The organism is Rickettsia fournieri, assembly GCF_900243065.1.
GTDB classification, from domain to species: Bacteria; Pseudomonadota; Alphaproteobacteria; order Rickettsiales; family Rickettsiaceae; genus Rickettsia; species Rickettsia rickettsii.
In genome coordinates this window covers 59,593-174,935 of record NZ_LT978482.1, presented here as the reverse complement: position 1 = coordinate 174,935, position 115,343 = coordinate 59,593, and the positions used below count along the sequence as shown (strand labels likewise).

Sequence of the window (115,343 nt, the reverse complement as noted above, 5' to 3'; positions counted from 1 at the left end):
TTGGGAGCGGGGGGTAGGGTTAACGCTTGCTTGCGGAAGTGGAGCTTGCGGTAGTTTTGCTGCCGGTTTAAAGCGCGGTTTTATCCATTCACCAAGTACTATAGTCTTTAAGCACGGTAACCTTACTATGAAAGAAGAAAACGGTAATATAATAATGCAAGGTGCAGCTACGCTTGTAGCACGTGGGGAGTATTATTGTGAGCAATAATTTAAGACAAGACGTAGTAACATTTGGCTGTAGACTTAATATTTACGAAAGTGAGATAATACGAAAAAACTTGGAATTGTCGGGTATCGATAATGTAGCAATATTCAATACTTGTGCGGTAACTAAAGCAGCTGAGAAACAAGCAAGACAAGCTATACGCAAGGCTAAAAAAAATAATCCTGATTTAAAAATTATTGTTACCGGCTGTAGTGCTCAAACAAGTCCGCAAATGTACGGTAATATGCCGGAAGTTGACAAAGTTATAGGTAATGAAGAGAAGTTATTACCTAATTACTACCAAATTACCGATGCAAAAATAACAGTTAACGATATAATGTCGGTGAAAGAGACGGCAAGTCATTTAGTAAGTAGCTTTGACGGTAAGTCTCGTGCTTTTATTCAGGTACAAAACGGTTGTGATCATTTTTGTACTTTCTGTATTATCCCTTATGGTAGAGGAAAAAGTAGATCAGTAGCAATAGGAGCTATAGCAGAGCAGGTAAAGCATTTGGTATTAAACGGCTTTAAAGAAGTAGTTTTTACCGGTGTCGATGTCACGGCTTACGGTAGTGATTTGCCAGGAAGTCCAACATTCGCACAAATGATTAAACGAGTGTTGAATTTAGTCCCTGAATTAAAGAGGCTTAGATTATCTTCAATAGATGTTGCAGAAATAGATGATGAACTTTTTGAGCTTATAGCTTATAGTGAAAGGATAATGCCGCATTTTCATATTAGCTTGCAAGCAGGCGACGATATGATATTAAAACGTATGAAAAGACGTCATAATAGAGCAAACGTAATAGAGTTTTGTCGGAAGCTGCGGGCAATAAGACCGGAAGTATCTTTTGGTGCGGATATTATAGCTGGTTTTCCGACTGAAACCCCTGAAATGTTTGAAAATACAAGAAAATTAATTTCAGAAGCGGAATTACAATATTTACATGTTTTTCCTTATTCGGAAAGAGAAGGAACGCCTGCAGCACGTATGCCACAAGTACCTAAAAATATAAGAAAAGAAAGGGCAGAAATTTTAAGGCAAGAAGGGCAAAACCAGTTGACCGAATTCTTTAAAAAACATATAGGACAGAAAGTGGAGTTATTAGTAGAGAATAATAATATTGCCCATACCGAAAATTTTATTCCGGTAAAGCTAGATAAACCTTTAGAAATAGGGCAGATATTTAAAGCGAAGTTGGTGGGGATAGAAGAGAATTATATGAAGTGTATGTTGGTTTAACGTCATTGCAAGGAGGTATTGTTGTGTAGATACTGAAGGTCGTCATTGCGAGGATCCGTAGGTGACGCGGCAATCCAGAAAATAATTAAAAAAATTCTGTAAATCAGAATTTTTAACTGGATTGCTTCATCAATTGCTATGCAATTTCCTTGCAATGACGGATAAATAGGTCCACGCAACAATGCCCGCTCGCAATGACGTTCTACCGTACAATAAAAAATCAAAAACAAAAAAACAATCATGGAACATATAGAAACAATATTAAGGCTTGCTGAGGACAAAATCTTATTAGTACAAAACTTAAAAGCTCTGCAAGAATATAAAGTAGAATTTTTAGGCAAGAACGGTATAGTGACCGGTGAGCTTAAAAAATTAGGTAGTTTAAATGAACAGGAACGTAAAGAATTTGGCTTAAAAATCAATAAATTAAAAGATAAAATACAGAATATAATAAAAGCAAAAGAAGAAATTTTAGAGGAGCAGGAACTAAATTTTAAACTTGCTGCCGATAAAATTGATTTAACAATCCCTGCACGGAGATATAAACAAGGTTCTATTCATCCAATAACACAATGTAGTGAGGAGTTAATACAAGTATTTTCGCAGTTTGGTTTTACTATAGAAAACGGACCGAATATCGAGAATGATTTTCATAATTTTACCGCTCTCAATTTTGAAGATGATCATCCCGCAAGGCAAATGCATGATACTTTTTATTTGAAAAGTCAGGAAAATAATAAGCCGCTGTTATTACGTACTCATACCTCAACAGTGCAGATTAGAGCTATGAAAAACGGCAAACCGCCTTTTAGGTTTATAGCACCGGGTAGGACTTATAGATCGGATTCAGATATGACGCATACGCCAATGTTCCACCAAATAGAAGGGCTTGTTATGGATAAAAATATCAATATGGGACATTTAAAATATGTTATCACGGCATTTATAAAAAGCTTTTTTGAAAATTCTAATATTGAATTACGTTTTAGACCCAGCTTTTTTCCATTTACCGAACCTTCTGCCGAAGTTGATATTCGGATAAATAAAAACGATAAATGGCTTGAGGTCCTCGGTTGCGGGATGGTTCATCCAAACGTGCTTAAAAATGTTGGTATCGATAGCAGCGAGTATCAAGGTTTTGCTTTTGGGCTGGGAGTAGAGCGTTTTGCAATGTTAAAATATAATATCAAAGATTTAAGACAATTTTTTGAAGGAGATATGCGTTGGCTTAAACATTATAATTTTGGGAGCTTTGATATACCGAATTTAGCAGGAGGGCTTACGAAATGAAATTTACGTTATCATGGTTAAAACAATTTTTAGAGACATCGGCTTCAGTTACTGAAATTGCCGAAGCCCTAACAGCTATTGGCCTTGAAGTGGAAGAGGTGATAGATAAAGCGGCGGAATTACAAAAGTTTGAAGTAGCATATATTACAAATATTAAACCTCACCCGTCAGCTGATAAATTAAAGCTTTGTGATGTTGAGACTAAAAGCGGTATGCTGCAAATAGTTTGTGGTGCGCGTAATGCAAGAGCAGGTATAAAAGTAGTACTTGCAAATATCGGAATAGAAATACCAAACGGCAAATTTAAGATTAAGGAATCTGTTATTAGAGGCGAAAAAAGCTGTGGTATGCTTTGCTCTGAAGAGGAATTACTGCTAGCTTCAGAGTCTGAAGGGATTATAGAGCTATCTGAAGATGCCGTAGTTGGAGAGAATTTTACTAAATATTACGGTTTAGATGATCCTATATTTGTTATTAACGTTACTCCTAATCGTGGTGATGCACTTGGAGTTTACGGCATCGCAAGAGATTTAGCAGCTAAAGGAATAGGAATACTTAAAGAGCTAGAAATTTCGGCAATAAAGAGTACATTTATTTCTAAAATGAAGCTTAAAGTGCAAGATAAAGAAGCCTGTCCGTTATTTACTTTTAGAGAGATAAGAAATTTAAAAAATAAACCAAGCCCTGATTGGTTACGGAAATTATTAAAAAATGTTGGGGTAAAAACTATTTCAAGCTTAGTGGATGTAACAAATTATATTTCCTATAGCTTTGGGCAGCCGATGCATGCTTACGATGCAGATAGGATAAAAGGGGGAATTACTGTAGCACGTCATTGCGAGAAGCGTAGCGACGAAGCAATCTCAGGACAACAAAATGAGATTGCCACGGCTGCTTTGCAGCCTCGCAATGACGTAGCTAAATGCCACGCCCTAAACGGCAAAGAATATTTACTTACAGAAAATGATTTAGTTATAAAAGATGAAAGCGGTATTCAAGGTCTGGCTGGTATCATTGGCGAGGCTGATAGTAGTTGTACTGATAGTACGACTAATATAATACTCGAGGCTGCTTGTTTTAATGCTAAAATGGTTGCAGCTAGCGGGCGAAGATTCCAAATTGATACGGATGCTAGATATCGTAATGAGCGTAATATCGATAGAAATTTTACGGAAAAGGCTTTGGATATAGCAACTAATCTTATTTTGTCAATATGCGGAAACGGTGAAGTATCGGAAGTAGTGAAAGTCGGTGAAAAAGAGTCACAAAAAAAACCTTTAGATTTTTCAGCATGTTATTTAGAAAAAATTACAGGAATTAAACTAAATATCAAAGCGATAGAAGCCATATTAAATAAACTAGGATTTATTACGGATGTTAAAGGTAAGATTATAAAGGTAATAGCTCCTTCTTGGCGTCACGATATAACTATTTTAGAAGATATAGCTGAAGAAATCGCTCGTATTTACGGCTATGATAAAATAGAGAGTATAAAATTACCCGAACTAGATCAAGATAATAATAAGCTAAGAGCGCATAAAAGAATATCTAGTTTTAAAAGGATATTAGCAAGCAAAGGCTATGATGAGGTAGTAACTAACTCTTTTATGAGTAGTGAAGATGCAAAGTTGTTTGCTGAATTAAAAGAAGAGTTATTTTTGCTTAATCCTATTAGTATAGGAGACAATTATATGCGTCCTACTATACTGCCGAATTTGTTAAGTATAGTAAGTAAAAATCTAGCACGCTCTATAAAAGATATGGCTTTTTTTGAAGTTGGACCAAGTTTTATAGATTTAAATACGGAAGCAACTTATTTGACGGCAATTATAAGCGGTTCATATAATAATAAAAATCCTCATTCGCTTGGACGAGGCTATGATGTTTTTGATCTTAAAGGCGATTTAGAGTTGGTAGCTGATTATGCAGGACTATCTATAGATAAATGTATAGCAACAAATGGGACAGCATTGCCACAATATTATCATCCAACTAGAGCAGTAAATATAGGGCTTGGTAAAAATTTATTAGGTCATTTTGGGCAGATACACCCTAAAATATTGAAATATTACGATATTAATCAGGAAATATTTGCATTCGAGCTAAATATTACGAATTTGCCGTTGATAAAAGCTAAATTTGGTAAAAGAGACGAATTTGCAGTATCGGATTTCCAAGCTAATTTTAGAGATTACGCATTTATTGTTGATCAAGATCATAGAGTCGGTGAAATAATATCATATATAAATAATTTTAATAAAAAGCTTGTCAAATCAGTTATATTATTTGATATTTATAGCGGTGATAAATTACCTGAAGGTAAAAAATCTATAGCGGTTAAAATAGAGCTACAAGCAGATGATCGGACGTTATCTGATACTGATTTAAATTCGTTCAGTAAAGATTTAGTTGCTGCCATCTCACAAAAATTTCAAGGAACATTAAGAGAATAACAATATGTTAAAATTAATAGTTGAAACAAAAACGTTAGTTCAGTCCCTAGGGTTCGCAAGTTCCGTTGTTGAAAAACGTAATGTAATACCTGAATATGCAAACATTAAATTATCGGCAAAAGACGGCAATCTAGAGCTTAGTTCTACTAATATGGATTTGTACTTAAGTCAAAAAATAGCAGTACAGGTAGTAAGTGAAGGTGAATGTACCGTTTCTACGAAAACTCTAAATGATATAGTCCGAAAACTTCCGGATTCCGAGCTTACATTAACAGATCTCGGTACAACGGGACTTGAGATCAAAGGAAAAAATTGTAAATTTAATTTATTTACTTTGCCGGTTAGTTCTTTTCCTGCAATGGATAGTATTAATCCTGAAGCAAGTTTTAAAATTTCCTGCACGGATTTTGCTAAAATAATCGAATCGACAAAATTTTCGATTTCTTTAGATGAAACTCGTTATAATTTAAATGGTGTTTATTTACACATAAAAGACAAAGAGTTTTGTTCGGCAAGTACCGATGGGCATAGACTTTCGATTTCATGGGTAACATTAGAAAAACAAATAAAGAATTTTGGAGTTATATTACCGCAAAAAAGTGCAGAGGAAATTTTAAAAATCGTTAAAGATCCTAAAAATATAAATGAAGATATAGAAATTTTATTAAATAGCAATAAGATTAAATTTATATGTAATGAAAATACTATTATGCTATCAAAGCTTATAGACGGTACTTTCCCTGATTATAGTACTTTTATTCCGGAAAGCAGCAGCTCAAAATTAGTAATTAATCGAAAAATGTTTGCAGATAGTATAGAAAGGATAGCGATAATAACCGTTGAAAAATTTAGAGCAGTAAAATTATCGTTATCTCGTGAAACCTTAGAGATTAGTGCCGTCGGTGAAGCAAGAGGTAACGCAAAAGAGGTTATTAATTCTTCACAAGATAAGGAAAGTTTTTATGAATATAATAGTGATGAGTCTTTAGCTATAGGCTTTAACCCGCAATATTTGGAAGATGTCTTAAAAGCAGTGAAATCGGATTTAGTAGAACTATATTTTTCAGATGTTTCAGCACCGGTACTTATTAAATTTCCTGAGAATCCTAAAGATACTTTTGTCGTCATGCCTGTTAAGGTGTAAGTTTTATGAGAACCGGAATATATAAGCATTACAAAGAAAAATTATATTAAGTTATAGATACTGTAAAACATAAACTTTGCAAGAGTTATATGATAATTTCCAGCTTTTGGGTAAGGCCGCTTGAAATGTTTAACGAAAAGGTTTTATTACACGGCAAAAATATTCCACGTTTTGAATTTATTTCTGAGAAATAATTAAATCTGCCCTATGTCATTCCCGCGTAGGCGGGCATGACATCGAGTGGGTTTTTTGAGCCATATAACAATGCCAAAGAACGGTGGGAAGAAATATTTTTTGACTAATAGCTAAAGCTTCTCTATTATTTACCTCAAGCACACTAATTAAATATTGGTTATGAAGAAAATTATCGGATTATTTTTTGTAATTATACTTAGTGCAATAAGTACTAGTATCTTAGCGGGTGATTATCCAAAAACAGAACGAGAGCAGAAATGGGACGAAGTAGGTTCTATAGCAGGTGAAGAAGGATTAGTTTTTAGACCGGGTAGGGTTAAGAATGAATCTACTAAAGCTGTAGGAGGTTCAGTTAATAAATATCTCTGGCAAGCAGCATTAGAGACTATAAGTGTCGCGCCTCTTGCATCAGCCGACTCAAACGGCGGCGTGATTATTACGGAATGGTATAGCCCACGTTCTAATCCTAATTTTCGATTTAAAATAAATATATTTATTAAAGACGATGTAATCAGCCCTGATTCAATCGAAGTGAAAGTATTTGAAGAAATGCTTAAAAATAAACAATGGGTACTTAATGAAAACACCTCAAATCTTGCTATCACGCTTGAAGATAAAATTTTAAGAAAAGCTAGAGATATATATATTAATAGTGTGAGGTAATAACAGTATTGCCGTCATTGCGAGGAAATTACGGGGTAATTGACGAAGCAATCTCAGGATATTTGATGAGATTGCCGTGCAGTCTACGACTGCTCGCAATGACAATGCAGTATATAAATTAAAAAAATATGAACCAAATAGAACAAAAATGGCAGTACATTTGGCAAGAAGAAAAAGCTTTTGAGGTATCAAACGCGAGTAGCAAGCCAAAATATTACGTACTTGAAATGCTGCCTTATCCTTCCGGTAAAATCCATGTAGGTCACGTACGCAACTATTCTATAGGTGATGTTATTGCAAGGTTTATGACTATGCAAGGTTTTAATGTGCTTCATCCGATGGGCTGGGATGCTTTCGGGCTACCTGCCGAAAATGCCGCAATAAAAAATAATTCTCACCCAAAAAAATGGACATATTCTAATATCGAGAATATGAAAAAGCAGCTAAAATCTATGGGCTTTTCTTATGATTGGTCTAGAGAGATAAATAGTTGTGATCCTGAGTATTATAAATATGAGCAGAAATTCTTTTTAGAGCTTTATGAACGAAATCTTGCTTATCAAAAAGAATCATTTGTTAATTGGGATCCGGTTGATAATACCGTGCTTGCGAATGAACAAGTTGTAGACGGGCGTGGTTGGCGTTCAGGTGCAATAGTTGCAAAACGTTATTTAAAACAATGGTTCTTAAAAATCACCGATTATGCTGAAGAATTATTAAACGAAATTCAGAATTTAAAAGAGTGGCCTGAAGCTGTTCGGTCTATGCAAGAGAAATGGATAGGTAAATCGATAGGTGCTAATTTTCATTTCAAAATTAAGGATAATGAAGAGACTACTATAGAAGTATTCTCAACCAAACCTGAAACCATTTTTGGTGCTAGCTTTATAGGAATTGCCTTTAATCATCCAATAATAGAGCGGTTAGTTTCTAAAACACCTGAAATACTCGCTTTTATAACTAAATGCTCGCATATTACAAGAAGTAGCGAACTAGAAAAGGCTGAAAAGGAAGGTGTATTTACCGGTCTTTTTGTTACTCATCCTTTCGATTCAAATATAGTTTTACCGGTTATTATTACTAATTTTGTGCTAATGGATTATGGCACTGGTGCAATATTTGGTTGCCCTGCTCATGACGAACGTGACCATGAATTAGCTGTTAAAATGAATTTATCTATTAAACAAGTAATTAAAGCAGATATGGATGTACAAAAGACCGCTTATACGGAAGATGGAATTTTAATTAATTCGGATTTTCTAAACGGCTTAACTAGTAACGAAGCAAAACAAGAAGTCATCGGAGAATTTGAGAAACTAGGCATAGGTAAACGCAGCGTAAATTATCGTCTAAAAGATTGGGGGATTTCAAGGCAGCGCTTTTGGGGATGTCCTATTCCTATGATTCACTGCGAAACTTGTGGCATAGTGTCCGTACCTTACAAAGACTTACCCGTTACTTTACCTGATGATGTAAATTTTGATGGTCACGGTAATCCGCTTGATCATCATCCTAGTTGGAAACATGTTAATTGTCCGAAATGCGATAAGCCGGCTGTGCGTGAAACCGATACTTTTGATACATTTTTTGAATCATCTTGGTATTTTACGAGATATTGCAATAGCAATGCTACAGAGATGACTGATAAAAAAGCTTGTGATTACTGGCTACCGGTCGATAAATATATAGGCGGCATTGAACATGCGGTAATGCATTTATTATATGCAAGATTTTTCACAAAAGTAATGAACGAACAGAATTACGTAAGCGTTCGAGAGCCTTTTAAAGGGCTATTTACTCAAGGTATGGTGCTGCATGCCACTTACAAAGATGAACATAATAATTGGTTATATCCTGAAGAAGTAGTGAAAAAGGGTAATGAATTTTTTCATAAAGAAAGCAATAATAGAGTAGTGCAGGGACGCATTGAAAAGATGAGTAAGTCTAAAAAGAATCTCATCGATCTTGAGACAATGCAAGAGCAATATGGGGCAGATGCTATTAGGCTTTTTGTACTGTCCGATAGTCCGCCTGAGAAAGATCTAGAATGGTCGGCAAGCGGTATTGAAGGCTGCTCACGTTTTATTAATAAGCTTGAGTATATGTTTAAGGCAATAGATTCTTTAAAAGATGATGTGAATAGCGAGATTAATAAAGAGCTTAATAGGTTAGTACATTTTACAATAAAGCACGTCGCCGAAGATATAAAGCATTTTGCCCTAAACAGAGCAATAGCACGTATGCGCGAGCTTTCTAATGTTATATCTGCTGAAATATCCAAAGATAAAATTGATGTTAAAACCGTAAGGCATGGCTTTAATGTTTTAGTACAGCTACTAAATCCTTTTATCCCGCATATTACGGAAGAAATTTGGCAGAAGCTTGGCAATAAAGAGCGATTATATAATTTGTCTTTTCCTGCATTTGATGAATCAATGCTAGAGTTAGATACATATATTATGGCAGTGCAGGTTAACGGCAAACTCCGTGACACCTATGAGTTTAAAACGTCCGTAAGTGAAGATGAAATAAAGCAAGTTACCGTCAGTCTGCCAAAGGTACAAAAGTTCTTAGAAGGGAAAGAGCCGAAGAAGATTATCCTCGTTCCTCGTAAAATTGTGAATATACTAGTTTAATTTGGAAAATTGGCTACGTCGTTTTGGTAAGTCTTCGGATGCTCACGTATTAAGTATACGCTCCGCTCCTCGGCTTACAGACTCCTTGCTCTTTCCAAATTAAACTGCGTCTATCTACTTTTCATTTATCAGAAGTATATTATTTTTTGAATCTGTCATCCCGCGACTTGATCGCGGGATCTAGTTTAAAATGCTAAAATTATGAGTACTTTAAGTTGTTTTTAAATACCGTGGTCAAGCTGCAGTATGACACCTAGCATACTTTTATTGTATTACCACCATACTAACCCAAAAAAAGTAGTAGTATGACCTAAAACGACCTCCTTATGTTTATCTAATGAAGCGTCATAATGCTGCTTCGTCTCATTTATAAAATTACTGCAATTATTATGGTAAGTACCTTTTGAAGCACCCTTATAACTCTGATAAGATGAAGTTTCATAATGCCTCTTCTCTAAGGTAATAGTAAATATTGTTTATTAGCATTAATACTTTATCTATTATATAATTAGGCTGCCTACCAAAATGCGGCAAAAACACCGCCATCAATACTTAAAGTGTCTGCTTCTGTTTCACAAGTTATAATCCTAGTATAACAGAGGTTTGCTATACTATCTAGACTTAGATTTAAATCTGACTCTGAATCTAGCACGTCTATTTTTTTCTATTAGTCATAAAGATCCCTTTTTAGTTACTAATTAATTAAACTTTTTGTATAACTTGCGTCTAAGGGTAAATTTGTATGTCAATCCGGTACTCACATCCTCACGTATTTTTATGTATGCTGCGGTGGCAAGTGTTTCCGTGTTTTCTTCAAATCCTTCCTTATTAGCTACATTATGCAATAAGTCTATTGTAGGCTCAGTAATTTAAAAAAATCAATTAGCTACTAATAGACTGTCTGTAATAAATTTTAACCGGTAATTTAATTTTTTTTTGCTGTAAATTATAAGATTTTTTTGGAATAGGAACTGCTATTTCTGCAAAAATCTTCAATTATTAATTAAAATTTATTACAGATAGACTATTAAATAGTGCGCCTGATTTTATACCTGAAGTCAATAAATGGTATTAATAAATTAATGCATGAAAATATCGATTTCATTCCAACCGATAAGGTCTAAATTAGCTCTTATCGGTAAAAAACGGAAAATATCTTGGGCAAGTTCATACCTATTTTCTTTAAGTAGCATTTTTTGTAAAATATCTTTTAACTGATGCAAATAAAGCACATCTTTTGCTGCATATTCTTTTTGTTCTGAAGATAAATTATCCGCACCCCAATAGGAAGATTGTTGTTGTTTTGAAATATTTATATTAAGCAATTCTCGGCACAAATCCTTAAGCCCATGACTATCGGTATAAGTTCTAACTAGTTTTGAAGATATTTTAGTACAAAAGATATTTTCTAAATCTATATTTAAATATTTTTTTATGGATGCTAGATCAAATCTAGCAAAATGAAATATCTTGCATCTAGTTTTATCTAGTAATAATGCTTTTACATTAGGAGCTGTATAATCTTGATTTGTAAAATGAACAAGATGAGCTTCACCATTGCCATTACTAAATTGTAGCAAACATAGTTTATCTCTATGTAGATTTAGTCCCATTGTCTCGGTATCTATAGCTAGATCTCCTTCAAGTTCAAAATTATTAGGTAGGTCGTTTTGATAAATTTTTATAGTCATAAATGATTTTTAATTCCTTTTAATCAATAATGTTGTTGTGCGGATCGAAAAACGCGTTCTGTGTCATACCGTGGCTTGACCACGGTATCCAAAAAAAATTAAAAAAGACTGGATCCCGCGATCAAGTCGCGGGATGACAACAAAGTTTTGTTATTGGTGATTAAACACCTGCTCATTTGGAGCAGCTACTCCTAAAACTTTCTTTGCTTGTTCTTCTAACATATCTTTATTTAGAGATTCCGTTCGAAGTAATTTGACGTTATGCTCAAGTTCTACTCTTTCTGCTCGTAAGCCTTTTAGTTCATCATAAGCTTTTTCAAGCTGCCTATTTACTTTTAAATATGCAATAATCCCTTTGTTACCATATATGCAATGAAAAACAAAATATCCAAGCAGTAAAGCTAAAAAGATATTTAAAATTATTTTTTTAGAATGATTATTTAAATGTATTATCATAAATATATCTTCATAAGAAATAATATCAGAGCGGTTAAAATAATACTATCAAATCTGTCTAGCACTCCTCCATGACCGGGTATTATATGACCGCTATCTTTAATATTAAATTTTCGCTTAAAATATGAAATAAATAAATCACTTAATTGAGCTATTAATGCTAATATGCAACTAATTATAAACAAATAAATTTTATTTGAAAAATAGTAATTTTCAATATGAAAGTTTGGTATAAAACTAACTAATACCGCAACTAAACCTGCTGATAATACTCCCGTCACTAAACCGCTCCAGGTTTTTTTAGGACTAAGTTTCGGAGCAAGTTTTGCTCCTTTAAAAGTTTTGCCGCCAATCATAGCGAAAGTATCTACCGACCACATTATGCAAAAATAAAGCATAATAAGCCATCTATTGGTATCTTCCATACTTAAAAATATTAATAGGCTTATAGGAATCGGAATAATAATTAGCCCGATTAATAGATCAGGAATAGAAGAGTAGGTCATATTATACCATTCACTTAACATTCCCGTACCTACTAATATCATTAGAATATAGAATAAAGGCTTACACCATAATATAGCTACGACAAATAACGGAACTAAAACTATACCGGACAGGATTCTTAAATATATGTTTGATTTTTGTTTATCTTTTGCCAAATGTTCTTTTTCTTTTTGAGTAATCATTTATAGCTTCTTGTATATCATATTTATTAAAATCAGGCCAATATTTGGGTGAGAAATATAATTCAGCATAAGCTGCTTGCCAAAGCAAGAAATTACTGATGCGATAAACCCCGCCCGGTCTTATTAATAAATCTACATCCGGCATTTCAGGATCATATAAAGCGTGTTGTATATCGCTGTCACTTACTGCTTTTTTACCGCTTGTAATAATTTTTGTGCAGGCATCAACTATTTCTTGACGACTTCCATAACTAAAAGCTATACAAAGCGTTATTTTATTATTATTTTTTGTTAATGCTATAGCATTATTTATTTGTTTTTGCAATGAGCTACTTAATAAATTAAGCCTACCTATTACTTTTATTTTAACGCCGTTTTTATGTAAATTATTTAATTCGGTTTTTAAATAAATACTTAATAATTTTATTAAGAAATCTACTTCCGTGCTTGAGCGTTGCCAATTTTCTGAAGAGAAAGTATATAAAGTTATATAAGGTATGTTAAGGTTAATAAACTCAGGCAGTAATTCACGAATTTTATCGGCTCCTGCTTTATGCCCTTCAGATTTTGTTAAGTTATGCTGATCTGCCCAACGAGCATTACCGTCCATTATTATTGCTAAATGTTTTATGTTAGTCATTATTTTATATTTTAGATGTTGCTGCATGGATCGATTTTTCCGTCATTGCGAGCGACTGCAAGGAGTGTGGCAATCTCATGAAACAATATAAAATTTCTGAGATTGTCACGCCCTCGGCTTTGCCTATCCTTGTAATGACGATTTGGTATCTACACGGGAATGACATCGGTAGTCATATTTTAGGTATTTCGATTCTTACCGATAGCCCGCCTAAATCCTTGCTATCTTCTAAATAAATAGAGCCTTTATGATCGTTTATTATTTCTTTAGTAATAGTAAGCCCAAGTCCTACGTTACTTGCATTATCAAGCTGTCTTGCTTTATCCGATCTATAAAACGGTTTAAATACAAGGTGTGTTTCCGTATCATCTATACCGGGACCGTTATCCTCAATAATTATAGCTACGGTAGATGAATTATCTTTTGAGGATATCTTAATTTTAGTTCCATATTTTATAGCGTTACCGATTAAATTAGACAAGGCTCTTTCAAAAGAATTCGGCTTAATGCATACTTCTAGTTTATCTAAATTAGTAGATTTTATAAATTCAATATTTACATGTGACCATTTGTTAAAAAAACGTTCCATCCAAGGTAATAATAAAATGTCTTCAAATTCTTCTTTACTTTCACCTTTAGCAAAATCTAAATAAGAATTTATCATTTGCTGCATAGTTAATATATCTTGTTTTAACCCTTCTATTTCTTCGCTTTCTTCCATCAATTCAAGTTGTAGCTTCATTCTTGTTAAAGGAGTTCTAAGGTCATGAGAAATCATAGCAAGCATAGTGGTTTTTTTAGTAATTTGTTTTTCAATACGAGCTTTCATTTTTAAAAAAGCAAGCCCTGCTTTTCTTATTTCTAAGGCTCCTGAAGGTTTGAAATTTTTTCCTTTTAAAACACCTCGACCAAATTTATCCATGCTATCCGCAAGAGTGAGTATTGATTTAATTTGATTTTTGGAGAAAATAATAGAAACAGAAAGTAATATAACAGTTAAAGATATAATCCATAAAACAAATATATATACTGTAGGATTAAGTAGTAACTTTGCAGGAAAAGTAATATATAATACTCCATCTTTTAATTCTAAAAATACTTCAATTTTATTTTCCTTATTTAGTTTAACTATATTTTTTTCATGGATTTTTGTAGCTAAAATATTTTTGAATATAGTTAAAGGTTCACCTAATTTAGGCTGTTTTATAGATAACTTTTTATTAAGCTGAAACTGATAAGATAAATTAAGATAATTTTCCGATAAATGGGTTATCTCTCTTGAATTATTTCTATGTTCTTTAATCAATGATTCTATTTCATTGATAATAATAGTACTAGTATAATATGAAACATTATACCAATGACGATCGTAAAACAAAAATATAGCAACGATTTGTCCTATTAAAATCGGAATGATTATAATAAACATAAACCGTACAAATAATGTTCTCGGTAAAGCATATTTCAAAGAGCTTGATACAAGCGAATTTTTCAAGACTCGTCTGTGCTCACGTATTTTTATACGCTGTGTAGGCTCGCTTTTAAATTCATCTTGTCTGAAGCTCTTTGAAATATGCTGTAATAATTTAGATATAAAGTGCATAGCCCTCATTACGCACGGTTTTTAAATATTTCGGCTCTTTTGGGTTGTCTTCTATTTTGCTTCTTATTCTTGTAATTTGTACATCGATAGAACGCATGCTAAGCCCTCCCATTATTTTTGACAGTTCAAAACGACTAGTAGATTTACCGGAATTTTTTATTAATATCTCAAGTAATTTTTGTTCAGTAGAGCTAAGAGATACAATTTGATTATTCTTGGTAAATTCTTTTGTATCGGAATTATAAAAATTATTGCCGAATTTAATTATATTCGTTTCTTTTTTAAAGTTATTATAATTATTGATTAAGTTATTTATCCGAAGTAATAATTCTCTCGGTTCAAAAGGTTTAGTTATATAATCAGAGGCACCGGCTTCAAGTCCTTTAACACGGTCATCGGCTTCCGATAAAGCAGTAAGCATAACTATAGGAATATTATTACCGGCATCCCTTATAGTAGTAGCAAAATCAAGCCCTGTTATTTCAGGTAACATAACATCTAAAATAATTAAATCATAATTAGAAGTTTTTAATAGATTTTTAGCTTCTATGACTGAACTTGCCGTTGATACTAAAAACGCATTTTTATTTAAAAATTGCTTTAAAAGTGCTAATATTCTGCTATCATCATCAACGATTAAAATATGTGCTTTGTATGTATGCATGTATACTCGTTTAATTTAAAAAAATTGTATTTCACTATTGTCATCCCGTGGCTTGACCACGGGATCTTATGTCGCAGGCTGTGTTCTGAGATCCTGCGATCAAGTTGCGGGATGACGTTAAATACTACTGGATTCCCGCTTTCGCAGGAATGACATAAGAACTACGGCCGTATAGCTCATGACGATTGACAATACTTTAATATAAATATAGGTTAATGACAATGATAAAACTAGAGCAAATTGTTTGGCATGTTTGGATTAACGGTGATTTAGTTCCTTATCAATTTGCAAGGATTCATGTTTTGACTCATAGCCTGCATTATTCAGGATCGGTATTTGAGGGTGAGAGAGCTTATAACGGCAAAGTTTTTAAACTAAAAGAACATACGGCAAGATTAATAAAATCAGCAGAAGCATTAGGTTTGAAAGCACCTTATAATGTAGACGAGATAATAAAAGCTCATGAACTTGTAATAAAACAAAATAATATTAAGGATGCATATATAAGACCGCTTATTTGGTGCGGAGACGAGTCGCTAAATATCACTAATCAGTATTTATCTACTAATCTTTTGATTGCTGGTATTCCATCTATGCCGAGGTCTTTTGAGAAAGGTATAAATTTGCATGTAAGCCGCTGGCGTAAAGCAATGCCTGATAGCACCCCGGTACAATCTAAATCCGCAGCTCAATATAATATGGCAATAACGAGTAAAAAAGAAGCTAAGGCTCTTGGCTATGATGATGCATTATTACTTGATTATGAAGGGTATATTGCTGAATGCACTACAACAAATATTTTCTTTGTTAAAGATAAAATATTATATACTCCAATTGCCGATAGGTTTTTAAACGGTATAACAAGACAGACTATTATTGACATTGCAAAAGATTTAGGTCTAGAAGTAAAAGAAGAGCGTTTAAAATTAGAGCAAATAGAGGATTTTACCGGATGTTTTGTTACAGGCACGGCAATTGAGGTACAAAATATTGATTCTATAGATCTTGGCAATAAAAAGATTATTTTTGATGATCATAAAATTGCAGATCGTTTGAAAGAAGAGTATAGGCGTGTTGTTAGGGAGTAGAAGAAACATCATTGCGAGGAGGTATTGCCTTTGTATGGATACCGAGTCGTCATTGCGAGCAGTCGTAGACTGCGTGGCAATCTCATGAAATAATAACAAACTCCTGAGATTGCTTCGTCGAATTACTACGTAATTCTTCTCGCAATGACGATTTAATAAGCTAAACAATTAAAATCAAAAAAATCATGCATAACATATTTAAAGGTTTAATTACCGCACTTATAACACCTTTTAAAGATAATAAGTTAGACTTATATGCTTTAGAGAGAATTGTAAAACATCAAATAAAGCATGAAGTCGATGCAGTATTAATTGCAGGCTCAACGGGAGAAAGTAGTAGTTTAAGCTTTGAAGAATATAAATTATTACTGCAAACTAGCGTAGAAATCGTTAATAAGTGTATTCCTATAATAAGCGGGTGTTCATCAAATAATACTACTTATGCAAGAGCACTTGCAGCGGAATCTACAAAAATCGGTGTAGATGGTTTTATGGCTAGTCCACCATCTTATGTCAAACCTACCCAACACGGGATTTATAAGCATTTTGAAGCATTGCATGAAGCGTGTAATCTACCTATTATGTTATATTCAGCTCCAACTAGAAGCGGAGTAGATTTTTCTGATGAGACAATATTGAGACTTAGCAAGCTACCGCGTATTTTAGCATTAAAAGATTGTGGTGTAGATTTAGAACGTCCATTGCGGATCAGAGCAACAGTTAAAAAGGATTTCAATATTTTAACCGGTAATGATGAAGTAGTCTTAGCTTTTAACGCTCAAGGTGGGGTAGGGTGGACTTCTGTAGCCTCTAATATTGTTCCTAATATATGTAAAGAGCTATTAGAAAAATGGAATAAGAACGATACTAAAGGAGCATTAGAAATCCATCAGAAATTACTACCTTTATATACAGCATTATTTGTAGAATCTAATCCGATTCCGATAAAATATGCTGCACATTATTTAGGTTTATGTGAAAATGAAATTAGACCCCCATTAACTGAAGCAAGCGATAGTGCCAAAAAACAAATTGAAAACATCATAACATCACTATCTATAAAAATATGACCGAATATAAGAAAGTTATTGCACAAAATAAGAAAGCCCTTTTTAATCATTTTATTGAAGAAAGATTAGAAGCGGGTATTGTATTAAAGGGTAGTGAAGTACAGTCTCTGCGTCAAGGCAAAGCTTCTATAGAAGAAAGTTATGCGGCAGATACCGGACATGAGGTATTTTTGTATAACTGTCATATTGCAGAATATGAAAAAGCGAATAGATTTAATCATGTTACTCGTAGACCGCGTAAATTATTGTTGCATACTAAAGAGATAAAGAAAATTATCGGTAGAATTAGAATAAAAGGCTATACGCTAGTAGCTCTTTCTATGTATTTTAATAAAAAAAATAAAGTGAAAGTTGAACTTGGTATTGCTAAAGGTAAGAAATTACATGATAAAAGAGAGTCAATTAAAGAAAAAGACTGGAAAAGAGATCAGAGCAGATTAATAAGACAGAAGTAATGGACTTTGCTACACCGGATGACAAGCCGGCTTTGTTACATAGCTCGTTTTATGTCATTCCCGCGAAAGCGGGAATGACATATAGAATTACTTAGACTTTAGGAAGATATAAAATTTTTAAAAAAGGTATTTATGCAGCATATTATAGGTAAAATATTGGTTATATTTATAGTTGTAATAGGAGTTTTATTTGTTTTCAAAACAATGAAAACTTATTCTACAAATCCGGTTTCCGTTGAGGTTAAACAAAGCGAAGATGCAAGAAAATGTGAAGAGGAAAGAGTACAAGAAATAATCAAAGATTATTTGCTTAAAACTCCGGAAATAATAATAGAATCAATAGAAGGGTTGCAAAAACGTAAAGTACAGGAAAATGAGACTAAAGTTAATAACTATCTAAAAGATAATAAGTTAAGTATTGAAGATAGCACAAGCTTTCCTGTTATAGGAAATAAAGACGGTGATGTAACAATAATTGCTTTTTATGATTACAATTGTTCTTATTGTAAAAAAGGCGATGTTTCTATAAATGAATTATTGCAAAACGATCCAAAAGTTAAAGTTGTATTAAGACCGCTTCCTATCCTGGGAGATGCTTCCGAATATCTTGCAAGAATAGTTTTAGCCGTTTATAAGGTTAATCCAAGTAAATTCAAAGCTGTTCATGATGAATTAATAAAAATAAGAGATGTTTCTAAGGAATCTATAAAAGAATTATTAACTGAGAATGGCTTAAATGCTACGGAAATTGAAGAAATTGCCGATAGCAATGAGATTAAAGATTTAATTACTCAAAATATGAAAATAGCTAGAAGTCTTAGAATGCAAGGAGTACCTGCGTATATAATCGATTCAGAATTAATACCTGGGTTAATAGATTTTCCACAATTACTAAATATAGTTAAAGAAATTAGGTATAATAAGAGTTCTTAAGAATTGTTGTGTAGACCAGTAAATGCTTTTTATGTTATTCCCGCGAAAGCATTGTTGCATGGATACCAAATCATCATTGTGAGGAACGAAGCGACGTGGCAATCTTGTCAAACATCCTGAAATTGCTTCGTCAATTACTTACGTAATTTCCTCACAATGACGACCTTCAGTCTCCACGCAACAAGGCCTAGTAGGAATGACAGCAATTGCTCTTGAATAACTTTAGCCTTTATTTAGTAAATCTAACATAGTTTTACCGATATCGGCAGGGGATCTAGTGATAGTTACGCCGGCACTTTGTAGAGTTTCAAGCTTATCTTCGGCACTTCCTGTTCCTCCGACAATAATAGCTCCGGCATGTCCCATTCTTTTACCTGGAGGTGCTGTAATACCTGCAATAAAGCTTACTATAGGTTTCTTGATTTTTGACTGCTTGATAAACTCAGCGGCATCTTCTTCTGCATTACCGCCAATTTCACCGATCATAATAATTGCTTTTGTTTCATCATCTTTCAAAAACATCTCAATACAATCAACAAAATTAGTGCCGTTAACAGGATCGCCGCCTATACCAACACACGTAGATTGTCCAAGTCCTACTGCTGTTGTCTGTGCTACTGCTTCATAAGTTAGAGTACCTGATCTTGAAACAATACCTATCGTTCCTCTTTTATGAATATGCCCAGGCATAATACCGATTTTACATTCACCCGGTGTGATAACTCCAGGGCAGTTAGGACCGATTAATCTAGTTTTAGAACCGACTAAAGCACGTTTTACTTTCACCATATCAAGCACCGGAATTCCTTCCGTTATACATACTACTACTTCAATTTCGGCATCGATTGCTTCTAATATCGAATCAGCGGCAAAGCCGGGCGGAACATATATAACGCTTGCATTTGCACCGGTTTTTGCTTTTGCTTCATGTACGGTATTATATACAGGTAAATCAAGGTGAGTATGACCGCCTTTGCCGGGTGTAACACCGCCAACCATGTTAGTGCCGTACGCTATCGCTTGTTCAGAGTGAAAAGTTCCTTGTGAACCAGTAAAACCCTGACAGATAACTTGTGTTTTTTTATTTATTAATATTGCCATGTTAAATAATGTTTATTGTTTTTATTTTACTTTGATGTCATCCCGCGACTTGATCGCGTGATCCAGTCCTTTTTTAATTTTTTTATGGATAGGTCAAGCCACGGTATGACACTGAACTGGTTTTTCGAGCCATACAACAAGGTCAATGCCTGCATAGCTCATGACGGTTATCTACCGTATCGCTTCAACTATTTTATTTGCCGCATCTGCTAAATCATGTGCCGGTATTATTTCTAAACCGGAATTTGATAAAATTTCTTCGCCTTTTTCAACGTTTGTACCGGCTAAACGAACTACTAACGGTACTTTTATACCTATGTCTTTTGCAGCTGCAATAATCCCTTCTGCTATAATATCACAACGCATGATACCGCCGAAAATATTAACTAGAATCCCTTGTACTTCTTTATCAGATAAAATTATTTTTAAAGCTTCTTTTACACGCTCACGATCAGCTCCACCACCGACATCCAAGAAATTAGCAGGCGAAGCACCGTAAAGTTTAATAATATCCATAGTGGCCATGGCAAGACCGGCACCGTTAACCATGCAACCGATATTACCGTCCATTTTTACATAGCTAAGTCCTGCATTTGCTGCTCTAGTTTCTAGAGGATCTTCTTCATCATGATCACGCATTGCCGTAATATTCGGATGCCGAAATAAGCCGTTATCGTCAAAAGTAATTTTTGCATCTAAAGCTAATAAGTTCCCGTCGCTATTTACAATTAATGGGTTGATTTCAATTTGTGCTGCATCGGTTTCAATAAAAGCATTATAGACTGATTTTACTATTTCTTTCATCTGTTTGGCTTGGTTATCCTTAAAGCCTAACTCATAAGCTATGCCTCGCATATGAAAATCTTGTAAACCGGTTGCAGGATTAACGGAAAATTTAATAATTTTTTCCGGAGTTTTTTCTGCTACTTCTTCAATATCAACTCCTCCTTCTGTAGAAGCTATGAAAGTAATACAGCTAGCCGATCTATCAAATACTATACTAAAATAATATTCTTTTAAAATATCACAACCTGATTCGATATAAAGACGGTTTACTTTTTGTCCTTGAGGTCCTGTTTGATGCGTTACTAAATTAATGCCAAACATGTCATGAGCAACTTTTTTGGCTTCTTCTTTACTCTTAACAACCTTAACACCGCCTGCTTTACCTCTACCGCCGGCATGTATTTGTGCTTTAACCACATATACTTCCGTATTTAATTTATCTATGGTTTCATTAATCTTTTCGGTTTTCGTAACAACTAGCCCGGTGGAAGTAGGTACGCTGTATTTTCTTAAAATCTCTTTTGCTTGATATTCATGAATATTCATTTTAAATAATTTATTTAAATTGCTATTAATTTTTATGGATAAGATGCATTTTTAACTTCTCTTACTATGTCTTTATCAAAAGTGATAAACTTATTAGCACTATTGACTTCTCCTTCTGCAATAATCATATAATCGGCAAAGTCTGCTTTACCTTTAAAGCTGATATTATTATGTCTTGATGCCCAATGATAAAGCTGGAATTATCAATAAGATTAATTACTGCTTCATAAATTTCCTGGCGAGTAAATTTATTTACTTTTAGCACCCATACAAATTCAAGTAATGCATATGATGCAATAAAAATCTTATTAGTGATGTTATTTTTTAAGAAATTTTGAGCTGCTTTACCTTGTATTGCATCATCTGCAAGAAAAGTACGAGTTAAGATATTAGTGTCAATGCCTATCATTTTCGATAACCGCAATACTAATAGCTTCATCTACATTCACCGGACCGTTTTTAGCTTTATATTTACCTTTACCAAAAAAGCTATAGATATCTTTTTTTATAGGAAGCAATTCTAATGTTTCATTTTTTTTGTAGTTAATTATTAACTCAGAGCCTGAATGTAAACCAAGTTTATTTCTTATATATTTAGGTATAACTACCTGTCCTTTCGATGAGATTACTACTCTGGCACTTTTACTCATAATACTAATATAGTAAGTTATCTGATCTTACTTTGTATATAAAACACAATTTATTATATGTCAATAAGTTTATAATGAGGTTACTCATTCAATATCCTCTTTAATACGTTATCTTTCCTAATAAAGTGATGATATAATGCAGCTAGTATATGAAAAATAATTAAAGCAGTAAATAAGCAGCCTTTTTATGGATTTTTTTTAAAGATTTTGGCAAATTGTAAATCTGGAGCAAAAGAATTTATAGTAAACAAACCATAAAAATCAATATGATGGTTTGATAAAATAGTTATTAGAAAGCCGCTTATCGGCATTAATAACATTAAAAGCTATAGCAAATTTATATTAATATTAGCGGCTTTTTTTGCCAATTTGGCATATCTTCCGGTAGCAAAACATTAGCATTATAGAATTTCCATAAAAGCCTTATTATTACTAAAGATAAAACAACTATACCGGTTGCTTCATGTATCCCGTATAATTGCCATTTTAAAGGAAGTTTTACGAAATTATCCATTAAGAAACCGACAACGAGCATTAATATAAATATAATGCTCATGATCCAGTGAAAAAGTTTTGCAGTTAAGCCGTAAGAATTTTCAGTATTTGTAAGTAGCATGATAGTACTCAAACTTACTTAATGTCATTGTCGCTCTTCTATGTCATTCCTGCGAAAGCAGGAATCTAAAAAACAATAAAAAATACTAAAATTATTAGTATTTTTAACTAGATCCCATGGACAAGCCACGGGGGGACACCGAGTCACGGTATGACAGTTTCTTCTTAATGCCCAACTGCCGTATCTATAATCTTTTCTGCCTCTGTACCGCTAATTTTTTCTTTATCATTCAGAATGAGATTAGCATTCTTTAAGTCATCTCCTATATGTTCCGCTCTTCCTTTTAAAATCTTAGCTAAAAACTGCTCGGCAAGAGCGTAATATGAGATTCTATTACCGGGTTTTGCAAATCCATGGCCTTCATCTTTGTAAAGTGCATAAACTACCGGTATATGCTTTGCTTGCATGCTGTTTACAATCTGTTCTGATTCTGCCTGCACGACTCTCACATCGTGAACACCTTGTGCTATAAATAAAGGCTTTTTGATATTATCAACAAAATTAATCGGTGATCTTTGTCTTAAAAACTCTTTTTCTTCTTCAGTATCCCAAGGTCCTATACGTGTTTTATATATACTTAACAATGGTGTCATATAAGGAGCTTTAGATTGCACATGAGTTAATAAATTAGACATACCGACAACGTCAACACCGCAAGCAAATACGTCAGGCGTCATGGTAAGACCTACAAGCGTTGCATAACCTCCATAGCTTCCACCCATAATACAAACTTTGTCAGAATCAACTATATTATTCTTAATAGCCCAGTTAACACCATCAATTAAATCGGTGTGCATTTTACCGGCATATTCTAAATTACCGGCGTTTAAGAAATCTTTCCCAAAACCGGTAGAACCACGGTAATTTATACTTAAAACTGCGTAACCACGATTTGCAAGCCACTGATGCTCAGGATTGTATCCCCAGCTATCACGTACCCACGGACCGCCGTGGACATTTAAAATTAGAGGTACTTTTCTATCGGGTATATTATTTTTATCGAGCTTTACATCATTTGGAAAAGTGATATAGCTAACTAAATCAAGACCGTCACGTGACTTGATAATTATCGGTAGCATCTTAGCAAGATTATATTGCTCAAGTTCTTTGCGATTAGTAAATAAAAACTCAGCTTTTTTATTTGCCCTATCATATTTATAATATTTCACCGGTGCATTATCAGCCATATAAGCAACGACCCAAGTTTTATCGTCTAGCGTCCTACTATTAATAATTAAATCACCGCGATCAATAGATTGCAAATATTTAATATCATCTTCAATATCTTTATCTAATATTTTATATGAGACTCTATCATAATCTATAGATACTGCTTGCGGAGTTTGTTTTGTGGGATGAACTGTAAATAAGCCGATATCGGCTTTTGCATCTTCAGCTAATATTTCTTCACTACCTGTAGCTAGTGTTATAGCTTTAAGTGCGGAGGTATTACGATTACGTCCCTCTAGCATATATAAAGTTTCACCGCTAGCATCAAAACCAAGTATGGAAGTGTTAAAAGAATCTTCCATTGATATCTTAGTAAATAACTTTGGTTCTCCGTCTTTGAATTCATAATATTCAACAGCTCCATCTTTATCTAGTAAGCTACCGAATCTTAAATTTAAATTTTCATCAGTTACATAATCAGTAAATCTATCATTTTTATAAATCAGTTCTTTTTCTAGAGTATCTAGATTTAATTTGTAAATATCAAAATATTCAGGATTACGCTCATTTAAATATATTAATATCTCATTTGGCTTCTTATGACTTGCTCCGGCTATTCCAGCTTTAACTCCTTTTTCGGGAGTAAGTAATTTTGTCTCTTTTGTCTCTATGTTATAGCTATAAATTCGGTCATTTTCATCACCGTTAAAATCTTGGGTATATAAAATATTTTTATTATTATAAGCTTTAGCATAAGACCAAATACCGCGTCCTGTGTCATGGGTTATGGCTTCTGCTTTACTAATATCATCTGAGGGTGCTAGCCAAATGTTTAATACACCGTCTTTCGGTGCAACATATAGAATATATTTGCCGTCGTAGGTTAGAGAAACCCTTGCTTTATCAGGGTTACCGAATAAAACTTTTCTGGGGATTATTTGATTGTTATCCGTTATCGTTTGCGTTTGAAACATAAAAATACCGACACTTATTATTAATATAGTGCCTATAATATAGAAAATTTTACTCATTACTAATAGTTTGTGATTTAGTTTTATAGTCTTTTTATGTCATGCCCGATTCCGCGGAAATGACATTCAGGTCATAAGATATAATTGCTACACTCTCTCAATATTGCTTAAAAACCAATCAACTTCTTTGGTATTAGCATTACGTGTAAATGTCCATTCTTCTTTTAAATCTTCGATTTTGTCAACTACATTTTTACCTTGAAATAGTAATTTAATAAATATGTTATTACCGAACATGTAAATTTCTGAATATTTTGCACTTAAAGCCGATGAGTCAAAAAAATCACCATAGGACGGTGTTATTTTTTCAAATTCTTCCAAGTATCTTTTATCTATCAGCTCAGATAATTCTTTAGCATCTTTTTTATAAGCAGCTTCTATAATCATTTGAAAAGCAGTTTTAGCATTATTTATGAATTTAACCGGATCAAAGGAGTAAAGGCGTTTATGGACTTGTTCCATTCCATCTACGACCGCAGTTATATTATGTTCTACTATTATATCTTTAAAAGCTTTAATATCTTGGGCTGTTGGAATATTTTTTTCTTCTTTATTAGATTTAACTGTACTGTAAGTTACGTCCTTAATAACCGGTTCGCCAAAATAAGATTTTTGCTTTGTCTGTTCCTCTTCTGAAGTAGAACCGAGAGTCGTCATTAATTTGTTGATAATGTAAAAGGCAATAACGGCAAAAATTAATAACTCTATTATTTGAGGAGACATTTTCTATTTATTTTTATTAAAAGATTATTTTTTTATATTAATATAAAAAAATAATCTTTTAAAGTTATTTAATAAAAATAAGGATTTATTTTTATTTGAGTTATACTTAAAATTTAAAAAATAACTAAAATATCTTGATTATTTTAATTATTATGATATTATCGTTTTGTAAATGATGTTTAAACTCCATCATTGCAAAACATTTATAGCCTTTAGTCCATTTATGCTAGGGGGGCTGTTGTACTAAAGCTTAATTTTTAAGTGTTTTTAGTATAACGGATAATTATTGTTTTCAATGATTGAGTTTATCCCCTAGCACCTATCTATCTATTCACTTTTAATTGACGAATGAACTGGCGAGCTGGTAATTCAATTATATAATGCAAAATAGTAGCTATTGTAACCGAAGTAGCAAATTTAAGCCATAAAGGAGTTGGATAAATCCAGTAATATGCTACAAAAAATTCTGTAGTTAAAGCAGAAAGGTATAAAGAATATGAAATTTGACCTAGAAAATATGTTATTGGATTACCGAAAATAAGTTTACTTAATCCTGAATCATTAGATGTTCCAATAATTATTAAGGATGAGCCAACTGCAAGCCACCAAAGTGTTTCTGCATTAATTATAATAAAAATATAAGCAAAAACAGCAATTCCTACAAATGTAATAATATCATAAATAATATAATTAAGTTTCAAAGATTTTATATATTTTGTAATAAAAAATGTTATACAACCAAAAATAAATACACCTAAAAACATTATTAAGCTTTTACCGTAAGCAAATTGTACTCTTTTGTTACTAATATGGGTCTGCAGCCATTGAAAAGCATAAGGAGCAGAAATTATCCCATAAGATATAAATAACAAGATTATCAATAACTTAATTATTGATAATCTTTGCATTAATGATATTAAAAAAGGAAATAATTAATATGCAAACATTGCCGTACTTATTGAACATGAAGGTTGATTCCAAGATACTAAATCCGTGAACCCCCATGCTTGAATAAGGAACACATTAAGAAGAAAAGTATAAGAATTATCGTAGGGTGAAAGAATTTCTGGCAAAATCGACTCTGCATTAATACGCATAAAAGCATAAATAAATGTAAGGGATAAACTCTGGCAATACGTAAAAAACTTTTATAACTAACGGTATGCGTATAAAATCTAGTATTATATACATAACATAAAATAAAGCCGGATAACACAAAAAATATTACAACCCCAAGACTGCCAAGTCTTGCTATATTCATTCCAATTGAGTTACCTGGCCAAATTATATGTGGCGTGTAAGAAGAATACCCATAATGCAGTATACCCGCGTAAACCTGTTAATCCTTTTATTTCTTTTAAGTTATCTATTTTGTTATGCCATATTTAAGTTATAACATTACTGATTAAAATATGGCATGATAATAATTTTTTTAATAAATTATTAGATTCTTATATTCAGAGATCTTTTAATAAGTGTGCCACTTTTATAGCATTATCAAATCCGTGATCGTAATGAAATCTTATATCAGGCGAGAATTTCATATTTATTTTATTAGTAATAAAATTTCTGATAGCATTTTTAGAATTATTTAATGCATCCATAATTTCATCTATTGTTAGTTTAGTATTAAAAGGCAAGAAATGACAATTAGCTATTTTGAGATCAGCAGTAACTATAACTTTCGTAATAGTGAGAGGATAATCCAAAAGTCTGCTATCCAGCATTTTGCCACGCCTTAGAATTTCTATTAATGCTTCATTTATAATGCTTGCTAATTTTTGTTGTCTATAAGAATTAGTTTTGGTTAATTTTTTCATGCGTTAAAATATATACAATTCTAAGACATAATAGCATGCTTTTGCCAAACAACCAATACCTAAAAATTTTAGAAATTTTGTTTTAAAAAAACCGGAGAACAAAGAAATAAAGCTTCCCCAAAAAGAAAATGCCATTAAGAAAATTATAAATATCTCATATTTATAATATAGTTTTGTTAAATTTTTATGTCTTAAAATATTTTGTGCATTTTTGGAAGCATAAAAGATATTTAAAACTATTCTTCCAAAAATATAATTGATTGCATTACCGCTAAGAGAAGCACAAATAGCTACTAACAGCATTATTAAACTATTATAGCCTCCGAACATTTTCATAGAATGAAATATTAATTCATTCTGAAAACCTATAACAAGATTTGAGACAAAACTATCAACAAATAATAAACTATATGCTTCAAATTGATTCATGAATGTAATATATTGAATTTTGATTAGGGGTATTAATCGTCATTACGAGGAAAAACTGTAAGTTTTGACGAAGCAATCTCATGCCAAAATCCTGAGATTGCCATAACCCTTACTATCTAACACCAAAATAAAGTAACTGGCAATGAAAAAGCAAATTATTTATCCTGATTTTATAGCACGAATTTTTTCTACGGCACTTGATTTATCAGTATTTGCCTTTATAGCAATCCCAATATCACAATTTTGTTCTTTTAATTTATTATGGTTGTTCTTTAATGATTATTTCCTTAGCAATAACATTAATCTTCATAATCCCAATGAAATGTTTAACTCGGTTATGAGTCAGGAATTTTATGAATATCTTAAAGCAGGAAATTTTAATAAATATATTTTGTTTAATATTTCAATTTTTGCTACTAATATATTAGTAATAGGCTCATATTTCATAACGCTTTGGTATTATAAAGGTGCAACGCTTAGTAAAATGTTTTTACGTATGAAAATCGTAGATGCCGTAACATTAAATCGTCCGACCTTAAAGCAGTTAATTAAAAGATTTTTAGGGTATATGACTTTTCCTATCGGTATTTTTTTCATACTTTTTTCTTCTAAAAAACAAGCATTACATGATAAAATAGCTGGAACCGTCGTTATTAAGTCTTAAATATACTCCTAAGTAATAGACGAAGTTTAATTTGGAAAAGAGCAAGGAGTATATAAGGCGAGGAGCGGAGCGTATACACTTAATAGGTGAGTACCGCAGTTCTATACGACGTAGCTCATTTTTCAAATTAAACGAGTATATTTATGAATGAAACAAATGATAATGATATAGATCAGCTAATTTATCTTTTTTCAAAATTACCCGGTCTTGGTAGTAGATCGGCAAGGCGTATAGCGCTTTACCTATTGCAAGATAAAGACGTAAGGTTAAAAAGCCTAATTAATAATCTTGTAGAGATAGATAAGAAAATAGTAAAATGCGAGATTTGCGGTAATATGGATACGGAAAATATTTGCCGTATTTGTTCTTCTGAATATAGAGATAAATCAATTATTGCTATTGTCGAAACTGTGGCTGAATTATGGGCAATGGAACGTAGCGGTAATTTTAAAGGTTTATATCATGTACTCGGTCATAATTTATCGGCAGCTAGTAGACAAAACCCTAGCATACTTCGGTTACCTGAACTACTCACAAGATGTTTTGCAGAAAATATTAAAGAAGTTATTATTGCTACTAATTCTACTTTAGAAGGTCAGACTACTGCTTATTTTATTACAGAATATTTAAAAGAGCATCCTGCTAAAATTTCTCGCCTTGCTAGCGGTATACCTATCGGAGGTGAACTTGATTATTTAGACGAGGGTACCGTATCTGCCGCTATTAACCTACGCCAACCTTTTGAGTAAAAATTAATAATTTTATTAAAGTTATAGTGAATCTTGATGAAATTCTAGATGATGTTCGCCGGCGAATTTTATTACATCATTATGATTTCCTTGATGATCAAAATGTATCAGTAATTCACCTTGTTCGTTTGAATGTAATATATTTTGAATAAACGCTGGTCACCATCAATTTTAATGTCAACTACTTTTTTACCGATAAATTTAACGCCGTTATCTCCCTGTTGTCTATATATTATATCTTTCTTTAAGGCATTTATAAATTTATCACATTTATTCTTATCTAATTTTTCTTGTAATTTTATTCTTCCATAACATTCAAGTCCTTGATATTTGCCTAAAGCAGTAGTGTTATTACTTGTAATTTCTCCTTCTTGATTAACTTTCCAACTGCTGTAACTAGGAATAACCTGTCCGATAGTATGAAGTAAATGTGCATTTTTTATTGATTGATAATATTCATGAATTTCTATAGGATTTTGATTTTCATACTGCTCTAGCTCTTCTTTAAGTGATAATAAACCAATATATTCCTGTATCTTTTCGTGATCATTAGTTAGCCTTGCAGCTGTGAATCCATTCTCAATGGCTTCCTGATTTTTATTATCATATTGTAAAATTTCCTCAACTTTCTTTAACGCTAAGTTGTATTTCTTAATTGCGATTAAACAAGTGATAATCTTATTAATTTTTTCTATAGCTTGTGCTTGTGCAAAATTAAGGTTGCTAACAAGAGCTTTGATATGAATTTGGTTAATATATTCTTCAGGATTTAATAAAAATTCTATTGCCTGGAAGATATTACTGAGATATGGAGTTATTTTATTTTTAGGTATTTTTTGTATAAATTGTTTAGCTAATTCATATTGTTTGGTATATAAGGCTGTTGTAGATAGTAATATAACACCACTAATAGAGTTGCTAATTTCGATTCACTCATCCTTTAGGTTTTCTTCATTCACAATTTTCTCAGCATCAGAATATTGATTGTATTTGGCAATATATTGAAAACATCGAAACTGTTCTTTACTATCTTTAGATAAATTGTCTTGGTTCATTAGATTTAATTTAGCTTCAGCAATGTCAGCTAAATTAAAACTCATTGCTGTCAAAGTTTTGATATTTGTAGGAGCATTTTTGATTAAATTTTTTGTTTCTGTTGCCCTTTCGTTAAGTAAATAAATATTAAATAAGCTATAGATTGAATCGCTATCGTTTGGTCGATCCTTTAAAATGCGTAATAATTGCTCTTCGTCTAATGATAATTTTCCTGTATTATTATAGGCTACTAATAGATTATAACGGCAAAAATAGATGAATTTACTTTCCTGTTTTTGCTCATTGTTTACTAGATTCGCTAGTCGTGGTGCAAGTAATGTTATTATTTCATCATATTTTTTGGTAGCAAGCAATATTTCAGAAAAAGAGTCTAGAATAGCAAAATCTTCTATATTTGCTAATTGTTTAATAATATCAGGTTGAAATTCAGGTTTTACAAATAATAAAATTTCTGCAATAAAATTTAGATATTTTTGATACCATTCTCCTTGAGTTTTGAGTAAATTTAAAACTATAGGTGCTGATTTAAGTATATCTTTAGCTACTTCTTCAATTAATGCAATATTCTTTTCTACTACGGCTAAACGAAAAATATTTTCCTTAGCGATAAATTTATTGATAATCTTAGTGATAGGGTTAGAAGAATTGGAGCTAGGTTTGTATTCAAAAAATATTTCTACTTTAGAATTTTTATTAATTAAAGCATTATATTCACTAATCTCATAATCTTTAAATAACTCATGATTTTTAAGTTCTGCGTAACTGTATTTTTTAATACACATTCCAATAGCTTTTTTGGGGTTTTTACCTCTTTTATCTTCTTAATTGCTAAATTAGCAAATTCTGGAGCTAATTTTGAATTTTTTATTTCTTCAATAGTTCTTAAATAATTATTTTTTATATCAAATCCTTAACTATTACTGAGTACAATTCTATAGCTGTATTTAAGGTAATATTGGAGCTTCAAGTGGTAACCATAAAATATGGTTATTTTCAGAGAAGTTAATAGAAAACTTTTTTGATTTCATATATGATGCCTAGTTATTTTTAACAAGGCATCATACATTAGTTTAATTCTTAGTAAAAAAATTATTAATATTTTTTAATAATTACCCACCGAATTGCTCTTTAATAATTCTATCTTCCAGCGTATGGTTTTTATTAAAGAGCAGTTTGACAGGCTTATCCTTAGTAGATTTAACGGTAACATTTGTGATATTATTAAACTCCTGAAAGTCGGCAGTAGCATTTACCGGTCGTTTATTTGTATTAAGTATTTCAAATTTAATCGTAGCAGATGAAAGCAGTAAAGCACCGTGCCATCTACGCGGTCTAAACGAGCAGATAGGGGTTAGGCATAACATGTTTGACTCAAGCGGTAAAATAGGACCGCTGGCAGATAAATTATAAGCACTACTTCCGGCAGGTGTTGCAACTAAAGCTCCGTCTGCTACTAATTCGCTCATTCTCTCTATCCCGTTTACGTCTATTCTAAATTTAGCAGCTTGATTAGTTTTACGAAATATCGATACTTCGTTAATAGCAAGTGCCGTATATATTTGACCGCTCGTATCTTCGACTTGCATAAGAAGAGGATTTAGGATAGAAACCGTACTTTCGTGTATATTTTGTAATAAATTTTTGGTATCTAAAGGATTCATTAAAAAGCCGAGGCTTCCTAAATTAACTCCGTAAAAAGGTATATTAAGATGCATATAGCGGTGAATATTATGTAGTAATTCTCCATCCCCGCCTATTACGATAATGACCTCCGCTTCCTCTATTTTACAATAATTATAGAGTTTTTTTATTCCCTCTATAATAGCTAAATGTTTGGAATTTTGGTTATAAATCAATGCTATTTTATTTATATTCATTATATGAATTTCTTTTTTAATATATAGACGCTTAACTAATAATAAGTTATAAGAATAAAATAATAAAATAAATATTAAGTTAAATTATGTCATCATTCAACATCAAAAATCATAAAAATGATCTGCTATTTGTACCGCTAGGGGGATCTAATGAAATAGGTATGAATCTTAATCTTTACCATTATCAAGGTAAATGGTTAATGGTTGATTGTGGTAGCGGTTTTGCCGATGATTATTTACCCGGTGTTGATATGATAATTGCTGATAGCAGCTTTATCGAGAAATATAAAAAAGATATAGTAGGTCTGATTTTAACTCATGCTCACGAGGATCATTTAGGTGGAGTCCAATATTTATGGAATAGCCTTAAATGTCCTATTTATACTACTACTTTTACAGCAAATTTTTTAAAAATTCGTTTAAATGAATATGATTTTGCTAAAAATATAAAAATTCATGAAGTAAAACCCGGTAGTAAAATAAATCTAGATCCTTTTTCCTTAGAGATGGTGCCACTAACTCACTCGGCTCCTGAAATGCAAGCAATTATGATCCGTACGGATGCAGGTAATATTTTACATACGGGGGATTGGAAATTTGATAACGATCCGATACTTGGGCAAAAAGCCGATAAGGAGCTTTTAAAATCTTACGGAGATGAAGGGGTTCTTGCACTTGTTTGTGATTCAACTAACGTATTTAATAAAGGAAGCTCAGGTTCTGAGGGGGATGTTAGAAAAAGTTTAGTAGATATTATAGCCGGTTGTCCTCAAATGGTAGTAGTTTCAACCTTTGCCTCTAATTTAGCACGGCTTGATACAATAATTCATGCTGCAGGGCTTGCGGGTAGAAAAGTAGTCTTAACCGGTAGAAGTTTGCACCGTATGATGCTTGCTGCGCAGGAAAGCGGCTATTTGAAAGATATTGCTCCTCTAATTAGTGAACGTGATGTTAGCAGATTTAGAAGAGAAGAATTATTAGTAATTGCTACCGGTTGTCAAGGTGAGCCTATGGCTGCCACCGCAAAACTGGCTAGTAATTCTCACCCGTCTATAAAGCTTGTTCCTAAGGATACAATGATTTTTTCTTCAAAAATTATTCCGGGTAATGAAAAGAAAATATTCAGGCTATTTAATATATTTGTTAAAGCCGGTGTAGAAGTTATTACCGAGCGAGACCATTTTGTACATGTTTCAGGACATCCATCGATTGACGAGCTACAAAAAATGTATTCTCTAATTAGACCGAATATTTGTATACCTGTTCACGGCGAGCCTGTACATATTCATGAACATGTTAAGCTTGCTAAGAAAAACGGCATAAAACAGGCAGTAGAGGTTGAAAACGGTAGTGTAGTACTGCTTGAACCTAATAATGCAAAAGTAATTTCAAAGGTTGAAAACGGTTATTTAGCTGTTGACGGTAATTATTTGCTGCCCGTTGAATCTCCGATTTTCAAAGCTAGAAGACGTATGCGTGAGTCGGGTATCGTGGTAGCATCAGTAGTCATTAATAAAAAAGGACTGCTTGCTGCAAACCCAATGCTGTCTATGCCCGGGCTGCTTGATCCGAAAGAGGATATGGCATTAGTTAACCTCATTAAAAACGACATTAAAGAACTTGTTACCATTCAAAATAAACAGGCAAAAAAAGCATTGTCGGATGAACAAGTAATCGAGGCAATAAAAGGAACAATCCGTAAAACCTTAAAACAAGAAATTAATAAGTCACCCGTTATAATAGTAAATCTTGAGAAAGCTGTGGAGTAGTGAAATTGTTATTGTGAGTAGTATTGTTTTATGGCTCGAGAAATTCGCTCGATGTCATTCCCGCGGAAGCGGGAATCCAGAAAAACAACTTCAATATTGATACAGAAGTTACATATTTGATAAAAAAACCATATAAAAACAAGTTTTTATATGGTTTTACTGGATTCCCGCCTTCGTGAGAATGACATAAACAAGCCAAGCAACGATACCTACAAACCTGCAAGTGACAAAGAAAAAATAAGCACATGAACAAATTTAAAAATATTGCGGTTTATGGGGGAGGGAGTTTCGGTACTAGCCTTGCTTCTTTAGCAGCACAAAACTGTAATAACGTTACTTTATTTTTACGTGATGAGGCAATAGCAAAGGAAATTTTACATAACAAAACTAATGTAAAATATTTAGGGGATATTAAATTACCTGCTCATTTACAGGCTACTACAAACTTAGATATAATTAAGGATTTTGAACTAATTATTATTGCAGTGCCGTCTTACGCTTTTGATGACTCAATAAAATTATTAAAAACTCACAGCATTTCTAAAGACAATACTCTTCTAATTGCAACAAAAGGCTTTGCCCGTAATCCTACCGCATTATTTTCAGATAGGTTAAAAACTCTATTACCGCATAGCCCTACAGCGTTTTTTGTAGGTCCGAATCTAGCAAAAGAACTTGCTAAAAATTTACCTGCTTCGGCAAGTATTGCAAGTTTAGATATAGATATAGCAAATAAAATAGCTTATAACCTAAGTTCAAAAATTTTTACTACTAATGTGTCAAGCGATATTGTAACATTACAGGTAGCAGGAGCTTTAAAAAATATTTTTGCTATTAAAAGCGGTATTGATTTAGCAAGAAAGCAGGGCGAAAATGCAAGAGCAACGCTTATAGTAGCTGCCTTAAAAGAAATTGCTATTTTGTCGAAAGCTTTAGGTGGTATGCAAAAAAATTCTGATATTTTACTAGAGGGTGTAGTAGGTGATTTAGTGCTTACTTGTTATTCGTTAGGTTCACGTAATACAAAATTTGGTTATGAACTTGGAATTAGTAGCGATAAAAAGAAATTTTTACAGGAATATAAAGAGCTAGTAGAGGGAAGAGAAGCATTAAAATTAGTTTTGGATTTGATAAAAAAATATAATTTATATATGCCTATAATTTCCGAAGTAGCTTCGTGTGTTATTCCTTATGTCATTCCTGCGAAAGCAGTAATCCAGAAAAAAGTATAAATACAGCAAATTTTTGAAATTAAAAGCTCGATTCATCTCGCTTTATGCTAGATTCCTGCTTTCGCAGGAATGACATATGACTCCACGCGAGCAATACCAATCAAGTATTACAGCAATCTCTTCATCTGTTCTTGCTCTAATTTTTCTTCTTTATCTAGTTTGTTTAAAAATTCTTTATAAAAACCGTTTGTTATATATACAAGTTCCATTTCGGTATTTAATTCAGAAGATTTAAGTATGATTACACATTCACCATCCTTGAAAGTAACCACTTTATCATTTTCTTCTTCTAAACTATATTTATCTTTTAAAATGTTATAAAACTCTTCAAATTTATTTTGATCTATAGTTAAAATAACGACTTTAAAATCATTACATATCACTAAAGCTTTAGATATAGTTTTTGTATTTGGTTCTATATAACTATATAATAATTATATCCTTGCCAATAATTAGGTTCTTTATTGATGATTTTGTATTTTTTGTTAGATCTATATTGGTAGTTTTATTTAATTCAAGCCCAAGTGGCATAGGATTAGAATAGATATTTAAACAAAAAAATATAATGAATAAGGATAATAGATTTTGCATAAATAATATGAAAATTTCATATTAAATTAGACACCTTAAATAACATAAAATTTTTAAAGTTTCAATTAGAAATTTATTTTGGTCTGATGAAGTAAAAATCTTTACAAAATTTAGTGAAAAAAAATAAAACCTCGTATATTATAAGTAATTATATCTTTAGCTCATTACATGATAATCTTTAGTATAGTTTTTTTTAAAACCGTTTCGGTATTATTAAGTTTAGTAATAGGATTTTTAGCAGGTAAATATTCAAATGTTGAAAAAGATAGTATCTCCTCGTTACTATTCTATTTTATATCACCTATAGTATTTTTTACGATACCTGCTAGTACAACCTTAACACTTGCGGCATTAAGCGTTACGGTTGTAACATTTGTAATTGCAACACTCTTATCGCTCTTTTCTTATTATTTTTTTGGTAAATTTTGGCAGGATCATACACGTAATATTATAGCTTTGTCTGCAGGTACGGCAAATGGCGGGTATTTTATGTTGCCTATAGCTGCAGCACTTTTTGATGATTATACATTAAGTATTTACATGATGGCTGTTATAGGAGTGAATATTTATGAATGTTCCGTCGGCTTTTATATTTGTATGAGGAGCTTTGCTAATACTACCGATAGTATATTAAAAGTAGTAAAATTACCGATTTTAAATGCTTTTTTCTTGGGATGTTTATTTAGTTTTTGCGGTTTTACTTTACCGGATTTTTTAGATGATTTTATATATAATATGAAAGGCTCTTTTTCGATACTCGGTATGGTGATGGTGGGTCTTGCTCTTTCATCTCTACAAAAATTTGAAGTCGATATCAAATTTACTCTTGCTACTTTTGCTGCTAAATTTCTATTCTATCCTTTGGGAGTAGGGTTATTTATCATGTTTGATCATTTTGTAACAAAATGGTATAACAATGATTACTATAATGCCCTAAAACTACTTTCTACGGCACCACTCGCAGCAAATACTATAGTTATAGCGAATTTACAGAAATTTTACCCTGAAAAAGTTGCAGCTACTGTGTTTTTATCTTTGCTTTTTGTAGTTATATATATGCCGACCATGGTCAGTATATTTTTAAGTGACTTAAATTAATAACATGATGACAATGATTTTTTTACAATTTATTCTAAATTGGTATTAATAGGTTCATATGAAAATTAATTCAATAAAAATTGGTCCCTATATTAATTTATTACCTCTTCAATATATACCGAAACATAAAATTTCTTATTTGGAATTCGGTGATCCTAAAAATAAAAATATAATAGTATGTGCTCACGGTTTAACTAGAAATGCTCATGATTTTGATAAAATAGCTAAAGAGTTGAGTAAAAATTATAGAGTAATTGCAATAAATTATCCCGGTCGCAGTGATAGCGAAAATTTTAAAAAAGCTAATCATTATAACTATACGACTTATATTAAAGATACGTTATTTTTTTTTAAAAGGCTCAATATCAAAAATCCTATTTGGCTTGGTACTTCAATGGGCGGTATTATAGGTATGGTACTTGCCAGTAAATATAAAAATATTTTTAAAGCCTTAATATTAAATGATATAGGGGCGTTTATTGATGCTGCTCCTTTAATTAAAATTGGAGGTTATGCTAAAAAAACGATACTCTTAGATGATTTGGCTAGTGCAAAAGAACATTTAAAACTTATTTATGCACAAAGCGGTATTAAAGATGAAGAAGATTGGGATTATTTAACAAAATATAGTGTAATTTCTACATTCGGCGGAAAATATAAAATGAATTATGATCCTGCTATAACAAAAGGAATGAAAAATGCTAGTAACCAGGAAGATATTAAACTATGGTCTGTATGGAATAAAATAAAATGTAGAATATTAGTAATTCATGGGATGAAATCTCAAATTTTAACAAAATCTACTATTAAAAAGATGAAAGAAACAAAAATTTTTGATCTTTATGAAGTAAAATATGCCGGTCATGCTCCTTCTCTAATGAACCCTGAAGAAATTAACTATGTCAAATCTTGGTTAGAAAAGAAGTCTTAGATTGTGTGACCTTGTATTGTACGAACGTTCAGGATGTCATTCCCGCGGAAGCGGGAATCCAGAAAAATAACCTTAATCTTGGTACAAAAATTACATATTTAATAAAATAAACATATAAAGAAACTGTTTTTTATATGTTTTTCTGGATTCCTGCTTTCGCATGAATGACATAGGCATCATTTAAATTAATAAATAATAATTATGAAAATTACTACTAAAGTACTAATAATAGGTTCAGGACCTGCGGGCTTAAGTGCCGCTATTTATACAGCTAGAGCTGCTTTAAAACCAATATTAATAAATGGTATGCAGCCAGGCGGGCAGCTTACAATTACCACCGATGTTGAAAACTATCCAGGATTTGCGGAAACGGTGCAAGGACCTTGGCTTATGGAGCAGATGTCTATGCAGGCTAAAAATGTCGGTACGGAAATTGTTAGTGATTACGTAGAAAAGGTGGATTTATCAAAAAGACCTTTTAAAGTATTTACAGGAGCAGGAAATGAATATGACGCGGAGAGCATAATAATTTGTACCGGTGCGGAAGCAAAATGGCTTGGTATAGCTTCAGAGCAGAAATTTCGTGGTTTTGGTGTTTCGGCATGTGCTACTTGCGATGGTTTCTTTTTTAAGAATCAAGAAATAGTTGTAGTAGGGGGAGGAAATAGTGCAGTAGAAGAAGCTTTATACTTAACCAATCATGCTAACAAAGTCACTATAGTGCATAGAAGAGATAGTTTTAGAGCTGAGAAAATATTACAGGATCGATTATTTAAAAATTCTAAAATATCAGTAATTTGGGATCATGTAGTAGATGAGATTGTAGGTAGCAATAAACCAAAATCCGTTACTGGAGTTAAAATTCAAAATGTTCACACCAAAGAGATTAGTTTATTGAATTGTAGCGGTGTATTTATAGCTATTGGGCATGCACCGAATACGGGGCTATTTACCGGACAAATTGTAATGGATGACGATAATTATATCATCACGAAGTCAGGCACTACTAGAACTAGTGTAGAAGGTGTTTTTGCTGCTGGTGACGTTCAGGATAAAATTTATAGACAAGCAGTAACTGCTGCAGGAACAGGCTGTATGGCGGCTCTTGAGGCTGAAAAATTTCTAAATAAATAATTTAGATTTTTTAGCTGTAAATTAACATATAAGTTAATAAAAAATTGTTGCATTCAGTAAGACACTTATTATAGTCATTGTGTATTAATTTAATTAGGTACAAATATATAATGACTTGGAACATAATAAATATACCACCACAAAAACAAAATATTGATACATATCCATTACTTATGAAATTTTTAGTTGGATGAGATAGTTTTAACATACAAAATTTAGAAGCATTGAAAAAATGCTAATTTAGAAATAGAGCTAGCAGAAGCCGCATTTTCACAAAAATTTTTAATATATTCTGCAATAAAATTTTACTTAAATCATTTTTATCCAAATAGCCAAAGTGAAAAATTTACAGAGCTAGAAATAACCGGAGTTAGATATGATCAAGTAATAAAGGCTCCTGATATTAGGTTAGCTACTGATAAGCCTACGACTACTAATATATTTAAAAATTTGACTTTTGACTCAATGTTACATCAGAATTGGATTTTTAATGGAGATGACTCAAGTGGTTGGCTGTTAGCAAATATAAATCTTAATAAAGGCGGTTATTTAATAACTTAGAAAAAGTATTTCTCTCAGCTGTGATCTCTTTAGAGTCACAATTAATAAATCCTAAGAAAAAATATTACTCTGATATTTCATCTGAGGTTATTGAGTATGCATGGGGAAATATTAAAGGAGTTAAAGGTAATGATTTAGAGCCATTCAAGAATTTAATAGCTTTTGGCAAAGAAGAAATTAAGTCCCTCTGAGTTATGGGTTAAAATAGCTGAGGCTATAAAGGTAGGTAAAGTATCAAATTTATTGTGAGAAAATATTCTAGAAGACTTAAACAAGGCAGGTGTATAGACTTTAATTATAATATAACTGAAAACTCTGCTATATTATCTGACATTGGATATAAATTTCCTCAAGAAATATTGAATCTTATATTAAACGCAATAGCTCCTGAAGATATCATTAATATTATAAAACATGCTAATTTGGAAAATATTTCTTATGATGTATTAGAAAGCCAAATGGGTGGTGAAGATTTTGGTATAAATAATTCATTATAAATATTTTTCTTGTTAGTATTGCCGTATAATTTTAAGATAAGTTTGTAACACTTTTCTCGAGCCATGCAACAACGCCAATGTTCGCTCGCAATGACGATTTTAGTATCCACACAGGTAAAAATATATGAGCTTACTTAAAAACATTACGGGAAAGAATTATATAAACGGTGAATTTATAGAGTTCGGGAAGCAAATATCCGTTATTAATCCTGCGACCTTAAAAGAAATTGCTACAGTTCCGAATTTAGGATTATCTGAGATTAATTCAGCGATTAATAATACGGTGACTAGTTTTTCTTTATGGTCACAAAGCTCATTTGAAGCGAGAATAGCGATTCTTAGAAGATGGTATAATTTAGTAATCGAAAATATTGAGGAGTTAAGTCATATATTAACCCTAGAGCAGGGTAAAATACTTGCTGAATCAAAAAAAGAAATTTTATATGGAGCCTCTTTTATTGATTGGTATACATATGCTATACGTAATATTCATTCGACTATCAAACCCGGTAATAGTAAAACTCATAAAATTGTTACGCAATATGAGCCTGTAGGACCGTCTGCTGCTATAACTCCTTGGAATTTTCCAAGTGCAATGATTACTCGCAAGGTAGTACCTGCAATAGCTGCGGGTTGCAGCGTTATATTAAAACCGTCAAGTCTTACGCCTCTATCAGCTTTAGTACTTGCGAAATTTGCAAGCGATGCCGGTTTGCCTGCCGGAGTATTTAATGTAATTACAGGTAGTTCAGATATTATAGGTAAGGCTTTTTGTGAAGATTTTAGGCTTCGGAAAATTATCATTTACCGGCGCTACAAATGTCGGTAAAATTCTATATCAAAATGCCGCAAATACTCTAAAACGTTTATCTTTGGAACTTGGCGGCAATGCTCCTTTCATTATAACGGCAGATAATAATTTAGAGAAAGTAGTAAGTGATTTAGTAATCGCTAAAACTAGAAATAGTGGACAGTCTTGTATTTCACCTAACAGAACATTTATAGAAGAATCTATATATGAAAAATTTATAGAAATTCTAAAGGCTAAATTTACTAAGCTTAAAGCCGGTGACGGATTTGATAAGGAATCGGATGTAGGTCCGTTAATTAATTCTGCTGCCATAGAAAAAATACAAAAGTTACTCGCTGATGCACAAAGTAAAGGAGCTAAATTAATTTGCGGCGGTAAAGCTGTTGATAATTTTATTGAGCCTACTATTATTATTGACTGTTTGGATAATATGGATATCTTTAGAATAGAAATATTCGGTCCGGTAGTTGCTTGTTATAAATTTAAAGATTTGGATGAAGTAATAGAACATGCAAATAATACCGAATACGGCTTGCAAGGATATGTATATTCAAATAATATATCCGTGGCACAAATGATAGCGTCTAAGCTTGATTTTGGTATGGTATCGATTAACGACCCGTTACCTGCAAATGCAAAAGCACCTTTTGCAGGACGTAAAGCTTCAGGTTTTGGAGTTGAAGGCTCATTTGAAGGGATATTTGAATATCTAAATACGAAATATATAAATTTACAGAATTAAGAATGCCCGCATGGTTCCTTTTATGTCATTCATGCGAAAGCAGGAATCTAGTAAAGAATATAAAAAATTATTTTATATGCTTATTTTATAAAAAATATAATAATCTTAATACTAAAAATTATGCTAGTGCTTGTAGATAATATTGAAGTACAAATTGAAAAAATTTATGAAGTATTTGATTTAATAGATAATGAAAGAGCTGATCTTTTGTTATGAGCAGTATCTGATTGTCTTGCCAAGCTATTAGATCAATATAAAGAATCGTTAATAATTGAATATGTTGATCCTTTGATGCAACTAATTAAAAGGTTTGAAGAGCAAAATACTATAATACCCAAAATGCTTAATAATGCTTTAAGCAATATATTATTAATCCTTGAAGATGGATGTAAAGCTGAAGAATCATCACTAATAGAAAATATAATTAATAGTTTAAATACTCTTGATATGTTAGGAGGACATGCATAGTAATCTTCCAAAAATCTCAATAGTTTTACCGGTTTATAATAGAAAGAAGCTATTACCTTTTGCTATTGAGAGCTGCCTTAATCAAAGCTTTAAAGACTTTGAGCTTATTATTATTGATGATTGCTCAAAAGATAATAGCGTTATAGTAGCTAGGACATATGCAGAGCAGGATTCACGTATTAAGGTAATAGTAAATGAGACCAATAAAAGATTACCGGCAAGTCTTAATATTGCTTTTAAAGAGGCCAAAGGGGAGTATTTGACTTGGATTTCGGATGATAATCTTTTCCATGAAAATGCTTTAGAAAAAATGGTTAAGATACTTGATAATTCACCTAAGATAGGGCTTGTATATACTGATTATACTTTGATCGATGACCACGGTAAAGTAGGAATAAGACTTTATCAAGAACCTCCTGAGTTTTTACCGATTAGAGATTGCGTCGGTGCATGTTTCTTATATAGAGCCGATTTAGCAAGGCAAGTAGGTGGATATAATGAAAATATGCAGTTAGTGGATGATTATGAATATTGGCTAAGGTTTGGGCTTGTTACGAAATTTGCTCATATACCGGAATCTTTATATTTCTACCGAGTACATGATCAAAGCTTAACAATAGAGAGTAAAGTAGAAGCAAAACAGGCAAAAAGAGTTTTAAAAGAATTATTTAAAGATCAATATATTATTCCTGCTGAGATTAAACCTATAAATGATTTATATAATTGGTTTATTGAAGATAGAAATTTAAGCTCTTATTTTAGGTTATTGAAAATAATTATTTGTAGTCCGATAATTACTATTTCATATATTATTAAGAATCTAAGAAGAATAAGGTGATATTTTAATGCTTTAATGTCATTCCCGCTTTTGCGGGAATGACATAGTAGAGCCATAGCACAACATCCTTAAAACAAATGCAAAATCAAGATTTCATACATACATTAAATCCAGAGCAGCAACAAGCAGTTCTTCACACTGAAGGACCGCTTTTATTGCTTGCAGGTGCAGGGACAGGTAAAACAAAGGTACTTACCTCAAGAATAGCTAATATTATTCACCAAAATTTAGCCTCACCTCAAAATATTCTAGCCGTTACTTTTACTAATAAAGCTGCTAAAGAAATGGCTGAAAGAGTTAATAGTCTAATTAATTGCTATGGTCTTAATATAGGCACTTTCCACTCAATGGCAGCTAGGATATTACGTGACCAGATTGAGCATTTAAATCTTGGTTTAAATAATAGATTTACTATTATTAGTCATGATGATCAATTAAAACTAGTGAAAGATATAGTAAAGCTAAAAGATATTGATACTAAAAAATATGCTCCTAAATTAATACATATCATAATTTCTAGATGGAAAGATCAAGGATTATTACCAACTAAACTATCAGTATCAGATACTAATTTACCGCTACAGAGGGTTGCAAAACTTGTATACGAAGAATATCAGAAAAATTTACTTATTTCTAATGTTTTAGATTTTGGAGATTTGCTACTTTATAATAATGAGCTTTTTATTAAAAACCCTGAAATACTAAGATATTACCAAGAAAAATATCGATATATTTTAATCGATGAATATCAAGACACTAACGTTGTCCAGTATTTATGGGCAAGAATGCTCGCAAGTTTATATAAAAATATTTGCTGTGTAGGGGATGATGATCAATCTATTTATGGTTGGCGAGGAGCAGAAGTCGGGAATATATTACGTTTTGAAAAAGATTTTGCAGGTGCAACAATTATTAAATTAGAGCAGAATTATAGATCAACTTTGCCAATACTTGCTGCTGCTTCCAATGTGATCAATAATAATAAAAACCGTCACGGTAAAACGTTATGGACGGATAGGGAAAACGGTGAAAAGATAAAAATTATCTCTTGTTGGAGTGATAAAGAAGAAGCAAGATATATAGCCGGTGAAATAGATAAGTTAGTGCGAGAAAACCGGTATAATGCCGGTAATATTGCAATATTAGTACGAGCCGGATTTCAAACAAGAAGTTTTGAGGAAGCGTTTATAAATAGTGCTATGCCTTATAAAATTATAGGCGGTTTGCGGTTCTATGAACGTATGGAAATAAGAGACGTGCTTGCTTATATCCGTATATCTTTGAATCAAAATGACAATCTAGCACTTGAGCGTATTATAAATGTGCCGAAAAGGGCAATAGGTGCAGCTAGCTTAAATAAAATTAGAGTCTATGCACTTGAGCGAAATATTTCTAATTTCGCAGCCATTAAAGAAATGCTAGAAATAGGTGAGATTAAAGCAAAATCATATGAAACTCTAAAAGATTTGATTACTAAAATCGATAATTGGTACGAAAGATTTAGTATAGATGCTCCAATAAACGTAGTTAAAGCAATACTTGATGATTCCGGTTATCTTGAAATGCTTCAAGAAGAAAAAACCGAAGAAGCATTCGGTAGAATCGAAAATATTAACGAAATGCTTAGAGCTATTGCTGAATTTAACGATGTTCATGATTTTATCGAACATTCAAGCTTAGTTATGGAAAATGAAGTGCTTGAAACCAATTACGGTGGCTCTGTTACTATAATGACCCTGCACGCAGCTAAAGGGCTTGAGTTTGACGTGGTATTTTTACCAGGCTGGGAAGAGGGGGTATTTCCGTCTCAAAGATCTCTAGACGAAGACGGCGAAAAAGGCTTAGAAGAAGAACGCCGCATTGCTTATGTCGGCATTACGAGAGCCAAAAAAGACCTCTACATTACTCATGCTGAAAGCAGAAAAATATTTTATGAAATAGTCCGTTCTTACCCTTCAAGGTTCATAACCGAAATCCCTGATGAAATTACGATCAGGACCTCTTCTATGAAAAAATACAATTCTTTTTATAAGTTTTAATTAATTTTCATTCATAAATTTTAAATTGGTTTGCCATAGATTTAAGTGAGTCTCAAGTAGAGCAAATGAACGACAAAAAACGTAATGGTTTAAGCGAAGATGAAGTGATGGATATTAAAAAACCATTAGAAAAAGCTATGTTAGAATTAGCTAACCAAAAAATATATAAAGAACAATATAGAGAGAAATTAATAGATAAAACATTAGATAACCTTAAAGAAAATGTTTCAGAAACAACATTAGGTAACTAAAATTTCTTACTAAAAATACTACCCCTAAACTTGATAAACAAGAGCAAATTAATGATCCAAAACAAGTAGAAGCATTAACACAAGCAGCATTAAAGATATCTGAATTTTTAAAAATTACTTTTCAAACAAATGAAAAAGAAGCAAAAGCTTTATTGTCTATTAATGAGTTAGGAGTAAATGAGCCTAATATAATTAAAACTTTATTACCAGCGATAAGTAAACGACCGTCTGAAAAAATGATAGAGCAAGGTAAAGAAATTATCAAGAATTTTGCCCCATTACTTGAGAGCAGCAATTCTGCACTTGTTAACGGTACTAAAAGAGTATTAGCAGAGTTAAATCCTGGATTTAAGGAACACACGGATGGGGGGAGAAAGTATAGCATTAGAATTACAAAGAGTAACCAAACCTAAGCTATGGCAAAGAATAGTAGCAGTTTTTACCGGTACGGATTATGCTCAAAAAAAATATAGATCAAGCATTTGCTAACTTTGAAAAAAGTAATAGTCTACATATAGAAACGAAAAATTTGTCGGAAGAAATACAAAGAGAAAAACAAGCACCAAATATTGTAAAGCAAAATAAAACAATACCCCAAGGCTATAAGTCTTCTATATCAACCCCTATATCTCATGTTGAAAACCTTAATAAAAGTAGAGAGAGTGGGCAACAGTCAGGGCATAGTAAGTAGTGATTTATATGATAATATAGTTGCGAATTTTTAAAAAGTTTGATAATTTAGTTCATTATATCAAATAACTTAATAATGAATATTATATGGCAGAGATTATAACTAATATAGATGATACTATTAAAAAAAACGATGAAGTGACTGAGATATCGGCTGCAGTAAAAGATAAAATAGTTGATATAAAAAACGTAGATAGTAGATTAGATACTTTGAATAAAAATATTGTTACTACCGATCCTATTCAACAATATTTACAATCTGAAGAATATATCACTAGTACGCTTGAAGTACTTGCCAGTAAAATTATTAGTGAAGTTGTAGAAAATAAAGATATACAAAAATTAGTAGATAACTTGCATATCAATTTAGGACAAGATATAAAACTAATACCTAGTGTAGCAGATAAGCTAAAGTTTGATGTCGCAAGGGCTGAAGCAGCACTTAAGGGTTTTGTACTTCCTCTAAATAAAGGGGGACCTTTTGATGAATTATTATTGATGGGTATAGAAGATGAAGAAGAAATCTTTGCCAATCCTATAAGAGCAACTAAAGAAGCATTAATAGCCGTAAGCGGAAAGTCTATACCTAAAGAGCAATATGCACAGGCTGTAAAAGATCAAGCTATAGAAATCTTAAAACAAGATCCTAAAAACACTCCAGACAAACTTGAGAAATATGAAAAATTTATTATGCAAGGGGATAAAAACCAGAAATTTAATGAAGATAGTAAGCAGTTTATCCCAAGAGTAAATCAATTATCTCAAGTGGAATTTAAGGAATTACAAAAGGCAGCCACTTATACGGTGCAGCAGATTAGTAATAGATTAGAAAAAAATAATAAAATTAGTAAGCAATTAGAACAAACTATTATACTTACTAACTCATCAGGCATAAAGAATCCTGAAATAATAAGGGAATTAAATAAGTTAGATTCTACTTATCTAACTGAGAATAGTACTAAAATAGCCACTGAATTAAAAGATATTAATGATAGAGGTATTTCTTTATGGGAAAAATTTAAGCAGATATTTACAGGTAGAAACTATTTGGAAAAAAGATTAGGAAAAGTTGTAGATAAATATATTACTCTGAGTGATGGATATGTAGTGAAGACAATTAATGATAAAATCTTTTCAAATGCTTTAACAAATCCTGAAATTACTGCAGGTCTAACAAAATTTTTAAATGAAAATAAAGATAAAGTAGCAACTAATCCTGAATTTAAAAATTTAATTCCTGTTACGGGTGAGCCTATTATAGTTCAACCGCAACAAATGAATAATTTTAATTTAGCGGAACTCAGAAAAATCAATCCAATAGCATTTGATAAAACCATATTTGAAGATTCAATAAAACTAAGAAGTTCTAATATAAAACCTCCGCAAATCACTCCTAATACTTCTACTAAAAATCAAGAAGCAGTAAGAAGAAAGGGTTAAATTTTAATATAACTTCATCATTGTGAGGAGGCTTTGTTACATTACTTCTCTGTCATTCCCGCGAAAGCGGGAATCTAGATTTTTTATTGTCACCCCGTGTGGTGTGACCACGGGGTCTTGTATCACCAGCTGAGTCCTAAGATACCGCGATCAAGTCGCGGTATGACATTAAAGGTTACTAGATTGCTGCTTTCGCAGAAATGACATCAGAACATAAAGATTTAGGTGAGATGCTTAAATACTCCTCTTTCCATAATTCATTATAAAGAATAGGATCGATATTACCGCCTGAGATTAGTACTAGTAATTTTTGAGGTTTGGATTGTGTTTTTAAAAAATTTACCACTGAAATCATGTTTATACTACTTGACGGCTCGCATATTACTTTAAGTAAATGAGTAAGCCACGCAGTCCAGTAATATATTTCATATTCTTCTGCTAAATAAAAATCATCAAGTTTTTTCAGATATTCAAATGTACGAGCTGATATACTCAAGGTTTTAAGACCGTCCGCAATAGTATTCGGAGCATAGTTAAATCTATATGTTTTATTATCTTTAACAGATAAATAAGCATCATTGGCATTTAAAGGTTCTGAACCTATTAACAAGCTTGTCGGTGATATTAATTCTTTGGCAAGATATGCGCCGGAAATTAAACCGCCGCCACCGCAAGAGGCAAAAATAGCATCAGGACTAAAACCTAGCTGCTGTAATGCTTCATAGCATAACGTGCCTGCTCCTGCTATTGTAGAATCACTATCGGAAGGATGCATATAGTAAAATCCTTGCTTTTCATCTTCTTTTGCTTTTTCTTCCGCTTCTTGTCGAGTATATGTATATATAACTTCACCGCCGTAATAAAGAGCTGCTTGTTGTTTTACTTTTGAAGTATTTAACGGTAAATAAATCCTTGTTTTAATACCGAATAATTTACTCGCATAAGCAAGACCGATTCCATGGTTACCCGTACTATAACCGACTATTTTATCAGGTAATTTTCCTTGCTCTTTTAATTCTAATAAATGATTTAACACGCCTCTAACTTTAAATGCACCGGTTTTTTGTAATGATTCAACCTTAAAAAAAATCTCATGACCGAGCATCTCATTTAAGCTTTCAGAGTGAACGATCGGAGTTAAATGTAGATACTGTTTTATTCTATTATGTGCGGCTGCTACATTTTGAGGAGGTTGTAGTAATAAATTCATAAATATAATTAATAATGGTAGCTTGAAATCAGGTTGATCCTATATTATATAGTTAATAATTAGAAATTTTAAAAGGTTTTAATTGATGAATAAAAAATCCCTTCCGTTAATGGCACTGAGAGATATGGTAGTATTCCCGGGAGTAATTGCTCCTATTTTTGTGGGTAGGCCAAAATCGTTGCAAGCACTCTCTCATACTACCATTTCCGAGGAAGATAATAGTAAATATATTTTAGTAACTTTACAGAAAAAATTTGATCAAGAAAACCCTAGTACACACGAACTTTATAACACAGCTATACTTGCCAAGATTATCCAAATAGTGAAGCTGCCTAATAATACGGCAAAAATCTTAATAGAAGCAGTAGCAAGAGTAAAGTTAAGCAATATCAAAGGCGAGGAAGCTTTTGAAGCAAATTACGAAATTATTCCAGATGAAGAAATATTTGACGTTAATAACATGCGTTCACTCGTTGATAATGCAGTACAACTATTTAGTAAATATGCGATTAATGATAAGAAAGTTAATGCAGAAATTATTGAAACTATCAATAAAGAAATAAGTAATAGCACTAATTTCATAGATATTATAAATATATTAGCCTCACATTTGATAACTTCACTTGAGGCAAAGCAGCATTTATTAGAAGAAACTAGTCCTTTTAAGCGTATCACTATGGTTATTAGTACGCTTACTTCCAATATAGTAAATTCAGAAACCGAGCAGGCATTGCAGCAAAGAGTAAGAAAGCAAATCGAAAAAACGCAGCGTGATTATTATCTGCACGAACAAATGAAAGCTATTCAAAAAGAGCTTAATGAAGATAAATCAGAACTTGCCGATATTGAGAAAAAAATTAAAAGTTTAAAATTATCAAAAGAAGCAAAAGAAAAAGCTGAGGCTGAACTTAAGAAACTCCGTACCATGAACCAAATGTCAGCGGAGTCGGGAGTAACGCGTAACTATCTTGAGACATTGCTTAGCCTGCCTTGGGGTAAGTATGATAATAGAAAAATAGATATTAACCAAGCAGAGAAAATTTTAAATCGTGACCATTTTGGACTCGAAAAAGTTAAAGAACGAATTATAGAATATTTAGCGGTATTACAGCGTTCAAGTAAAATTAGAGGACCTATATTATGTTTAATAGGTCCGCCAGGGGTCGGTAAAACTTCACTTGTAAAATCTATTGCCGAAGGAATGGGCAGAAAATATACTAAACTTGCGCTCGGCGGTGTTAGAGATGAAGCAGAAATCAGAGGGCATAGAAAAACTTACCTTGGATCAATGCCCGGTAAAATTTTAGGTCAACTTAAGAAAGTTAAGACTAGTAATCCTGTAATGCTGCTTGATGAAATCGATAAAATGAGTTCTGATTTTAGAGGTGATCCTGCATCCGCTTTGCTTGAGGTATTAGACCCTGAGCAGAATAGTCACTTTGTTGATCATTATCTAGAAGTAGAATATGATCTATCAAATGTAATATTTATTGCTACTGCTAACTCTAATGATTTACCTAGAGCTTTAAGTGATAGGATGGAAAAAATATATATTTCCGGTTATGTAGAGGAAACAAAGCTCCAAATTGCCAGAAATTATTTAGTTCCAAAACAATTTAAAATGCATAAAATCAAAAAAGATGAAATTACTATATCCGAGACGGCAATTTTGGATTTAATTAGATATTATACCAAGGAATCAGGTGTAAGAGCTTTAGAGCGTGAAATAGGGGCATTAACTAGAAAAGCATTAAAGCAGATTTTAGCAGATAAAAGTGTTAAGCATATCGCCATAGATAGTAATCATCTTGAAGAATTTTTAGGAGCTAAGAAATATAATTTCGGGCTTGCCGAGAAAGAAGATCAAATAGGAAGTACTACGGGACTTGCTTACACTGAAGTAGGAGGAGAGCTTTTAACTATAGAGGCTTTAGCATTTCCAGGGAAAGGTGAAATAAAGACCACCGGAAAACTCGGTGATGTTATGAAAGAATCGGCAATGGCTGCCTATAGTTGTTTTAGAAGCAGAGCAACAAATTTTGGATTAAAGTACGATAATTATAAAGATTTTGATATTCACATTCACGTACCGGCCGGAGCTATTCCAAAAGATGGACCGTCTGCCGGCTGTGCTTTGTTTACGACTATTGTTTCGTTGATGACTAAAATACCCGTACATCGTACTGTAGCAATGACCGGTGAAATTACTTTAAGAGGCAATGTTTTACCTATAGGTGGTCTTAAAGAGAAGTTACTTGCTGCAAGTAGAGGAGGTATTAAAACCGTGTTGATTCCTGAAGAGAATGTCAAAGATTTGAAAGATATACCGCCGAATATAAAAGAAAGCCTAGAAATTATATCTGTATCAAATATTGATCAAGTACTTAAGCATGCTTTGGTAGGAACACCGATAAATAAATAGAGATTTGTTAATAGTTAAAATATCATATATTAAATTAATGCAAGCTATAGTAAAGTAATTCTTTTTGACTTTTCAATCAAACTGCGATTTTTCTTGCTTAATTCCTGACTATCTTGAACTCGCCTATTATTATAGACTCTCTTCCTTACGCCTGTCACTAAATTGGGCTGAATTGACTATATTGTTGCGTGGATCAATTTCACCTCTGTCATACCGTGGCTTGACCATGGGATCCAGTTAAAAATACTAATAATTTTAGTATTTTTTATTGTTTTTATGGACCCTGTGGGGGTGACACAGTAATGCTGCTACTACTGCGGCAGCTACTCAAAGCGGCGTATCTGAGGTAGTAAAATCCATGCCTACAATAAAAGACAAAACAGCTTAGTTTATCTTTCTGCTTTCCAACTTTCATTGAGAAATTCGTTTAACTTAATTCTAAATACATAATTAAATTTCTACACTACCAAGTAACAATATTTTTTTGGTACAGCGTCGTTCAGAAAGCTTGATACAAGTGAATTTTCTGACATGCGCCTTTGCTCACGTACTTTTGTACGTTCCGCAGGCTCAGTCGTCAATGCATCTTGTCTAAAGCTTTCTGAATCTAGCTCTATCTGCTTCTATTTTATTATTGTAAAAAAGTTGCTACAAATTATTAATTAAATGTATTGGGGTTAATATTAATGAAAGAATCACAAATATTAAGAAAATTTTTAGCAACGGCATCATTATGCGGAACATTATTCACTAGCTCTAATACTGCAGGAGCAACAATTCCTAATCTCGGTAGCGTAAGCTTGAGTACCGGTGCTGGTCTTGTAGGAGGAGTATTGAATAACGGCAATATTTATTCAAAGGGCTTGGAATTAAAATATCGGCAGATAAAACAAATGCTGTTATTGGCGGGATAAATACATTAATAGCACTACCTGCTTTTGGTGGGGGTGAGGTAAGTCAAAATGTATCAATAGGTGCTCTTAGTGAAACAGTAGGTCTTACTCCTAATTTCGCTCCTCTTAAATTTATTAATAATAATGTTACGTCAATTGTTACCGGAGTCGTTAATCAAACATTTAGTAATATAGATTTCGCCGGTAAGAATTCTACTTTACAAATTAATAACGGTTTAAATATTACAACTCAGATAGATAATACGGTAGCTGGCAATAACTGTACAATAACATTTGTATATCAAATCACATAGGTCTAACTAACTCTCTTTCCGGAATAAATGTAGGAAACGGGTAATATAAATAATACTACCGGCGTTGACGGTCAAGGGATACTAAATCTAGCTCATGATCTTGGTAGTAGTAACATAATAACAGGCGATATAGGTAATATAGGCTCATTAGCCGCAGTACATTTTTTACTTGGGTCGGCAACACTTAATTCTACAATATTAAAAGCTACTAATATTAATTTACAAAGTAATACGTCCGTACTTAATTTATATGACGACATAACGGTTACGGGTAATATAGACGGTGCTAACGGAGTAAACAGAAATTTTATAGGGAATGCTATACTTAACGGAAATATAAATAATTTCAATATACTTCAGTGTAATGGAGGTAACGGTAAGATTCTTGATTTACAAGGTAATACTACGGTAAATAGTATTGTTTTTGCAGATAGTGTTTTAGCTTCGGGAACTATAAGTGTTAATGGTCTATTAGATGTAGGAGGTATTACTTTTAATAATAGTAATGCTAGCGGCGGTACTTTAATAATAAATACCGAAAATACAATCAATGTTGCATTATTAAACGCTATAAAAGCAAAAATACAAATAAATGCTAATTTAACAATTAATGATCCAAGTGCCGGAGATATAGGTGATATTAGAATAGCGGATAATACGACATATACAATAGATGCAGCAAATGGGAATGTAAATTTGCTAAAATAATAATTTAAACAAATCTGGCAATGATGAATATGGAATAGTGAGAATAGGAGCAATCACAAAATACCTAACTATAGCAAATAACGGTGGACCTTATACTATAGAATACCCATCGCCTTAAGAATTTCATAGTAGACGGAGCAGGTGATATCGTAGTCGATAATACGGTATTTACGAAGACTTAGTATGAATAGCAGGTAACATTTAACCAAGCTTTAGACCTAGGAGCGGGTGGTAACATATTATTTAGAGCAGATGGTGAGTTAATAGTAAATGGTGTGACCAGTTCAGTTTACGACCTCTGCAAATAACCAAGGCACACTGACAATACAAAGTGGTAATGTTAACGGTACGATTGGAGCTAACGGCAGCAGCTTAAAACTCGTAAATATCGGAGCAAACCCCATTACGTTCTCAGCTAATGTATTTGTTCCCGTAGCTTTAAATAAGAATGGCTCTATCTTAGCTTTAGCAGATGGGGGTACGCTAACCGGTAACGTAGGAGCAAATGGAGCAGTACTTAGCACCGGCGGTGTAAGGCGGTACATTGAATTTTATAGGTGACGGTAATGTAACTCATAGGTACGGATGCTGCTAGCCCTGCTAATATAAATATCCCTAACTTTACTTAATTCAGTAATATCCATTGCGGCAATTAATTTGAGTCAATCATTTTTTTTGTGTAAGTTCATTTTTTATTTTCCAATAAATCATATTTAAAATTCCCACAAAGTATTTCAAATTGATTTAAAGCTAATGACCAATCTTTTATAGGCATAGTCCATTTTTTAGCCGCATTTTGCAAGGCTAAAAATATTATCTTTTGAATTGATTTATCATCTGGAAATACACCTTTATTTTTAATAATTTTCCTAATTTGACGATTTATAGACTCTATGGTATTCGTGGTATAAATCACCTTTCTAATCTCCTCAGGAAAGGCAAAAAATGGTATTATTCCTGACCAACTACGCTGCCAAATATCAGAAATTACTGGATATTTTTTATCCCATTTTACACTAAATTGTTGCAGTTTTAAACGAGCCATTTCTTCGTTATTTGCCGTGTAAATTTGTTTTAAATCTGATGTTACCTCTTTTAAATCCTTATGTGACACGTACTTTACTGAATTGCGTACCATATGCACTATACATAGTTGTACTATAGTAGCAGGAAATATGCTACTGATAGCCTCAGAAAAACCTTTTAAACCATCAACGCAAGCAACATAAATTTGTTCTACACCTCGATTCTTTAATTCAGTTATACTTGCATCCAAAATTTAGAGCCTTCATTTTTTCCTATCCAAATGCCCAATAACTCCTTCTTGCCTTCTATATTAACCGCAATTGCCAAATATACAGCTTTATTTATTACTATATGATTATCTCTAGATTTAACATATATGCAATCCAAATACAATATTGGGTATATCCTATCTAAATAGCGATTTTGCCACCTAGTTACCTCCTCTAGTACTCCATCTGTTATGGTTGATATTAAATCACTAGATACTTCAGTTTGATATATTTCTTCTAAGTGACCACGAATCTCACTGACTGTCATACCTCTACCATAAAGTGAAATTACCTTCTCATCAAATCCATTAAATCTCCTCAGCCCTTTTGGTATTAATTGTGGATTATACTCACCTTCCCGGTCTCTTGGTACTTCTAATGTCAACTTACGACTATCATCATCAATTACTGTCTTTTCATAGCTACCATTACGACGATTATTGTCTACTTTTTCTACTTTACTATGCTTTGAGTAGCCCAATTCATGATCTAACTCACTTGCTAATATTTTCTCAACTATTTGTTTCTTTAGCTGTTGAAATAAACCATCTCGACCAAATAACTCTGATGGGTCTGCTTTTGATAATAATTCTTCTACTAGCTGATTACTTATGTTTAATTTTTCTTTATCTTTACCTATTTCTTTAGCCATAATTTCCCTTTGTTTTAGTTACTTCTTTTTACATTAATCTCTTACTGCTTTTTTTGCAACTTACACAAATTTTATTATAGACTCTTTATTTTTGCCTAAGTATGATCCTTTTGTTAATTCACTTCTTAATGCTTTTGCGTTTTGTTCTACTTTCGTTTTTAGACCGGTAGGGGCTATATAATATTTGGTTGGATTGGTGACAATATAGGCAGAAAAGCAACTGTTATTATCACCACAGCTATTATGGCAATTACTATTACAACAACTCTTGCTCCTTACTCAGAAATAGGTATAGCTGCTACTATTATGTAGAGTTGCTCAAGGGATCTCATCAATGGGCGAGATTATGGGGGCTCAAATTTACTTAACCGAAATCACAAAACCTCCTACTCAATATTCAAGCGTGGCTATGATTGTCGCAGCATCTACTGTAGTAGGCGTTGCAGCACTCGGTATAGCATCTATAGTTACCAGCTATAGTTTTAGTTGGCGTATAGCCTTTTGGATGGGAGCAGTTATTGCCGTGATTGGACTAACTGCACGAACTACTTTATAGGAAACTCCTGTATTTGCAGATGCAAAACACCAACTTCAAGAAAGCTTAGCTGATGCTATTGAAAAAGGAGATATAAATATTAAAAAACCATTTTCTGCTACAAGAAAAGGTCAATAAAAAAAACCTGTTTGGCTTATTTTTTAATTGAATGTGCATGGCCTGTATCATTTTATTTTACCTACTCACATTGTAGTAATATATTAAAAAATACCTTTGGTTACACCAGTGAACAGATCATACATAATAATTTTATTGTCTCAATAGTAAATTTAGGTTCATATATAATATTAACTTATCTATGCTATAAAATATATCCATTAATTCTTATAAAATTTAAGTTATTAATATTTTGGTTATTTGCTTTATCACGAGCTTTAATGTTTGCAGTTTCTTCTTGTAGAACAATTTACTTGATAGATTATTTTAATCACTGGGGATTATTATTCTTGATTATTCCAATTCTAATTGGTTATAACATTTGGAGTAAATCATTTTATAAAGTTAGAGGAGGAAGCAGAGAGTTATTATTAGAAAAAGCTTTGTGTCTTTCAAGTTTAATATTAAAAACTTTTAGGCATAACTTAGCAAATTCTCGTTCTAGTTTATAATTTATATTAGCAGCGACCAAAAGAAAATTTATTAAAGTCTCTTCAATAATTTTTCTAGCTTTCTCAGGTGATTTAACTCCCAAAGTTTGCACATTATGAATTCGGTCAAATAATTTTATTAATGCCGTATTGTATCTTTTCTCTTTAATTAATCAGTTTAGGCTTTCTCCGCTACTTATCTTCCCGTAAGATTTAATTCTAGTTAGACCTTCTACATGTTTTGCTACTTCCGGTCCAAAAATTTCGGTAATTGTTTCTTCAGTTAATTCTGTATCCTCAATAGTATCATGAAGTAACGCAGCTTGTAGCATAATAATTGTTACCTTAATCGGGTGCGAATAATAAGGATCGCCTGATTGATGCATTTGAGAACCGTGTTACGTGCATAGTAGATACCTTTTTTGATTTCGAGTATATCTGAGTATATCTATAGGATTTGCTACTTTAGTATTTAAATATTCGAGTTTATCAAGTAATTTTTTACTATAAACACAAATTGCAAACTTTTCTTTCCAAGAGCTTATATCTTCCATAAAAGTTATTTCTTATTTCATTATAATTTGTGGGCTATTAATTAAAAAATTAGGCATTGCCTAGAAAAAGTTGATAATTTGAAAAGTTTACGTCATGGCCACGCTCTTTGCAGTCGCTTAGCTCATGACGATATCAACCGTTTCGAGGAAATGCCAAAAATTGCAGTAATAAATAGCTGCAGATTAGGTTCTATGAAGGAAAATTAAATTAATCTATTTTTGCTATTTTTTGCTGTAAATCATAAGATTTTTTTGAAATAGGAACAACTATTACTGCAAAAATCTTATTAATGTTCGCTAAAAAATATCTGAAAATATAAATAATTTAATTTTCCTTCACAGAACCTAAAGATTATTGTTATATTATTTTAAATATTAATCCTAAAGTCAAAATATAACTATGTCAAACCGTAATAGTTTAGAAGTACAAGAGTACGCACAAGCTAGCTCCTTAAATAATACTAATCTAACTGCATCACAGGGTGAGTTAATACTAACTGTTGCAAATTTATTGTTCAAAGAGTCAAATATTAATAATAATCAGAATATACAAAGAGATAATAATATATCTTATGAGAATAATATTAATAATATTACCGACTTTGAAAATCAGGATACAAGTTGTGGTATATGTAAATGTCTTGGAGCGATAGCTACTGTTTGCTGCAATGTGTATGTATTTTTATTTGAATAAACACCACATTTTACACTAAAAAAATATGAGCAAGGCTTAAGAAAGTTAGGAAACCTAGAGCATCGGTTATGGTTGTTAGAAATACACCGGAGCCTGTAGCGGGGTCTATATCAAAATAATGCAGTATTATAGGAATAGCAGAGCCGAATAATCCGGCTACTAAAAAATTTAAAATAACTGCAATAGCAAAAATAACGCTAAGATTTAAGTCAAGCAACATCACAAAGCTAAGTCCTGCTCCGATAATTGCAAGTACAAAACCGTTAAAAGCCGATACGGCTATTTCTTTTAATATAACTTTATTGACATTATTATAATGAATATCTTTATTAGCAAGGGCTCTAACCGTAACGGTCATAGCTTGTGTTCCGGCATTTCCGCCCATTGAAGCTACAATAGGCATAGTAGCTGCAAGCGTTACAAGTTTTGCAATAGTATCGTTAAAATGGTTAATGATAAGTGAGGTCATGCAGGCAGTGATTAGATTAACAAAGAGCCAAGGAAAACGATGTTTAACGGTATAAAATACATTGAAGAAAGTATCTTGAGTGTGTACCCCGCTTAATGATAATATATCTTTGCCGGCTTGTTCTTCGATAATATAAATTATATTATCGATTGATACGCTACCTACTAACTTACCGCTTTTATTTACTACCGGTACAATAGTTAAAGCATATTGTCTAAAAATGAAGCTTAGTTCATTTAAGTCGGTAAAAGCATCTGCAAGCTTAAAATCTTTGCTCATCAAATCTTTTATCAATTCATTTTTTTTGCCTTTAATTAGCGTGCTAAGAGAAATAATACCGATAGGGCGTAATTTATTATCCGTAACAATTGCCGCATAAAAGTCATTCTTTACGTTCTTGATAAAATTTAATGATTCCTCGACCGTCCATCCTTCTTGAAGATTAATAAAATCGCGTTCAATTACCCTACCTACCGTATTTTCGGGATATGTACAACCTACGGTAATTTGGTGTTTTTTTTCTTTAGTGAGATTACTTAGGATAAGGTCTTTTATATCATCGTCTAGATCGATTACTACTTCAATAGCATCTTCTATAACTAGCTTATTGATTAATTCTGCAGATTTTTTTATGCCTAAAGTTTCTATTATTAAAGGTTTACTATAAGCATTTAATGATACTAACGTTTCAGGCTTAATTTCATCCTGTAATAAAGGAATAATTATTTTATATGTTTTATTGTTAAGATTATCTAAGAAATCTGCTAAATCGGCATAATGAAGCTTGGCCAGCCTGCTTGCAGCAGCATCATAATTGTGATCTTCGATCAGATCGTTAATTTGATCAAAAATTTCAGCAAATTGATCGTGATGATCTGGTAAGATACTTTTAAATATATTGAAATTAGGCATAGCCTATTGACCTAATAGTTTATTATAGACTTATTATAATTATTTAAAGCTGGGTAGCTAGGCTTGGCACAGAATTGTGTACAATTTGCTAATCAATATAAATCACAGAGTACAAATAAGCAATAGTTTTTATTTCAACTCCTTTTCATTTATCAGGAGTATACAATTAGCACAAACATTTGCTAACAAGACGAACTTAGGCGTAAATATAAAATCTGAAGTGTCGAAACAGACAAAAATTTGACTTTGTGAAAAACCGGCGAATGGTGCGGTCGAGAAGACTTGAACTTCCAATCTTTTTACAGAACAGCACCCTCAACGCTGCGCGTCTACCAATTTCGCCACGACCGCTTAAGTTTTACTCTATAGCAGATTATGAGTAAAATATCAATAGAGTTCTTTTGATGTCATTTCCGCCTTTCTATGTCATTCCCGCTTCCACGGGAATGACATAAACTAGCCATGCGACAACACCTTTAGTCGTTCGCAATGACGGCAAAGCTATTCAAGATAAATCAACAACAAAACTAGGTGTAATCGATTGCTTAACAGCAGCTTTCATTAAACTATCTAGTTTTTCATCAATATTATCAAAATCAATATGATATTCTCTAGAATTTCCGGTTAACACTAGGGCAGAGTCTATACCAAGGCGATTTGCTGCAAGTATATCGGTGTAAACAGTGTCCCCAATCATTAACATGCGATTCTTAGGGGTATTATGACATTCTTTTAAAATTTTGCTATATATTTCTTTATATGGCTTACCGCTATAAATTACTTTTCCGCCAAGCTGCTTTATTTTTTCGGCATAATAGCCGCTACAATATCTATAAACACCGTGCTGATTTATTCCAAGGTCAGGATTAGCACAAATATTGACCATTTTACGTTGTACAACAATTTTAAATAATTCATTGAATTCGTTTAAATCTAAATTTTCGTTTTCATCTCTGTAAATAGTCATTAAGAAAATATTAGCTTTGTTAATATCATCAGTGATAGGACATTGAATTCTGTTTATTATATCATTTTCTAAATGTCCTAAATGATATATTGCTGGTTTTTCTATACCGAACCGCTCTTTACTTTCTAGTATCATTTCTACTGCTATTTCGCCTGAGCTAATGATCATTTCCGGTTCTGCATTTAATCCCCACGATTTAATTGTTTGATGCAGTGAAAAAATATTGCGTGGAGCATTAGTGACAAAATATACTTTTTTTCGTTCAATAATCTTATTGATATTTTGTACGACGCCCGGATAGGTACGCCCCCCTTCAATTATTACCCCCCAAAGATCGAATAAAAACACGTCATAATCATTAATTACGTCGAAAATATTTTTTAACTTTAATATATTCATTGTTATCTCGCTAATTTTAAATCAAGAAACTTTACTATTTTAATAAGTTACGTTATAGTCATTTTTATTGTTTCTAGCAACAAGTAATAGAGCCAAATATATAATATGTCGGAAATTGAAGAAAAATTTAACGAATCATCATACGGTGCTGATTCCATAAAGGTTTTAAAAGGTCTTGAAGCCGTAAGAAAAAGACCGGGAATGTATATCGGGGATGTTGGAGACGGGTCGGGTCTACATCATATGATTTATGAAGTAGTCGACAACGCTATCGACGAGTCGCTTGCTGGTTATTGCGATCTAGTACGAGTAACATTAAATAAAAACGGTTCAGTAACCGTATCCGATAACGGGAGAGGTATACCCGTTGAAATTCATGAAGAAGAAGGAATATCGGCAGCTGAAGTTATTATGACGCAACTTCACGCCGGCGGTAAGTTTGACCAGAACGCTTATAAGGTTGCAGGCGGTCTACACGGTGTTGGTGTATCGGTTGTAAATGCTCTTTCTGAATGGCTTGAGCTGCGTATTTGGCGTAATAATAAGGAATATTTGATTAGATTTAATAACGGTATAACGGAAGCTCCGCTTGCGGTTGTCAAAGAAAATATTGATAAAAAAGGTACGGAAGTTACTTTTTTTCCGTCTGTAGAAACGTTTACTAATATAGAATTTGATTTCGGCACTATAGAGCATCGTCTTCGAGAGCTTGCTTTTTTAAATTCAGGCGTAAAGATTTTACTCGTCGATAATCGCTTTGAAGAAGTTAAAGAAGTAGAGTTTTATTATACGGGCGGTATAGAAGCTTATGTAAAATATATAGACAGAGCGAAGCACGCTATCCATCCATGTATAGTAGTTAATACGGAGAATGCTGAGTCCGGTATAAGCCTTGAGCTTGCGATGCATTGGAACGATTCTTATCATGAAAATATTTTATGCTTTACTAATAATATTAGGCAGCGTGATGGCGGAACTCATCTTAGTGCTTTCAAATCAGCGATAACACGTGTTATTACCTCGTATCTTGATACTACGGGTCTTAATAAAAAAGCTAAAAATGACTTTAGCGGTGAAGATACTAGGGAAGGGCTATGTTGTGTGCTTTCCGTTAAAGTGCCTGATCCTAAATTTTCTTCTCAAACAAAAGATAAGCTAGTAAGCTCCGAAGTACGACCGGTTGTTGAGAATGCCGTTTATACAAAGGTTCTTGAGTGGTTTGAAGAGCATCCAGCAGAAGCTAAGGCAATTATAGCTAAGATTATGGAAGCTGCGAATGCTCGTGAAGCTGCTAGAAAAGCAAGGGAACTCACTCGAAGAAAATCAGCTTTAGAAGTTTCGAATTTACCAGGTAAACTTGCAGATTGCCATGCAAAAGATCCTGCTATTTCAGAATTGTTTATTGTTGAGGGGGACTCTGCGGGCGGTACTGCAAAGCAGGGTAGGGATAGCAAAATTCAGGCTATATTGCCTTTGCGTGGTAAAATTTTAAACGTTGAACGTGCAAGATTTGATAAAATGCTCGGTTCGGACCAAATCGGTACGTTAATTACAGCTCTTGGAATTAGTGTTGAACAAGAATTTTCCTTAGAAAAGCTTAGATACCATAAAGTTATTATTATGACCGATGCTGATGTTGACGGTTCGCACATTAGAACTTTATTACTCACGTTTTTCTATCGTCATATGCCTGAGCTAATAAATAAAGGCTATCTATATATAGCTCAGCCACCGCTTTATAAAGTAAAGAAAGGAGCAGCTGAGCTTTATTTAAAGAATGAGCAAGCGCTGCAGGATTATTTGATCAAATCAACTATTAATGATGCAACCATAATTCTAGACGATAAAGAGCAGTTAGTGGGTGATAATTTAGAAGAGCTAATTAATAAAGTAGTTAAGTTTAACGGCTTGCTTGACCATGCTAGCAAAAAATTTAATCGTTCAATTACCGAAATTCTTGCGATTAATGACTTACTTAATAACAAAATATTTGAGCCTGAAAGTGATTTAAGACTTAAAAAAGCTTTAGATGTTTTAAATAGCTTAGAAGATTCGCCTGATAAGACTAATTGGGAAGTTTTAAAACATGAAAATAAAATAGATTTCTTCCGCTTTAGTAGGGGTTTAAAAGAAAGTAAAATATTATTGAAAGAGCAGTTAGAATCATTTGAGTTTGTACAAATATCAAAGCTTGCTTTAACGATTTTTGATATATTTAGTAAGCAATTAAAGCTTATAGTGAAAAGTCAGGAATTCGATATTTTAACACCGAGTCAGTTGTTAAATACCATTATAGAATGCGGAAAAAGAGGTATAAATATTCAGCGTTTTAAGGGTCTTGGTGAGATGAATTCCAGCCAGCTATGGGAAACTACTCTTGACCCTACAAAAAGAACTTTGCTTCAGGTAAGAGTTGCAGAAATTGATGAAGCAGAAGGCATTTTCTCTACTTTAATGGGTGACGTTGTTGAACCTCGCAGGTTATTTATCCAAGCAAATGCGTTGAATGTCGTGAATTTGGATGTGTAGTATAATCGGTGTCATACCGTGGCTTGACCACGGTATGACAATTTAATCAGTTTCTCCTCGCAATGACGTTACAATTTTATCAAAATAATTTATGCATAAATTAATTATTCACGGTGGTACACCTCTTAAAGGTAGTATTAATATTAGCGGTGCTAAAAATGCCGTGCTACCTATTATGGCAGCGTCTATTCTTACCGATAAACTGCATATTACTAATGTTCCAAAGTTAACGGATGTTAGTACTATGAAAGATTTGCTCCGAAGTCACAGGGCAGATATTGAAATAATAGAACATCAAGATGAATTGGAGCTTATAATTGATACCAAAAATATAAATAACTTTACTGCAGATTATGAAATAGTCCGTAAAATGAGAGCATCGATTTGGGTGCTTGGTCCTTTGCTTACCAAATACGGTAAAGCAAAAGTATCGCTTCCGGGTGGTTGTGCTATTGGAGCAAGGCAAGTAGATTTGCATATTGCTGTGTTAAAAGCTATGGGAGCTGCGATTGAAATAGAAGACGGTTATATTAACGCTTCAAGTAAAGGACGCTTAAAAGGTACTCATTTTGTTTTTGATAAAGTTTCCGTAGGTGCTACGATTAATGCAATACTTGCAGCTGTTTTAGCAGAGGGGGAAACTGTGCTTTTTAATTGCGGTCGAGAGCCGGAAATAGTTGATGTATGTAATTGTCTTATCACAATGGGAGCCGATATTGCAGGTATCGGCACTAGCGAAATAACAATTAAAGGCAAGGATTCTTTAAATAAAGCGAGCTATAAAGTACTTTCTGATCGTATTGAAGCCGGTACTTATATGTTTGCGGCAGCTATTACTAAAGGTGATGTAAAAATTTGTGGGATTGATTACCATATTGTAGAAAATATAGCTTTAAAACTTATCGAAACGGGTATAAAAGTCGTGCCGATCAATAACGGAGTTCAAGTAACTTATGAAGGGAAGTTAAATTCAGTTGATTTAGAAACTAATCCCTATCCTGGCTTTGCTACTGATTTGCAAGCACAATTTATGAGCCTTATGACGCTTAGTAGCGGTGTTTCAATGATCACCGAGAATATTTTTGAAAATCGTTTCATGCATGTCCCTGAATTATGTAGAATGGGAGCAGATATAGTAGTACGAGGTAATAAGGCGGTTGTTCGAGGTGTAGAAATGTTAAAAGGCGCAGAAGTTATGGCAAGTGATCTTAGAGCTTCGGTATCGCTAATACTTGCCGGTCTTAGTACTAATAGTAAAACCGTATTACACCGAATATATCATTTAGATCGTGGCTTCCAAGATTTAGAAAAAAAATTAAATAATTGCGGTGCAGATATAAAAAGGGTATAATATATTCGATCAACTTCAAAAATGGGCTAAGTCGTTCTACAAGAGCTACGGTACTCACGTATTAAGTATACGCTGTGTTCCTCGCCTTGTGAACTCCTTGCTCTTTTTGAAGTTGATCTGCGTATATTCGTTTCCTATTTATTTGTAGTATACTATTTTTAACGGAGAAAAATTATGGCAAGAATTACAGCAGAAGATTGTAATAAAATTATACCGGATAGGTTTCGGCTTGTTGTCCTAGCAACAAGATATGCTAAATTATTAAATTATAAAGTAGAAACTAATCAAATCAAAAAAGAAAAGCGTGATAAGCCTCCCGTTATCTCATTACGTAGAATTGCTGCCGGAAAAGTATCGGTAGCTCAGTTAGAACAAGATTTAATAAATAGTCTGCGTACAAGAACTATTATAGAGCCGCTTGTTAATCAAGATGAATCAGAAGCTGTAGGAGAAAAATTTGAGTATTTACCTGAAGTTTATATCGGGGAAGATTATTCTGATTTAGATGATCAAATCTTTATTGATGAGAATGGCGAAGATTATGAAACCGATAAGTAAATGCTTATCGGTGTTGGTACTGATATAGTACAAATTCCTAGAATCGAAAAAATATTACATTTATATCCAGAACTTTTTGCTAAAAAAATTCTAACTTCAAAGGAATTAAAACAGTTTGCTTTGTTGGGGAAAATAAACCATGCTGCTTTTTTAGCCAAGCGTTTTGCTGCTAAAGAGGCTGTTAGTAAAGCCTTTGGAGTCGGTATAGGTCAAGGTATAAATTTTAAAGATATTACTATACTAAATAATGATTTAGGTAAGCCTATAGTAGAAGTTAGCTCAAACTATACAAACAAACTCTCTCCTTTTAATATTCACCTTTCTCTTGCTGATGATTATCCTGTATGTGTAGCATTTGCTGTGATTGAGAGTAGTTATAATGTTATTCTTGGGTAGAGGCGTGTTACTGTGTGAACCCTATGTCATTCCTGCGGAGGCATTGTTGCGTGGATACCCAAACCGTCATTGCGAGGAGCGAAGCGACGTGGCAATCTCATGCAGTAATAACAAACTCCTGAGATTGCTTCGTCAAAACTTACAGTTTTTCCTCGTAATGACGACTTGGTATACGGGGAATGCCCGCTCTCGCAATGACAAAATATAAATTACGATCCGGCTTTGTTGTCTGCTTTAGGTAACATGATTTTTAAATCAGCTTTAGCTTCTAAATCAGCAATATATTTCTTTAGTATTTCTGCAGCTAATATATTATCAATAGTTACTTTTGCTTCTTCTTTTGTTGGAATAGGCACAGGTTTTTTCTCAAGCACTTTGATAATATGCCAACCGAAATCGGTTTTTACAGGAGTTGAAACTTCATTTACTTTTAAAGCAAAAGCTTTCTTTTCAAATTCCGGCACTAACTGCCCAGGTTGATTTAGTAGAATGTAACCGATAACGCCGCCGTTTGAAGCTGAAGCTTTATCAAGAGATAACTCTTCTGCAAGCTTAGTAAAGTTTCCACCTTTGCTTAATTTGGTTTTTATATCATTAGCTTCTTTTTGAGATTTAACTAAAATATGAGCAACTTTTATTTGTTCTTTACCTTTAAGATTACCGACATATTTATTATATTCATCATCAAACATATTATCTGTAATGTTAGATTTTATGTAGTTTGCTAGTAATTCTTGTTGAGCTAATTGATTTTTTGTATTTTCAAGTTTTTCTTGGAATTCTTTAGAAGAAGTAATATTTGACTTAGCAACTTCTTCTTTTAACAAAAGATTATTAACATAAATTTTTATTAATTTTTCCTGATCTTGTGGTGGAAAATCATCAAAATTTTTGATTGTTTCACCTGATTGAAGATTAAGCTGAGGCTTAAATTCTTTCATAATTTGCGATTCTTTTACTTCACCGCCTTTATAGGTAGCAACTACCTTGTCTTTATCAGCAAAAGCAATACCGGAAAGCATGCTAACTGATAAAAATATAACAGATAATTTTTTCATTTATGACTCATAATTGTGTTAAATATAAGCTTAAATTTTATAAAAATAATATATAACCGTCAACAGCTATTTGAGAATATTTTATTTATTAATAATAATTTATAAATATTTGTAGTAAAAAATTATTCATTTAAATAAAATTATAACATTTGATAATTTTATAAAATATACCTATATTTAAGTACTAAAATACTAAAAATATCATAAGGACTTTAATGCTTTCTATTTTAAAAAAACTTTTCGGTACTGCAAATGATCGTACTGTAAAAAAACTATTTTCTGAAATTACAAAAATTAACTCGCTTGAACCTGCTATACAAAAATTATCAGATCAGGAGTTGAAGAATAAAACTGTGGAGTTTAAAGAAAAGCTTAAAAACGGAGCTACTTTAGACGATATAGTATATGAAGCGTTTGCGGTAGTTAGGGAAGCAGCTAAAAGAGTTTGCGGTATGCGTCATTTTGACGTTCAGCTTATAGGCGGCCTGATATTACATCGAGGCATGATTACCGAAATGCGTACCGGTGAGGGTAAGACCTTAGTTGCAACGCTTCCTGCTTACTTAAATGCTTTAACTGGAAAAGGTGTACATGTTGTAACCGTAAATGATTATCTAGCACGCCGTGATTCTGCTTCCATGGGTAAAATTTACAATTTTTTAGGTTTATCGGTTGGATGTATTGTTGGCGGTATGCCTGATGAGGTAAAACGAGCCGCCTATAACGCCGATATTACTCATGCAACAAATAATGAACTCGGTTTCGATTATTTAAGGGATAATATGAAGTATAGCTTGCAGGAGCGGGTACTTCGTCCTTTTAATTTTGCTATCATCGATGAGGTTGATTCGATTTTGATAGATGAAGCAAGAACTCCGCTCGTTATCTCGGGTCCGGTTAATGATAATACAGAATTATACGGTAAAATTGATAAAATAGTACGTCTGCTTAATGCAAGTGATTTTGAAAAAGACGAAAAATTAAAAACTATCAATTTAACGGAAACCGGCATTACACATATAGAATTGCTTTTAAGTAAAGAAAATATTATAAAACCGGATACCAGTTTATATGATTTTGAGAATTTAACTTTAGTACATTATGTTAACCAAGCCTTAAGAGCTCATAATATGTTTACTGTTAATGTAGATTATTTGGTGCGTGAAGGTAAAGTAATGATTATTGATGAGTTTACCGGTCGTGTAATGGAAGGGCGTAGATATTCGGAAGGGTTACATCAAGCATTAGAAGCAAAAGAAAATGTGAAAATTCAAAATGAGAACCAAACTTTAGCATCTATTACTTTCCAAAATTATTTTCGTAATTATCCTAAATTATCGGGTATGACCGGTACGGCTATGACCGAAGCACCGGAACTAAAAGATATATATAATCTCGATGTGGTCGCAGTCCCAACCCATAATAAAGCTACAAGGCTTGACCTTGATGACGAAATTTACGGCAGTAAAAAAGAAAAATATGATGCTATCTTAAAGCTAATTAAGGATTGTTACGATCGTGGACAGCCTATACTTGTCGGTACGATAAGCATAGAAAAGTCAGAAGAACTTTCAAGCGTTTTAAATAAAGAAAAAATCCCTCATAAAGTATTAAACGCCAAATTTCATGAGCAGGAAGCTTTTATTATTGCTCAAGCAGGTAGGTTTAAGGCAGTAACGATTGCAACTAATATGGCAGGGCGCGGTACTGATATTATGCTTGGCGGTAATCCTGAAATGTTAATAGAACAGCTGGATAAAGAACATAATTATGAAGCTAAAATAGCTGAAATAAAAGCTCAAATTGCCGAAGAAAAGAAGCAGGTTATTGAAGCAGGCGGCTTATTTGTGATAGGTACGGAAAGGCATGAAAGCCGTAGGATAGATAATCAGCTAAGAGGAAGATCAGGTAGACAAGGTGATCCTGGTAAAACTAAGTTTTTCCTATCGCTTGATGACGATTTAATGCGTATTTTTGCATCAGATCGTATATCAGGAGTCCTTAGAACACTTGGATTGAAAGACGGAGAGGCTATCCACCATCCAATGATTAGTCGTTCACTTGAGAAAGCGCAGCAAAAAGTGGAAGGACATAACTACGAAATGCGTAAAAATTTATTACGTTTTGATGATGTAATGAATGACCAACGTAAGATAATATACGAGCAACGTACTGAAGTTATTAAATCTAAAGATAGTCACGGTTTCTTAAATAGTACTACTGAGGAACTCGCCAAAAAGATAGTATTAACTTTCATGCCGGTAGGCTCTTATAGAGAAGATTGGGATATAGAGAATTTAAGCGTAGAATTACATCGTGTTTTTTCTATAAAATTTGATCATAATGTAGTAAGTAAAAATGATGTAACGGAAGAAGAAATCACGAAGACCGTTATACAAATGGCTTATGATATATATAAGTCAAAAGAAGAAGCCTATAGTAGCGAGTTAATGCATAATGCCGTGAAATATATTTTATTAACTACCCTTGATCAAGTTTGGAAAGATCATTTATATAGCTTAGATCATTTAAGACAAGGCATATCTCTTCGAGCTTATGGCCAAAAAGACCCTCTTAGTGAGTATAAAAGAGAAGCATTTAACTTATTCGAGCAGATGCTTAATAATTTAAAAGAATTATTTATTCAAACCGTATACCATTTCCATATTGACTTAAAACATGTTCAAAAAGAAGATGTTTCACTTGAGTATAAAAAACTTCAGAAAAATATGCGTGAGAGTCGGGAAGATCCGGCATTTAGTAAATATAACGCAGGAAGTAGCCTTGAGACTGACCTTAAACCATTCGTATCACGCATTGACCCAAAAGATAGAAACCCTGAAGATCCTACTAGTTGGGGTAGGGTATCTCGTAATGAGCTATGCCCGTGCGGTTCAGGCAAGAAATATAAATATTGTCATGGTGCAAATGAATAGATGAAAACCTATAATACCCTACGATTTTTACTCTATGTCATTCCCGAGAAGGCGGGAATCCAGCAAAACTCGAAAAAATCAAAAGATTATAGCTATTTCTTAAAATTTCTTTACATTTTTAGAAAAAGTAAAAATTCTTCGAGATTTTTATACTTTCTGGGTTCCCGCCTTCTCGGGAATGACATAAAACAAGCCATTAATTCTTAAGACAATACACCTTTTTAAAAATTGTAGGGTATTATAATGCAAACCACTTTACCTCAGCGTTCTCTAAAAATCCAAGCTAGGCTTAATTTTATAGTGTAGCAAATTCTAGATATTGCACAAGATAAAATCGCTATGATTATCTTGTATTGCTCTTTTGCAAGAGGTGATTGGGTGCGTGGTCTACCTAATGGTTACCATAGCGATACCTATATTTTGATAATTCTGAAGAAAGGTAAATATAAAGGATATACTGCTTTAAGATTACAAGATACAATATATACCAAATTAAAAAAGACAGGAGTAATAAAGCCGCAAATTATCCCATATGACTCACGAATATCAATAATTCTTGAATCAATAGATGAAGTAACAGGCAGTTAGAAAAAGGACGTTATTTTTATACGGATATAAACAAAGAAGGCATTCTTTATATATGATAGCAAGGAATTTACACTTAGCGAAGCTAAAGATTTCCCTTGGAGCGAGATGAAAGAAATTGCTAAAGATTACTATGAAGAATGGTTTAGAAGTGGATGCGGGTTTTTGATTGATTGCCAATATCCATTTGAAAGAGGCGAATTAAACAAAAGTGCTTTTTATCTTCATCAAGCTACGGAGAGTTTTTACAGTAGCATCTTGTTAGTTTTTTCCAATTACAAACCTAAATTGTATGATATAGAAGAATTAGGGAGTATGGCAGAAAATTATAATAGTGAGCTATTGCAAGTATTTCCTATAGTAACCTCTGAGCAAAAAGAATGTTTTGAGTTACTTCAAAAAGCTTATGTTGACGCAAGATATGATAAAAACTATAAAATTACAAAAGAACAGCTGCTTTATTTAATCGATAGAGTAGAAAAGTTGAAGGAAATAACCGAAAGAATCTGCACGGCAAGGATTAATCAGTAGGAGTTCTCAGTATTGTCTGCGTGTGACCTCCTAATCGTCATTGCTAGGACATTGCATAGCAATTGACGAAGCAATCTCAGGAGTTTGTTATTATTTCATAAGATTGCCACGCAGCCTACGGCTGCTCGCAATGACGATTTGGGTATCCAAGCAAGCCTTTTGCAGGAATGACAATGAGATCTTTATTACCTTTAAGAAATACAAAGTATAAATAAGTAGAATATGATAAAAGAACTATTAAATAGTAATTTAACTCTGTTGCTAAAGTCAAATAGAGTAGTAGTGCAAGATATAGAACATTATGTAAAACAATGTAGCTTTGAAAATGTTTTAAAAGAGTCTATTTTTCTTGATAAAGTGGGCGTAGTAAGGAGTTTAAATGAATTACTTGCAGTATCTACTACTGAACTATTTTCGGTATCTACAAATAATGCACTAAAAGTTGGCTAAATGGTTAGTTGAAGAAAAAAAAGCAAATGTTAATATGTGTAGTGATATTTTGAAGAATACTCCTTGAAATTCAGCCGCACGTCACGGAAATTATAAAGTAGCAGAATATCTAATATCAAAAGGCGCTGCAGTAAACGGGAACGATAGAGCTTGGCTAGGATCACCTTTATATGAAGCAGTAAGCACTTTAATGTAGCAAAACTATTACTTAAGAACGGAGCTGAGGTGGATCAAAGAAAATCCGGAGGAATACCTTTGCATGCGGTTGTTAAAAACGTTCGATGTACTTCTAAAGATATGAAGGATGATGAAATATATAAGCTGTTAGTATCATATGGTGCTGATATCAACGCAAAAGTAGAATTTAAAGGAGTAGGGTTTAGTATATATGATGGAAAAACGATATCAGAAATAGTAGAATTTAAAATAGCATTCGTCGGTGAAAGTGAAGTAATAACGGAAGAATAATGATGTTTTGAGATATCTTAACATATTTATAGGCATTGCCTAGAAATCGTTGATACCGTCATTGTAAGCGGCTGTAGGCTCCTGTTGCATGGATACCAAATCGTCATTGCGAGCGACTGTAAGGAGCGTGGCAATCCAGAAAAATAATAAAAATGCTACGCATTTTACTAGATTGCTTCGTCAATTACTTTGTAATTTTCCTCGTAATGACGTCAACTTTTCAAATTATCAACTTTTTCTAGGCAATGTCTATTTATCGACACGGTAGTTATTGACAAGTTTAGGAAAAAGTTTTATATTCTTCACAAGTTTAAGAAAAAGTTAATAGTATATGTCTAAAGCAAAAACAGCTTCCAAAAATAACCCGACTTCTAGGGAACAGGCTAAAGAATATTTTCATAACGGTCAGAAGATCAAACCGGTCAAGCTTATTGCTGCTCAAAAGTCTTTTCTAGCTGCCGAATATGAATCTTCCGGAGATTTAGTCGTAGGGAGCAATGGTCAGCCATTACCTTGGGGATTAGTTAAAAGCTTATCTTAATATTTTCATTTCCAAAAACCTCGCTAATAAATAATCGGGGGCATAGCTCAGGGGTAGAGCATCTGCTTTGCACGCAGAGGGTCAAGGGTTCGATTCCCTTTGCCTCCACCACTTCCGATAAGGGTTTTAAGGCTTTTTGAAATTTAGTAAAAACTTTGAATGTTCCTTTTGTTTTAATTTTCGCTCCATGTCTTGCTAAAAAAATATTCTGTACCTACTATTATTGGTTATGGGAAGTATTTACAACAGCAGAATCTAGGCAAAAACAATAATCTACATACTCAAAAACTGAGGTTACTATTTACTTGAGAAAGAAATATACGAAGCTTTGCTAGCACTCAGTAATTATAGCAGTGAAGAGAATAATAAATTATTAAATACAACTTATTGACTTATTAATATTATTTTCTTATAAATTAACAAAAAAATAAGGACATAATATGAGTGGTACAACAAAAAATATAAATGCAAAGGGAGCATGGGTCTTGATGGTTGGCTTGGCGTTACTGTAGGTGATAATATTACTCACTCTTTTAGTTTAGATACTAATAATATTTTTTAGGTATCACCGATACTATGAATTACTATAATGGCTTAGGTAGTATAGACATAAATAATGCACGTGTTAATTTGAATATAACTAATAGAGCTTTAGAAATAAATGCTAATAACAGACCTTTTAAATTGATTGTAGACGAGAATTTTTCTATAAAAATTGCAGAGTTTAACACCTATGATTCTCTTGTAATAGAGATATATCAAGGCATTGCTCTTAGAATACTAGACGAAGAATGTCCTTCTATGCCTATAACTTTGGGGCAAAATGCTAAAGTTAATTTTATCTATGAAAATGAGCAATATACTTTTACAAATCATTATCAAGATAAAATGAGTTTCCAAGATATAAATACGTTAGCAAAAATAGCTAATCTACCTCATAAAGAATTTGTTAAAATTTTATCTAATAATTATACGCTAGAAGAAATAAAGGAGATTGCAGATAAATATAAAGCAATAGATAAAGAGGCATTAAATTTATTTATAGGACAAAATTATAAGCTTTTTTATAGCTCTGATCAAACTGAAAATCCTTTTAAAGATCATACTTCATTTTTAAATTAGTAGACAAGTCTTTAGAAGAAAGTCCAATCCTTAATCTACTGCCTGTTGACCTTAAAATATCATATAGCTTCTTATTTAGAGGACGAAGTCGATATAATAGGCAATGACAGCTAAATCCTCTATCTACTACAATGCAAGCTGGCATACAATACATATTGGCATGCAAGAAGATTAAGCTACACGGCAAAGCTTGCCAATCACTTAATACATAAAAATGGTACGCAATGGCTTGATGTTTTAGATCAGGCATTAAATTTATACCAGCTAGGCACTCAGACTATGCAGATAGCAGGCGATATAAGAAAGCTAGTAGCAAGCACATCGCTGGTAGACTTAAAGAAAAATTTACAAAATCTTGACTCTGTAAGATTTGGTATGTAGGTATCAAGGGTAGTAAGTACTACAAATAATTTAGTAGTTGAGAGTTTGCAGGACGTAATACAAGCACGGATGTCCGGTATGCAGATGAGCGTTGGCTTTAATAATGCCGGAACATATAAGGAGCTAGGAGGTAAAGCTGAAGTAGCTAGCCGAGATGTAGTGCGGACAACAGAATTATCAAAAAAATTTACTTTACTCTATTAGTTGTACGATAAATATATGATAAATAAATTTAGTAACTAGAAGAGTAACAGAATATATTAGATTTTGAATCTCAAATTGAACAAAAAGACGCCACATTAGAATTATATATAGAAAACAATTCTTTTAATATATTGGATACTTTAAATAAGATAAATTCGATTCCACATACGTCACTTAATAATATATCATCTTCTGAAGAAAATCCATTAATTAAGGAGTTAACCGCCATTAATGGACAAAAAATCCACCTTATTTATTCTCCGATAATTAAAAAAGTTTCAGCGTATATTAAGTGAAGATAATAAAATTATTGAAATAAAGAATGTGATGGAGAGTATAAACTTTACGTAGATCACCAAGGCTTAGGAGAAGTGCTTCCAACTCATCCTACAGGTTCTACTGGTACTAATGGAACAGTGGCTACTCCAGTGCCACAATATGAATCTGCATCTATTACTCCTAGAACAATGAATGCAGTAATTAATACTCCTATAACAGCAACCTTAGGAGGAACAGAGCCTATTATTATTAAAGAATATCAAGAACATATTTTGCAGAATGGATATTCAAATCTATATGTTATACGTTTTGCAGTAAAATTTGATCCTTCAGATCCTGTAAGTTTGAACAGTCATATATTACCTAACTCAATCTCAGGATTAACCCAAATTGAACAAGATATATTTTACTTATGCCTTGCATGAATTAATGCTTACAAGCCCTGCAAGTTCTATTATTGGGGTTGGACCAGGTAATTTTCCAAATAACGTAGTATTAGTAGATTTTTTTTAAAAGAGACCTAGGTACTCAGCAAATACAAATAAATAATATTACTGGTTTTCCTGCTGGCATTCATACTGTGGAACAAGAAAATAATATAGTCACTTTAATTGATCCAAATAATTTCATTTTTAGTAATCCATTAGAAAACTTTGTTAAATTTCTTGGGCCATCTCTATTTCCTAACCTAGTCCCACCTTTCACCATAGAAATAGAACAAAATATTCACGGTAATAAGCAAAAATTTTATAAATCTGATCCAACAATACCTGTTGGAAGAGGAACAAATAATTCAAGAGATTGCACAGATGTTGCAGTTAAAATTGCATTTAAATTAAACGAAGAACAACAAAAAGGTATTAATAATATAGCAACCCTATTGGATCGTATAAAATCTTTATCAAATCAAAAAGCAGTTAATATTTTAATACCATATGATGAGATAAATATGAATGCATTACAAGACTTATCTGCCGCTCGTAGAGAGGAAACAATTAATTTATTAACAAAATATAAAGGTAATACTAATCTTGCACAAAAGGGAGGTATGACGACTTTAGCAAAATTACAGAAGTTTGATAGATTGCTAACTGAAGTAGAAACATTTTGTAATCAACCGGCAATTCAACCACTGTTACAAGATCTAAATAAACTTCAAGTAGTTGTAACAAAAAGATAAATAATGGGACTGTTGCGAGATGAGAGGATAGCAGGTATAATTAAAAAAAACAAAAAATATGTTCATATGTCTGAGTATCAAATGATAATGGTAAGTTTAGATGAGTTAATAAGTGTGGATCATCAATATCGTAAATTCAAAAGTTTATTCAATTTTAAAGCAGTTGAAGCTGAGTTATTAGCAGTAGAATGCGAAGCTAACTATAAAGGCTATGGTATAGTGAGGCTGTTTAAATGTTTGCTGCTGCAATTTATGGAAGACTTATCGGATCGGGAATTGGAACGTTATTTAGCTGATAGCACAGCGGCAAAATGGTTTTGTGATTTTGCTCTTACAGAGAAGACGCCTGATTATAGTGTATTTAGTAAAATACGTAAAAAAATAGGCACTAATTTACTATCAAAAATATTTGTAAAATTCCGAGATCAACTACGAGCACAAGGCTATATGGGTGAAGTATTTACCTTTGTAGATGCTTCTCATTTAATCTCAAAAGCTAATCTTTGGGAGGAACGTGATAAACTAAGAACACAAAAATATGATAAATTGAATAATGAGACTCTGCCTAAGGTTGTAAAGGATAAACAAGCTAAAATTGGCTGTAAGGGAGCAAATAAATTTTGGTATGGTTATAAAAAACATGTGAGTGTCGATATTCAATCAGGAATGATCAATAAGGTTGCAGTTACCCCTGCAAATGTTACTGATAGCAAAGGTTTTAAGCATGTTATGCCAAGCTCCGGTGCTACATATGTTGATAAAGGTTATTGTACAATCTCTGCCAAGAATGCAGCAGCTAAAAAGGGGTTCCATCTTTGCTCAATAAAGAAAAATAATATGAAAGATAAGAATTTTGACCTTGATAAATATTATACGAAAATCAGAGCACCTTTTGAGAGGGTATTTTCAAAAGATAATAAACGGGTTAGATATATAGGAATTGCCAAAAATCAATTCTCTGAATTTATGAATGCCATATGTTTTAATTTAAAACGATTAGTGGTTTTAACAACTTTAATAGCTTAGAGAAATTTGTTAATAAAAATCCTAACTCTGTAAACAAATCTCTATTAAATTACTATACTATTGAATAAATTTTATCTCAATATTAAACAGAATTTCTTTTTAAAAATATTTGGACAGAGCTAAATATTTATTTATCTGTTTTCCTCTCATTTTACTATTAAAAATTATCTCGCAACAGTCCCTTTATCTGTATTAACAACTATTTTATCAATACCAGGGCTTCTTCGCCCTCGATTGATTTGGGTAATACGTCTTATAGCAAGTAATTTATTTGATCTTGATTTCAACATCAATTTCTGTAAACTACGTACTAATTTCATGTTACCATTTGCAGATGCCCTATAGATACGTCTACGAAGATTATTAACCTTTTTATTAACTTCTTGCCAATTTATTGCATGCCAATAAATTTTCTCAAAGTTATTATTATCGGTCTTAATTGTTACATTTGCGTTTTGCATCTAACTTTTCCAATATAATTCATAATCTTGTTTACTTACTTAGGGTAAATCACCAGTCTTAAGTCAGCATCATTTCTGATTAGCACATAGTGCCTATACACCCAGTTATTTATTCCTGTAGCCTTTCAGCTTAGTGTCATTAGCTTTTTAAGACCTCTCTTACCTACTACAAGTTGCCAAATAATAGGCTTACCACGTTTCACTAATTAAAAATGCGTTAAGTTGGTTACCTTCTGTATACCGGGGAACTGGCATTTTTTAAAGAAGGTCGCGTCTTCCTTCTTACAGTTAAGCTTTTCAGCTTCATCCCTATAACAGATATTATCTGGAGTATCTGCTTTTATATTTACGATATTTTCCAAACAAAGATTCACTTTCGTTTAACCAAATTTAACTTTACCTTGCCCCTATTTCCCATCCAGATTAGTAATTTAGTTAGGCTTCTTATTGCGCTTAGCACAAGATCGTTACCAACCTTGCACCGCAATAATGGTAATTAGGTCTAAATGCAACCTAACCGCAATATACTTGCAGACTTTATTTTAGTGCCATCGTGTCGCAATACGCAATATATAAACCTGAAGGTTTATTATTTGCTTGCTGGTTCATATGTTTGAGATTCAGTGGATGATTTTAAGATTGCATGGTAATGTCAACGATGGATTGAATAAGATCGAGATTCACGAACCATGGCGATACAGTTTGCAAGAATAGAAATAGTGGGCAGAAGTGAAGGCAAAAATGCTTGCCTTAAAGCTGCTTATAATGCCAGGCTGATTATTAAAGATGAGAGAACTAACGTTACTTACAACTTTAGCAAGAAGGGAGATAATGTTTACCATGCAGTTTTGTTACCTACTCACGTAGATCAAAAATTTAAAGACCCAAGAGTCTTGATGAATGAAGTAGAACGTACAGAGAAAAGAAAAAATAGTCAATTATTAAAAGATGTAGTAATAGCACTGCCTGATGATAAGGAATTAGATTTACAAGATAGAATAGCAATTACTCATGAGATAATCGAAGAAATGGCATGGGTTAAAAATGGTTTAGGGGTTCAGGTAGATATTCATAAGCCACATGATGGAGAGAAAAATTGGCATGCCCATTTGCTTATTACTACTAGAAGATTTACAGAGGACGGTAAATCTTTAGGAGCTAAGGCAGTAGATTTAAATCCTAAATTTGCCAAAGTAAGTGGCAAAGCGTTTATTATCCCGGAAGATAAAATAATTCATGAAAGAGCTAAAGAAGTAATCAATAAATATTTTGCTCAGTTAGGTTCAGACATCAGGGTAGACCCGATAAGTTTTAGCCCTGAGCAGCATGTTGGTCCTACTAGAATGAGAAATATTATCAATGAAATATCTGAGCAAAATAACATATGTAAGCTCGCTCATCTTGATATCATCAAAGGAGCAGATGGGGTATTAACCCGTATTATTCGTCATCAAGCTATTTTTACTAAACTCGATATAGAAAAAGCAGTAAAAGAGATGCCGGAAGAAGCAGAAAAGTCAAAACTAATAAAGGACGTATTAAATTCAGATAGATTAATCAAGCTATATAATGAGGATGCTACTGATACCAAATACTATACTACTAAGGATGTAAGAGAAGAAGAATTACGGATAGTGAGAATAGCAGATAAGGTAAATAACCAAATGCATTTTAATAATGTTCTGAAGATTAAAAGTGATATTGAAAATCTGACAAGTGTTAATGAAGCACAGCAAGAGAGCCTACAGCATATTTTAATTAATAGTCAATTAGAATCATTCGAGGTAGAGCCGGCACTGGTAAATCACAAGTACTTGCTGAAGGCTATAAAATTGCTACTAATCATGGACAAAATATTATACTACTCATAAAGCAGCATCAGAGCTTAAAAGTAAAGGCTACCAGCAATGTTATACAGTAAAAGGATTTTTATTTAAATTGTATAATGGTAAAGCTGAGCTAGCAAGAAATACTACGCTAGTAGTAGATGAAGCAGGGAGGTAGGTAATAGTGATTATTTAGAATTATTAAAAGTAGCAAGGAGTAACAATTGTAATTTAATACTTGCTGGAGATGAAAGGCAACTAACTTCCGTTGAGCGAGGAGGAATGTTTGCAGTATTGGCAAACAGGTTTGGCTCATATGAATTAAGTAACATTAGACGACAAAATAAAGCATGGGCAAGAGAAATGGCTTCATGCTTTGCAAGATTAGATATTACTGCTGGTTTGGATTTACTCAAGCAACATAATTGTTTAAAGGTTGATCATACACTAGAGGAATCAATGGTAAGATTGATTGATGATTGGAGCAATAGCAAATTTGCTATAGATGAGCGTTTAATAATTACCATGCGTAATACTGAAGTAGATAGTATTAATCAAGGAGTTAGAGAATTATTAAAAGCTCAAGGTCTTCTTACTGGTAAAGAATATAGATGCTATATATCATCTGAAAAGCACGAAGATTATATGGTAGGAGATCGTATTTTATTTAAGACAACTAATAAAGATTTACAAATAGAAAATGGTGAATTTGCAACAATCACTACAATAAGTAACGATAGATTTATCGCTAAAACAGATAATGGCAAGGAGGTAGAATTTAATCCTCATGAGATAGACTTTAAACATGGATATGCATCTACAGTATATAAATCACAAGGATCATCAATTAAAGATGTTTATGTGTTACATAATATAGCAGGTAATAGTAGAAATTCATATGTTGCTATGACAAGGCACATAGAAAAGGTAAAACTCTACTGTAATCGGGAGAGTACAAGAAATATAGGAAGTTTAATATCTCAGCTAAGTAAATCAGATAATAACCTATCAAGTATTAATTTTAAAACTTTAGAAGAATTAGCAGCGATTCAAGGTCAAGAAAATAAGAGTCATAATATTATAAATAAAGTAGGTAATTGGTTTAAATGGGTAATAGAAGATATTCAGGATAGATTACATAGTAATGATAACTATTACCGCTTAAAAGTCAAATTAGAATCAGCTAAAATAATAAAGTCAGAACCACATGCAACAGTCAGAGTAATTGTTAAAAACACTAGTATAAATCCTGCAACAAGCCATAAAGCCCAAGAAGAGCAAACAAGCTCTGCTGATAATCTCAAGAAATGTAATAAGCAAGATACAGCAATAAGTACTAAATTACAAGAGGAGGTTATGGCAAAGAAGAAAATCGATTATCATGCTATTAATAAACAAGAAGCACTAGAATTAAAGCAAAGATTATCATTTAAAGCTGCAGAAATAGGTATAAATCTACTAGGCAGTCCAAATAAGCATTTATCAAATAGCCAAGTATTACGCTGGGAACAAGATGGTAAAATAGTCATGAAGATAAATGGCAGTAAAGCTGGTATCTGGCATGATTTTAGTACAGGAGAGGGAGGAGATTTATTTACCTTAGTACAAAGAGAAAAAAATTGTGATTTTGTAGAAGCTAAGAAATATTTACAAGATATGGTTGCTATGTCAACCGACACAAGTAAAGATCTAGCAGTAAATTTAGCAGCAAATAAAAATCAACAAATTAAAACCAATGATCAAAAAGAGCAAGATGATGAAATAGTAAAAATTAAGAAAGCAGAAATATTATATGAAAAATCAGATACTTTAAAATATGTCATGCCAAATCATGTAGTAAAAAGATATTTATCAGAACATCGTGAAATTAAAGAAGTATTAACAAGATACCAATTAAGCTTTGATCTTAGAACCAACATGATGTGGGATAGTAATAGTAAACAATATTATCCTGCTTTAATTGCCTTTGCTAGAAATAAAGATGGTAATATTACTGGTGGACAAGCAATTTATTTAAACAAAGACACAAATAATAAAGCTGATATTGAGGTTAATAAACGTTCATTTGGTAGAATCAGAGGTTCTTTTGTCGAGATTAATAAAAATAACGAACAGCAGAACGTACAAAGCAGTAAAGATGGCAATAATTCAGCAAGTAATGTAACGATTATAGCAGAGGGGCTCGAGACCGCTTTAAGTATTAGGGAAGCTGGTATTAAAGGCAAAATTCTTTGTAGTTTAGGTGTAAGTAACATCAGAAACTATGAGCCTATCAAAGGTGAGAGAATAATAATTGCTGCTGATAATGATGGCAAAGATGCAGTATCAGTTAATACTGTAATTAAGGCTCAAGAAGAATTAATTAGCAAAGGAGCGACTGTATCAATAATACGACCACCAGAAAAAGGTGATTTTAATGATATGTTAAAATCCCAAGGAGCAAAATCTATTAAAAATCTTCTAGAGCCTGAAATAATAAAATTAACAGCAGCTAGCAAGGCAACAGAACTTAAATCATCATTAAAAGCAAGTGATAATAGCAAATCACAAATTAAGTCTATAGAATTATTATTTTCAAAAATGGTAAATAACGATAATAACGGACTAAATAATTTGCAGCAACAGCAAATACAAGCTCTAGCAAAGTTTGGCACAGCAGAGAATATCAATACCGCAATACAAATCTACAGAGAAAAAGGTATAGATTCTTGTATGCTCTATAGTAACAAGATTTGCATAGCAGCAATAGAGCAGAAGATACAAGAAGATTTACAAATTATGCAGAATAAATTTGATCCTAATTATAATCTTGGTGATAAAAGATTTTCTGATATAGTAATATATGATTTTCAAGGCAAAAGCCATTTAGTGCCTGAAGATTACTTAAATGCCATAGGAAGAGATAAACAAGTAATGCAGTATATAAGTCCAAGCTCAGAAATAGGTAAAGAAATAAAAAGTGCGGTAAAGAATTGCTCTGAGATCAAACTAAATCAAGGAATAAGAGTTTAGGATGTAATGTAATAATATTTTATCAAGTTAAAAAATGTCAACATATGAGTGAACAAGGAAACCTGCTGGGTGATCCAGATAAAGGCACAAAGAAAGCTAAGCATGATAAGATATTTCGTAAGGCACTAGAGAATCCTCTAGTTGCCCATGAGTTCTTTAATGCACATTTGCCCCCAAATATTAAAAGTTTAATAGATTTTCCTAGTTTAGCAATGGAAAATACCACTTTTGTAGAAAGCTCTTTAAAAGATTCTATCTCTGATGTTTTATTCTCATGCAAATTTGATAAACAAGACGGATATTTATTTTTACTTGTCGAGCATCAATCAAAAGCAGATCATTTTATGGCTTTTAGGCTTTTTAAATATATGATTAATATTTGTGAGCGATATTTAATACAAAATCCTAAAGCTAAGACTTTACCATTGGTATACCCAATGATATTTTACAATAATCAGGCGAAATACAATGTTGCAAGGAATTTATGGGATTTATTCGCTAATAATAAATTAGCGAGAGAGTTATGGATTAATGATTACCAATTAGTGAATGTCCATGAAATTCCTGACGAAGAGTTTAAACAAAGGATATGGTCAGGGATATTAGAATTTTTTCTCAAGCATATACATGAACGGGAATTATTAAAGAGATGGCAAGAAATATCAGATATATTACCAGAATTAACAAAAATAACGATAGGCTATGATTATCTAGAAATGATATTATATTATACATTGACGAAGATAGAGCAAGCTGATAGAATAAAGTTAGAGGATTTATTATCAACAAAGTTGAATCCGGAAATAGGAACAAGGCTTATGAGAAGTTTAGCACAGCATTGGCAACAAGAAGGAAAAGAATTAGGTGTTCTTGAAGGTTTACAAGTTGGTGAAGCTAAAGGTATCCAAATTGGTGAAGCTAAAGGTATCCAAATTGGAAAAGCTGAAGGGGAATATAATAAAGCAGTAGAGGTAGCAAAGAAAATGTTAGCTCAAGGTTGCAATATTGCTTTAATTTCTAGTGTAACCGGTCTTGATGAAGCTTTTATTAGTTCTTTAGAGTAAACATATTTCTTGTAAAATTTACTCTGCTGTTTGAAAAATCATTTATAAAAAATTCTGAAATAACAAACAAGTTTTTTATACACAGCTTACCTCTAAAACTCGCAATACTAAATTAGCGATTTAAAGGGGCATTATAATAGGATTTTTCTTTATAAGGTAATCCCCCTATCAAACAATTGAAATCTTTTTAGATTTAAATCAAGTTTGTAAATTCATTTGTAATTTAGTAATTGGGAGGTTACCCGCAAGTTTTACATAACAGGTAAGATCTTCTAGATTCATAATTTCAGATGGCATTACTAATAATTTTCTTCTTTCTAGGTGGTTCATATTCACTCCATCACGCATGGAGTTAGCTCCGTATGAGAGACTTTCTTGAGTTTCAATAATTTCTTGCTCACCAAGCATTAAAGCTGATTTATGTGCTGTCTGCTGATCACTTACTCGAAAAATAAATTTACTGCCAAATAGATCAAGCATTGAAGCTGCTCCTGCATGACCATATATTTCCTCTAATTGATGAATGTTTTGCATGCCTGCAACAACGCAGCCACCATATTTCCTGCTTTCAGCTAAAGCTATAGGGAGTGAAGATATCTTTTGTAAAGCTGGCAGCTCATCAATCACAAACCATATATTACTATGAGTATTATTGATGTTCCTATTCATTAATGCTTTTATTGCTATGCTAATCCATGCAGCAATAAGTGGTCGCAGCATTACTCTTTGATTAGGAGTAGCAGTGATAAATAACCAACCTTCTCTACTGCTAAACCACTTTCTAATACTAAACTCACCTTTAGGCTTTAAATGTTGCAACACTTCAATATTTTTACTAATAGTTGCTTGAATACCTGAGGAAGTCTCAGGTGCACTACTGCTAATTATACTGGCTACTGCACTATTTTTAAAGATCCTAACAAATTCCTTATTATTTGCATAAAGAATAGTATTTATTAACTTTTTGATGTCTTTACTATCATGATATAATCTTAATCCTTCAGCTAATACTAACTCAGCACTTTTAGCAAAAAAATCATCTAATTTTGGATTATAATTACTAAAACTACTGGCTATATCATTAAAATCCCAAATGTCATGACAATCATTCCACGGCAGCCATGCTGAAGTACCCTCTTGCAAAGGATTAAGTAGCTTATCACATTTGGGATCAAAAAATCTATCAGTAAAGCTACCTGTTAAATCAACAATAATTGCTCTACCACCCTCTTTTCTAATCTGAGGTAATAGCTCATTTAACATATTAGTTTTACCACTACCTGTAGTACCGGTAATAAGAATATGTCTCCTTTCACTATTTTTAACCAATGGCAATCCAGAAAAGCAAATATTAGCAGCTTGGTTGTTTTTATAAAGCATTTTTGCTAAAGTTTTAGCTTCCACAAAATCTGCTCCCCTGATCTTATCTTGGATAACAGCTTTTTTACCTCGATACATAAAAAAGATGATAGCAGTAAATAGACCAATAGTAAAAGTAATAATACCTTCTTGCCAGGCTGAATGCAATAAAAATTGCTCAAATTGATTGATATTATGCGAATGCGGTGTAACATGCCAAAATTTATGAACAAATTCTTCAGCATTACGGTAAACCCAAGCTTTTTGCTCTAAATAATAGAATTTAATACCTATTTGATCTATAGGATAAAAATACTCTCCTATAGCAAGTTTTAACCATACATATCTCTCTATAATAAAATAATATAAGCTTACTAAGGATAATTTTTGATATCGCCACATTAGCCAAACTACAGCTGATACCAACCCAGCTGTTAAAGCATTGATACTTCCTTGACTAAGCATTCGTAGCTGATGAGCAAAAATTTGTGAACCACGAGTAAAATTATTTTGATTTTGTTGCATCCAATTACAAATTATCTTGCATTATCTTTAATTTTTCTTCAAACTCGTCAGCCATAAGATCATTACCTAGTTTTCTTAAAGCCTTAATTATTTCTTTATATTCTGTCATAAGATTAGGTTTATATTTAAGAGCTAAGTTAAAGTTTTCTTTTGCTTCTTTATGTTTATTTAAATTCACTAAAGTAATAGCTTTTTCTAAGTAACTTTCAGCATAATTAGATTTATACTTAATAGCTAAATCATAGCTCTTAATTGCTTCTTGATATTTACCTAATTTTCTAAGAGCTACTCCTTTTTCTAAGTATGATCCTATATAATCAGGATTATATTTGATTGCTAAATCACAATTTTCTATTGCTTCCTTATGTTTTTTTAATATGTTTAAAGACATGGCTTTGTTATAGTATGCTTCTACACAATTAGGCTGATATTTAATGGCTATATTACAGGTGTCAATTGCTTCTTTATATTTTCCTAAGTTTATTAAAGCTGCACCTTTGTTGTTATAAGCATCTGCATAATCTGATTTATATTTAATAGCTAAATCATAGTTTTCTATCGCTTCCTGATTTTGCCATAAAGACATTAAAGATATTCCCTTATTATAATAAGCTTCTGGATATCTAGGATTATATTTTAAAGCAAGATCAAAATTCTCTATCGCTTCTTGATACTTTCCTAAATTATTTAAAGAATTCCCCTTATTATTATATGCTTCTGCAAAACTAGCATTATATTTAATAGCTATGTCATATAAAGTTATAGCTTTCTGATACTGTCCTATTGTATTTAGAACGTTTCCTTTATTATTGTATGCTTCTGCACATTGAGGGTTATATTTAATGGATAAATCATAATTTTTAATTGCTTCTTCATATTTACCTAAATTATATAACGACTTACCAATATTAAAATATTCTTCAGCTAAAATATTTGGATCTTGAATTTTACTCTGTTGATCTATTGGTTGTGGTTTTTCATTAACAGAGCGAGCTGAGCCTTCTGCTAAAACAATTTTAGAAAACATTAGTGGCAAAACAGATATGAGTGCTAATTTCTTAATATTTTGCATGAACTTATCCTTAATTATTTTCATTCTTATGGCTTGGTAGTTTAATATTTCTTTTCTTTATCGCCTTGCTACTTATTTCAAGATTATCTGCTATTTGCTTGCCAGTTCTGACAATCGTTGATTCAGGAGTTTTATTAAATTCATCTTCAATTTTTTTCCTCTTATATTTTACTTTATCAGATAACTGCTCTAGAATCTTTACTTTTTCCACTTCATTATTATCTACATTATTAATTAGCATTTGTTCTATACTTGTATCATAAATATCATTTCTTCTGTCATCAATACTACTAATAGCCGCTTGATCATTTAATCGTTGTTTATTTTCATCAAAAGTTGATAGTAAGCTTTCTTTAGATGGAATATTAACGCTACTTGCAGAACTTAAATTTTGCGGTATAGTATTATTAATTTTGGCTATATCTAAAGCTATTTGTTCAGCCTCTTTTTGGTGAGTACTCGCCCACATAGCAGCCTGCTCTTTACTACTTACTCCAGGGATATTTTTGGCAATTATTGTGTTTAATACTGGTTCGTTTAAATTACGATCAATAGCAGCAGAGTTTTGAGACACGTAATTCATATTATAGCTTAATTGCTCGATATTTTGTTTAGTTTTTGCTATTTCTTGCCCTACAGACTGTTGCTCAGAAAAATTACTATTTAGATTATTACTAAATGACTGCAGATCACTATTTGTGTGACCTAATCTGCCATCTTTAGTAGCACTTTTAATCTTAGATAATGCCTCATTATATGATTGTTGTTGATTAACTGACTTACCTTGATCTTGTACTTTGTCATTACTTGATCCAACTGTTATTCCGAGTATACTAGGTATTCTTAAGCTTATATCGGAACTAGTACTAGTGCCTTTTCTATTGCTACTACCTGTATGATCAGTAGCAGCGATGCTGTCTGAATTCATCTGCTGCAAGGCTAGATACTGGCTATCAGTAATACCGATAGATTTTGCCTCTTCATAGCTTAATCTCTTGCCTATTTCAGTTGCTATAGAATTTCCTGTAGTAGTTAAATCACTATATCTATCATTTAATGAGTCAAGATAACTTTGTGAACTCATAAACTGAGATTGATAACTATCCTGAAGTAATTTAGAGGAGCGGTAATTGTTAATCAGCGAGTCAGCTGCTTGAGTTAGCACTTGTCTACCACTATCAGTACTAGTTACTCTCATTCCACCATCATCAATAATTCCTCCTGCCAATTGTAAAGTGGGGGTAAGATTTTGCTGGGCAATTGTTCTATTACCAATGCTATAATTATCCATAGCAAGGTTATTATCAGCAATATTAGCTCCAATACTACTTGCAACTGGTACAGGAGAAAATTGATTGGCCAAAGTAGTAGTTGCATGAGCACAAGCCTTTAATACTGCCCAGGATAACATCGGAACTGAAGCTGCTAGCATCTGAAACGTTGCAAACTCATGCAACAGAATTTCTGAAAAACTCCCCTGCGATAAGATATTTAAACCGGTAAGGTGACTCACGCCCTTACCGGCTAGGCTAATCATCCCTAAACAATGAATCACGGTAAAAAATACCGGCCAGCTAGTTACCCAAATAATCAAGGTTATCCAGGTCTTAAAGATAGTATAACCGCCCGGCAGCATCGACATTGGAAATACTACAAAAATGAGACAAATCACCAAGGCAAAAAATACTGATTGTAAGATAGGCATTATATTTGCTGCCATCTCTCCTGCAATAAGATAGGAAAATGATTGCTGAAATAACCCGCGAGTCGCATTCATACTTACTAACTGAGGATATATTCTAGAAAGTGAGAATTTTTCTCGCAAGTCATCATAAGCTTCACGATTAGCATTAAGTAACATTGCTTGCCTCATCCACTGATGAATATCTGTTTGTTCTTTTTTTAGATATTTTAGAGTGTCAGAGGTCATAGTTTGTAATCTGCTAGATAATATCTCTTGCCTATCAGAGGTAATCCCTATGATATTTGCAAATTGAGTCAACAAGCCATCATTTAATTCTTTATTAACAGCTGCCTTAATTAGAGGAGTTACCTGCCTGCAGGTTTTAAAAGAAATAGCAGAATTACTTGGATCTTTATAATAAATACCAAAATTATTGGGCATATTTTGCTCGATAAAAGCAATGATGTCACTTGCTCTTTGTGCTTCTGCTTTTTTACCTAAAATATTACCAATTATATAAGGTTTCATAAAACATTGTCTTAAAAATTCTTTTGTATTGCTTAAAGTTACTGGATCCTCTATTTGAATATCCTTGATTTTACCAATAGCTTTTGCCCCAAACATAATCCCATTCTTCCTGCTTAATAATCCTTCATCAGGTGGAAGTAAATGCTTTTCTAGCGTTTCTGATAAGGAATAACTTATTTTTGATGATATAGAGGCAAATAAAGCAATTCCTATTGGAATATTATCAATTTTCACAGGAGCCTGCATTGATATTTCATCCTTAAGCCACACATTTGCTTTTGGAGCAAATAAAAAGATAAAAATAAATAGAGATGGAAAAAACCACTCCATGGCAAAAATACCGATATTGCCTCTAAAAATAGCTCTTGTTGCTGCCCAAATTCCACCAATTGTCAAAGCAAATTTACCTACCGGTGTAAAATACTCACTATTTGAGCTAAATACTCTTCCTATGCCATTAAAAACTTGCCATAATATATCTCCTCCACCAAATGTATGTATTACGTAATCTGCCATATTCTTTTTATGTTTTTATCTGCTTTGTGCTTATTTTGGTACTTGTGCTTATCTGCTTGCTAATTTAATTTATAATAATTAATTTTTAAGCCCTCTCTTTAGCGATTAAATGTTGTTCTATTAATCTTGCTCTTCTATCAATCTGATCGCTACTAGTTAACATATGACTCCATTTATCTCTAGCAAAAAATTGCACTCGATCTAAAGCTTTTAAGTAGGCGTTTAAATGATGATCTGCTACTTGCTTTGATTTGAACATGGTAACTGCTTTTCTTACCTCTGAGATTACCTCCTTTAAATGCTGCAGCACACTATAACTGGCAACTAATTCTGAAGAACTATCTAAAATAGTTACTCCAGATATTGCCTCTAAAGTAATATAATCATATATTGGAAATGCTTCCCCTATTGAAGATAGGAAAGTAATATCGGCATTATTAAATTCATTATTACTTGCAAGTTTGCTCTTTAATTCATCTAGCTTTGTTTTAGCCTTACCTTGATATGATTGCTCTTGCGGGATAAAAATATTTTTCTGTAAGCTGGGATTTAGGCAACGAGAATTATCACAATTATAAATTGATGCTGATTCACCGCCTTTTAAATGGGTAATCCAGCTCTTTTCATCTTGAGCAAGTGACTCAAGGAAATAAACATTATTATCTCTAACTATAATAGTGCCTGTCATTGACATAATGGCACTTCTCATATTTTCAGGAATCCCTGCTTTTTCTGCTGCTTTAGTAAAGATATTATAATCCGTAAGCATTAGCTCTGGATCTTTATTTTGGATGTTCGCTAAAGCTTGTTTTTGCTCTAGATCGTTTCTACATCTTTTTCCTGCGGCAAAATAATCAAAGCCAGAACTGGATTGTAAATCTCTGCAAACTGATTCTCTCATGGCTGAATCTTTAGGCAAAATGGAAGCGAAAATAGCTTTAGTCATCTCACAATCAGATTTGGCAAATTGATTCATTTCCATAGCAAGATTTCTTAAATCTTTTAAGGCATTTTCTATTTGTGGAGCAAAAGTTTTAAGACCCAATGAAAATGCATAAGCTTTTGCTTGCGTACCAATATTTTTCATTAGCTGAACTAGCTCATCTCCTGAAATAATCGAAAAACTGCCAAGGTAAGAATCAATACCACTACAGCTCATGTTTAATGAGGGAGGAATTATAGAAATGGGATTAAAAGATGTCTTATTAGTTCGCAAGGATAATCCTCCTGCCGCATAATAGCCGGCAGCTTGAGATTGATACGCTCCAGGCTTAGTAACATTTACGCTCATTCCTTCAAATACATCCTGTAAATCCCATGCGTAAGAAATAGGTGGTTGCAGAAGTAACACTATTATTACAATATGAATAACCTGCTTCATGAGAAACTTAGTGTTTCTGAACTGATAGTCATTGCTCATAATCATTAACCTTTAATCCATCATGGTGCTGCACTACTGTGGTGCTGTACTACTGCTAAAATATTTTCAGCGATTTTATCTTCACTAATAATACCTCGTGCAACTGGATATATTTGTGTGCCGCTGCTATCGACTAAATATAATACCGGTACAATATTTTCTGGATTTAGTGTTTGTAACAAACCGGTATCTTTAATGGTTGGCATCCCTTGAAATCTAGTTTCACTATTACTTACAAAAATTAATTGAAAGCCATATTTATCTGCAAATTCTCTTACAATAGGGGTAAATGCCTGACAGTAATTGCATCCTTGATTTACTTGCAGAATTAATCCCCAATTCTTAGCTAACAATCTTAGTTTTTTGCTGTTTTCTTCTTCTTGCCTTACTTCATATAATTTTTTATGTAAGGAATTTACTGGTTCATCCATGTTTACTAGCTTGTAATCTAATATCGTTGCTAGTTGCCACATGGTAGCAAATTTATGTGATTTTTCTAAGATTTGTTTATGTAACCTTTGAGCAATAATAACATTGGCAAGTGTTGGATTATCAAGTGCTCTGCGTTGAGCTTTAGAAAATTCCTGCTTTAATTTATTTATTCTTTGATCATAAGGTGCTTCAGTAAAGTCCTGCTTTATTACTTCTCTTGTTTGAAACAAATCTTCATTATACCAAAGAAAACCTGTTGGTTGAGTGCTATCTTTTAGTTCATTGTTGCTGGCTAAATCTAATCCTGTCATTTTATTTACACTATTAGCATTTAAGTCTATAGTACCAGCAAATGCATGATTTGACCAATCATTGATTAATAACCATAAATTAATTACTAGTAATGTAATGGCTAGTAATGATTTATTTGCTATGTTTACCAGCCACTTCATCATTTTAATAGGATAAATTTGAATCAGTATGATTATTATTAAATCTTTGTTGTTGCATTATAGGCATCTGGTTTTTTAGTTGTTGTGGAAAACTCTTATTCATTTTGTCTTTTGCTTGATCCAATAAATCACTAAATAGCTCCTCTAAATCAAATTTAGAAAAATCTATTCTTTGCAGCTCTTCTACCGTAAAACCTCTGCAATTAGCATGTTGTGCCGTGCCAAAACTAATAACTAATTGTTTTTTGCCTTGTTCTTGAAATATTCTTGCAAGTTTTGAATTAAAACAGCAATAAGTTGATTTCTTGGTAATACATGTCTTAAATACCTTATCTTTCTTAGCACAATATGTACCTACATAATAGCACTGATCTTTTGCCCTTTTTAAGGCTAAAGCTTTTTCTTCTGCACTGCACCTACTTAATCCTAAATCCTTACCCCAGCCTTTAAACCCAGAACAACAATTAAGAAAATTACCGATATTTGTTTTACGACAACTATCACTTGTACCTTTAAAAACCATAGTCGGATTTGTTTGCATATCTTTTTTCATTTCATTTAACATCGCTAAATACCCAACACTCCCCATATCAGTATTAGGCATAAGAGTTGCAGTATGACAATCCCCTCCTAAACAAAACATTTGTGATCCTGCTATAGAAGAGCTCAGCTCTTTTTTCTGGGCTATACATATGTAATCTCGCCTCCATTGCAAACAGATACTAGAGGCTTGCTTAATGCAGTTACTACTTTTTAATTCACAACCTTGCTTCTTTAAATGATGACACCCATCTTTTGGCTTGCTACTACATTGATATTTAATTTGCTCGCTCCAACATGGACGATTAACCCGATATTGATCGTAAAATATCTTCTCTCCTTGCTCTAAACATAATCTCCCTAGCTCATGACATTCATTATGCTCTATTAATGATTCTAATTCTTCTGGATAAAGAAGCCAATATTCTCCTTTTTCCTTAAATTCTTTTTCCTTTTCTCTAAATCTATATTTAAAATTATATTTATCCCACTTTACCTCATGTCTTCTACATTCAGTTAAATTTCCGCTGCCCCTTGGATTAATGCCAATTTCTTCACTAATTTGTTCTAAATTTACTCCTAGCTTTTGGGCGATAATACTTCTTACTTCATTTTGAGTGCCAATATCGCTACGCATATGCATACCATATCGTTTCTTTTTCCAATAAACCGGATATAGCAAGTGGTAATGTAATCTACATATCTCCTCGCCAGATATATCAATAGTTCTATCTTGCCATGCTCCCCATTTATCTATTAATTCTGTTTCTAAATATAGCTTCCTCATTATATCAACCGTAAAATCTACCCCTTCAATACAACTCTTTGCAATTTTTGTTTTTATAATTGTTTCACTATTAGAAAAATTATCTCCTTCTGTATGTCTTAAAGGATCTGCCTCGATTTTAGCTGAATTAATAATTAAGGGGTTTTTAGGATTAATGTTATATTCTTGAGAAGCATCTATTTTCCTGAGTTCACCTTGTTGTAGTAACTGACCTGCTGAACTATTATTTAACATTTGACCGCCTTGCTTTGTTAAATCTTGATCACTCATATTACTTAAATTTGAAATATCTACGTCTTTATCAAATATTACTTTATTGCCCATTTGATCAGGATTGCCAAGCCTGATACTATTTTCATATTGTTTAGCCCTATTATAACTATCTTGAATGTTAGCAATTGCATTAAAACTGAACAATACAATAATTATTGATAAAAACGTGAACCTCATGAATTTTCTTTGTTCATAATTTCTAATGCATCATGTAATGATATGTGACCAGTTAGTCTTTTTACTCCCTTGCCTTCACTATTCACTATTATTGCCGGTACAGCAGTAATTTGATATTCCTCAAATAGATTTGGATCAATATCAAAACTAATACCAATTTCATCAGCTTTTGCTTTAGTATCTAAAAAAGAATTATTTTTTAGACCTCGCATTACAAGTCTTGCTCCTGCTTGTTCTGCTGCAACATAATAACTCTTTAATGCTGAATCTGGCATTGCAAATGAGACAAAAATGTAGATTTGATTATATGTTTTAGGCTGTATTATCTTCTGTAATAATTTTTCTTGTTCTGCCAAAACATTTGTGCTACCTAAAATTAGTAAACTAGTTAAAATTATTGTTTTTAGGTTAAATTGCATATTTTTCTGTATCTTGTCATATAGCTAACATGAAAAGGTTTTAGATATAATACAGTTATAGCATAAGTTATGAAATTTATTGACACAACAAGAGTGTAATCTGTCTCATATCACAGTCAGCAAGTATTAAAAAGAAACATTCTATGATTGCTGTTTTATACTATCAAGACTGTCATTTACAATATATCCAAAACCTTTTCGTGTTAGCTATATCAATTATAGCCTTAAAAGAGGCAGCAGGCTCTTTTCCTCCAAATCAAATAACCAAAATCTTCACCTTTAACAGGAAATTCTCTTCCCTGCTGCCAGGTAATTTCAGTCTCACCAATTTTTTTACAAGAATAAACTTCTGGTATAGGATAGGTCATCTGCAGTCTATATTGGCTCTTCTTGATTATTGGCATTGGATATTTACCACATAATCCTTCGCTTCCCATATAACCCCATAATAATAACTCCCTATGTAACTTAGCCATAAATTTAGCTACTATTAACGCAGAAGTACCAACTCCGCCATTATGAGAGCTAGTTGTACCGGTAAATGGATAAAGAGAACCTTGACATCCCCCGCACCAAAACATTACATCGTTAGAAAGATTACCAGAACTAGAGCTAATGCAATCAGCTATGCAAGCCGATTGAGCTGTAATACCTCCAAATAATAAACTTTCAGGATTTAATATAGCAGCCTTATTATCATCTCCCCATAATGGATCAAATTCAGTTAAATATGCGATATCTACTTGTGACATCTCTAAACAGGCAAAATCAAGTAAGATCTCAAGCCAGTAAATAACCGGATATATATACCAGTGAACATGATAAAAGCTACTTCCCTCTATGTCATCCTTAACACCTTTTTGCATGCTGGTACCAAGATTAATGCCTCCAAGGCTTACCATACACATCGGAGATTTCGTTACATCAACTAACCGCACAGGCTCCCAGAATCCAATTGGAATACCAGGAACTGGCATAGGAATGCCGGCTTTAGGGCAAAAACAAATTATTTGCCTTGGGTTATTAGTATCAGCCATAGGGCTTGGCACTACTTTTACTCCTCCGATAGTAATTGGAAATAAACATTTCCAGCAAATATCAGTTATGGGATTTACAAACCGTCCTACACAGCCAATTGATGCATAACTATAATTACCAAGCAAAATAATTATAATAAACATTATTAACTTCATTATTACTTGTATATTTCAGAAGTTATTAAATCTGTTTTTGCTTGACAACCTACCTTTGCTTGCTCTGCTATCATATTATTTTTCTCACCTGCTATTAAATATACTACTTCTCCACTAGATTTTACTATTGCTTGCACCCGACCTTGTAATACCTGATCTATTATCTTTTCTAAATTTTTCTTTGCTTCTGGTAATTGCCACTTCTTCATAGATTACCTCCGGATTTTATCAGTTGTTGTTCACACCTTAATTTTTACTCAAATACTATAACATTTCAATTAATCTTGATTTCGCTAATTTTAAGTAATGTACTTTCTTGCTGCACAATAGCTGGCACTGCTTTGATTTTAAAACGAGTAGTTAGAACGCCACCTTGATCAAAAAACACTGGCTTATTTAACTTTTTTGCCAGCTTAATAGGATTACCACTCGTGAGTACTAATTTTCCTATTTTTGAGTTACTCCACTTAATCTGCTGCTCATCATCTCCATCAATAAATATTAATGGTTCTCCCCAGCTTATTTTTTCTAAAGGATTTACACTTGTTCCAGCTTTTACTATGATCTTTCCCGCTTGATCTTTTATATCTGTCTTTTGTATAAAGCTCGGATCATAGTGCCAATTTCGGTTTATGCTTGTTTTTGCTAAAGCTAAGATAGCAGTTGGTCTAGAGATTTTCTGTTTTACTTTATTTTTAAATTCTTCCTGCATTTTTCCTAAATTTCCATTTTGCTTTGCTATTTTGAGCTTAGCTATAATTATCTCTAGTAAAGATTCTTCAATAATTGGAAATACATGACCTTGGACTCCATAATCTTTAATTTCTATTTTAGAATTATTATCTATGCTTATGTCTAAATTATTATTGTGTGCATTTAAAGAACTTGCCTTTAATATAATTATAAATAAAACAAAGGAGTTTATGGCAATAATTTTTATGTCTAAATACCTTCTCATATTTTCTAATCACTTTAAACCAAACCTCGCTCGTCCAATATATTATTGATGGCATCTGTAACGCTTATTCCTGCAATCATTCTATCTTCTATGACTTGGTAATCCCTAGCATTAGTAGATGTTAGCATCAGCGTAAATGGGTCTAACATTAACCTTGCTACAACTCCATGGACATTAGGTCCATAAATCGCTGCTTCACTATAATGCGGTGGATTTGAATGAATTGATTGCAGTAAATTTAGCTTCCAATCCTCATCTACAAAACCTGCAAGCTTAGGGTTAGCTCTCATTGCTTTAAAGCTCTCAGGATTTTGCTTAAGAATCACTTTATGTGATGAGTTCTCAAAAGCTTTTTCAGCAGCCGATCCTGCTTCCCTGAAGTAATCAGTTAATTGCTGAGTAGCAAGCGTTATTGAGCCGTTGTATTTTCTAGCTATTCTTCCTGCTTCTTCAATAAATTCTCCAGATCTCTTGCCAGATAGTAATTTCCATGCTTCATCAATCATGATTAGAAAGGGACGCTTCCTATCACCTTTAACCATGCTCTGGTTAATATGAACAATCATGATTTGTACAATTACTGCAAGTAGTGCCGGGCTACTACGAAGATGATCAGTTTCAATTACTACTATATCTGAATTTAGTGATAATTTTGCCTTACCACTAAAAAACTTGCCATATTGCCCATCACGGGTAAATGGAAATAGCATATTACCAAGTTCTTGCGAGTAAGACTCTTCTCTTTTAAGCAACCAATCTGCTATGTCAGTTATCTCAGCTCTTGCTCCTTTTGCTTGCCAAACAGCTATTAAGGCTTTTTGCAGCATTGGTTGCTGCAAATCATTAGTTCCATACTGAGGAGCTGCCATGGTCGCTAAAATCGATGGAAAACTTGCAAGAAAATCTGCTTGTGCTTCAATTGAGTCTTCGCTGCCGCCTGCTGGAATTTCTGAAAATGGATTAATAGAAATAGGATTTTTTACATCAAATTCAATATAATTACCGCCCAGTAGCAAACAGGTTCTTTTAAATGATCTACCATAATCAAGAACAAATACTTTGCCGCCTATACCCAAAATTGATAGCATTAACTCCTGCATAAACACTGATTTACCGGATCCTGGTACTCCTGCTATACAAAGATTAAAATTTTCATTTGGAGCTGCAGCTGTGCTATATAAATTTGAACCAATTAATGCTGAACCAAAAGGAGACCAATACATTATCTGTCCTCTTCTACCAGTAAGCAGCATTCCAGGAGAGCTTAAATCCCCTTTCCATTCACCAATAATAGGCAGTAACACCTTACTTTCTGAAGCAATAGTCCTTATTCCTCTACCAAGATTTGATAATGCTACGCCAACTCCCTGAGTCTTTTTATTAAATATGTTATTGAATCTATTAAATTTACCTACTAAAGAATTTGGTGCTGCTTCAACTAACTGCATCGGCAAACTAGCAAGTACCACCGCTAAATGATCATATTTACAAGGGACAAAATACCAGCCACTTCTTCGCATATGTGAGCAAAACTGTGATGCTGACCCTTTGGCTTTGTTCTTCTTATCCCACATAATGACATTTAAGTGGATATTTACTACTCTATCGCCGCTTTGCAAGCTTGCTACTGCTCCTGCTAAATCTTGTGCCTCTAGCTGTAGGTTAGGAAAAAACTTACCCATTCCAGCATTAATATTTCTCTCTAAAGCTTCTCTTTTTGTAATTGCTGTTGTTTTTGCCACTAACTGATTTGGTATAATCTGCAAACCAAAATGAATTAAAAAATTTGCTCTAATATATTCATCTCGTCTTAGTGCGTTACCTAAAAACAAATCCATGGCTGATAATCGCCACTCAAGCGGTCTTTTACCTGCCTCTAAGCTTATAAATATTTGATTATCATTAAAACTTACATAATCTTCCTGTTCATATAAAGAAAAATTACCAGGTAAAATCTGCTCAGATAATATTTCATAAGGATTAAGTTCAGGATGTTCTTCTTCTCTCCAGCCAAAGATTATCCTGATAAATTTTAATAGCAATGTTGCATCAACATTGTAAGTAGCAAGCCCAATTGATTTAAATGTATCTTGCAGCACTTCTCTTCTGCAAGTCATCTCATTAATATCAATCTCTAAAGTCGGAATAGTTACTGAAATTAATAAAACTACATCTTTGATATTTCCCTCTTCCTTTGCTTTTTGCTCTAAAAATTTTGTTCTTCTACTGCTAAGCTCAGCAAAGATTGTACCTTTTCTATGTAATTGCCAGTTATCTAGATATTCTCTTATATGATCAGAGCCAATCATCAATATTTGAAAACTACTTCCTGCCGGTAAATTCTCATCACTTTTTAAAAATTCAGCTATCTCCCCTTGTGCTTGCAAGCTTGTTCCAACTAACGGCCAGCCAAGCAGGACAAATCCTACTGAAGCCCTATTAAAAAACAAGCTACTCTCCTCATCATATGATTCATAAACAAAATGTTTAGCTAGTCTTTCCCGAGCAAAATCTTTATCAATTCCTGATGTCATTATTATACCCTCCAAAGCATCTAGTAGAGCATCTCGATTTAAAATTAGGCTTATTATTATTTGGATTAAACATATCAAAATCGGCCATTTTATTTACTTCATATAAAGACTGACATTTTAATCCTTGAGGAATAGGGCAATCAAAATCATTCCTATATGGCATCAATTTACAACCAGAAACGATAAAGCTTAACATTAATAACAAAAGCAGATTAATTACTTTATTATTCATTAAAAATTACCCGGATATTGTTGTTCTGACTGCAAATCAATGTCTGTCATCTCATAATCATCATTATTCTTAATAAAACGTTCTTGCAATTTAGTTTTTTTATTAGCAAAACTAGTCACTTTATTTCCAGAATAATTTTGATAATTACTATAATTTGCTGCCTTTTGCGAATAATCAGTAGTAGTTGGCGGCAGTAATCTATCTACTTTAGCAGCCTCTTTATTTTCTCTTAAATTAAAACCTTTTCTAAATACTACATCTATTACTCTACCTGAAGCTACAACAATTACTGGACTCATGCTCTCTGCCCGTTTAATTGCAAAATCAGCAAGCTTTTCTAAAGCATTACCGGTACCGGCATAAACACCAGCTTTTAGAGAATCCTGAGCTTTTAAGGCATTTTGCTGACCGGTAATCGGTGACACAGGAAATATGCCATTGCTTGCCTGATTCTGGAAAAATTGTGCTATCCCTCCAAGTACGCCGTTAAGCACCGCCATTCTTGCGACATCTGATGATCTATCAACTACTATTCCCTTAATTCCAGGTCTACCATCTTCACCTATTAACCATCCTTCTACTTTTTTCTCTATAATATCTCCCTGATTATTTATCAGTGACACTGTCTCTAACCGACATTTAGCCCGCTCCGATGAAATATCCCCGCTGCAAGAACCAATTAAAATTGCTTCTTTGATTTGCTCCGTTTTATATCCTTTAGAAAAAATAGCTGTATCAACAAGCCTTATCATTATGGGTTCAGGCGAAGCGGCATTATTAGTGCCAGTTCCAACTACCACTCCAGTAAGCAGCACCCCTCTTGCAAAACTTCCAGTAGTAATAAAATCTTTTTTGAGCTCCACATCAGCTCTTTTTACATAACCAAGTAATCTTTTTACTGCAGCAGTAGGAGCAGCAGCAATGCTTTGCTCAAGGTTATTATCTAATAAATCTTCTATCTTGTGATTATTGTTAAAATCATTACCATCATATAATATAGTTTCTTTAAGAGGGTTCTCTAATGATTCTAACTTTTGACTAAAATTATCAATTTTAGTTTTAGTTTCTAAATATTTATTCTCGATTAGCTTCTCTAAATGATTCTGCATATTTTTAACTTCATTTAATATTTCTGCAGTCCATTTAGCTCTTGGATCTATGGCCTTTTCTATTCCGGATATTTCCCTTGATTGTCTATCTTCTTGTAAACCTCGGGAAGTTTTTACCTCACTTTCTGACAATCCATAAAATACCAAAACCATTATTACTCCTATGCAAGCCAACGTCACTAATGGTCTGTGTTTAATTATCTCTATAAGCCATGATAATCTTTTACTAAATGCAGATGGTAATTTATGATTTGCTGCTTTACCTTGTACTGCTTTTTGCTTATTGAACTCTTGATCCATTGCTTTTAATCAATATCCTAATTATCTAACTGATTTTCATCCCGCTAGAGACCCACTCTAAATAAAACCCTAAAATAATACCAATAGCTACAATTGCTCCAGCAAGTCTTAAATTACCCCTGACCACTGCCCAGATTGAGGATAAAATCGTTGCCCCTGATATCCCGATAGTTTTTAGTTTACCAGTAGATAGCCCACCAATCCTATCTAATTGCCCCTCTAATGTTTCTCCTAAAGCAACTTCAGATAGTATTACATTTACACAAAAAATTAATAATAGCGGCAATAAATTATATATTATCCTTAAATACTGTTTATTATTTTCTTTTTCTATTACATCTTTGTTTTTTACATTCATGATGCTTCTCTTCTTTGTTATTAGTTAACTTTGTTACTTCTTTTTCTAAATCAAACTTAATGAGTCTAATCGGTGCTGGTTTGCTTTTAGTAAAATTAAGCATTAAATCTTGGATCGTGCCATTTTCCCCAATTAGGGTTAAGTAAAGCTTTACTTTATCTTGCTGCGGTAAAATAAATAAACAGCCCGAATCATGCACAACTATTTCTGCAGCTTCCTGCGGATGAATAAAGAGATCATTAATCTTTTCTCCTTCTATATTAATCCTAGTTGGAGCATCTTTTGCTATTTGCAGCTCTAACAAAGAATCAGCATGTAACATATAACCTATAGCGTAAGTATTACTACTAAAGCTTGCAAGCATTATGCCAACAAAAACTACTAATATCTGTAACTCTGACTGCAAACTTTTCATTGCTTATTTACCTCTTCTTCCTTAATACCTGTAAGTAATAATAAATGATTTACTCCTCGCTTGTAGGTTAACAAATAAGTTTTATCAGCTGCTATATGCTTATTCTCAGAAAACCAATAACGAAATGTTCCGTTAATTAATACTCCATCCTCAATAACTTTTACTTTTTTAGGAAAAAATACCGATGAAATATTAGATCCTTTAACAAAATTTAAATGTTCTTTAAAAAACTTATCTAGTGGCTCTGTATTACTAGAGACCACCTTCATATCCGCTATTTGCCTCTCTACTCCTTCTGGCGAAGTAGTAAATAATTCTTTCATTACAAAAACTGCCCATTCTTTAAGATATGTTTCATGATAGCTTTTGGATGATACTATCATACGACGATCTGGCTCTATTGCCGGAATTAATAACCATTTTTCTTCCGTGCTAACTGTTTTCATCATTCCAAGTAGACTTGTAACTGCAAGCAGCAATGTGATCAGCAATAATCTCTTATTATATTTAACAAGTTCTTGTATGGAGCTTTGCTTAAATAAATGATCCATTACTTACCTACCTTTTTACCAAGTAGATTAGGATAAGAAGTAGGAGCATATAGCCATTTCTTAGCTACTAAATAACTCTTAAGTATAAAATATTCTGATATTTTCTTAAACTTTTTAAATGTATAGCAAAGTACAATACCAGCTATAATGCATATCATCCCAAGCTTAGCATGTCCGCTATTTAGTAACACTATCCCAGGTACTATACCAAGTAAGATAATGAACCACTCATCTAAGCTTAAGGCCATATATTTTAGGGGAGTAGAGAGTGAGCAATATAATCTTTGATTAGCACAATTATTATTCATATTAATTAAGTGATATTTCCATTAATAGATAAGTTTTACTAATGATGACATTAACATCCTAATTTTTACATTGCCAGTGGAGTTTTAAGCCATAATAAAAAAAACTGTAATTCATCTAAAACTGTGGATATCTGGAGATAGAATCTATAGCTCTATCCATGAATTTGTTGATAACTAGCAGTAATTTTGATAATATTAATGAAATAAATTATTGGTGAGTTGTGTATGTTTAGAAGTGATGTAGAGTTAAAATTAGAATGTTTAAAACTTGCTATTCAGTCCTGCTGTAGTTATGATGCTGTGGATCTTGCAAAACAATATTATCGTTTTCTTGTAGAAAATAGTGAAAATGTGCCGGTGCAATTCTTTTTGAATAATAAAGCTAATTTAAATTGACATTTTTTAAGATAAGTTAGTATCGAAAATAGAGCTTTAGCTTTTTATTTTAAGGCATAAACTAAATTAATAATGTCCTCTACAACTTTCTATTTCTATAGTTTGATTTTTTTCATTAACAAAATATATCAATCTATGTTCTTGATCTATCCTTCTAGACCAAAAAACACTTAATTCATATTTTAAAGGTTCAGGTTTCCCTATTCCGGTGTAAGGGGTGAGACTAATATTATCTATTAAAAGCCTAATACGTTTACTCATTTTGGGGTTGGTACGTTTCCAAAATTGCAACTGCTCTAGGGCTTAATCAGACCAAGTGACTTTCAACTTTTATTACCTTCTTTTTTCTTCTTTACCTTCAAAAGGTATTCTGTAATATCTTCAGCAGGTATACCACTATCATAGTTCATCCACCACCCATCTTCAGCGTTTTCTATTTGAGCAATATCTTCCTTAGTAATTGATAAAATATAATCTTTAATATCATTTATTATATTAGCTTTAAAAAATTCCTTTATCTTTTCTGTAGTAATAATATTATCTGCTTTCTCTATAGCTTCATACCAAATAGAATGTCTATGCGTTAGATTACGTAAATAAGCAGCTGAATGTTCACCATAAAAAGAATATACTTTATGAAGTAATTTTTTTTGTTGCTCGGTATAAATAGCAAAATCTATTTCGCCAGGCAAAGGAATTACATTATCTCTAAAGCTACCAAATATTGAGCGTAAAGCCGGTACTACTGGTCCATGTTTCCAAGCCTTGATCTCTTCTTCAAATAACACCTTATCAAATAAAGCAAGATGAATGCCTTGAGCAAAATATATTAATTTCTGCAGCTTTAACTGGGTTATACTATCCCCTGCTTCTCTATCAACTAATACTAAAAAATAATTAGCTACATCAAAACAGCTAAGTACTTTATCTTTTTCTTTAATATTCATAAATTTATAATTCTTTAATTATGCTTTTTAATAGCTCATTACATTTTTAATAAGCTATAATTTTGTATTAAATTATTTCTATGATAATAGTCCAGATAGAGGAACTTCCAAGCTTGTTGTAATATTTTACCACTTTCCTCTCTAGCATCTCTGTTTTTATAGAACTCACTTAATACAGGAGTTATTATAACATAAACATATCAATTAATATATATTTAAGATTTTGTATTTATAATGGCATTTATAGCTTTTTGCATATATTCTCGAGCAGTATCAGTGGCAAGTCTAGCATAAACTGCTGTTGATCTTGGATCTCTATGATTTAGAAGTTGTCCTATCACATATTGATTTGCTCCGGTCATTGCCATCCAGCTTGGTATTGTTCTTCTTAAATCATGGATCCTTAAATTTTCTATTCCTGCCTTTTTACAAATCCTCTTCCATGCTTTCTTTGGTTCTTGCAAATGACCACTACTGCTAGTCTCACTTGGAAATACCCATTCGCTTGTAGATTGCTCTTTTCGTGCTTTTAATATTTCTACTGCTTGATCTAGTAAAGGTAAACGGTGAGGATCACCATTCTTAGTATCTGGAAGATATAATTGTTTATCAGCAAAACTCACCTGTTCCCAACGCATAGTAAGTATATTATCCTTACGAACTGATGTATACAAAGCTATTAAGAAAAAATCCTTCATTACTTGGTTTTCCTCACCTGCTATTGCTGTAAAAAACTGTGGTATTTCTTCTCTAGTTAAATACCTGCTTCTTGATTGTTCCTTGTGCTTCTTTATGCCAATAACTGGATTTATTGTCAGCAATTCCCATTCTATTGCTTTACTAAATACAGGACTTAAAACTTCAAGAAATCTATTAGCTCCATACTTACCAGTTTTAGTTAAATTATTAAACAACTCTTGAATATCTGTTTTTTGAATGGTGGATATTTTTTTGTGATATAAATGTTTGGCATATCTATCTACCGAGGCAGCATAATCTTTCCATCTTTTATTATTAATTTTACTATATTCATTAAGGTATTTGTCATAAAGCTCCTTAAATGTCAGTTCCTTAGCTAATCTAATCTTTTCTGCTACGGGATTATATCCTTTTGCAATCTCGCCTTTTAATTCAGATGCTTTGGCTCTAGCATCATGAATTGATAAATCAGGGAATACACCTATTTTGATTCTATGATATTTCTTATCAAGTACTGTGCCCAAGTAAAATATTTTACTACCACCATATGATACGATTAGCAATAATCCTTTTTCTTTGGTATCTTTATATATGTCTCTTTTTGCTTGTGGGGCTTTAATTTCATGGAGTAGCTCTTTAGTAAAAACTAGTGATTTAACTGACATAACTCCTCACACGGCTTAATTCATATATAATTAAACTGTAGTATGCTTTGCTCAGAAAAACAAATCTTATGTTAAATAGAATTATACTTTAAAAAATGATGATTTATCCTAACTACATACAATTCAATAACCAATAGTTGCTATAATTTTTTATCAAATTCAAAAGGTCCAAGTATATTTCAAGATAAAAATTGATCATGAATTTGAACTCACTATATGCTCATCATATCCACATATTATTTTCAAATTTGTAATATTTTTTAGATATTGACAAATAATTGTAACTCTACTACAGTTAAGCCTATAATTATGGTAATTAAGGAAAACCCATTAAATACTAGGATTATGAGCTACAAATTAGTATATGAGAAAAGAACAAAAAAATAGGGTAAGAGTGGCTTTTAGGTTTACATCGTAAAGGTCAGAGGTTCGAATCCCCTATCGCCCACCAGCATAAAGTCAAGCTCTTCTTAATCTGCTAATTTTACCCCCTACTCCATATGCTGCTTATATGCTCCTCGCATTTTTAAAAATGGTGTCTTAATTGCTCTATTACCTCGATTAAACCTAATGTTTAAGTTGAGGTCTTATGCACACTATATGCTGCTCACGTTTCACTCCTGATTGTGTAACACATGATCATGGTGATCAAAGTTCAATTATTTTCTATAATTTTGTTGGTAATTTTATCCCTCCTGAATGGAATCATCTCTCCTCTAGTAATGGTAAAATCTTAAGCAAAACTGCAAGACAGCTACTATCTCTTATAGTCTTCCGCTTGCAAATCTACTACAATAACAGTATCGATGAACTTCAAGAAACCTATCATTTCTTTGAAGAGTCTCTAGGTGTCTGTCAAGAACGTATAAGACAATGCTTACTTGAATTAAAAAAGAGCGGATTCATTGAAGTTTATAACACAACTATTGTCAAATATGGCATTAAATGCCGTAATACTCCTTGTATTAGATTAATGAAAAATTTCCAACCTGCCCATGGCAAAATTACCCATGAACATGAAAAAAATTTTACATTTTTATTATCAATTTTTACCTTGCAATCTACTTGGACCATTTGAATTTACGAATAAATAATTACAATTATTAGTTGTTTATATTGTAGAAGTAATAATAAGTTCAGTTTTAGTAATTATATTTGATATAGAATTTGCTATTACAATTAAAACATACTACAGTTTTAAGTATATATTTTAGTTAAGCTGTGGTAGGTAATATTATGCCAGTTAGATCATTACTTTTTACTAAAGAGATACTTCAGGAGATTAAAGCCCCAGAAGAAAAGCGAGATATATATAAAGATACCAAAGAAAAAGGATTATTGCTAATCGTTTCATACGGTGGTAGTAAAATATTTTATTTAGGGGTAGTACTTAGCAAAAAGTATCATAGAATCAAAATAGGAGTATTTCCTGATCTATCCATTACTGATGCTAGAGCCAAAGCATCTGAATTAAAGGGTGAGATTGCCAAAGGATATAATCCTATAGAAGAAAAAGCTAGATTATCTAAAGAGCCTACCTTTAAAGAGTTTTATGTGACAGATACCTTGATGAATACAGTAAAATTAATAATAAAAGATGGAAGGATTATGCTGCTTCTGTCAATCGATATGCTAGGCATTTATATAATAGAAAAATATCTACTATTCAAAAAACAGATATTCAAGAGTTGTTTAATAATTTAACTAAAACTGGTAAATATGGAGCTAATAGATTTCTTGAAGTTTTAAGTCCTGTATTTAGTAAAGCAATAGAATTGGAATTGCTTACAATAAATCCAGTTATTGGGATAAAGAAACATCAGGAACAATCTAGAGATCGTTATTTAACTAGGGAAGAAATACCACGATTTTTCACAGCAATAGCAGATGAGAAAAACCAAGTAATGAAGGATTTTTTCTTAATAGCTTTGTATACATCAGTTCGTAAAGATAATTTACTTACTATGAAATGGGAACAGGTTAGTTTTACTGACAAACAATTATATCTGCCAGAAACTAAAAATGGTAAGCCTCATTCTTTACCTTTGTTAGATCAAGCATTAGAAATATTAAAAGCAAGAAAAGAGCAATCTACTAGCAAATGGGTATTTCCAAGTGAGAGCAGCAGTAGTGGTCACCTACAAGAACCAAAGAAAGCATGGAGCAGGATTTGTAAAAAAGCAGGCATAGCAAATTTAAGGATTCATGATTTAAGAAGAACAATACCAAGCTGGATGGCAATGACTGGAGCAAATCAGTATGTAATTGGACAACTTCTTAATCATATGGATCCAAGAGCAACTGCAGTTTATGCGAGACTTGCCAATGATACTGCTAGAGAATACATACAAAGGGCAATTGATGCAATGATCCCGAAAGTACAACAATGATGGCAGTTTTCGGATTTTATGTTTGAGAATAAAGTAAAATTAGCTAAAAAATCGCGCAATATCCGTAATATCGTTATTTCACTAATTATAGGTATTACTGTAGGTATAACAATAGATCATAGTATATTAAACCTATTAGTTAGTCCTAATGTCCAAACTACTCACTCTACTCAGGATGAGATGAGTATACCAAATAAAATTATACCAGAAGATTCACAAGCAATTGTGATGCCTTCTAGTAAAATTGATACATGCTTTACTCCTCCATCCGGTTGTAGCAAAGTTATCACTGCGATAATAGATAAGGCGAGCACCTCTATATATGTTCAGGCATATGGTTTTACTGATATTGATATAGCAAATTCCTTAATTGCAGCCCATAAGCGAGGTGTACAAGTTAAAATCCTATTAGATAAAAGCAATCTATACTCTAAATATTCTAAACTGTCTAAAATTAAATCAGCAGGCATTGATGTATTAATCGATAACGTACCTGGTATTGCCCATAACAAAGTTATGATTATTGATGAGTATGTAGTAATTACTGGTAGCTTTAATTTTAGTAAGAATGCAGATTATAAGAATGCAGAAAATGTAATTATTATCAATGATCCAATAGTAGCAAGACAGTATTTGCAAAATTGGCTATCCAGAGAACATGTCAATAACAACCTTACTAACCAAGATTAATTTTTTCGTTTGTGGGATAAGAGATTTATAGTATTTAGGAAAAAGAAACATATAATGAAGTTAGCATCACAACGAAATAAGACATATTAGATGTTATAAGAAAAATATAGTCATAAAATCATTCATAATTTATAAATATATCTTATATGGATACTATCACCATTCATTTTTTAGCTATATGTATAACATCAACATAAAAAGCTTTCAAAAAAAACAAAAATCTTTTTATCGGCAAGTCATAAATAAAATCCTATCTCCAAATTAACGCAGTTTTAAGTTAAATAATAGTTTTTTTATTTTTGATATAAAACTCCACTGGCAATGTCCGAATTAGGATGTTAATGTCACCATCTGTAATGTCTATTAAGCTCGTTAATATGAACAATAATTGCTCTAATCAAAGACTATACTGGTCATTATCTACTTCCTTAAAATATATGGGTTTAAGTTTAGATGAATGGTTTGTCGTATTACTTGGGATGGTGCCTGGAATAGTTTTGCTTAATAGTGGTAATGCCAGGCTTGGGGTCATGTGCATTATTATCGGTATTACGCTCTGCTATACATTTAAGAAGTTTAAGAAAGTATCAGAATATTTTGTACTAAGAAGTTATTTAGTAGCTAAGAAATGGCTACCTGCTCCTACTTCTTATCCTAATCTACTTGGTAAAAAGGTAGGTAAGTAATCGGAAAAAAGTAATGGATCATTTATTTAAACAGAGCTCGATTCAGGAATTAGTGCAATATAACAAGAGATTGTTGTTTATCACATTGTTACTTGCACTTACTTGCTTACTTAGCATGATCAAAGTAATTACCAAAGAAGAGCAATGGTTATTAATTCCAGCCATAGAGCCAGATCGCAGGATGATAGTATCATCAAAAAGCTATCATGAAACTTACCTAAGAGAATGGGCTGTTTTTGTAATGAAAGAATTATTTACTACTTCACCTGAGGAGGTAGAGAGGCAAATAGCTGATTTAAAAGTGGTATCTAGTAATACGGAGCAGCTAGATAAGTTTTTTAAAGAGCATTTACAATTTGTGAAAGGCTCAAATGTATCGTCGGTATTTTTTCTTAAGAAAACACAGATTACTAAAGATGGAGTATTAATAAATGGCACATTTCGTTATTGGTTTTCTGAGAATAAACATATCTCAGCTGATAAGACATATCTTTTATCTTACAAGCGAGGAGCTAATCATTTATTGCTGCTAACTGGTATTAAAGAAGAGGAAAATAATCATGAAAAGTTTTAAATCGCATCTTAAGATTTTGGTATTGTTTATTGGGGCTTTGTTAAGCTTTAATAATGCTTATGCTATAGGTTATATGTTACATGATGATTCTGTATTAGAGCTACAAATAGCAAAAAACTCTCCAACCAGGATTAGTATCGAAGGTGAGAAGATTAACGATATTATGATACATCCTAAAGAAGCAGCAGAAATAATAGTCCATGATTCAGGATGCATATTTGTTTTACCGCAACAAGGCAAAAATAAAGTTTACATCAGTATAGTTGCTGAAAGTGGCATAGTGCAAGATCTGCTGTTAAGTTTTACTAAAGATAAACCAAGCCCAATCAGATTGTTAAAATATAATTTTAAAACAGCAGAAACGCAGCAGTTGAGTAAGTATCCAACTAATCAAAACTTACCTGCATATAACGCATATAAAATAAAGCAAGAGGTTAAAAAATAGAGATATGTTTAATAAAATAATAAAAAAGATATTTAATAAAAAGCATTTAGGTTACGTAGTATTAATCACATTTTGCTGTTGCTTATTTCAGGAGATAGTATTTGCTAATAGTTTAGAGGGGCAATTAGATAAAATTGGCGGTCTTTCTACTGGTAAGCTTAAAACTATAGGAATATCAGGGGCAACGATTTTAGCTGCCATTTGGGCAGTAGTAAAGGGAAATTTACGATTTGCTGGAGCAATTGTAGCTATTGGTATTATTTTAGGTTTTTATTTAGATTGGGTCTCTGCTGGTATGAAAATCAGTTAGAAATTAAGTAGATAGCTAGATTGTATTGATAAAATATAAAATTGGATAATAAGCTATGGATCAAGAAGATCAAAAAGATATAGCAGACAAGCATAGCGTTGCAACTAGTAAATTATATTCTAAGTTCACTAGTGTTAAGTTACAGTTATTAGAATTGATAGATCGAGTCAAAACTAAACCTATCGTCTCTTTAGCTGCTTTGGGAGTAATTATCACCTTAATATTTTATTACTTTTCTGATAGCAACGAGCCAAATAAATTAATAGAAGAAGAACGTACAACCAGAAAGGAAATATCAGGAGTGGAAAAGGCAGTAGATCCAAGGGCAAAATGGACAGAAGAAGTGTTAAATGAAGTCAGAACTATAAAAAACCAATTAGAAACTGTTATAGAAAATAAATCTTTAGAGAGTAAATCAAAGATTGATGAGGTTAATCAAAAATTAGAATCATTAGAACATAACATCAATGACAAGCCATTACTTTATGATTCTCTGCCTTTTGATTTGCAAAAAGAAAACTTGGCACAAGAAGAGCTAGCAATAAAATCTACACCACTAACATCCTCGAGAAGAGAATTTCGTTACGTTACAAGAGTAAACTCTAGAATAAAAAAAGAAGTGAAAGATTATATTACTACTGGTAGTTTTGCACGAGGATTACTTCTTACCGGAGTAGTAGTTGGCACTGGCACCAATAACGCCTCCTCTCCTGAGCCAATCATGATCAGGCTTGTTGATACAGCAAATTTTTCTAAAGGCTATAAAACAAAGCAGATAAAAGAAGCAATATTAATTGGTTCATGTAGCGGTGATATTTCATCAGAGCGTGCTAAATGTCGCTTAGAGACAGTATCGCTGATCAATAATAAAGGAGATATTATAGAGAAGAATGTAGAAGGTTGGTTAATTGGGGAAGATGGCAGACCTGGTATTAAAGGCATAGTAGTTGATAAATCCTCAGATATAGCAAGAATGGCAGTACTGAACGGAGTACTTGGAGGCATCGCTCATTTTTTCCAGAATCAGGCAACTAATGGCATTTTTCCAATATCGCCAATGACCGGTCAACAAAATGCTCTCAAAGCTCAGGATGCGTTAAAAGCAGGTCTATACTCAGGCACTGGCAATGCTTTAGAAAAGCTAGCTGATTTTGCAATAAAGCGAGCAGAAAGTATGAGTCCAGTAATTGTGGTCGGATCAGGCAGAATAGTAGATGTAGTATTTAGAAAAGGTTTTGATTTAATAGATAGTGGTGAAGAGAAGCAATTAATAGCCTATAGAGATAATTTTACTGAGCAAGTAAATTATCACAATCAGAATGATAATAATTATCCAAGTAGATCAAACAGAATTAATAGCTTTGCTAATAATAATTTTTCTAAAACAAATCAAAAATTAAGAGAACGATTTCTCAAAGATGATAAGAATTGGCAGCAGCAATTAGATGCAGAATCTACAGCCAATAATAACATCCTAGAGCAAGAAGGTGGATTTTAATGAAGAGATTATCCAAGATTGTATTATTGCTGTTACTTACTATCAGTATTAGCAGCTGTAAATTAATGCCATATCGCAGTGACTTTGATTGCCCTATTCCTGAAGGTATAAAGTGTAAATCTTTATATGAGGTTAATAAGATGGCAGATCTTGGCATGTTCGATCCAAGTAAACAAGATAACATAAAAATATGCTGCAATAAAAAACGTCAAAAAAACCTTTGATAGGGAGTAAGTAAAACAGTCGTCAGGTTAAGAGGTACAAAAATGCAAGCTGATATCCATAAAGATTTTACCCGCACAAGCCTTGCTAAACATTTTGTTTATGAGTCATATGATCAGGATTCCGGCTTATTTTTTAATAGGGCTTCAGTAGGATTTGTATTACTTGGCTGGCCGCTTGTTGGAGCAAGCTTGCTAGCTCAAGGTGAGATTGCTGAATTTATCAAAAGTGATGAGAATTTACCAGCAGGCAGTAGTTTTCAAGTACTGATGATTGGCTGTGATCATATAAAGGAATATTTAGATAACTGGCAATCATATAGAAAGTGCGGCATCTTTGCTGAACTGAGTCATAAAAGAGCAAAGTTCTTCCAAGATAAAGCGACAGAAGAAGGCAATATCAAAGATATAGTGTTATTAATTTCAGTTACTATTCCGATACTTACAATTGATATTAACGAAATGATTCGCAGAAAAGAAGTAGTGCAAGATACATTTAAATCAATTGGTATGTTAACTGAAGATGTGGATGCTAAATTATTATTAAAATTGATGCGTTTAATTTTTGGCTGGAATGAAGAAGAGCATCCTGAGCTTAATCCTTATGAGATATTATCGAAGCAGATTTTACCTGGTAATTTTTCTTTGTTTGAAGAGGATAATTCTGTGCATCTTAATAACGAGCAAATATTTATATCTTTAGAGGCAAGTAAAAGACCATCAGAGTGGCGATTATCAGCCATGGATTTGTTTTTAGGTAATGAAATGCGGCGAGATGAATATATTAGATCAAACTTTCTGATGCATTTTGGTTTGCAAATAGCATCAAATCAAATGATGGCAAAAACAGCAGCCATTACTAAAAGAGAGGCTTTAGAGAGAAATATTAATGCTGGTATGGGTAAGTTTTTTCCAAATTTAGCACATGAAGCAGAAGATTTAGCAGGAGCAGTAGCAAATTTGCAAAATGGCGATAGAGTAGTCAATATCCACTTCAATGTTATTATGTATGGCGATACTGATAAAACAAAAGTATCAGCATCGCAGTTTTGTACATACTTAAGAAGAAGTGGTTGGTATTTTGTCCCTTGCAACTATGATCATTTAGTTGTGCTGCTTGCAAGTTTACCTATGCAGTTAGTTGAAGCTATACCTAATACTTTGAGCAACAAGTTTAAAGGTATATTATCCCCTAAAATAGCAGGAGTAGGAGTAGCATTATCAAATCTTGGTAGAGGCATCAAAACTATTGCTGCAGAAAGTAAAGTATTACTGCCCATTATTGGTGAGTGGAAAGGAGATCTTAGCTCTCCTGGGATGCTACTTGTTGGCAGAAGAGGACAGATTATGTATTGGTCACCTTTTGGTAGTGCTTTGGTAGCAAAATTAGGACAAAATACTAATTCCACACCAAATGAGAATTTTAATCTTTGTATAGCAGGAGTTCCTGGCTCTGGTAAATCGGTTTTTATGCAAGAGCCAATGCTGTCGGTACTTGGAGTTGGCGGTCGAGTATTTGTTCTTGATTATGGGAGATCATTTAAAAGAACTTGTTTGTTACTGGGCGGTAATTATATTGAATTTGATGTAAAAAATCCTATTTCTATTAATCCATTTTCAGAAATTCCAGCAGACGGCAGCGAAGGCTCAATTGAAGCACAGGCAGATTTTCTAGCAAGTTTTCCATCGATTCTAGCTACTATGGCAGCTCCGCAATATGGAACTAATGATTTGCAGCAACCAATGCTGCAAAAAGCCTTAATAGCTGTGTGGCACGCAAAAGGAGCAAGAGCTGAGATAACTGACATAGCAGATTGGTTACTTAAAAGAGAAGAATCTTACGCACAGGAACTTGGTAATATGTTATTTCCGTTCACCAGAGATGGACAATATGGCAAGTTTTTTAGTGGTAAGGCAAAATTATCCTTAAGCTCAGATATAGTAGTAATTGAAACTGATCATTTACGTAGCAGCCCTGCATTGCTTGCAGTGATCGTACAAATCATGATTGTTCATATTAACCAGAGCATGGTTAAAGGTGATAGGAAGCGTCCTTTTCTAATCATGATTGATGAAGCATGGAAATTACTATCTGGCAAGAGATCTGGAGAATTTATTGAAGAAGCAGGTAGAATTGCAAGAAAATATAACGGCTCAATTACTCTTGCTACTCAGCAATTAACTGATTACTTTAGAGAGGAAGGATCAGCAGCTGAAAAAGCTTTTGAGAACTCATCACATAAAATTATTTTAAAACAAAATCCTGAGAGCTTTAAAGCAATGAGAGCAAGTCCCAAGCTTGCAGGTTTTGTAGATGAGGATTGGAAGCTAAATTTACTGCAATCAATTCATTCAAATCCACCGCATTATAGTGAAGCAGCGATTTATGGAACAAGTGTTAACGGAGTAGTAGCAAGGTTAATGTTAGATCCATTTACTCTAATGCTGACCTCTACTAATGCTAGGGATTACCAAGCCATAGAAGATAGAATGATTGCGGGAATGAGCGTTACAGATGCCATCAATAATATACTGGACGAGAGAGGCTTGGTTTAAAGTGATTAGAAAATATGAGAAGGTATTTAGACATAAAAATTATTGCCATAAACTCCTTTATTTTATTTATAATTATATTGAAGGTAAGTTATGTAAATGCACACAATAATAATTTAGACATAAGCATAAATAATAATTCTAAAATAGCAATTAAAGATTATGGTGTTAGAGGTCATATATTTCCCATTATTGAAGAATCTTTACTAGAGATAATTATGGCGAGGCTCAAAATAGCAAAGCAAAATGGAAAATTAGGAAAAATGCAGGAAGAATTTAAAAATAAAGTACAGCAAAAAATTTCTAGACCAACTGCTATCTTAGCTCTAGCAAAAACAAGCATAAACCGAAATTGGTACTATGATCCGAGCTTTATACAAAAGACAGATATAAAAGATCAAGCGGGAAATATCATAGTAAAAGCTGGAACAAGTGTAAATCCTTTAGAGAAAATAAGCTGGGGAGAACCATTAATATTTATTGATGGAGATGATGAGCAGCAGATTAAGTGGAGTAACTCAAAAATAGGAAAATTAGTACTCACGAGTGGCAATCCTATTAAGCTGGCAAAAAAGTTAAATAAGCCAGTGTTTTTTGATCAAGGTGGCGTGCTTACTACTCGTTTTAAAATAAAAGCAGTACCGGCTATTGCCTGTCAGGAAGGCAAATTACTTAAAATTAGCGAAATCAAGATTAATTGAAATATTATAGTATTTGAGTAAAAATTAAGGTGTGAATAAAAACTGATAAAATCCGGAGGTAATCTATGAAGAAGTGGCAATTACCAGAAGCAAAGAAAAATTTAGAAAAGATAATAGATCAGGTATTACAAGGTCGGGTGCAAGCAATAGTAAAATCTAGTGGAGAAGTAGTATATCTAATCGCAGGTGAGAAAAATAATATGATAGCAGAGCAACCAAAGGTAGTTTATCAAGCAAATACAGATTTAATAACTTCTAAAATACACAAGTAATAATGCAATTAATAATGTTTATTATAATTATTTTGCTTGGTAATTATAGTTATGCATCGATTGGCTGCGTAGGCAGGTTTGTAAATCCAATCACTGATGTTTGCTGGAAATGTTTATTTCCAATTACTATCGGAGGAGTAAAAATTGTGTCAAGTTCTATGGCTGATACTAATAACCCAAGGCAAATTGTTTGTTTTTGCCCTAAGCCTTCAATTCCGATGCCAGTGCCCGGAATTCCAATTGGATTTTGGGAGCCGGTGAGATTGGTTGATGTGACTAAATCTCCGATGTGTATGGTAAGTCTTGGAGGCATTAATCTTGGTACCAGTATGCAAAAAGGTGTTAAGGATGATATAGATGGAAGCAGCTTTTATCATGTCCACTGGTATATCTATCCGGTTATTTACTGGCTTGAGCTATTACTTGATTTTGCCTGTTTAGAAATGTCACAAGTAGATATCGCATATTTAACTGAATTTGATCCATTATGGGGAGATGATAACAAGGCTGCTATATTAAATCCTGAAAGTTTATTATTTGGCAATATTGCAGCTCAAAGTGCTTGCATAGCTGATTGCATTAGCTGTAGTTCTGGTAATCTCTCAAATGATAGGGTGTTTTGGTGCGGGGGATGTCAAGGATCTCTTTATCCATTTACTGGTACGACTAGCTCTCATAATGACGGAGTTGGTACTTCTGCGTTAATAGTAGCTAAATTTATGGCTAAGTTACATAGAGAATTATTGCTCTGGGGTTATATGGGAAAAGAAGGATTATGTTCTAAATATCCAATGCCAATAATCAAAAAGAGCCAGTATAGACTTCAGATGACTTATCCAATCCCTGCAATTCATTCTTGTAAAAAGATTGGTGAGACTGAAACTACCTGGCAGGGTGCACGCGAATTCCCAGTGAAAGGTGAGGATTTTGGTTATTTGATTTGGCGTAAACGCAGTTGCTGTCTCTTTTGATTTTATAATGATGATGTAGAAGCTAAATTTACAAATATAGAGATATGCAATTTAACTTAAAGGCAATAATTTTAACTTGTTTACTAATATTAGGTGGAACAAGTTCTTTGGCACAACCAGCAGTATTGTTACATAATATAGTACAGCCTAAGTTAGAGCCTAACACATATAATAACATCTATATTTTTGTTTCATTTTCAATGCCTAATTCAGCATTAAAGAGTTATTATATTGAAGCAGAACAAAAAGGTGTAAGACTTATAATGCAAGGTCTAAAAAATAATTCTTTTTTAGAAACTAAAGCAAAAGCTGATGAAATTGGTATTAGCTTTGATATTGATCCAAATCTATTTGAGAAATATCAAATTACTTCTGTACCGATAGTAGTGATAGATAATAACCAAGGCAAAGTTAAAAAACTAGCAGGTCATATAGGATTAAATTATGCATTGCAGATAATGCAAGAGGAACAAATGTGAGACAAAGTATTAATATTATTATGTTAGTTACTTTAGTGATGAATGCAATCAGTTCTTACTCTGCTACTATGGAGGATAGTTATAATAGTGCCAGACAGTATGAACACAGTATTAAGCTTGGTAATCCTGATCAAATGGGCAATAAGATAATATTTGATAAAGAGGTAAATATATCAAATTTAAGTAAAATGAATGATCAAGACTTAACAAATCAAGGTAGTGTTATGCTAAATAACTCTGCACAAGGGCAATTACTGCAACAAAGTGAGCTGAAGAAAATAAATGCAATGCAAGAATATGACCTTAATCCTGACAATCCCCTAATTAGTAATTCAGCTAAGATTGAGGCAGATCCATTAAAGCATACAGAAGGGACTGCACTTAATGTTAGTGAAAAACTATTCAAAACCAAAATTAATAAGAGTTGCTGTGAAGGGGCAGAATTTGAAATAGATATTATCAGGAATCTTATACTAGATGCTGAATTAATAGATAAATGGGGAGATTGGCAAGATAGAAGTATAGCATTTTCAGGTTCTGAGATAAGTAACAGTTATCGTCACTGGCTTTATCCTGTTTTTTGGAAAAAGAAAAGACATTTCGGTAAGCGTAAAACAATATACAGCATGCATATGCATAATAATCAAGCAATAATGCTTGATGTAAGAGCAGCAATTGCTGGTAAG

111 protein-coding genes, 2 tRNA genes and 11 pseudogenes (2 of these 124 only partly in view) are annotated in these 115,343 nt (G+C 32.7%); 71 read left to right on the top strand and 53 right to left on the bottom strand.

Translation table 11 applies throughout. The features are described from left to right. The 8 genes from dapF to leuS form a co-directional block, all read left to right on the top strand. Positions 1 to 208: the 3' end of a diaminopimelate epimerase gene (gene dapF, locus C4Q30_RS00985; protein ID WP_014120763.1), read on the top strand. 605 nt of this gene lie to the left of the window's left edge; the window shows 208 of its 813 coding nt (coding positions 606-813); the start codon falls outside the window, past its left edge; the stop codon is at positions 206 to 208. Next, the gene (mtaB, locus tag C4Q30_RS00980) at positions 183 to 1,448 is read left to right on the top strand and encodes a tRNA (N(6)-L-threonylcarbamoyladenosine(37)-C(2))-methylthiotransferase MtaB (RefSeq protein WP_103896934.1); all 1,266 of its coding nucleotides are present in this window, start codon (positions 183 to 185) and stop codon (positions 1,446 to 1,448) included. Before dapF ends, mtaB begins: the two co-directional genes overlap by 26 nt. Before the next feature lie 240 nt (positions 1,449 to 1,688). After that, on the top strand, positions 1,689 to 2,738 hold the full coding sequence (gene pheS / locus C4Q30_RS00975) for a phenylalanine--tRNA ligase subunit alpha (RefSeq protein ID WP_103896933.1): 1,050 nt from the start codon (positions 1,689 to 1,691) through the stop codon (positions 2,736 to 2,738). Then, on the top strand, positions 2,735 to 5,191 hold the full coding sequence (gene pheT, locus C4Q30_RS00970) for a phenylalanine--tRNA ligase subunit beta (protein WP_103896932.1): 2,457 nt from the start codon (positions 2,735 to 2,737) through the stop codon (positions 5,189 to 5,191). Before pheS ends, pheT begins: the two co-directional genes overlap by 4 nt. A gap of 4 nt (positions 5,192 to 5,195) precedes the next feature. Continuing rightward, positions 5,196 to 6,335 (top strand): DNA polymerase III subunit beta, encoded by a 1,140-nt coding sequence (dnaN, locus tag C4Q30_RS00965; protein ID WP_103896931.1) that lies wholly within the window; start codon positions 5,196 to 5,198, stop codon positions 6,333 to 6,335. Positions 6,336 to 6,424: 89 nt separating this feature from the next. After that, entirely contained in the window at positions 6,425 to 6,529 is a 105-nt protein-coding gene (locus tag C4Q30_RS10625) for a DUF1653 domain-containing protein (RefSeq protein ID WP_014410669.1), read from the top strand. Between the two features lie 160 nt (positions 6,530 to 6,689). Next, the gene (locus tag C4Q30_RS00955; protein ID WP_014014278.1) at positions 6,690 to 7,193 is read left to right on the top strand and encodes a DUF3576 domain-containing protein; all 504 of its coding nucleotides are present in this window, start codon (positions 6,690 to 6,692) and stop codon (positions 7,191 to 7,193) included. A 128-nt stretch (positions 7,194 to 7,321) separates the two neighbouring features. After that, entirely contained in the window at positions 7,322 to 9,829 is a 2,508-nt protein-coding gene (leuS, locus tag C4Q30_RS00950; protein ID WP_103896930.1) for a leucine--tRNA ligase, read from the top strand. Here leuS and C4Q30_RS09340 read toward each other — a convergent pair. The 8 genes and pseudogenes from C4Q30_RS09340 to C4Q30_RS00910 form a co-directional block, all read right to left on the bottom strand. Beyond that, positions 9,826 to 9,922: pseudogene (locus C4Q30_RS09340) on the bottom strand (palindromic element RPE5 domain-containing protein); the annotation flags it as partial. The gene leuS and the pseudogene C4Q30_RS09340 overlap by 4 nt on opposite strands. A 424-nt stretch (positions 9,923 to 10,346) precedes the next feature. Beyond that, a complete protein-coding gene (locus tag C4Q30_RS10145) occupies positions 10,347 to 10,481 on the bottom strand; it encodes a hypothetical protein (RefSeq protein ID WP_261792627.1) in 135 nt (44 codons plus the stop codon). Positions 10,482 to 10,908: 427 nt separating this feature from the next. Next, positions 10,909 to 11,520 (bottom strand): ribonuclease D, encoded by a 612-nt coding sequence (locus tag C4Q30_RS00940; protein WP_014014281.1) that lies wholly within the window; start codon positions 11,518 to 11,520, stop codon positions 10,909 to 10,911. Positions 11,521 to 11,670: 150 nt separating this feature from the next. Then, positions 11,671 to 11,976 carry an FtsB family cell division protein gene (locus tag C4Q30_RS00930; RefSeq protein WP_012150781.1) on the bottom strand — a complete coding sequence of 102 codons (306 nt, stop codon included), beginning with the start codon at positions 11,974 to 11,976 and terminating at the stop codon, positions 11,671 to 11,673. Next, positions 11,973 to 12,665 carry a phosphatidate cytidylyltransferase gene (locus C4Q30_RS00925; protein WP_103896928.1) on the bottom strand — a complete coding sequence of 231 codons (693 nt, stop codon included), beginning with the start codon at positions 12,663 to 12,665 and terminating at the stop codon, positions 11,973 to 11,975. The genes C4Q30_RS00930 and C4Q30_RS00925 overlap by 4 nt, the downstream gene beginning before the upstream one ends. Then, positions 12,625 to 13,332, bottom strand: a complete 708-nt coding sequence (gene uppS / locus C4Q30_RS00920) for a polyprenyl diphosphate synthase (RefSeq protein WP_173018740.1) — start codon at positions 13,330 to 13,332, stop codon at positions 12,625 to 12,627. Before uppS ends, C4Q30_RS00925 begins: the two co-directional genes overlap by 41 nt. Before the next feature lie 145 nt (positions 13,333 to 13,477). Beyond that, complete coding sequence (locus C4Q30_RS00915; RefSeq protein ID WP_209445176.1) at positions 13,478 to 14,908, bottom strand: palindromic element RPE3 domain-containing protein; 1,431 nt, start codon at positions 14,906 to 14,908, stop codon at positions 13,478 to 13,480. Beyond that, positions 14,892 to 15,572, bottom strand: a complete 681-nt coding sequence (locus C4Q30_RS00910) for a response regulator transcription factor (protein ID WP_012150784.1) — start codon at positions 15,570 to 15,572, stop codon at positions 14,892 to 14,894. Before C4Q30_RS00910 ends, C4Q30_RS00915 begins: the two co-directional genes overlap by 17 nt. Positions 15,573 to 15,787: 215 nt before the next feature. Between C4Q30_RS00910 and C4Q30_RS00905 the strand changes: the two genes are divergently transcribed. The 4 genes from C4Q30_RS00905 (at position 15,788) to C4Q30_RS00890 (ending at position 19,118) form a co-directional block, all read left to right on the top strand. Then, on the top strand, positions 15,788 to 16,660 hold the full coding sequence (locus C4Q30_RS00905) for a branched-chain amino acid transaminase (RefSeq protein WP_103896926.1): 873 nt from the start codon (positions 15,788 to 15,790) through the stop codon (positions 16,658 to 16,660). A 185-nt stretch (positions 16,661 to 16,845) separates the two neighbouring features. Next, a complete protein-coding gene (gene dapA, locus C4Q30_RS00900) occupies positions 16,846 to 17,730 on the top strand; it encodes a 4-hydroxy-tetrahydrodipicolinate synthase (RefSeq protein ID WP_004995750.1) in 885 nt (294 codons plus the stop codon). Continuing rightward, positions 17,727 to 18,185 (top strand): SsrA-binding protein SmpB, encoded by a 459-nt coding sequence (gene smpB, locus C4Q30_RS00895; protein ID WP_103896925.1) that lies wholly within the window; start codon positions 17,727 to 17,729, stop codon positions 18,183 to 18,185. Before dapA ends, smpB begins: the two co-directional genes overlap by 4 nt. 132 nt (positions 18,186 to 18,317) lie before the next feature. After that, positions 18,318 to 19,118: a DsbA family protein gene (locus C4Q30_RS00890; protein WP_103896924.1), complete on the top strand. Its 801-nt coding sequence runs from the start codon at positions 18,318 to 18,320 to the stop codon at positions 19,116 to 19,118. Between the two features lie 222 nt (positions 19,119 to 19,340). On the opposite strand, the gene sucD is transcribed toward C4Q30_RS00890, so the two are convergent. The 12 genes and pseudogenes from sucD to C4Q30_RS00825 all read right to left on the bottom strand — a co-directional run bounded on the left by sucD (position 19,341) and on the right by C4Q30_RS00825 (position 27,990). Further along, positions 19,341 to 20,219, bottom strand: coding sequence for a succinate--CoA ligase subunit alpha (gene sucD, locus C4Q30_RS00885; RefSeq protein WP_014014291.1), 879 nt, complete (start codon positions 20,217 to 20,219; stop codon positions 19,341 to 19,343). A 171-nt stretch (positions 20,220 to 20,390) separates the two neighbouring features. Next, entirely contained in the window at positions 20,391 to 21,551 is a 1,161-nt protein-coding gene (gene sucC, locus C4Q30_RS00875) for an ADP-forming succinate--CoA ligase subunit beta (RefSeq protein ID WP_103896922.1), read from the bottom strand. Positions 21,552 to 21,583: 32 nt separating this feature from the next. Next, positions 21,584 to 21,960: pseudogene (locus C4Q30_RS00870) on the bottom strand (PIN domain-containing protein). Further along, the gene (locus tag C4Q30_RS00865; protein WP_103896920.1) at positions 21,947 to 22,201 is read right to left on the bottom strand and encodes an AbrB/MazE/SpoVT family DNA-binding domain-containing protein; all 255 of its coding nucleotides are present in this window, start codon (positions 22,199 to 22,201) and stop codon (positions 21,947 to 21,949) included. Before C4Q30_RS00865 ends, C4Q30_RS00870 begins: the two are co-directional and overlap by 14 nt. An 80-nt stretch (positions 22,202 to 22,281) precedes the next feature. Beyond that, entirely contained in the window at positions 22,282 to 22,350 is a 69-nt protein-coding gene (locus C4Q30_RS10350; RefSeq protein ID WP_342447526.1) for a hypothetical protein, read from the bottom strand. A 188-nt stretch (positions 22,351 to 22,538) separates the two neighbouring features. Continuing rightward, positions 22,539 to 22,817 carry a cytochrome b gene (locus tag C4Q30_RS00855; RefSeq protein WP_103896919.1) on the bottom strand — a complete coding sequence of 93 codons (279 nt, stop codon included), beginning with the start codon at positions 22,815 to 22,817 and terminating at the stop codon, positions 22,539 to 22,541. A gap of 164 nt (positions 22,818 to 22,981) precedes the next feature. Beyond that, positions 22,982 to 25,018, bottom strand: a complete 2,037-nt coding sequence (locus C4Q30_RS00850) for a S9 family peptidase (RefSeq protein ID WP_103896918.1) — start codon at positions 25,016 to 25,018, stop codon at positions 22,982 to 22,984. A gap of 87 nt (positions 25,019 to 25,105) precedes the next feature. Next, positions 25,106 to 25,741, bottom strand: a complete 636-nt coding sequence (locus C4Q30_RS00845; protein WP_014014297.1) for a Tim44 domain-containing protein — start codon at positions 25,739 to 25,741, stop codon at positions 25,106 to 25,108. A gap of 323 nt (positions 25,742 to 26,064) precedes the next feature. Beyond that, a complete protein-coding gene (locus C4Q30_RS00840; protein ID WP_245207392.1) occupies positions 26,065 to 26,649 on the bottom strand; it encodes an acyltransferase family protein in 585 nt (194 codons plus the stop codon). A 188-nt stretch (positions 26,650 to 26,837) separates the two neighbouring features. Beyond that, a pseudogene (locus tag C4Q30_RS10345) lies at positions 26,838 to 27,055 on the bottom strand (hypothetical protein); the annotation flags it as partial. 143 nt (positions 27,056 to 27,198) lie between these two features. Beyond that, the gene (gene rbfA / locus C4Q30_RS00830; protein WP_103896915.1) at positions 27,199 to 27,561 is read right to left on the bottom strand and encodes a 30S ribosome-binding factor RbfA; all 363 of its coding nucleotides are present in this window, start codon (positions 27,559 to 27,561) and stop codon (positions 27,199 to 27,201) included. 3 nt (positions 27,562 to 27,564) lie between these two features. Beyond that, positions 27,565 to 27,990 carry a YqaA family protein gene (locus tag C4Q30_RS00825; protein WP_103896914.1) on the bottom strand — a complete coding sequence of 142 codons (426 nt, stop codon included), beginning with the start codon at positions 27,988 to 27,990 and terminating at the stop codon, positions 27,565 to 27,567. A gap of 142 nt (positions 27,991 to 28,132) precedes the next feature. Between C4Q30_RS00825 and C4Q30_RS00815 the strand changes: the two genes are divergently transcribed. Beyond that, positions 28,133 to 28,654 carry an RDD family protein gene (locus tag C4Q30_RS00815; protein ID WP_004995736.1) on the top strand — a complete coding sequence of 174 codons (522 nt, stop codon included), beginning with the start codon at positions 28,133 to 28,135 and terminating at the stop codon, positions 28,652 to 28,654. Positions 28,655 to 28,797: 143 nt separating this feature from the next. Then, complete coding sequence (gene recR / locus C4Q30_RS00810) at positions 28,798 to 29,403, top strand: recombination mediator RecR (protein ID WP_103896913.1); 606 nt, start codon at positions 28,798 to 28,800, stop codon at positions 29,401 to 29,403. 929 nt (positions 29,404 to 30,332) lie between these two features. Here the strand turns inward: recR and C4Q30_RS09335 are convergent. Together C4Q30_RS09335 and C4Q30_RS00790 are read right to left on the bottom strand one after the other, a co-directional pair. Further along, on the bottom strand, positions 30,333 to 31,241 hold the full coding sequence (locus C4Q30_RS09335; protein ID WP_245207391.1) for a hypothetical protein: 909 nt from the start codon (positions 31,239 to 31,241) through the stop codon (positions 30,333 to 30,335). A 327-nt stretch (positions 31,242 to 31,568) separates the two neighbouring features. After that, positions 31,569 to 32,336: an NAD kinase gene (locus tag C4Q30_RS00790; RefSeq protein ID WP_103896912.1), complete on the bottom strand. Its 768-nt coding sequence runs from the start codon at positions 32,334 to 32,336 to the stop codon at positions 31,569 to 31,571. 86 nt (positions 32,337 to 32,422) lie between these two features. On the opposite strand from C4Q30_RS00790, the gene C4Q30_RS00785 reads away from it, so the two are divergent. Further along, positions 32,423 to 34,105, top strand: a complete 1,683-nt coding sequence (locus C4Q30_RS00785; protein WP_103896911.1) for a ribonuclease J — start codon at positions 32,423 to 32,425, stop codon at positions 34,103 to 34,105. A gap of 245 nt (positions 34,106 to 34,350) precedes the next feature. Then, a complete protein-coding gene (locus tag C4Q30_RS00780; protein ID WP_103896910.1) occupies positions 34,351 to 35,337 on the top strand; it encodes an NAD(P)H-dependent glycerol-3-phosphate dehydrogenase in 987 nt (328 codons plus the stop codon). 107 nt (positions 35,338 to 35,444) lie between these two features. Here C4Q30_RS00780 and C4Q30_RS00775 read toward each other — a convergent pair whose 3' ends face one another. Next, complete coding sequence (locus C4Q30_RS00775; protein WP_103896909.1) at positions 35,445 to 35,720, bottom strand: hypothetical protein; 276 nt, start codon at positions 35,718 to 35,720, stop codon at positions 35,445 to 35,447. A gap of 376 nt (positions 35,721 to 36,096) precedes the next feature. Between C4Q30_RS00775 and C4Q30_RS00770 the strand changes: the two genes are divergently transcribed. From C4Q30_RS00770 to C4Q30_RS00705, 14 genes and pseudogenes are all read left to right on the top strand, one after another. Next, entirely contained in the window at positions 36,097 to 37,026 is a 930-nt protein-coding gene (locus C4Q30_RS00770; RefSeq protein ID WP_014014308.1) for an AEC family transporter, read from the top strand. A 58-nt stretch (positions 37,027 to 37,084) separates the two neighbouring features. Further along, positions 37,085 to 37,957 carry an alpha/beta fold hydrolase gene (locus C4Q30_RS00765; protein ID WP_103896908.1) on the top strand — a complete coding sequence of 291 codons (873 nt, stop codon included), beginning with the start codon at positions 37,085 to 37,087 and terminating at the stop codon, positions 37,955 to 37,957. Positions 37,958 to 38,158: 201 nt separating this feature from the next. Continuing rightward, positions 38,159 to 39,091, top strand: coding sequence for a thioredoxin-disulfide reductase (trxB, locus tag C4Q30_RS00760; RefSeq protein WP_014273478.1), 933 nt, complete (start codon positions 38,159 to 38,161; stop codon positions 39,089 to 39,091). Between the two features lie 246 nt (positions 39,092 to 39,337). Continuing rightward, positions 39,338 to 39,611: pseudogene (locus tag C4Q30_RS10340) on the top strand (hypothetical protein). 61 nt (positions 39,612 to 39,672) lie between these two features. Beyond that, complete coding sequence (locus tag C4Q30_RS00750; protein WP_245207390.1) at positions 39,673 to 39,843, top strand: hypothetical protein; 171 nt, start codon at positions 39,673 to 39,675, stop codon at positions 39,841 to 39,843. 54 nt (positions 39,844 to 39,897) lie between these two features. Further along, positions 39,898 to 40,149 carry a hypothetical protein gene (locus tag C4Q30_RS00745; RefSeq protein WP_103896906.1) on the top strand — a complete coding sequence of 84 codons (252 nt, stop codon included), beginning with the start codon at positions 39,898 to 39,900 and terminating at the stop codon, positions 40,147 to 40,149. Positions 40,150 to 40,273: 124 nt separating this feature from the next. Next, positions 40,274 to 41,702, top strand: a pseudogene (locus C4Q30_RS00740) (NAD-dependent succinate-semialdehyde dehydrogenase). Between the two features lie 120 nt (positions 41,703 to 41,822). Next, positions 41,823 to 42,170: pseudogene (locus C4Q30_RS10335) on the top strand (hypothetical protein). Then, positions 42,163 to 43,008 carry a glycosyltransferase gene (locus C4Q30_RS00730; RefSeq protein ID WP_103896905.1) on the top strand — a complete coding sequence of 282 codons (846 nt, stop codon included), beginning with the start codon at positions 42,163 to 42,165 and terminating at the stop codon, positions 43,006 to 43,008. Before C4Q30_RS10335 ends, C4Q30_RS00730 begins: the two are co-directional and overlap by 8 nt. Positions 43,009 to 43,085: 77 nt before the next feature. Beyond that, positions 43,086 to 45,047, top strand: a complete 1,962-nt coding sequence (gene pcrA / locus C4Q30_RS00725) for a DNA helicase PcrA (RefSeq protein ID WP_103896904.1) — start codon at positions 43,086 to 43,088, stop codon at positions 45,045 to 45,047. Positions 45,048 to 45,112: 65 nt separating this feature from the next. Beyond that, a complete protein-coding gene (locus C4Q30_RS09325) occupies positions 45,113 to 45,298 on the top strand; it encodes a hypothetical protein (RefSeq protein ID WP_245207388.1) in 186 nt (61 codons plus the stop codon). 152 nt (positions 45,299 to 45,450) lie between these two features. Next, positions 45,451 to 45,711: a hypothetical protein gene (locus tag C4Q30_RS00715; protein WP_103896903.1), complete on the top strand. Its 261-nt coding sequence runs from the start codon at positions 45,451 to 45,453 to the stop codon at positions 45,709 to 45,711. Positions 45,712 to 45,752: 41 nt separating this feature from the next. Further along, a complete protein-coding gene (locus C4Q30_RS00710; protein ID WP_209445182.1) occupies positions 45,753 to 45,989 on the top strand; it encodes a hypothetical protein in 237 nt (78 codons plus the stop codon). A gap of 86 nt (positions 45,990 to 46,075) precedes the next feature. Continuing rightward, positions 46,076 to 47,428, top strand: a complete 1,353-nt coding sequence (locus tag C4Q30_RS00705; RefSeq protein ID WP_103896902.1) for a hypothetical protein — start codon at positions 46,076 to 46,078, stop codon at positions 47,426 to 47,428. Positions 47,429 to 47,606: 178 nt separating this feature from the next. On the opposite strand, the gene C4Q30_RS00700 is transcribed toward C4Q30_RS00705, so the two are convergent. Then, positions 47,607 to 48,638 carry a serine/threonine dehydratase gene (locus C4Q30_RS00700; RefSeq protein WP_014014319.1) on the bottom strand — a complete coding sequence of 344 codons (1,032 nt, stop codon included), beginning with the start codon at positions 48,636 to 48,638 and terminating at the stop codon, positions 47,607 to 47,609. 85 nt (positions 48,639 to 48,723) lie between these two features. Here C4Q30_RS00700 and lon point away from each other — a divergent pair, with 85 nt between their 5' ends. Next, positions 48,724 to 51,060 (top strand): endopeptidase La, encoded by a 2,337-nt coding sequence (lon, locus tag C4Q30_RS00695; protein WP_103896901.1) that lies wholly within the window; start codon positions 48,724 to 48,726, stop codon positions 51,058 to 51,060. Positions 51,061 to 51,746: 686 nt separating this feature from the next. Beyond that, on the top strand, positions 51,747 to 51,974 hold the full coding sequence (locus C4Q30_RS00685) for a hypothetical protein (protein ID WP_103896899.1): 228 nt from the start codon (positions 51,747 to 51,749) through the stop codon (positions 51,972 to 51,974). Positions 51,975 to 52,359: 385 nt separating this feature from the next. On the opposite strand, the gene C4Q30_RS00675 is transcribed toward C4Q30_RS00685, so the two are convergent. The 3 genes and pseudogenes from C4Q30_RS00675 to C4Q30_RS00660 all read right to left on the bottom strand — a co-directional run bounded on the left by C4Q30_RS00675 (position 52,360) and on the right by C4Q30_RS00660 (position 54,922). After that, the gene (locus C4Q30_RS00675; RefSeq protein ID WP_245207386.1) at positions 52,360 to 52,617 is read right to left on the bottom strand and encodes a hypothetical protein; all 258 of its coding nucleotides are present in this window, start codon (positions 52,615 to 52,617) and stop codon (positions 52,360 to 52,362) included. A gap of 642 nt (positions 52,618 to 53,259) precedes the next feature. Beyond that, positions 53,260 to 53,520, bottom strand: a complete 261-nt coding sequence (locus tag C4Q30_RS08945) for a hypothetical protein (RefSeq protein ID WP_209445175.1) — start codon at positions 53,518 to 53,520, stop codon at positions 53,260 to 53,262. A gap of 140 nt (positions 53,521 to 53,660) precedes the next feature. Then, positions 53,661 to 54,922: pseudogene (locus tag C4Q30_RS00660) on the bottom strand (IS256 family transposase). 85 nt (positions 54,923 to 55,007) lie between these two features. On the opposite strand from C4Q30_RS00660, the pseudogene C4Q30_RS10755 reads away from it, so the two are divergent. The 3 genes and pseudogenes from C4Q30_RS10755 to C4Q30_RS10620 all read left to right on the top strand — a co-directional run. Next, positions 55,008 to 55,177 (top strand): annotated as a pseudogene (locus tag C4Q30_RS10755) (MFS transporter); the annotation flags it as partial. A 79-nt stretch (positions 55,178 to 55,256) separates the two neighbouring features. Continuing rightward, a complete protein-coding gene (locus tag C4Q30_RS00650) occupies positions 55,257 to 55,478 on the top strand; it encodes an MFS transporter (RefSeq protein ID WP_103896897.1) in 222 nt (73 codons plus the stop codon). 353 nt (positions 55,479 to 55,831) lie between these two features. Then, positions 55,832 to 56,009: pseudogene (locus C4Q30_RS10620) on the top strand (proline/betaine transporter); the annotation flags it as partial. Positions 56,010 to 56,238: 229 nt separating this feature from the next. Here the strand turns inward: C4Q30_RS10620 and C4Q30_RS00640 are convergent. Continuing rightward, complete coding sequence (locus C4Q30_RS00640) at positions 56,239 to 56,451, bottom strand: HD domain-containing protein (protein ID WP_103896896.1); 213 nt, start codon at positions 56,449 to 56,451, stop codon at positions 56,239 to 56,241. A 568-nt stretch (positions 56,452 to 57,019) separates the two neighbouring features. Here C4Q30_RS00640 and C4Q30_RS00635 point away from each other — a divergent pair. Beyond that, positions 57,020 to 57,313 (top strand): hypothetical protein, encoded by a 294-nt coding sequence (locus tag C4Q30_RS00635; RefSeq protein ID WP_045806010.1) that lies wholly within the window; start codon positions 57,020 to 57,022, stop codon positions 57,311 to 57,313. A 10-nt stretch (positions 57,314 to 57,323) separates the two neighbouring features. Here C4Q30_RS00635 and mgtE read toward each other — a convergent pair whose 3' ends face one another. From mgtE to C4Q30_RS00620, 3 genes are all read right to left on the bottom strand, one after another. After that, entirely contained in the window at positions 57,324 to 58,694 is a 1,371-nt protein-coding gene (gene mgtE / locus C4Q30_RS00630; protein WP_014408821.1) for a magnesium transporter, read from the bottom strand. A 264-nt stretch (positions 58,695 to 58,958) separates the two neighbouring features. After that, positions 58,959 to 59,045, bottom strand: a tRNA-Leu gene (locus tag C4Q30_RS00625). Positions 59,046 to 59,199: 154 nt separating this feature from the next. After that, positions 59,200 to 60,060 carry a TIGR01459 family HAD-type hydrolase gene (locus C4Q30_RS00620; protein ID WP_103896895.1) on the bottom strand — a complete coding sequence of 287 codons (861 nt, stop codon included), beginning with the start codon at positions 60,058 to 60,060 and terminating at the stop codon, positions 59,200 to 59,202. Positions 60,061 to 60,165: 105 nt separating this feature from the next. On the opposite strand from C4Q30_RS00620, the gene gyrB reads away from it, so the two are divergent. The 4 genes from gyrB (at position 60,166) to acpS (ending at position 64,894) form a co-directional block, all read left to right on the top strand. Then, on the top strand, positions 60,166 to 62,589 hold the full coding sequence (gene gyrB, locus C4Q30_RS00615) for a DNA topoisomerase (ATP-hydrolyzing) subunit B (RefSeq protein WP_103896894.1): 2,424 nt from the start codon (positions 60,166 to 60,168) through the stop codon (positions 62,587 to 62,589). A 91-nt stretch (positions 62,590 to 62,680) separates the two neighbouring features. Then, complete coding sequence (murA, locus tag C4Q30_RS00610) at positions 62,681 to 63,940, top strand: UDP-N-acetylglucosamine 1-carboxyvinyltransferase (protein ID WP_103896893.1); 1,260 nt, start codon at positions 62,681 to 62,683, stop codon at positions 63,938 to 63,940. Positions 63,941 to 64,114: 174 nt separating this feature from the next. Beyond that, complete coding sequence (gene rpoZ / locus C4Q30_RS00600) at positions 64,115 to 64,498, top strand: DNA-directed RNA polymerase subunit omega (RefSeq protein ID WP_014014529.1); 384 nt, start codon at positions 64,115 to 64,117, stop codon at positions 64,496 to 64,498. After that, the gene (gene acpS / locus C4Q30_RS00595; RefSeq protein ID WP_045806006.1) at positions 64,499 to 64,894 is read left to right on the top strand and encodes a holo-ACP synthase; all 396 of its coding nucleotides are present in this window, start codon (positions 64,499 to 64,501) and stop codon (positions 64,892 to 64,894) included. A 209-nt stretch (positions 64,895 to 65,103) separates the two neighbouring features. On the opposite strand, the gene C4Q30_RS00585 is transcribed toward acpS, so the two are convergent. After that, entirely contained in the window at positions 65,104 to 65,952 is an 849-nt protein-coding gene (locus tag C4Q30_RS00585; RefSeq protein ID WP_103896891.1) for a foldase protein PrsA, read from the bottom strand. A gap of 215 nt (positions 65,953 to 66,167) precedes the next feature. Here C4Q30_RS00585 and secA point away from each other — a divergent pair, with 215 nt between their 5' ends. The 12 genes from secA (at position 66,168) to C4Q30_RS00520 (ending at position 75,655) form a co-directional block, all read left to right on the top strand. Then, on the top strand, positions 66,168 to 68,888 hold the full coding sequence (secA, locus tag C4Q30_RS00580; protein ID WP_103896890.1) for a preprotein translocase subunit SecA: 2,721 nt from the start codon (positions 66,168 to 66,170) through the stop codon (positions 68,886 to 68,888). Between the two features lie 339 nt (positions 68,889 to 69,227). Next, a complete protein-coding gene (locus C4Q30_RS09315; protein ID WP_245207384.1) occupies positions 69,228 to 69,476 on the top strand; it encodes a hypothetical protein in 249 nt (82 codons plus the stop codon). Positions 69,477 to 69,581: 105 nt separating this feature from the next. Further along, positions 69,582 to 70,004, top strand: a complete 423-nt coding sequence (locus tag C4Q30_RS08935; RefSeq protein WP_209445174.1) for a HEPN domain-containing protein — start codon at positions 69,582 to 69,584, stop codon at positions 70,002 to 70,004. Positions 70,005 to 70,226: 222 nt separating this feature from the next. Next, positions 70,227 to 70,454, top strand: a complete 228-nt coding sequence (locus C4Q30_RS00560) for a hypothetical protein (protein ID WP_103896888.1) — start codon at positions 70,227 to 70,229, stop codon at positions 70,452 to 70,454. Positions 70,455 to 70,679: 225 nt separating this feature from the next. Beyond that, positions 70,680 to 70,922 carry an ankyrin repeat domain-containing protein gene (locus C4Q30_RS00555; protein ID WP_103896887.1) on the top strand — a complete coding sequence of 81 codons (243 nt, stop codon included), beginning with the start codon at positions 70,680 to 70,682 and terminating at the stop codon, positions 70,920 to 70,922. A 331-nt stretch (positions 70,923 to 71,253) separates the two neighbouring features. After that, positions 71,254 to 71,463 (top strand): hypothetical protein, encoded by a 210-nt coding sequence (locus C4Q30_RS00550; protein WP_004998070.1) that lies wholly within the window; start codon positions 71,254 to 71,256, stop codon positions 71,461 to 71,463. A 36-nt stretch (positions 71,464 to 71,499) separates the two neighbouring features. Next, positions 71,500 to 71,574 (top strand) — tRNA-Ala (locus C4Q30_RS00545). 465 nt (positions 71,575 to 72,039) lie between these two features. After that, complete coding sequence (locus tag C4Q30_RS00540) at positions 72,040 to 72,585, top strand: hypothetical protein (RefSeq protein WP_103896886.1); 546 nt, start codon at positions 72,040 to 72,042, stop codon at positions 72,583 to 72,585. Positions 72,586 to 73,011: 426 nt separating this feature from the next. Beyond that, complete coding sequence (locus C4Q30_RS08690; RefSeq protein ID WP_198913008.1) at positions 73,012 to 73,170, top strand: hypothetical protein; 159 nt, start codon at positions 73,012 to 73,014, stop codon at positions 73,168 to 73,170. Between the two features lie 371 nt (positions 73,171 to 73,541). Then, a complete protein-coding gene (locus C4Q30_RS00530; protein ID WP_245207383.1) occupies positions 73,542 to 73,874 on the top strand; it encodes a hypothetical protein in 333 nt (110 codons plus the stop codon). 155 nt (positions 73,875 to 74,029) lie between these two features. After that, positions 74,030 to 74,629: a hypothetical protein gene (locus C4Q30_RS00525; protein WP_245207382.1), complete on the top strand. Its 600-nt coding sequence runs from the start codon at positions 74,030 to 74,032 to the stop codon at positions 74,627 to 74,629. A 3-nt stretch (positions 74,630 to 74,632) separates the two neighbouring features. Further along, positions 74,633 to 75,655 (top strand): transposase, encoded by a 1,023-nt coding sequence (locus C4Q30_RS00520; protein ID WP_209445172.1) that lies wholly within the window; start codon positions 74,633 to 74,635, stop codon positions 75,653 to 75,655. A 164-nt stretch (positions 75,656 to 75,819) separates the two neighbouring features. Here C4Q30_RS00520 and C4Q30_RS00515 read toward each other — a convergent pair whose 3' ends face one another. After that, entirely contained in the window at positions 75,820 to 76,116 is a 297-nt protein-coding gene (locus C4Q30_RS00515) for a reverse transcriptase N-terminal domain-containing protein (RefSeq protein ID WP_245207381.1), read from the bottom strand. Positions 76,117 to 76,805: 689 nt separating this feature from the next. Between C4Q30_RS00515 and C4Q30_RS10615 the strand changes: the two genes are divergently transcribed. The 3 genes from C4Q30_RS10615 (at position 76,806) to C4Q30_RS00505 (ending at position 82,018) form a co-directional block, all read left to right on the top strand. Next, positions 76,806 to 77,987 carry a MobA/MobL family protein gene (locus C4Q30_RS10615; protein ID WP_410525776.1) on the top strand — a complete coding sequence of 394 codons (1,182 nt, stop codon included), beginning with the start codon at positions 76,806 to 76,808 and terminating at the stop codon, positions 77,985 to 77,987. Between the two features lie 189 nt (positions 77,988 to 78,176). Then, positions 78,177 to 80,954, top strand: coding sequence for a toprim domain-containing protein (locus tag C4Q30_RS00510; protein WP_410525778.1), 2,778 nt, complete (start codon positions 78,177 to 78,179; stop codon positions 80,952 to 80,954). A gap of 44 nt (positions 80,955 to 80,998) precedes the next feature. Next, a complete protein-coding gene (locus tag C4Q30_RS00505; protein ID WP_103896884.1) occupies positions 80,999 to 82,018 on the top strand; it encodes an Rpn family recombination-promoting nuclease/putative transposase in 1,020 nt (339 codons plus the stop codon). 198 nt (positions 82,019 to 82,216) lie between these two features. Here C4Q30_RS00505 and C4Q30_RS00500 read toward each other — a convergent pair whose 3' ends face one another. The 17 genes from C4Q30_RS00500 to C4Q30_RS00420 all read right to left on the bottom strand — a co-directional run bounded on the left by C4Q30_RS00500 (position 82,217) and on the right by C4Q30_RS00420 (position 100,160). Further along, positions 82,217 to 83,902, bottom strand: coding sequence for a type IV secretion system DNA-binding domain-containing protein (locus C4Q30_RS00500; RefSeq protein WP_103896883.1), 1,686 nt, complete (start codon positions 83,900 to 83,902; stop codon positions 82,217 to 82,219). A 4-nt stretch (positions 83,903 to 83,906) separates the two neighbouring features. Next, positions 83,907 to 84,974 carry a tetratricopeptide repeat protein gene (locus C4Q30_RS00495; protein ID WP_458692641.1) on the bottom strand — a complete coding sequence of 356 codons (1,068 nt, stop codon included), beginning with the start codon at positions 84,972 to 84,974 and terminating at the stop codon, positions 83,907 to 83,909. Between the two features lie 10 nt (positions 84,975 to 84,984). Then, a complete protein-coding gene (locus C4Q30_RS00490) occupies positions 84,985 to 87,702 on the bottom strand; it encodes a conjugal transfer protein TraG N-terminal domain-containing protein (protein ID WP_103896881.1) in 2,718 nt (905 codons plus the stop codon). 85 nt (positions 87,703 to 87,787) lie between these two features. Next, positions 87,788 to 89,122 (bottom strand): conjugal transfer protein TraH, encoded by a 1,335-nt coding sequence (locus C4Q30_RS00485; protein WP_103896880.1) that lies wholly within the window; start codon positions 89,120 to 89,122, stop codon positions 87,788 to 87,790. 20 nt (positions 89,123 to 89,142) lie between these two features. Then, entirely contained in the window at positions 89,143 to 90,009 is an 867-nt protein-coding gene (locus C4Q30_RS00480; RefSeq protein ID WP_103896879.1) for a conjugal transfer protein TraF, read from the bottom strand. A 1-nt stretch (position 90,010) separates the two neighbouring features. Continuing rightward, positions 90,011 to 91,750, bottom strand: a complete 1,740-nt coding sequence (gene traN / locus C4Q30_RS00475) for a conjugal transfer protein TraN (protein ID WP_245207380.1) — start codon at positions 91,748 to 91,750, stop codon at positions 90,011 to 90,013. A 29-nt stretch (positions 91,751 to 91,779) separates the two neighbouring features. Next, complete coding sequence (gene trbC, locus C4Q30_RS00470) at positions 91,780 to 92,202, bottom strand: type-F conjugative transfer system pilin assembly protein TrbC (protein ID WP_103896877.1); 423 nt, start codon at positions 92,200 to 92,202, stop codon at positions 91,780 to 91,782. 224 nt (positions 92,203 to 92,426) lie between these two features. After that, the gene (traU, locus tag C4Q30_RS00465; protein WP_103896876.1) at positions 92,427 to 93,395 is read right to left on the bottom strand and encodes a conjugal transfer pilus assembly protein TraU; all 969 of its coding nucleotides are present in this window, start codon (positions 93,393 to 93,395) and stop codon (positions 92,427 to 92,429) included. Positions 93,396 to 93,397: 2 nt separating this feature from the next. Next, the gene (locus tag C4Q30_RS00460) at positions 93,398 to 93,604 is read right to left on the bottom strand and encodes a type II toxin-antitoxin system prevent-host-death family antitoxin (protein WP_045805988.1); all 207 of its coding nucleotides are present in this window, start codon (positions 93,602 to 93,604) and stop codon (positions 93,398 to 93,400) included. 65 nt (positions 93,605 to 93,669) lie between these two features. Next, on the bottom strand, positions 93,670 to 94,353 hold the full coding sequence (traW, locus tag C4Q30_RS00455) for a type-F conjugative transfer system protein TraW (protein ID WP_103896875.1): 684 nt from the start codon (positions 94,351 to 94,353) through the stop codon (positions 93,670 to 93,672). A gap of 14 nt (positions 94,354 to 94,367) precedes the next feature. After that, complete coding sequence (locus C4Q30_RS00450) at positions 94,368 to 96,887, bottom strand: TraC family protein (RefSeq protein WP_103896874.1); 2,520 nt, start codon at positions 96,885 to 96,887, stop codon at positions 94,368 to 94,370. Then, entirely contained in the window at positions 96,871 to 97,119 is a 249-nt protein-coding gene (locus C4Q30_RS00445) for a conjugal transfer protein TraV (protein WP_103896873.1), read from the bottom strand. The genes C4Q30_RS00450 and C4Q30_RS00445 overlap by 17 nt, the downstream gene beginning before the upstream one ends. Then, entirely contained in the window at positions 97,119 to 98,528 is a 1,410-nt protein-coding gene (locus tag C4Q30_RS00440; protein WP_103896872.1) for a TraB/VirB10 family protein, read from the bottom strand. Before C4Q30_RS00440 ends, C4Q30_RS00445 begins: the two co-directional genes overlap by 1 nt. A gap of 25 nt (positions 98,529 to 98,553) precedes the next feature. Further along, a complete protein-coding gene (locus C4Q30_RS00435) occupies positions 98,554 to 98,886 on the bottom strand; it encodes a hypothetical protein (protein WP_103896871.1) in 333 nt (110 codons plus the stop codon). Continuing rightward, complete coding sequence (locus C4Q30_RS00430) at positions 98,846 to 99,301, bottom strand: hypothetical protein (RefSeq protein WP_103896870.1); 456 nt, start codon at positions 99,299 to 99,301, stop codon at positions 98,846 to 98,848. The genes C4Q30_RS00435 and C4Q30_RS00430 overlap by 41 nt, the downstream gene beginning before the upstream one ends. Next, entirely contained in the window at positions 99,298 to 99,852 is a 555-nt protein-coding gene (locus C4Q30_RS00425; protein ID WP_103896869.1) for a TraE/TraK family type IV conjugative transfer system protein, read from the bottom strand. Before C4Q30_RS00425 ends, C4Q30_RS00430 begins: the two co-directional genes overlap by 4 nt. Further along, a complete protein-coding gene (locus tag C4Q30_RS00420; RefSeq protein ID WP_103896868.1) occupies positions 99,852 to 100,160 on the bottom strand; it encodes a hypothetical protein in 309 nt (102 codons plus the stop codon). The genes C4Q30_RS00425 and C4Q30_RS00420 overlap by 1 nt, the downstream gene beginning before the upstream one ends. A gap of 225 nt (positions 100,161 to 100,385) precedes the next feature. Here C4Q30_RS00420 and C4Q30_RS08685 point away from each other — a divergent pair, with 225 nt between their 5' ends. After that, a complete protein-coding gene (locus C4Q30_RS08685) occupies positions 100,386 to 100,556 on the top strand; it encodes a hypothetical protein (RefSeq protein WP_198913012.1) in 171 nt (56 codons plus the stop codon). A 66-nt stretch (positions 100,557 to 100,622) separates the two neighbouring features. Here the strand turns inward: C4Q30_RS08685 and C4Q30_RS00415 are convergent, their stop codons facing one another. The 3 genes from C4Q30_RS00415 to C4Q30_RS00405 all read right to left on the bottom strand — a co-directional run bounded on the left by C4Q30_RS00415 (position 100,623) and on the right by C4Q30_RS00405 (position 102,867). Further along, the gene (locus tag C4Q30_RS00415) at positions 100,623 to 100,847 is read right to left on the bottom strand and encodes a Txe/YoeB family addiction module toxin (protein ID WP_198913011.1); all 225 of its coding nucleotides are present in this window, start codon (positions 100,845 to 100,847) and stop codon (positions 100,623 to 100,625) included. Positions 100,848 to 100,879: 32 nt separating this feature from the next. Further along, positions 100,880 to 101,503: a Panacea domain-containing protein gene (locus tag C4Q30_RS00410; protein WP_103896867.1), complete on the bottom strand. Its 624-nt coding sequence runs from the start codon at positions 101,501 to 101,503 to the stop codon at positions 100,880 to 100,882. Between the two features lie 215 nt (positions 101,504 to 101,718). After that, entirely contained in the window at positions 101,719 to 102,867 is a 1,149-nt protein-coding gene (locus tag C4Q30_RS00405) for a tyrosine-type recombinase/integrase (protein ID WP_103896866.1), read from the bottom strand. Positions 102,868 to 103,456: 589 nt separating this feature from the next. Between C4Q30_RS00405 and C4Q30_RS00400 the strand changes: the two are divergent. The 15 genes and pseudogenes from C4Q30_RS00400 to C4Q30_RS00330 all read left to right on the top strand — a co-directional run. After that, positions 103,457 to 103,894 (top strand): annotated as a pseudogene (locus C4Q30_RS00400) (hypothetical protein); the annotation flags it as partial. A 194-nt stretch (positions 103,895 to 104,088) separates the two neighbouring features. Further along, positions 104,089 to 105,257 (top strand): annotated as a pseudogene (locus C4Q30_RS00395) (tyrosine-type recombinase/integrase). Between the two features lie 18 nt (positions 105,258 to 105,275). Beyond that, positions 105,276 to 105,947, top strand: coding sequence for a phospholipase D family nuclease (locus C4Q30_RS00390; protein WP_103896864.1), 672 nt, complete (start codon positions 105,276 to 105,278; stop codon positions 105,945 to 105,947). A 377-nt stretch (positions 105,948 to 106,324) separates the two neighbouring features. Then, positions 106,325 to 106,633, top strand: a complete 309-nt coding sequence (locus tag C4Q30_RS00385; RefSeq protein WP_103896947.1) for a hypothetical protein — start codon at positions 106,325 to 106,327, stop codon at positions 106,631 to 106,633. 13 nt (positions 106,634 to 106,646) lie between these two features. Then, a complete protein-coding gene (locus C4Q30_RS00380) occupies positions 106,647 to 107,207 on the top strand; it encodes a TraE/TraK family type IV conjugative transfer system protein (protein WP_103896863.1) in 561 nt (186 codons plus the stop codon). Beyond that, a complete protein-coding gene (locus C4Q30_RS00375) occupies positions 107,194 to 107,652 on the top strand; it encodes a TraK domain-containing protein (RefSeq protein ID WP_103896862.1) in 459 nt (152 codons plus the stop codon). Before C4Q30_RS00380 ends, C4Q30_RS00375 begins: the two co-directional genes overlap by 14 nt. A 4-nt stretch (positions 107,653 to 107,656) precedes the next feature. Further along, positions 107,657 to 107,962, top strand: a complete 306-nt coding sequence (locus C4Q30_RS00370; protein ID WP_245207378.1) for a hypothetical protein — start codon at positions 107,657 to 107,659, stop codon at positions 107,960 to 107,962. A 55-nt stretch (positions 107,963 to 108,017) separates the two neighbouring features. Then, the gene (locus tag C4Q30_RS00365) at positions 108,018 to 109,460 is read left to right on the top strand and encodes a TraB/VirB10 family protein (protein ID WP_103896861.1); all 1,443 of its coding nucleotides are present in this window, start codon (positions 108,018 to 108,020) and stop codon (positions 109,458 to 109,460) included. After that, positions 109,460 to 109,684, top strand: coding sequence for a conjugal transfer protein TraV (locus tag C4Q30_RS00360; RefSeq protein ID WP_103896860.1), 225 nt, complete (start codon positions 109,460 to 109,462; stop codon positions 109,682 to 109,684). Before C4Q30_RS00365 ends, C4Q30_RS00360 begins: the two co-directional genes overlap by 1 nt. A 42-nt stretch (positions 109,685 to 109,726) precedes the next feature. Further along, positions 109,727 to 112,237 (top strand): TraC family protein, encoded by a 2,511-nt coding sequence (locus tag C4Q30_RS00355; RefSeq protein WP_103896859.1) that lies wholly within the window; start codon positions 109,727 to 109,729, stop codon positions 112,235 to 112,237. A gap of 14 nt (positions 112,238 to 112,251) precedes the next feature. Further along, the gene (gene traW / locus C4Q30_RS00350) at positions 112,252 to 112,935 is read left to right on the top strand and encodes a type-F conjugative transfer system protein TraW (RefSeq protein WP_103896858.1); all 684 of its coding nucleotides are present in this window, start codon (positions 112,252 to 112,254) and stop codon (positions 112,933 to 112,935) included. Between the two features lie 65 nt (positions 112,936 to 113,000). Continuing rightward, a complete protein-coding gene (locus C4Q30_RS00345; protein ID WP_103896857.1) occupies positions 113,001 to 113,207 on the top strand; it encodes a type II toxin-antitoxin system prevent-host-death family antitoxin in 207 nt (68 codons plus the stop codon). A 2-nt stretch (positions 113,208 to 113,209) separates the two neighbouring features. After that, positions 113,210 to 114,178 carry a conjugal transfer pilus assembly protein TraU gene (gene traU / locus C4Q30_RS00340; RefSeq protein WP_103896856.1) on the top strand — a complete coding sequence of 323 codons (969 nt, stop codon included), beginning with the start codon at positions 113,210 to 113,212 and terminating at the stop codon, positions 114,176 to 114,178. A gap of 44 nt (positions 114,179 to 114,222) precedes the next feature. After that, positions 114,223 to 114,657 (top strand): TrbC family F-type conjugative pilus assembly protein, encoded by a 435-nt coding sequence (locus tag C4Q30_RS00335; RefSeq protein WP_103896855.1) that lies wholly within the window; start codon positions 114,223 to 114,225, stop codon positions 114,655 to 114,657. A gap of 20 nt (positions 114,658 to 114,677) precedes the next feature. Next, positions 114,678 to 115,343, top strand: partial view of a conjugal transfer protein TraN gene (locus C4Q30_RS00330; RefSeq protein WP_209445180.1) — the beginning only. Its footprint extends 1,122 nt past the window's final position; only the first 666 of its 1,788 coding nucleotides appear in the window; its start codon is at positions 114,678 to 114,680; the stop codon falls past the right edge of the window.

Coding starts and splice junctions, on each gene's coding strand:
- pheT (WP_103896932.1), top strand. CDS start 2,735: ATGAAATTTACGTTATCATGGTTAAAACAATTTTTAGAGACATCGGCT.
- C4Q30_RS00365 (WP_103896861.1), top strand. CDS start 108,018: ATGGATCAAGAAGATCAAAAAGATATAGCAGACAAGCATAGCGTTGCA.
- rpoZ (WP_014014529.1), top strand. CDS start 64,115: ATGGCAAGAATTACAGCAGAAGATTGTAATAAAATTATACCGGATAGG.
- traW (WP_103896875.1), bottom strand. CDS start 94,353: ATGAGAAGGTATTTAGACATAAAAATTATTGCCATAAACTCCTTTGTT.
- C4Q30_RS00360 (WP_103896860.1), top strand. CDS start 109,460: ATGAAGAGATTATCCAAGATTGTATTATTGCTGTTACTTACTATCAGT.
- C4Q30_RS00905 (WP_103896926.1), top strand. CDS start 15,788: ATGACAATGATAAAACTAGAGCAAATTGTTTGGCATGTTTGGATTAAC.
- C4Q30_RS00930 (WP_012150781.1), bottom strand. CDS start 11,976: ATGATAATACATTTAAATAATCATTCTAAAAAAATAATTTTAAATATC.
- C4Q30_RS00405 (WP_103896866.1), bottom strand. CDS start 102,867: ATGTCAGTTAAATCACTAGTTTTTACTAAAGAGCTACTCCATGAAATT.
- C4Q30_RS00770 (WP_014014308.1), top strand. CDS start 36,097: ATGATAATCTTTAGTATAGTTTTTTTTAAAACCGTTTCGGTATTATTA.
- C4Q30_RS00780 (WP_103896910.1), top strand. CDS start 34,351: ATGAACAAATTTAAAAATATTGCGGTTTATGGGGGAGGGAGTTTCGGT.
- C4Q30_RS00490 (WP_103896881.1), bottom strand. CDS start 87,702: ATGGCAGATTACGTAATACATACATTTGGTGGAGGAGATATATTATGG.
- C4Q30_RS00685 (WP_103896899.1), top strand. CDS start 51,747: ATGAAAGAATCACAAATATTAAGAAAATTTTTAGCAACGGCATCATTA.
- C4Q30_RS00620 (WP_103896895.1), bottom strand. CDS start 60,060: ATGAATATATTAAAGTTAAAAAATATTTTCGACGTAATTAATGATTAT.
- C4Q30_RS00710 (WP_209445182.1), top strand. CDS start 45,753: ATGCTCAAAAAAAATATAGATCAAGCATTTGCTAACTTTGAAAAAAGT.
- recR (WP_103896913.1), top strand. CDS start 28,798: ATGAATGAAACAAATGATAATGATATAGATCAGCTAATTTATCTTTTT.
- C4Q30_RS00500 (WP_103896883.1), bottom strand. CDS start 83,902: ATGCAACAAAATCAAAATAATTTTACTCGTGGTTCACAAATTTTTGCT.
- C4Q30_RS00940 (WP_014014281.1), bottom strand. CDS start 11,520: ATGACTATAAAAATTTATCAAAACGACCTACCTAATAATTTTGAACTT.
- trxB (WP_014273478.1), top strand. CDS start 38,159: ATGAAAATTACTACTAAAGTACTAATAATAGGTTCAGGACCTGCGGGC.
- C4Q30_RS00560 (WP_103896888.1), top strand. CDS start 70,227: ATGATAAAAGAACTATTAAATAGTAATTTAACTCTGTTGCTAAAGTCA.
- C4Q30_RS00765 (WP_103896908.1), top strand. CDS start 37,085: ATGAAAATTAATTCAATAAAAATTGGTCCCTATATTAATTTATTACCT.
- C4Q30_RS00425 (WP_103896869.1), bottom strand. CDS start 99,852: ATGGATCATTTATTTAAGCAAAGCTCCATACAAGAACTTGTTAAATAT.
- C4Q30_RS08945 (WP_209445175.1), bottom strand. CDS start 53,520: ATGTACCGCCTTACACCGCCGGTGCTAAGTACTGCTCCATTTGCTCCT.
- dapA (WP_004995750.1), top strand. CDS start 16,846: ATGCATAACATATTTAAAGGTTTAATTACCGCACTTATAACACCTTTT.
- pcrA (WP_103896904.1), top strand. CDS start 43,086: ATGCAAAATCAAGATTTCATACATACATTAAATCCAGAGCAGCAACAA.
- sucD (WP_014014291.1), bottom strand. CDS start 20,219: ATGGCAATATTAATAAATAAAAAAACACAAGTTATCTGTCAGGGTTTT.
- C4Q30_RS10615 (WP_410525776.1), top strand. CDS start 76,806: ATGGCGATACAGTTTGCAAGAATAGAAATAGTGGGCAGAAGTGAAGGC.
- C4Q30_RS00540 (WP_103896886.1), top strand. CDS start 72,040: ATGAATTACTATAATGGCTTAGGTAGTATAGACATAAATAATGCACGT.
- C4Q30_RS00910 (WP_012150784.1), bottom strand. CDS start 15,572: ATGCATACATACAAAGCACATATTTTAATCGTTGATGATGATAGCAGA.
- C4Q30_RS00345 (WP_103896857.1), top strand. CDS start 113,001: ATGAAGAAGTGGCAATTACCAGAAGCAAAGAAAAATTTAGAAAAGATA.
- C4Q30_RS00650 (WP_103896897.1), top strand. CDS start 55,257: ATGGGCGAGATTATGGGGGCTCAAATTTACTTAACCGAAATCACAAAA.
- C4Q30_RS00850 (WP_103896918.1), bottom strand. CDS start 25,018: ATGAGTAAAATTTTCTATATTATAGGCACTATATTAATAATAAGTGTC.
- dnaN (WP_103896931.1), top strand. CDS start 5,196: ATGTTAAAATTAATAGTTGAAACAAAAACGTTAGTTCAGTCCCTAGGG.
- C4Q30_RS00730 (WP_103896905.1), top strand. CDS start 42,163: ATGCATAGTAATCTTCCAAAAATCTCAATAGTTTTACCGGTTTATAAT.
- C4Q30_RS00410 (WP_103896867.1), bottom strand. CDS start 101,503: ATGAATATTAAAGAAAAAGATAAAGTACTTAGCTGTTTTGATGTAGCT.
- C4Q30_RS00815 (WP_004995736.1), top strand. CDS start 28,133: ATGAAAAAGCAAATTATTTATCCTGATTTTATAGCACGAATTTTTTCT.
- secA (WP_103896890.1), top strand. CDS start 66,168: ATGCTTTCTATTTTAAAAAAACTTTTCGGTACTGCAAATGATCGTACT.
- rbfA (WP_103896915.1), bottom strand. CDS start 27,561: ATGAAAAAATTAACCAAAACTAATTCTTATAGACAACAAAAATTAGCA.
- C4Q30_RS00505 (WP_103896884.1), top strand. CDS start 80,999: ATGAGTGAACAAGGAAACCTGCTGGGTGATCCAGATAAAGGCACAAAG.
- C4Q30_RS09315 (WP_245207384.1), top strand. CDS start 69,228: ATGATTATCTTGTATTGCTCTTTTGCAAGAGGTGATTGGGTGCGTGGT.
- C4Q30_RS08685 (WP_198913012.1), top strand. CDS start 100,386: ATGTTTAGAAGTGATGTAGAGTTAAAATTAGAATGTTTAAAACTTGCT.
- uppS (WP_173018740.1), bottom strand. CDS start 13,332: ATGCAGCAACATCTAAAATATAAAATAATGACTAACATAAAACATTTA.
- C4Q30_RS00700 (WP_014014319.1), bottom strand. CDS start 48,638: ATGAATTTATTACTACAACCTCCTCAAAATGTAGCAGCCGCACATAAT.
- C4Q30_RS10625 (WP_014410669.1), top strand. CDS start 6,425: ATGATAATTTCCAGCTTTTGGGTAAGGCCGCTTGAAATGTTTAACGAA.
- C4Q30_RS00915 (WP_209445176.1), bottom strand. CDS start 14,908: ATGCACTTTATATCTAAATTATTACAGCATATTTCAAAGAGCTTCAGA.
- pheS (WP_103896933.1), top strand. CDS start 1,689: ATGGAACATATAGAAACAATATTAAGGCTTGCTGAGGACAAAATCTTA.
- C4Q30_RS00840 (WP_245207392.1), bottom strand. CDS start 26,649: ATGCAAAGATTATCAATAATTAAGTTATTGATAATCTTGTTATTTATA.
- C4Q30_RS00955 (WP_014014278.1), top strand. CDS start 6,690: ATGAAGAAAATTATCGGATTATTTTTTGTAATTATACTTAGTGCAATA.
- C4Q30_RS00790 (WP_103896912.1), bottom strand. CDS start 32,336: ATGAATATAAATAAAATAGCATTGATTTATAACCAAAATTCCAAACAT.
- trbC (WP_103896877.1), bottom strand. CDS start 92,202: ATGCAATTTAACCTAAAAACAATAATTTTAACTAGTTTACTAATTTTA.
- C4Q30_RS00480 (WP_103896879.1), bottom strand. CDS start 90,009: ATGATGAAGTGGCTGGTAAACATAGCAAATAAATCATTACTAGCCATT.
- C4Q30_RS00485 (WP_103896880.1), bottom strand. CDS start 89,122: ATGAGCAATGACTATCAGTTCAGAAACACTAAGTTTCTCATGAAGCAG.
- sucC (WP_103896922.1), bottom strand. CDS start 21,551: ATGAATATTCATGAATATCAAGCAAAAGAGATTTTAAGAAAATACAGC.
- gyrB (WP_103896894.1), top strand. CDS start 60,166: ATGTCGGAAATTGAAGAAAAATTTAACGAATCATCATACGGTGCTGAT.
- C4Q30_RS00440 (WP_103896872.1), bottom strand. CDS start 98,528: ATGGATCAAGAGTTCAATAAGCAAAAAGCAGTACAAGGTAAAGCAGCA.
- C4Q30_RS09335 (WP_245207391.1), bottom strand. CDS start 31,241: ATGTGTATTAAAAAATACAGTTACGCAGAACTTAAAAATCATGAGTTA.
- C4Q30_RS00825 (WP_103896914.1), bottom strand. CDS start 27,990: ATGAATCAATTTGAAGCATATAGTTTATTATTTGTTGATAGTTTTGTC.
- C4Q30_RS00420 (WP_103896868.1), bottom strand. CDS start 100,160: ATGAATAATAATTGTGCTAATCAAAGATTATATTGCTCACTCTCTACT.
- murA (WP_103896893.1), top strand. CDS start 62,681: ATGCATAAATTAATTATTCACGGTGGTACACCTCTTAAAGGTAGTATT.
- C4Q30_RS00640 (WP_103896896.1), bottom strand. CDS start 56,451: ATGCATCAATCAGGCGATCCTTATTATTCGCACCCGATTAAGGTAACA.
- C4Q30_RS00435 (WP_103896871.1), bottom strand. CDS start 98,886: ATGAATGTAAAAAACAAAGATGTAATAGAAAAAGAAAATAATAAACAG.
- C4Q30_RS00865 (WP_103896920.1), bottom strand. CDS start 22,201: ATGAGTAAAAGTGCCAGAGTAGTAATCTCATCGAAAGGACAGGTAGTT.
- acpS (WP_045806006.1), top strand. CDS start 64,499: ATGCTTATCGGTGTTGGTACTGATATAGTACAAATTCCTAGAATCGAA.
- C4Q30_RS00845 (WP_014014297.1), bottom strand. CDS start 25,741: ATGTCTCCTCAAATAATAGAGTTATTAATTTTTGCCGTTATTGCCTTT.
- C4Q30_RS00705 (WP_103896902.1), top strand. CDS start 46,076: ATGGCAGAGATTATAACTAATATAGATGATACTATTAAAAAAAACGAT.
- traU (WP_103896876.1), bottom strand. CDS start 93,395: ATGAAGTTAATAATGTTTATTATAATTATTTTGCTTGGTAATTATAGT.
- traW (WP_103896858.1), top strand. CDS start 112,252: ATGAGAAGGTATTTAGACATAAAAATTATTGCCATAAACTCCTTTATT.
- C4Q30_RS00925 (WP_103896928.1), bottom strand. CDS start 12,665: ATGATTACTCAAAAAGAAAAAGAACATTTGGCAAAAGATAAACAAAAA.
- C4Q30_RS09325 (WP_245207388.1), top strand. CDS start 45,113: ATGAACGACAAAAAACGTAATGGTTTAAGCGAAGATGAAGTGATGGAT.
- smpB (WP_103896925.1), top strand. CDS start 17,727: ATGACCGAATATAAGAAAGTTATTGCACAAAATAAGAAAGCCCTTTTT.
- C4Q30_RS00635 (WP_045806010.1), top strand. CDS start 57,020: ATGTCAAACCGTAATAGTTTAGAAGTACAAGAGTACGCACAAGCTAGC.
- C4Q30_RS00520 (WP_209445172.1), top strand. CDS start 74,633: ATGGGACTGTTGCGAGATGAGAGGATAGCAGGTATAATTAAAAAAAAC.
- C4Q30_RS00385 (WP_103896947.1), top strand. CDS start 106,325: ATGAACAATAATTGCTCTAATCAAAGACTATACTGGTCATTATCTACT.
- C4Q30_RS00370 (WP_245207378.1), top strand. CDS start 107,657: ATGTTTAATAAAATAATAAAAAAGATATTTAATAAAAAGCATTTAGGT.
- C4Q30_RS00335 (WP_103896855.1), top strand. CDS start 114,223: ATGCAATTTAACTTAAAGGCAATAATTTTAACTTGTTTACTAATATTA.
- C4Q30_RS00855 (WP_103896919.1), bottom strand. CDS start 22,817: ATGCTACTTACAAATACTGAAAATTCTTACGGCTTAACTGCAAAACTT.
- C4Q30_RS00550 (WP_004998070.1), top strand. CDS start 71,254: ATGTCTAAAGCAAAAACAGCTTCCAAAAATAACCCGACTTCTAGGGAA.
- C4Q30_RS00890 (WP_103896924.1), top strand. CDS start 18,318: ATGCAGCATATTATAGGTAAAATATTGGTTATATTTATAGTTGTAATA.
- C4Q30_RS00390 (WP_103896864.1), top strand. CDS start 105,276: ATGTTTGAGAATAAAGTAAAATTAGCTAAAAAATCGCGCAATATCCGT.
- C4Q30_RS00585 (WP_103896891.1), bottom strand. CDS start 65,952: ATGAAAAAATTATCTGTTATATTTTTATCAGTTAGCATGCTTTCCGGT.
- C4Q30_RS00460 (WP_045805988.1), bottom strand. CDS start 93,604: ATGAAGAAGTGGCAATTACCAGAAGCAAAGAAAAATTTAGAAAAGATA.
- leuS (WP_103896930.1), top strand. CDS start 7,322: ATGAACCAAATAGAACAAAAATGGCAGTACATTTGGCAAGAAGAAAAA.
- C4Q30_RS00495 (WP_458692641.1), bottom strand. CDS start 84,974: ATGCAAAATATTAAGAAATTAGCACTCATATCTGTTTTGCCACTAATG.
- C4Q30_RS00380 (WP_103896863.1), top strand. CDS start 106,647: ATGGATCATTTATTTAAACAGAGCTCGATTCAGGAATTAGTGCAATAT.
- C4Q30_RS08935 (WP_209445174.1), top strand. CDS start 69,582: ATGAAAGAAATTGCTAAAGATTACTATGAAGAATGGTTTAGAAGTGGA.
- C4Q30_RS00445 (WP_103896873.1), bottom strand. CDS start 97,119: ATGAATAATAAAGTAATTAATCTGCTTTTGTTATTAATGTTAAGCTTT.
- C4Q30_RS00375 (WP_103896862.1), top strand. CDS start 107,194: ATGAAAAGTTTTAAATCGCATCTTAAGATTTTGGTATTGTTTATTGGG.
- C4Q30_RS00430 (WP_103896870.1), bottom strand. CDS start 99,301: ATGAAAAGTTTGCAGTCAGAGTTACAGATATTAGTAGTTTTTGTTGGC.
- C4Q30_RS00450 (WP_103896874.1), bottom strand. CDS start 96,887: ATGACATCAGGAATTGATAAAGATTTTGCTCGGGAAAGACTAGCTAAA.
- mgtE (WP_014408821.1), bottom strand. CDS start 58,694: ATGCCTAATTTCAATATATTTAAAAGTATCTTACCAGATCATCACGAT.
- traU (WP_103896856.1), top strand. CDS start 113,210: ATGCAATTAATAATGTTTATTATAATTATTTTGCTTGGTAATTATAGT.
- C4Q30_RS00785 (WP_103896911.1), top strand. CDS start 32,423: ATGTCATCATTCAACATCAAAAATCATAAAAATGATCTGCTATTTGTA.
- C4Q30_RS00515 (WP_245207381.1), bottom strand. CDS start 76,116: ATGCAAAACGCAAATGTAACAATTAAGACCGATAATAATAACTTTGAG.
- C4Q30_RS00355 (WP_103896859.1), top strand. CDS start 109,727: ATGCAAGCTGATATCCATAAAGATTTTACCCGCACAAGCCTTGCTAAA.
- lon (WP_103896901.1), top strand. CDS start 48,724: ATGAATAAAAAATCCCTTCCGTTAATGGCACTGAGAGATATGGTAGTA.